Here is a 114,847-nt window from a genome sequence, read left to right on the forward strand (position 1 = left end):
CCTTCCGAGCGGTTTCCGCGGCCGTGGATCGTCACCACCTGGGTACCGGGCACGCCCGCCGACCACGCCCCTGCCACTGACGCCGTGGAGGCAGCCGACACCTTGGCCGCCTTCCTGACCGCTCTCCATCAACCTGCCCCGGACGGGGCGCCGATGGGCGGTGACCGTGGCGGGCCGCTGGGCGACCGCGCCGAACAGTTCGCCCAACAGCTCGCCTCGGCCACCGAACTGGGGCTGGTCCCCGACCCGGACGCTGTCCGCGCCGTCTGGGACGACGCCGCCGCCGCGCCCGAGTGGACGGGCCCGCCACTGTGGCTCCACGGCGACCTGCATCCGGCCAACCTCGTCACCACGGACGGCACCTTCTGCGGCGTGATCGACTTTGGCGACCTCTGCGCGGGCGATCCCGCCTGCGACCTCTCCGCCGCCTGGCTGCTGCTGCCGGACGGCGCCGCCGACCGCTTCCACGACGCCTGTCAGCCGACCCCGGACCGCGCGACCCTGCGCCGGGCTCGTGGCTGGGCGGTGATGCGCGCCCTCACCGGCATCCTCATCGGAGACGCCGGCATCCACGGACGCCCCGGAGGCAAGCCCACCTGGGGGCCGCCGGCACACACCGCGCTGAGCCGCCTCGTCGCAACGGCCCGCCGCTGATCAGCCGAAGCCGCGTACGGGCGCACTGCAGCTCAGCGACACGGAGCGTAATCATGCGTTCGCCCTGGCAGGCCCCACACGGCAGCGGCCGCGCGCGGCAGCGACGCAGCGCGCCCGCGCCGGGCTGTGGGGCTGTGTGAGTGGGTGTTCGAGGCGAGACTGGAAGGGATGTCCGCGCCGGATCGGGTCGAGGCCACTCCCTGATCGTCTACAGCGGCTGGAAGGAGATCGCCACGTCGGTCGCGCCGCGGCTCGACGAGCACCTGCTCTGACAGCCGGGATTGCCACCAGGCGTGATCGCCACCAGGCCGTGATTCACGCCGAGAGGAAGGGAAGATGACCGCCTCGTACGAAACCATCAGCACCAGGCTGGACGGCAACGTCCTGTCCGCCACCTTCAACGCCCCGCCGATCAACCTCATCGGCCCCGAGGTCGTACGCGATCTGGTCGGACTGATCGAGGAGCTTTCCCGACCGGGGACCGCGCGGGTGGTGGTGTTCGACAGCGCCGATCCCGACTTCTTCTTTCCGCACGTCGACCTGACCAAAGTGGCGGAATACACCGCTGAGGCCGCGAAAGCCGGAGGTCCGGGCGATGACTCCCTGGGGATGCTGTTCCGCAGGTTCAGCGAGATTCCGGCCGTCACCATCGCCAAGCTGCGCGGCCGCGCACGGGGGGCGGGCAGTGAGTTCCTCCTCGCCTGCGACATGCGCTTCGCCTCCCGGGAGAACGCTGTCCTGAGCCAGCCCGAGGTCGGCATCGGCACCCCGCCCGGCGCGGGAGCGATCCAGCACCTCACCCGCCTGCTGGGCCGAGGGCGCGCGCTCGAAGCCGTACTGACGTCGGCCGACTTCGACGCCGATCTCGCCGAACGCTACGGATGGATCAACCGCGCGGTGCCCGACGCCGAGCTGGACGCGTTCGTGGCCGGCATCGCCGCGCGTATCGGGGACTTCCCCCGCGATGCACTGATCGCGGCCAAAGCGTCCGTCAACGCCATCAGCCTGCCAACTCCGGCCGCCGTACGCGCGGATGCCGCTCTGTTCCAGCAACTCGTCCGGAGTGAGACAGCGCAGCAACGCACGGCAGAGCTCTTCGAGCGGGGCTTCCAGACCCGTGGCCGCACCGAACTCGACCTCGGTGACGCGCTGGGCGACTTGAAGGCCGTCGACTGACACGGATGACGAAACCCGTGCATCCGGCCGTGGCCGACACACGCCGTCCGCGCGATGCCGGTGCCGGTGCCGGTGCCGGTGCCAGTGCCAGTGCCAGTGCCAGTGCCAGTGCCGTCAGAGGATCAGTACGAGCGCGTAGGCCAGGAAGAACGCCGCGACCAGCAGGACAACCACGGAGATGGCCGCCAGCGGGCCTTTGGCCCAGCCTCGCGTAGGGGGCTGGTACGGGTCGGACCGGGAGGACGTGCTCGACTCGGCCGGCGGGGTCTCGCCGGGAGTCACCAACCCACCGCGGTCCACGCCCGGCGTCACTCGGGGGTCGGGGTCGGGATTGCTCTGGGGATGGTTCTCAGCCATACCGGACAAATGCCCGATTTGACCTGATCTAACGCTTGCACCCGGCGCCGATTCCGGAGGACTGCCCCCGCGCCTGCCCGCCAACCGCCACTCACGGAATGCGTCGCGTTGCGCACAGTCCGTACGGCCCAGCCCTTCCATCGGCGGGTTGCAGCGGACGAACTCCCTCACCAGAGGCACACAGAACTCCGGTCACGGAGGCGACCCACCCCACGCGTCGGGGCCGCCGCCCCGCCACTCGATCAGCGCCGGATCGTCGACTGCGGTATCGGCTTCCGGCAGGCCCGCGCGACGTATGAATTCCAGCACGTCGAACAGGTGATACGCGGTGCCGACCTCTTCACCGTGAATCGTCACCCGTCGGCCGCCGCTGGGCGCCAGGGGATGAACGATCACGGGCGGATTCTCTGCCACAACCTCAGCTTCCGTCCGGACGTGTCCCGATGCATCCGGACAGGCTCCACCCGAGGCACCGGGAACCAACCCGCCAGGCCGGCGACGCCGCTCAAGGAAGCGGCTTCGGTCCCGGCGGGCGGCTCCTCTCGCCTACATCACGAGGGAGCCGCCGGCCGGTCGACGCAGGGGCCTCTACTTCATCGGGTCCAGGCCCGGCCCCGTCCCGCCTGCCTTCTTGATCTGCTCTTCCATCCGGCGGGCCTTCTCCTGCAGCTTCTGGCGCTCCTGCGGGTCGGTGGCCCGCTCCGCCGCGTCCTTCAACTCCTGCGCCTTGGCACGCATCTGTCGCGCACGGTCGCCACCTTCACCTGCAACGCTCATGATCACTCCTCGGATCTGTTCGGAGAGCGGGCTTCATCAGCGAAGCAGCACGCCATCAGCCCGGCATCTCGAACGGTCACCCGGTGCTATTCCGGCAGATGGGCGCCTCACCCGTTCGGCCAGCAGAGTGTCAGTCGTCGGCGATCGGAGGCGCCAGGCTTGCGCCATGCAGGACGTGTTCCTGGCTTCGACTCATCCGTCGCCGACGACCTGGGCGCCCTGGGTCGCCGTCTGTCTGGCGGGGTCGATCACCGAACTCGCGAGGACGGTCGTCGACCACGGCTTCGGAACGATGAATCTTGAGCCGGTGGGGCTGAATGGGAGCTCAGGCGAGGAAGCCACTTGTCACCCACTCGCCTGCCGCAGATGGTTCATGGTCCGGCACTCTTCGAGGTGACGAGCCATTCCAGGTCGACCATCGGCCGGAATCGGTCACGGTGTGGGTCAACGGCAACTGCTTCCACCTCAGCGACGCGGAGGGGAACGCCATCGACTCGGCCGACTGGCATTGCCCTGCTCAGGGGCCCGCCTCCTGACTTGGTGGGTTCCGGAGTCGCGCCTGTCGCTGAGTTCTGCAACTACCAGCACGCGATCGGCCAACTTGCAGCGCCGCACGTCGAGATCGAGCATCTGCGGCGTGTCGTTAGACTCTCGCGGTGGACACCATGAAGTGCACGCAGTGCGGCACCACCGGTCTGGAACCAGGGTTCGTCGAAGACGCCGGCGAGCACTCCCGGGGCTATGCCCGATGGATCGCCGGACCCCTTGAGCGCGGCATACTCGGTGGCGCCAAACGGATGGGGCGGCCTCGCTGGCAGATCGACGCCTACCGCTGCCCGAAGTGCGGCCATTTGGAGCTTTTCGCCCGGCAGCCGGTCTGAGCACCCAGCCCGTACCCGCACCCGTACCCCTGAGCGGACCGGGGCGACGTCGCCCCGGCAACGGCCGGGGCGCGACTCAGCGTTCCAGGATCAGGGCCATGCCCTGGCCGACGCCGATGCAGAGTGCGGCCAGGCCCGTGCCCGAGCCCGCTTCTGCGAGTTGGTGGGCGACCGCTCCGGTGATGCGGGCACCGGAGGCGCCGAGGGGGTGGCCGAGGGCGACGGCGCCGCCCCTCGGGTTGAGGAGGCCGGGGTCGAGTTCGGGAAGGGCCGCGAGGCAGCCCAGCGCCTGGGCGGCGTAGGCCTCGTTGAGTTCGATGGTGTGCAGGTCGCCGAAGTCGCGCCCGGCCTTCGCGAGGGCCTTGCGGATGGCTTCCACCGGGCCGAGGCCGAAGTACTGCGGCTCGATGCCGGTGACGGCGTTGGCACGGATCCGGGCCAGCGGCTCACGGCCGATCTCGGCCAGCCCGGCCTCGTCGGCCAGCAGCAGTGCCGCCGCACCGTCGTTGAGGGGTGAGGCGTTGCCGGCCGTGACCGTACCGCCCGCGCGGAAGACGGGCTTGAGACGGGCCAGCGCCGCCAGGGAGGTGTCGTCCCGGATGCCCTCGTCCCGGGGAAGGTCCACACCCTCGACGGGAACCACCTCGGCGTCGTATGCACCGTTCTTCCAGGCCCGGGCCGCCTTCTCGTGACTGGCGAGCGCGAAGGCGTCCTGGGCCTCACGGGTGATGCCGTACTTGTCGGCGATCAGCTCGGCGGTCTCGCCGAGCGGGATGGTCCACTCCTCGGGCATGCGCGGGTTGACCATCCGCCAGCCGAGGGTGGTGGAGTACAGCTGCTGGTTGCCGACGGGGAAGGCACGCTCCGGTTTCGGCAGGACCCAGGGGGCGCGGCTCATGGACTCCACCCCGCCGGCCACGGCGATCGACGCGTCGCCGAGCGCCACGGCGCGGGCCGCCTGGACGACGGCCTCCAGCCCCGAGCCGCACAGCCGGTTGACCGCGGATCCGGGCACCGTGACGGGCAGTCCGGCCAGCAGGACGGCCATGCGGGCGACGTCGCGGTTCTCCTCCCCCGCTCCATTGGCGTTCCCGAACAGCACGTCGCCGATGAGGGCCGGGTCCAGGGCGGGGCTGCGGTCGAGCAGCTTGCGCAGAACGCCGGCGGCGAGATCGTCGGGGCGCACGGCGGACAGGGCACCGCCGTATCGGCCGATCGGGGTGCGGACGGCGTCGACGACGTAGACGTCCCGCAGGCGCTCGTTCATCGGGACTCCTTCTGGTGGCGAGGAACAGCTGGGCGAAGTGATCCCGCCGGCCCGGGGCTGTCCGGGACCCGGCCGGCGGGTACAAGGGGCCGACCCGAGGTCAGCCGACGGGGGCCGGAACGTGGACCGGCGCGGCGGTACGGGCGACGATCTCGTCCGTGGTCACGCCGGGAGCGGTCTCGACGAGGACGAGACCGTCCTCGGTGACGTCCAGGACGCCGAGGTCGGTGATGACACGGTCGACGCACGCCCGGCCGGTCAGTGGCAGGGTGCATTCGGCAACGAGCTTCGGGCTGCCGTCCTTGGCGCAGTGGTCCATGACGACGATCACCCGCCGGGCTCCGTGGATGAGGTCCATCGCACCGCCCATGCCCTTCACCATCTTGCCGGGGATCATCCAGTTGGCGAGATCCCCGGCGGCGGAGACCTGCATGGCCCCCAGAATCGCGGCGTCGATGTGACCGCCCCGGATCATCCCGAAGGACAGTGACGAATCGAAGAAGCTCGCGCCCGGCAGTACCGTGACCGTCTCCTTGCCCGCGTTGATCAGGTCGGGGTCGACGTCGTGCTCGTCGGGATACGGGCCGACGCCGAGGATGCCGTTCTCCGACTGGAGCACCACGTGGATGCCTTCGGCCATGTGCTGGGGCACCAGCGTCGGCAGGCCGATGCCGAGGTTGACGTAGTCGCCGTCCTGGATCTCGGCCGCCGCGCGGGCAGCCATCTCGTCCCTGGTCCACGGCATCAGTGCCGCACCGCCTCTCGTGCCGGAGGCGCGGAGACCGTGCGCCGTTCGATCTGCTTGTCCGCGGCCTGCTCCGGCGTCAGTTCCACCACACGCTGGACGAAGACGCCTGGGAGGTGGACCTCGTCCGGGTCCAGTTCGCCGGGCTCGACCAGCTGCTCCACTTCGGCGATCGTGACGCGGCCGGCCATCGCCGCGAGCGGGTTGAAGTTGCGGGCCGACCGGTGGAAGACGAGGTTGCCGTGGCGATCGCCCTTGGCGGCCCGGACGAGGGCGAAGTCGGTGGTGATGCCGTGTTCGAGCACGTAGTGCCGGCCGTCGAACTCGCGGACCTCCTTGGGCGGTGAGGCGACGGCCACGCTGTCTCCCCCGGGGGCGTAGCGCCAGGGCAGTCCGCCGTCGGCGACCTGGGTGCCGACGCCGGCGGGCGTGAAGAAGGCGGGGATGCCGCAGCCGCCGGCCCGCAGGCGTTCGGCGAGCGTGCCCTGAGGTGTCAGCTCGACCAGCAGTTCGCCGGAGAGGTACTGGCGGGCGAACTCCTTGTTGTCACCGACGTAGGAGCCGGTGACGCGGGCGATGCGCCCCGCGGCGAGGAGGATCCCGAGGCCGCCGCCGTCGACACCGCAGTTGTTGGACACCACGCTGAGCTCGCTCGCGCCGGTCGCGTACAGCGCCTGGATCAGCACATTGGGGACGCCGCTGAGGCCGAAGCCGCCCACGGCGAGCGACACTCCGTCCTCGACGCCCGCCAGCGCCGCCTCGGCGCCGGCCACCACCTTGTCCATGTGCACCGCACTCCGTTCGGTTCGGCAACGGCGCGAGTGGCGCCTGCCATTGTTCGAGTGGTCGATCGGTCGTGTGCGCGTCCTGCGCACTGCCGGCACTGCCCCGGTGCTGCCCCGGCACTGCCCCGGTACTGCTCGGCGCTCTCGGCGGGTGCCGACGCCGCCGGCGCTGTCAGCGGTCCAGTACGGCCTTCAGCGCGCCGAGCAGCTCTTCGTACGCGGAGGGTTCGGTCTCCGGCGCCGAGGCGGACCGCCAGGCGATGTGCCCGTCGGGCCGGACGAGCAGGCAACCGTCCTCGGCCAGTTCCGAGGTCCGGCGCCACTCGCCGTAGGCGTCGCGGCTGTTCCCGGCGCCGATGCGGACGGACTTCAGGGGAATGCCCAGAGCGTTTCCGCAGTCGGCCGCGGCGGCCTCCCACACCCCACCGGACAGCCCGGTCACGACCGTGAAGGTGCCCTTGCCGACGACGTCCAGCGTGGAGATCCGGTGGCCGCCGCCGTCGACGAGCCAGGCGTGCGGCAGTTTGGCGCCGGGGCGGGTCGTGGGCCGGTGGATGAGCTCCGGGTCCCCCGTCCACACCTCGGCCGGACCTGCGTCCTCGACGACCGCGGACGAGACATAGCGCTGGTTCATCTCGACACCGTGGGCGTTGAACTCGTAGTTCTTCAGCTGGATGGCCTCTTCCAGCGCCTGGCGCCGCTTGGCACCGTCGGCCGTCTCGCCCCGGCACGCGGCGAGACCCCGGACGATGTCGTCCTCCTCGCTGTACCCGTCCAGGCCGAGGGCCTGGAAGACCGGGCCGAACTGGTCGCGGCTCAGGTTGGCGCGATCGACGATCTGCTTGCCGACCGGTGCCCGCTCCGCGGTGTAGGTGTCGAGGAGCCCCGGCCCGGCCTCCCCGCGGATGACCATGGCGAGCTTCCAGGCCAGGTTGTACGAGTCCTGGATCGACGTGTTGGAGCCGAGACCGTTGGACGGCGGGTGCCGGTGCACCGCGTCCCCGGCGCAGAAGACCCGCCCGGCCGAGTACGTCGTGGCGTAGCTGTGGTTGACCGTCCACAGCGAACTCGACGTGATCTCGACGGGAATGTCCCGGTCGCCGATGAGGTCGTGCACGATGTCCCGGGCGGCCGCCTCGTCCATGTCCGGTGCGGGCTGGTCGATGTCGTATCCCCACACCAGCAGCCACTCGTTCCAGGGCCGGACCATACGCACCAGACCCATGCCGATGCCGCCCATGTGGGCACCGGGACGCATCACCCAGTACAGGACGCTCGGGCGGTGGGCCACGTACCGCGAGAGGTCGGCCTTGAAGGTGATGTTCATGCTGCCGGCCTTGCCGCTCTGCCCGGCGATCGGCAGCCCGATCTGCTCCGCGACCCTGCTGCGACCGCCGTCGGCACCGATCAGGTAGCGCGCCCGCACCGTGAACTCGTCGCCGCGCACCCGGTCCCGGAGGCGGGCGGTGACCCCGTCGGCGTCCTGTTCCAGGTCGAGGAACTCGGTGTCGAAGCGGATCTTGGCTCCCCGCGCGGCGGCGTTCTTCACCAGGATCGGTTCCAGATAGGTCTGCGGAAGGTCGATCATCTGGGCGGGGCTGGCGGTGCCGTACTCGGTCGCGGAGTGCGGGCCGGTGCCCCAGCTGCGGATCCTGCCGATCTCCTCGCCGGCCAGGGCGGTGCACAGCACGGTGTCGCCCATGAGCTCGGCGGGGCTGCCGGCCTCGGTGGCCTCGGCGTCCACACCGAGGTCGCGCAGCACCTCCATCGTCCGCTGGTTGGTGATGTGCGCACGGGGGGTGTTGGCCAGCCAGCCGTACTTGGTGACGAGCAGCGTGCGAACGCCGTACGAGGCCAGGAGGAGGGCCGCGGAGCCACCGGCGGGGCCGCTGCCGACCACGAGGACGTCGGTGTCGTAGGTCTGGTTCGATTCCATCGGACTGCTCCTGATCAGCGTGCCGGGCCGGTGGCGAGGCGGGCGATACGGAAGGTGAAGTGCAGGCTGCGCCACTCCCCGTCGACGACGCGGCCGTCCGGGGTCGGTCCGACGCGGCGTTCGAAGTCGGCGATCAGGCCCTCCTTGACACCGAAGACGGTGTCGGAGTCCATGTAGGGCCCGCCCTCGACGAACAACTGGGTGACCAGGCGCTGGTGGCCGGGTGCGGAGATCATGAAGTGCACGTGCGGGGCGCGGTAGGGATGGCGGCCGACGGCTCGCAGCATCTGTCCCACGGGGCCGTCGTCCGGGATCGGGTACTCGGCGGGCAGGATCGTCCAGAAGCGCAGTCTCCCCTCGTCGTCCGTGCGCAGGCGTCCCCGGAGCACCGGGCCCTCGAGCTCGGGCAGTTGGACGTCGTAGAACCCGTCCTCGTTGGCCTGCCAGACGTCCACGACGGCACCCGGCAGGGGCAGGCCGTCGGTGTCCGTGATGCGGATGTCGGCCCACAGCGGAGTGCCGGCCACGCCCTGCGAGAGGTCGCCGCCCTGGGGGGTCTCCGGCGGGCCGTCGGTGTAGAACGGCCCCAGGACCGCCGACGGGGTGGTCTGCGGGGTGCGCGAGTTGGTGAGCAGATCGACGACGCTGGAGACACCGAGTGTGTCGGACAGCAGCACGAACTCCTGGCGGGTGCTGGTGGAGAGCTGCCCGGTCCGGGTCAGGAAGTCGATCGCGTACTGCCACTCGGACTCGGTGACGTCGTTGCTCGTCACGAAGTGGTGCAGGTGCCGGACGAGGTCACCGAGCAGATGTCCCACCCGCGGATCGGGTGCGTCGGCGAAACTCGCCAGCACCTGCGCGGTCAGAAGCTCGACGTCCGAAGCGGGTCCCTGTGGGTCCGACGCCGCGCCCTGTACGTACGACGCGGACACCACCGCGCCCTGTGCGTCCGACGCCGGGGCCGGGGCCGGAGGAACCGTCGGGCGGCGGCCCTCCCAGGCGGCGTGCAGCAGGCCCTCGATGCCCTCCGGGGTCAGCTCCCGGGGGTTGGGGTACGGCGTGGCGGTGGCCAGTTGTGCGGCCCGAGGCAGGTCCCCTTCCGCCATGCCCAGTTCGCGCAGGGAGGTGGGGCCTCCCAGGGAGGCGATCAGGTCGTACATCCCGCTCGGGGCGTCCGCGACGCCGAGTGCGTCGGCGATGCGGTCCATGACGTCCTGAGCGGCAGGGGCGTTGTAGGCCATGGCGTGCGGCAGGATCACCGTGTGCGTCTGGGCGTGCGGCAGATCGAACGCGCCGCCCAGTGTGTGGCACAGCTTGTGGTGCAGCCCCATGCCGACGGCGGCGAGGCAAGTGCCGGACAGCCATGCGGCGTGCAGGAGGTCGGCGCGTGCCGCGGTGTCGGACGGGTCGGCGACGAGAACGGGCAGGGCGCGGGCGACCTTGCGGATCGCGTCGAGCGCCATGCCGTCGATCACCGGGTTCGCCTGCGGCGCGTACAGGGCCTCCACCGCGTGGGCCAGGGCGTTGACCGCGCTGGTGACGGACATGCCCACCGGCAGGTCCCGGGTGAACTCGACGTCGTAGACGACGGTTTCGGGCAGGATCTCCGGGGAGGACTGGGTGGTCTTGCGCCCGTCGCGGGTCTCGCCGAGTACCGGGGTGACCTCGGAGCCGGCGTACGTGGTCGGGAGGATCAGCTGTGGCAGACCGGTGCGGAGCGCCAGTGCCTTGGCCAGACCGGTGGTGGAGCCGCCGCCCACCGCCACGAGGCAGTCGGCGGAGTGCTCCCGGAGTACGCCGAGGGCGCGTTCGGTCACTTCCACCGGGGTGTGCATCGCCGCACCGTCGAACTCCGCGACGGTGACGTCCCCGAGGACGTCCCGTACCCGGGCGGCGGCCTTGGCCACCGGCGGACTGGACAGGAGGAGAACTCGGGAAGCGCCGAGCCGCTCGACTTCGTCGCGGACCTGGCCGACCGTTCCGGTGCCGAAGATGATCCGCGAGGGATGAGAGGTGTAGACGAAATTCCCCATCGAGTCCCGCCTTCGCTAGTGCCGTGTCCCTGGATGTCTGTCACCGAGTGTGGGGACCGCGGCGTTCCCGTTCCTGCACGTTCCGCGCGTCTTTCTGCAGGATCGGCGCGAGGGGCGCGAGAGGGGTCAGGCAGCGCGGCGCAGGTGGGGCGGCCCGGCAGGACACGACAGGGGTGGTCAGGCGGCGCGGCGGAAGGCGGCGGGGGTCGTGCCCAGCTTGGCGCGCATCACACGGGTCAGATGCTCCTGGTGGGAAAAGCCACAGCGAAGGGCCACCTCGGCGATGGGCTGCCGGGTGGTGCGGAGCAGCCTGCGTGCGTGGTCCAGCCGCAGTTGCAGCAGGAACTGGTGCGGAGATCTGCCGGTGCTGGTTCTGAACTGCCTGCTGAACTGGCTCGCGCTGAGGCCGGCGGCCGAGGCCAGCGCGGACACGGGCAGGGGCTCGGAGATCCGCTCCTCCATCAGCTCTCTCGCGGACATCAGCTGCTGGTCGGTGAGTCCCGACAGCGCACCGCCGCCGTGCTCGGCGTCCCAAGGGTCCGCCGTGCCGTCGGCCGTGTGGGCCCGGGCGAGCCGGGCGGCGAGCATGGTGACGAGGTGATCGGCGTAGGTGCGGGCGGACGGCTCCCAGCGCCGTACGACGCCGTCCAGCGCCAGGACGAGCTGCTCGACCAGCGGATCCGAGCTGCCAAGCTCCTCGGCGAGTTCGACCGTCCCGCCTGGGCCGTGCGCGTCCTGCAGCACCGTATCGCTCAGGTACAGGTGGACGGTGTTGAGCCGTTCCTGCAGTTCCACGTCCAGTGCGCGGCCCGCGGGGTGGAGGAAGATGCCCCCGGCCGGGATCTGCCGGGTCTTCGTCGACGGGCCGGACCGGCGCCTGACGGTCACCGGGCCATCCAGATGCAGGATCAGCAGGTGTGTGGTCGCCGCGTCGAATCTCGCGCGATACGGCTGCTCACTCTGCGTGGAGACATAGGCATGCTCCCAGCCCAGGCCGCTGCTGGTCCGGTCCGGGCTCACCCATGGCTGGCACAGGATGCCGCCGGTGTCGAGAAGCCCCAGCTCAGGCATCCCTGCCTCCGAGGTCGAAGTGACCGCGCAGCCATCTGCGCGGTCCACCGTCCGGTGCATTTTATTGAACGCTTAATCAATGCGGAATCCTCGCGCCGCACGGCCCTTAGAAGACCTGGAGAAAGCATCCGACCGCGACTGCACCGGCGGCCGCGATCGACGTCAACCGGACAAGGATCTTCCGAGATCTCACAGAGGCCTCCCTTGGGGAAGATTCACATCGTTCGACCGCCCGGTCACAGGCCACCCATGCGTATGAGCCACCAGTCCGGGTTGTACGCCCCGCTCACGGAGTCGTGCGGCGCGGCCTGATGCTCCTCCACGGTGTCCTCGAGGCGGATACGCTCCGGGAGCTTCGAGAACCGCAGACTGCGCGACGCTTGCGCCGGGTCGGTGTTCTTGCGTTCCTGCTCCATTCGACTCCTCCTCCATACGGCGTTCCCACCGCGCTTGACGGCAACGCCCGCCAATGCGACGGGGTCGGGGATATGAAGTTCACGCCCACTTCGCTGAGCCGTTCGCGCGGGAGCCCGGATCGAGGTGTGCGCTGATGGAACGCGCCAGGGTCCTCGTATTGTTCCAAGTGCCGCACGAGTGGTTCCCCGCACTGCGGGGCAGAGCCGCGGATCACCGGTTCAAGCGGTGATCCGATGATGACAGCCCGATTCATCACCCGTCAAGGCGGTGACGACCGTGAGGCGCGTCACCTACGCGGGGCGGCGGTCGGTCCGTCCGTCCGTGCACGGTGCGCCGGAGATCAGCGAGGACCGTTGGTGTTGAGGAACAGCACCGGACCCGGATCCAGACGCCGGTCGTCGGCCATCGCGAGCAGAGCCGCCAGCGCTTTGCCGGTGTACACCGGTTCGAGCTCCAGCGACGTCGTGGCCGCGGCGAGGGCCAGCGCCCGTGCAGCCTCCGGGGTGGCATGGCCGTAGCCGGGGCCCAGCCAGTCCCTGACGACCGTCACGTCCGCCGCGGTGAGGCCGGTCCGTGCGACGTCCCCGCCGCGCCTTCGGAGCAGGCGTTCCGTCCGGCCGGCCAGCGCGACGATGGCCGGTGCGTCGAGGCACAGCGTGTCGTTGACGACCACACCGACCACCCTGCTGCGCAGCCCCGCCAGCCGCAGGCCGAGCGCCAGCCCGGCCGCCGTGCCCCCGGAACCGACCGCCGTGACCACATGCGAGGGCTCGGGCAGCTCACCCGAGGCGACCTGGGCCGCCAGCTCGAAGGCCGCCTCGACATAGCCGAGGGTGCCGACAGGCGTGGAACCGCCCGCGGGCAGGAAGTAGGGGAGCCGGCCGCCCGAGGAGTGCCGCAGGAAGAGCCAGGGGGCGGCGGCGACGGTCCGCCGCTTGGTCCGGGTGAAGTGCAGCGTGGCACCGGAGCGGCGCAGCCGCGCCAACTGCGCCCGGACATGGCCGTCGACCGGCTGGTCGATCAGCGCGAGGGCGGTCGCCAGCCCCTGTTCCCGGGCGTAGAGGGCGGCGGCCAGGCCCCAGTTCGTTCCGATTCCGCCCACGGTGAGGAGGGTGTGCGCGCCGCGGCGGCGTGCGTCGGGCAGGATCCATTCCAGTTTCCGGATCTTGTTGCCGCCCCAGCCGCCCTCTCCGTATCCGCTCTCGTCCTTGCACCAGACCGGGAGCGTCGCGGTCAGCGCGGTCAGCCGGCGGACCGGTGTCGGTTCCCTGCCCAGCCGGAGGTGGGGCAGCGAATCGGCCAGCGGCGGGAAGTGCCTGTGCAGCAGCGGACGGCTCATTCGCGGGCTTGCCTTTCCACGAGGCGTTCTCGACCTTGTCGGGGCCTGTCCTCCCGCACGTCGCGGAGAGACCGGTCCATCGTGACCTCCTGCACACGCCGTCCCCGCTGATGCTGTCAGGTACACGCGCACCGAGAACGGCTTGTGCACCGGTTCGGTTCCGAGCCCGTGGCCGTCACTCAGGTCCGGCGCAGCGGCCGCTCACTCCGCCCTGGTCAGGGTGACCGCGCCTGTGACCGGCAGCGAGCCGTCGCTGAGCCGTGACCGGACCAGCAGGCGCAGGGGTTCCCGCGCGCCGGGCGGCAGATCGGCGGGAGCCGTCACCAGCCAGCGTGTCCGCAGCGTCCGTCCGCCTCTGACCGGGCTTGGGCGGACCGTTTCGCGGGGCGCGGTCCGCCAGCCGCGGGGCGCCAGGAGCTGCGGGTGGACCACCACGGTGCCGGCTGCCCTCACCGTGGTCGTGACCTCGACCGTCGTGCCCGGCCGGACCGTGATCAGCCCTTGCGGCCCTGTCTCGATCGCGACGTCGAGTCTCGGGTCCTCTGTGCGCCACGACTGCCAGGCGCTCACGCCGACACCTCCGCCCACGTCGCGCACGGCGGTGAGCCGCAGCCCGTCGGTCGTGAGGGTGCGGTCGAGGAGGATGCGGTTGAGGACACCGCGCTGCGGGGTGTCCGGGGCACGGCGCTGGCCGGGCACCGGACGCCAGTCCCCGTCCTGGGTGCGGTAGTCGAGTGCGTAGGAGTCGGGGGTTCGGACACCGCCGCCGTCGTCGTAGAAGGAGATCCGGATGTCCGACACGAGGGTCGGGACGCGCAGGTCGACGGCGAGGTGGTCGGTGCCGTTCGGGCTCTGGTAGTTCGTCCACCGTGACGACGGCGTGTCGATGTGCAGGTCCTGCCCGTCGATGGCCCTGGCGGGACTGTCCAGGGGGAAGGTGTACGAGGCGCTCGCGGCCGGATATCCGCTCCGGGCGACGTTCGCCAGGTCGTCGACGACGCGGGGTGGTGTCCGGCGGTGCACGACCCGGCCGGTGTCGAGCCGTACGGGATCGAGGTCGTTCTGGCGATGCACCCGCCTGCCGTCGAGCCATACGCTCAAGCCGTTTCCGCGGCCGTACGTCGTGCCGTCGCGGTCCCACAGGACGGTGAGGTTACGGCCCTGGTAGGCGAGGTTCTCCACCGCGAAGTGGTCCCACTCCTTCGGGGCGAGCGGTGCGATCTCGACACTGGCCCCGCGCTGGGGGCGGATCCCGAGCAGTCCGGACAGGACGAGGTCGTTGAAGGTGGAGTGGTTGTAGTCCTCGCTGTGTCCGCGGCCGTCGTAGATCCAGCGGTCCTCGTCGGGATGGTGTGCCTCGGCGACGTAGAGCCGCCCGTCCTTGCGGTGGGTCAGGGCGTAGGCGCGCAGCGCGGCGTAGTAGTCGGCCCGGCCGACGTAGGGCTGGTCGGGGTAGTCGATGAGGAGGTTCGCCAGCGCGGTGAGGGTGTGGCTGGTGGAGAACGGCCAGCTGGGACCGTTCCAGCGGCAACAGCCGTGGAGCGCCTCGTGCATGAACCAGGGGCTGCGTCGTTCCACCGTCGTCGGGCCGAAGGGTGCGGCGAAGCCCTGAGGGTCGGTCAGCTGAGCCCACGCGGCGGCGTTCTTCTCGGGCGCCATGTGGAAGTACCACGGGACGAAGCCGATCTGCTCCCGATCGGCGATCTTGTGGCGGTCGGGATTGCCGTCGCGCATGACGTGCTTGTAGAACTGGTCCTCCTCGTCCCACAGCCAGCGTTCCTGGTGCGCTTGCAGCGCCGCCGCGCGGTCGTCGTACCGCTGGGCCTTCGCACGGTCACCGGCCCTCCCCCGCAGTCGCAGGAGTGTGGCGATCGCTCTAGCATCGCCGTACTGGTACGCGTTGAGCGTGGGGCGGAAACCGTCTCCGCCGTGGTACGGGTCGTCGCTCTGGTAGGCGCTCGCCGTGTACTCCATCGCGTCCCACACCGGCGTCTGCCAGTACAGGCCGAGTTCCTCGTCGTACTGCGGGGCCCACTTCTCCCACTGCCGTTCCAGCTCGGGGATGCGGTCGAGAGCGAAGTCCCATCGGCCGTCCGCCGATGCCCTGGCCACGACGGCGTCGGCGATCCAGAAGGAGTACTGGTGGGCCCAGTCGGTCGTGTTCTTGTTGAGGAAGTCGGTGGCGGGCTTGGGTCCGGAGCCGCTGCCGCGCAGCCAGTAGTCGATGTAGTCGTCGAGGTAGCGGGGGTCGCGCAGCCAGCGGGCCTCGCGGATGTGGTGGGCCGCCGCGGCGACGATTCCGCCGTTCGGCGCGGAGTAGCCGACCGGGCCGAGGAACTCCGAGAGGATCCAGCCCTCTTCGGCTCCGGTGTACTTCAGCGCGTGCTTGATCACGCGCCACCGGTAGTAGTAGGTGTCCTTGATCGCCTGGTCGGGCACGTCGACGAAGGGGATGTTGGCTTCGTACCACTGGGCCTCCACGATGTCGCCGAGCAGCGCCCGGTGATCGAGGACCGTGGTGCCGGGGCCCACCTCGGGGTACATCGGGGGCACGGCCGGCCGGTTCCCGGAGGGGGCGAAGGAGTCGGGGAAGGCGCCGGCAGGTCCGGGGCGGCGGGCGTCGGCGCCGGGCACGGGAGGGCCGACAGGTGCGTCGGCGCCGGACGCGAGAGGGCTGGTCAGGGCGACGGCACCGAGGGCCAGTGCTCCGCTGTGCAGGAACTGTCGTCGGTCGAGGGACATGCGGGTCCTCCGTCTCTGCGTACCGGTGGGCGGGTCAGGATGGCGCGCAGCCGCCTCGGGTCGAGGCAGCTGCGCGCGAGCAGGTCCTGATGCGGGCGGCAGGGTGGGGCGTTGCAAGGGGGGTGCAGAGCGCCGGCGAGCGGGATGTGGGCCCGCTCGCCGGGGCTCCTGGTGACGGTCGGCGCTACGGCTTCTCCTGGGCGTGGAGAGCGCTGACCTCCTCGGCGGTGAGCGCCTTGTCGTAGGCGTGGACCTGGTCGATCGCGCCGTGCCAGAAGTCGACGTTGCCGCCGCTCCACCGGGCGCGGCCGACGGAGAGCGGTCCGGTGCTGACGTCGGCGGGGCCGGGGGTCGCCGTCGCGACGAGTTTGCCGTCGACGTACAGCTCGATCCTGTCGCTCGCGGTGTCGCGCACGCCGACGAGGTGGTACCAGCGGCCGAGTTCAGGCGTGGTCGCCAGGCGGGCGCGGTTGCCGCCGGGGGTGCTGAAGGCGAAGGCGCCCTGCCCGTACTGGAGGTAGAAGGGGTTCTCCTGGCGCCGGCCGTCCTGGCTGACGGCGGTCGCGTAGTTGCCGGGGAGGGAGTCGAGCGTGACCCAGGCGGAGATGGAGTAGCTCTTGGTGGTGTCGAGGACGGGGCCGTCGGTCTCGGCGAACCGGCCCTGGCCGTCGAACTTCAGCGCGCTGCCGCGGACGCCGGGGGTCCAGGTGGTGCCTTCGGTGAGCCGCAGGGGCCGGCCGTTGGGGCCGGCGTCGGCGGCCGTGGTGCCCTTGCCCTCGTCGAGGGTCCAGGAAGCGCCGCCCTTCAGCTCGTCCCGTTCACCGGCGGCGGCGCCCGCGGCGATGACCTTGCGGTTGATCTCGCGCACCCTGACCGGGTCGATCTTGATCTCCCGGCGGTCGTAGGTGTAGAGGCCGTTGAGCTCGTTCTCCAGGTCGGTGATCTGTGTGTACACCGAGCCGGAGAGCTCGGCTCCGGCTGCCTCGAGGTAGAACTTCTCGGTGTTCTCCACGTACTTGCGCGTCAGTGCCTCCTTGTCGGCGACGCCGCTGTAGATCACCGTGGGCGCGCCTGGCCACATGTGACCCGGGGTGCGCAGCGTGAACCCTCCGTGCTCGCCGTCCATCGCGGCCCGGTTCTCGTCGGGGAAGGCGGGGTCGGTGTTGTTGTAGTCGTGGTGGTCGATGATGTCGCCCTTGCCCGAGTCGCCCTTGGAGTTGCAGCAGTTGACCCCGCTGTGGGCGTTGACGATCCGGGAGGGGTCGGCGGCCCTGACGGACTCGGCGATGCGGCCGGTCTCCTCGCGGTTCCACTCGCCCCAGCCCTCGTTGAAGACGATCCAGCCGACGACCGAGGGCGCGTTGTGATGCTGGCGCATCATCTCCCGGCCCTGGTCGACGAACGCATTCTGGCCCGTCTCGTCGGTGATGTTGCCGGAGACGAAGTCCTGCCACACCAGCAGGCCGAGCCTGTCGGCGTGGTGGAACCAGCGGGCCGACTCCGTCTTGATGTGTTTGCGGACGGCGTTGAAGCCGAGCTTCTTGTGGGCTTCGAGGTCGAAGGCGAGTGCCTTGTCGCTGGGCGGGGTGTAGAGGCCGTCGGGCCAGAAGCCCTGGTCGAGCGTGGCGAGGGAGAAGACCGGCTTTCCGTTGAGCACCAGCTTCTTGAAGCCTCCGACCTTCTCGATGCCGATCTTCCGCATGCCGAAGTAGCTACCGATGGTGTCCGTCGACCGGCCGTCGGTCAGTTCGACGTCGAGGTCGTAGAGGTACGGGTCGTCGGGGCTCCAGAGGTGCTGCTCGGCCACGGGCAGGCGCAGCTTGCTGTTGACGGGCCCGCTGACCTTGCCGACGATCTTGCCGCGGTTGTCGCGGGCGACTGCTTCGACACGGGCGGCCGGGGAGGCGTCGTCGGACTCGACGGTCACGGCCAGGCTGCTGGTGTCGATGTCGGGCGTGGTGACGACGTTGTCGATCGAGGCGTCGGGTACGGGCTCCATCCAGACCGTCTGCCAGACGCCGGACGACTGGGTGTAGAAGATGCCGCCCGGGTTGGTGGACTGCTTGCCCATCGGCTGGTTGGCGCCGCCGGTGTCGGTGACCGCGACCACGACCTCCTGCGGTCCGGTGCCCTTGAGTGCCGCGGTGACGTCGGCGGTGAAGGCGTTGTAGCCGCCGGTGTGCTCGGCGACCTGTTTGCCGTTGACCCAGACGCGGGCCCGGTAGTCGACGGCGCCGAAGTTGAGCTTCAGCCGGTTGCCCTTGCCGGCCTTCCAGTCCTTGGGCACGTTCACGAGCTTGCGGTAGAACATGTGGTCCTCGTGCCGCTCGATCCCGGAGAGCTGTGACTCGACCGGGAACGGCACGATGATCTTCTCGTCGAGGTCTTTGCCGAAGACGGGCTGCTCGCCCGCGCGGGCACCGCTGAACTGCCAAGGACCGTTGAGGTTCTTCCACTTGCCGCGCACCTGTTGCGGGCGGGGGTACTCGGGCAGTGGGTTCTTCTCGTCGAGCGAATCGCCCCATGGGGTGAGGAGCCGGTGGGTGGAACGGTTCTGCGCGTAGCGGATGATCTCCGGCACGGTCTCGTCGCCGTTCTTGAGACCGCCTTCGCCGTCGTAGACGACCTTGACCTGCTGGCTCTTCTGGATCGGCTCGGCGAGGGTGACGATGAGGGACTTCGGGTCGCCCGGTGCGACCGCGACCGACCTGATCGGCATGGCCGTCGTGTCGGCCTCGATCTTCAGGTGGTCCTTGACCGCCCGGATGTCACCGACCCTGTTCTCGAAGGTCGCCCTCAGCCTCCGGCCGTCCTCGGGGACGGACAGCTCCACCGGATAGACCTCGAAGTCGGCCGGCGGGGTGAACGCCGAGTCCGGCACGAGCTGCTTGGGCAGCGTCGGAGTCGACCAGCGCAGGAACATGTTCGCCCCGCCGACGTCCTGGAACATCTCAAGACGGAAGTCGTACTTCTGACCGGCGGTCAGCTCGACCGGTGCGCTGGTCTGTTCCTTGTCCCAGTCGCCCACCCAGTGGTCGATGACCGGCTCGCCGTCGATGAAGAGCCGGAAGCCGTTGTCGCCGATGCCGTGGAAGGTGTACGCGCCGGTGGCCGGCGGCTCGATCGCACCCGTCCAGCGAGCGGTTGTGTGCTCGGCCCTTCCGGTCAGCGCCTCGAAGGTGGCCGCCAGACCGGGGAAGTTGATCTGCGGATCGAGGGAGGTGCCGCCGAGTTCCGCGAAGTCCCGGGCGCCCGGCGCCGACATGCTGAAGTACTCGCCCTTCAGGCCGTGTACGTCGATGGCGGCGTTCTCGGCGGGGCGGTTCACGATGGAGCGGTTCTCGGCAGAGGCCTGCTCTGCGGGGAGGGTGACCGCGCCGGTCGGCTCCGCGGCCGATGCGGAGGGGGCCAGGCTGCTCGCCGGCAGCACCAGAGCGGCAGCGATCAGCAGCGCCCGCGCTATGGCTCGTGGGCGGGTGTGTTGTCTCGTCATCGAATCTTTCCTCGTACAGAGGGGATCAGGAACGGACCTGGAAGCGGCGGAACGACTGAAAGGCTCCTGCGAGGTGCCGTGCTCGGCTCGGGGCCATGGCACATGGCGGGTCGCCGCACAGTCTCGTGAACGTGCTCCGACCGGCGGCGGACCGGATCGGCGCCAGCACGGCACCGCACCGCACCGCACGGCATCGGCGCAGGAGCGGCCGACCGAGACGGCCGCCGGGCATTTCAACGTTGGAAATCTGTGTCGCAGCGGAATGACAGCACGCCCTCCAGCGGCTGTCCAGACCCCTCGCACACACTCGCCTGATGTGTCGTCATCCTCGCTGCGGCAGCGGGAAGTTCAGGGATCGGAGCCGTCCCGGAAACGTTGCGCCACACTCTTGCCGGGCTTGCTCCCCCAGCGTTATAACGTTGTAAAGCCGGAGCCGCCGACCGCACCACGGAGGCTTCCAGGCCCACGTCTTCCCAGGTCAGGACTGTACTGACCATGTCTGCCGGACGCCCGCCCCCGGCAGCCGGCTCTGCCTGTCCACCCCGCCCGACCGCACGCCACTCGGCGGTGCTGTCCCCGCCAAGGAGTGTCTTCCCATGACCCTTCCGCAGCGATCCCGCACGCTCGCTGTCGCCTCTCTGGTCGTCGCCACCGCCACGCTGGCCCTCTCCGGATGTGCCAAGTCGGAGGACACGAACGACGCCGGCGGCGACAACGGCCAGGCCGCCCAGGCGGTCCAGACACCGGCGGCGTCATCCGGTCCCGGCTGCAAGCTGGAGACCTACGGCGCTCCGAAGCTCGACCTCAAGGACGCGATCGTCGGCTTCTCCCAGTCGGAGAAGGAGGCCAACCCGTTCCGGATCGCCGAGACGCAGTCCATCAAGGACGAAGCCGCCAAGGTCGGCGTGAAGAAGCTTCTGACCACCAACGCCCAATCCCAGCTGCCCAAGCAGATCAGCGACATCCAGGACATGCTCGCGCAGGGCGCCCAGTTCCTCATCGTCGCACCCCTCAACTCCGACGGTCTGGAGCCGGCCTTCCAGGCAGCCGCGGCGAAGAAGGTTCCCGTCCTCACGATCGACCGCAAGGTCAACGCCACGGCCTGCAAGGACTATCTCGCCTTCCTCGGCTCCGACTTCGTCGAGCAGGGCAAGCGGTCGGCCGATGCGACGATCAAGGCGACCGGCGGCAAGGGCAAGGTCGCGATCCTCCTCGGCGCATCCGGCAACAACGTCACCACCGACCGCACCAAGGGCTTCGTCGACCAGATCAAGGCCAAGGCGCCGGGCCTGGAGATCGTCGCCCAGCAGACCGGTGAGTTCGCCCGCGACAAGGGCCAGCAGGTCATGGAGCAGCTGATCCAGTCCAAGCCCGACATCAGCGCCGTCTACGCGGAGAACGACGAGATGGCGCTCGGCGCCGTCACCGCCCTGAAGGCCGCCGGGAAGAGCCCGGGCAAGGATGTCAAGATCGTCTCCATCGACGGCACCCGCAATGCCGTCCAGGCCCTGGCCAACGGTGAACTCAACGCCGTCATCGAGTCCAACCCCCGCTTCGGCCCGCTCGCCTTCGCCACCGTGCAGAAGTTCTACGCCGGTGAGGAGATCCCGGAGAACGTGATCATCGCCGATCGCGCGTACGACGACTCCAACGCCAAGGCCTCCGTCGGCGGAGCGTACTGACCGGCCCGCTCTTCAGGCTCCTGCCCCTGATCGGGCCCTGTCCGCACGCAACGCCACGGCCCCGCCCCGGGCCGTCACGGTACTCGCTGCCCGTGGCGGCCCGGGATCCCACCATCGATCTCCGGAAGGCCACGTCTCATGGCACCCCCCGAAGGCGCAGCGTCCGCGGCGGCCGGCCCACAGCCGGCAGCCGCGCCGACGGTGCTCGAGGCTCGCGGCGTCGGCAAACGCTTCCCCGGCGTCGTCGCCCTCGACGACGTCTCGTTCAGCTTGCGCGCGGGTGAGACCCACGCGCTCGTCGGCGAGAACGGCGCGGGCAAGTCGACCCTGGTCAAGGTGCTCACCGGTGTCCATCGCCCGGACGGCGGCGAGTTGCTGCTGTCGGGCCGGCCGGTGGACTTCGCCCGCCCCTTCGAGGCTCAGCAGGCCGGCATCTCCACGATCTACCAGGAGGTGAACCTGGTGCCGCTGATGAGCGTGGCACGCAACATCTTCCTCGGCCGCGAGCCCCGCACCAGGCTCGGGCTGATCGACTTCGCGCGCATCCACAGCGAGGCGGCCACCCTCCTCGGAGGGTTCGGCGTCACCGTCGATCCCCGCCGGCCCCTGCACACCCTGGGCATCGGCACCCAGCAGATGGTCGCCCTCGCCCGTGCGGTGTCCGTCAAGGCGCAGGTCGTCGTCATGGACGAACCCACCTCGTCCCTCGAACCGCGTGAGGTCGAGACCCTGTTCCGGGTCATCGGCGATCTGCGGCGTCAGAACATCGCCGTCGTCTATGTCAGCCACCGCATGGACGAGCTGTACCGCATCTGCGACCGGGTCACCGTGCTCCGCGACGGCAAGCACATCCACACCGGCGACCTGGCCGGTCTGGACCGCATGCGGCTGGTCTCCATGATGCTCGGCCGCACGATCTCCGAGGTCCGCCGGCACGGTGTGACGAGCTTCGGCGAGGACGGGCACGACATCGCGCGCAAGCCCGTACTGACCGCCACCGGACTGACCCGCAAGCACCAGCTGGACAAGGTGTCGCTGGAACTCCACCCCGGCGAAGTGCTCGGCCTCGCTGGCCTTCTGGGATCCGGCCGCAGCGAGACCGCCAAGGCCCTCGCCGGTGCTCTGCCGCTCGACGCCGGGGAGATCGGCGTCAACGGCACCTCCCTCGGCCGGCTCTCCTCCGCGAACGCCATCCGGGCCGGCATCAGCCTGCTCCCCGAGGACCGCAAGGCCGAGGGCATCGTGCCCGGCCTCTCGGTCCGCGAGAACATCGTGCTGGCCGCGCTGCCCCGGCTCTCGCGCGCCGGCATCGTCTCGCGCGGACAACAGGACCGGGTCGTCGACATCTTCATGAAGCGCCTGCGCATCAAGGCGTCGAGCCCCGAGCAGAAGGTCGGCGAACTCTCCGGCGGCAACCAGCAGAAGGTCCTGCTCGCCCGTTGGCTGTGTCTCGAGCCCAAGGTGCTGCTGCTCGACGAGCCCACCCGCGGCATCGACGTCGGCGCCAAGGCCGAGGTGCAGGCGCTCATCGACGAGCTCGCCCAGGAAGGGCTCGCCGTGCTGCTGATCTCGTCCGACATCGAGGAACTCGTCGAAGGGTCCGACCGGATCGTGGTGCTGCGCGGCGGAGCCACGGCAGGCGAACTGACCGGCGACCAGGTCACGGAGGACGCCCTGCTCGCCGTGCTCGCCGACCACTCCCCCGCCGTCGAACCTCCCGGGGCGGACACCGAAACCACCGGCGCCGCGGGAGGGGCCGCCGCGACGGCAGGCACCGCCACTGCAACAGGCACCAGCGCCGGCGACACGGAGAGCCCGGGCACCGACACCGACACCGACACCGACACCGGAACCGGTGCGCACGTCCCGGCGCAGGCCACGGCCGGCAAGGAGGACCCCCGATGACCACGCGCGCCCGACCGATCCCCGCAGAAAGGACCGTGAAGCAGTGACCACCCAGGCGACCCAGGCGACTGAAGCGCCGACCCGTAGCCCGTCACGGCCGAGCGGTCCCGCATGGTTCCAGGAGTACGGCGTCTACGCCGCGGTGGCCGCGCTCCTGGTCTTCAACGCGCTCTTCACCGAACACTTCCTCACCGTCGACAACCTCCGCACCCAGCTCATCCAGGTGGCCCCCGTCGTCATCGTGGCGCTCGGCATGGCGCTGGTGATCGGCACCGAAGGCGTGGACCTCTCGGTGGGTTCCGCCATGGCGCTGGCGGCGGCGCTGCTGCCGCTGTACCTCGGCTACGGGCTCGTGCCCGCCCTGCTCATCGCGCTGCTCGCCGGAGCTGTGGTCGGCGCCGTCAACGGCACACTGGTGTCCGTGGTGGGGCTCCAGCCCATCGTCGCCACCCTCGCCCTGTTCGTCGGTGGCCGCGGCATCGCCCTCGTCATGGCGGACGGCCGGCTGAAGCAGATCGCCAATCCCGATCTGCTGTCCCTCGGCACCGGCAGCTTCCTCGGCATCCCGCTGGTCGTCCTCATCGCCGCCGTGCTGGCGCTCGCCGTGGCCTTCCTCGTCCACCGGACGACCTTCGGCCGGCAGATCGTCGCGATCGGCGGCAACCGCTCCGCCGCGACGCTTGCCGGGCTGCCCGTCAAACGCGTCCTGACCGGTGTCTACGTCCTGTGTGGCGTGCTCGCCGCGCTGGCGGGCATCCTCGCCACCGCCCGGCTCACCGCCAGCGACCCGTCCTCGCTGGGCAACCTGATGGAGCTGTCCGCGATCACCGCCGTCGTCGTCGGCGGGACCCCGCTGACCGGCGGCTCCATCCGTGTGCTGGGCACCGTCGCCGGTGCGCTGCTCATGCAGTTGCTGCGCGCCACCCTCGTCAAGCACGACCTGCCCGACTCCACCGCCCAGATCGCCCAGGCGGCCATCATCATCGTCGCCGTCTACGTCGCACGGGAGCGCCGATCCCGATGAAACTCACCTCACCACCCGCCGCCTCCCGGAGCGGAACCCGTGCGCCCGCGCCCCTCGGCCGGGGAGCCGGTACGGAACCGTCGGGGACCGGGCTCTCCAGACTCTCGGGGCTGACCGGGCTCTCCGGGCTCTCCGGGCTCTCCGGGCTCTCCGGCAAGGAACGTCTCGCCTCGCTCGTCCAGCGTCAGGGTGTCCTCGCGGTCCTGCTGCTCGTGGTCCTGATCGCCTCCTTCGTCTACCCCACGTTCGCCACCCTCGACAACGCCCGCGGCGTGACCGTACAGGCGTCCTTCCTCGCCGTCGTGGCGCTGGGCATGACGCTGGTGATCATCACCGGCGGCATCGACCTGTCCGTCGGCTCGGTCTTCGCCCTCGGCGGCGTGCTCGCCGCGTGGGCGTCGCAGGGGGGTGTTGTGCCGGCCCTGCTGGTACCGCTCGCCGTGTGCGGGGCGATCGGCGCGCTGAACGGTGTGCTCATCGCCCGGGCGGGCATGGCGCCCTTCATCGTCACGCTCGCCTCCCTGCTGGGCGCCCGCGGGCTGCTTCTGGCCATCACCGACGAAGGCGCCACGACCTATCTCGTGCCCAAGGGCTCGGCGTTCGCCGAACTCGGCCAGGGCACCGTCTGGGGATTCGGCTATCCGATCCTGATCGCCCTCGCGCTCTTCGGCGCCGGGGGCTTGGTGCTGCAGCGCACCTCGTTCGGCCAGACCCTGTTCGCCGTGGGCGGCAGCAGCGACGCCGCGACCCTCATGGGGCTGCCCGTCGCCCGCACCAGGTTCATCGTCTATCTGCTCAGCGGGCTCCTGGCCGGCTTGGCCGGGGCCATCAACGCGGCGCGGCTGTCCTCCGGTGTGACGATCGTCGGCACCGGGATGGAGCTCGACGCCATCGCGGCCGTGGTCATCGGCGGAACGCTCCTCGTCGGCGGCGCCGGATCCGTCAGCGGCACCCTGTGGGGGGTGCTCCTGCTCGCCGTGATCCAGAACCTCATCAACCAGATCGGTTCGCTCAACTCCTCGTACCAGTCCGTGGTCAGCGGCGGGTTCCTTATCCTCGTCGTGGTCGCGCAGCGTTATCTGGCACGTAACCGAAGAACAGTCTGAAACCGGCCGGGATCCCGCGGACGCGAGACCGCCGGGTCCCGGCACCGGCCCGGGGGCCCGGAGCCCGGAAGCACCGGAAGCACCGGAAGCACCGGAAGCACCGGAGCCAGGAAAGCGCCGGACACCCGTCCCGTTCCCAGCCGAACAAAGCCGAGTAAGACGAGTAAGAGGAGTGCCGTGGGCGTCAGCCTCAAGGACGTCGCGCAGCGGGCAGGCGTGTCGATCAAGACCGTGTCGAACGTGGTCAACAACTACCCCCACGTCACACCCCAGATGCGGGCCAGGGTGCAGCAGGCCATCGACGAGCTCGGCTACCGGCCCAACCTCACGGCGCGTCATCTGCGGAAGGGACGCACGGGCATCATCGCCTTCGCCGTCCCCGAACTCGGCAACCCCTACTTCGCGGAGCTGGCCGGAGCCGTCATCGATGCCGCGGCCGTGCACGACTACACCGTCCTCGTCGACCACACCGCCGGCCTGCGCGAGCGGGAGGTGCTGGTCAGCCAGGAGTTCCGGGCACACGTCATCGACGGACTCATCCTCAGCCCCATCCATCTGGAGAACGAGGATCTGCTCGCCCGGCAGGAGTCGTCCCCGCTGGTGCTGCTCGGTGAGCGCGAGTACGAGGCCCCGTACGACCAGATCGCCATCGACAACGTGGCGGCGGCGCGCACGGCCGTACGCCACCTTCTCGACCTCGGCCGGCGCAGGATCGCCTTCCTCGGCTCGCGTACGAGCCGGGAGCGCCGACCCGCCCATCTGCGCCTGCGCGGCTGGCGGGAGGAGCACGCCGCGGCCGGTCTGCGGCCGGACGAGAACCTGGTCGTCGCCACGGAAGGCTACGGCCGTGCCGACGGCGCCGCGGCCATGGCCGAGCTGCTGGAGCGCGGCGAACGTCCCGACGCCGTGTTCGCGTACAACGACCTGATCGCCCTGGGGGCCATGCGGACCCTCACCGAGCGTGGCCTCGAGGTCCCCGCCGACGTCGCCGTGGTCGGCTTCGACGACATCGAAGAGAGCCGCTACGGCGCCGTCACCCTCACGACCGTCTCGCCCGACAAGCCGGCCATCGCCCGCCTGGCCGTCGACCGGCTCGTGGAACGACTCGCCGGGGGAACCTTGTCGGAGCCGCAGCGCATCAGGCCCGGATACCGCCTCATCGTCAGGGAGTCGACCCGCACCCGCCGTACCGGCGCCTAGCGGGGCCTGGACGGACCGGCCACGACGGGTCGGCCGGTCCCCCGCCAGCCGCCGACGTTCCCCTGTGAAAGCCCGCTCGCCAAGAGGACTGATCATGCGCCGACCCACCGTGCACCACACACCGTTCGGCACCGCCCCGAGTGGCCAGGACGTCGGCCTGTGGCGATTGGAATCCCGTTCCGGCGTCCACGCCGAGATCCTCACCTACGGCGGCATCCTGCACACCCTCGGCGTACCCGACACCGCGGGTGACACCGCCTCCGTGGTCCTGTCGCTGGCCTCCGTCGACCAGTACGCCGGGAAGAACCCCTACTTCGGCGCCCTCATCGGCCGGTACGCCAACCGCATCGCCCACGGCCGCTTCACCCTCGACGGAACCACGTACCAGGTCCCCGTGAACGACCGTCGCCACGCGCTGCACGGCGGACCCGAAGGCTTCGACACGAAGGTGTGGGACGCCACTGCGCTGACGGGGGGCGACTGCGCGGCGGTACGGCTGACACTGCGCAGCCCGGACGGCGACATGGGGTTCCCCGGCGCGCTCGACACGACCGTCACGTACGCGCTCGACGCGTCGGGCACGCTGTCGGTCGAGTACACGACGGTGACGGACCGGCCCACCGTGGTCAACACCACGAACCACGCCTACTTCAACCTCGCCGGCGGTGGCGACATCCTCGGCCACACCCTCCAGGTCGACGCCGCTGCCTATCTGCCCGTCGGCATGGACGGCATTCCCGACGGCCCGATCGCCGATGTGTCCGGCACCGCCTTCGACCTGGCCTCCCCGCAGCTCATCGGGGACCGGCTCCTGGCGGCCGACGACCAGGTCCGGCAGGCCGAGGGCTACGACCACTGCTGGGTGCTGACCGCGCGGGACGACGGCGAACTGCGGCGCGCCGCCCGGCTGGTCGCGCCGGCCGCGAAGCGGGTCATGGAGGTGTGGACGACGGAACCCGGTGTGCAGGTCTACACCGCCAACCAGCTCGACGGCACGCTGACGGACGGCGCCGGCCGCTCGCACGGCCGCCACAGCGCGGTGTGCCTGGAGACTCAACACTTCCCCGACGCGCCCAACCGCCCCGACTTTCCGAGCACGGTGCTGCGCCCGGGGACGATCGGCTACAGCCGCACCGAGTTCCGCTTCCCCCACCTTGCTTACGCCGCAGATCCCGTCGGCCTCGGTCACGGCTCGTGCTGACGACGCAGGTTCCCCGGGCCGGGCAGGCCGTCCACGGCGTTCATGACGAGTGGTCGGCCGCCGATCGCGTGGCTTGCCCGCTACGAACGTTGGCCCGTTGGCATCGCCGGACAACCCCTAGGGTGGGACGGTGACTTCTCTGCCGGAAGACCGGCCGCCGGTGCTCAGCGAAGACGACCGCGACACGGCCGTGCAGCGCGTGCAGGAGGCGTACGCCGAAGGGCACATCTCGCACGAGGAGATGGACGAACGCCTCCACCAGGTGCTCACCGCCAGGACGCACAGCGAGCTTGTGCCGGTTCTGGCCTCGCTCCCGGAGGGGAAAGCGGGCACCACGTCCACGATTGCCGCCGCCGGCGGACGGATCAAGCGGCGCGGCGCATGGCGGGTGCCTCGGATCCTCAAGGTTGCGTCCGCGTTCGGAAGGGTGCACCTGGACCTGTCCCGGGCGGTCATCGAGCACCCGGTCGTCGACATCGAGTTGCAACTCGGCACCGGCAGAGCCAAGATCACGGTGCCCCGCGACGCGATCGTCGACCTCGACGATCTGCACACCGGGTGGAAGGACACCCGCTACAAGCCCTCGCTGCCGGCCCTCCCCGGCGGGCCGAGGATCCGGATCTCCGGGACCATGGGGTTCGGACGGTTGAAGATCCGCCACGCACGGCGTTGAGACCCACCCGACGGACGCGCTCCTCCGTGTTCCGATACCGTCGAGCCCCAGGGCCCGTCAGTGGTGGTGGCCGGGCCGGCCGAGGGTCTCCACGGGGGTCGCGCCGGGGCGGGTCCACTGCGGTACGGGGCGGCTGGTCGGGCCCCAGGTGGCGTTCCCGTCCGCGTCCGAGCGCCAGGACCAGCACGGGACGCGGCCTTCGGGCCGGCCCTCGGGGTTGTCCTCCCACGCCTCGCCGCGGCCGTAGGGCGTCATGTCGAGCAGGCCGAGGGACGCGTTGACCCGCTCGTTGCCACGGCCCGTCGTGGAGTAGGTGAGGAACACGCGGTCGGCGTCGCGCAGGAAGCAGGTGAGGTAACCCATGGCACCGCCGACCGGCGCCTCCACGTCGCGCACCGAGTACCAGGGCTGGGTGTAGCCCATGAACTCGACGTACGAGGCCACCTCGTCCCACCGGCCCGTGGTGAGAATGGCGAAGGAGACGTCGCGGGCGTTGAGGTAGACCGCGTCCTTCAGGTGCCAGGCCGTGGTGGTGCAGCCCTCGCACTGGCCCTGGTGCGGCGCACCGTCGTACCACATGTGCTGGTAGACCAGGAGCTCGTCGCGGCCGTGGAACAGGTCCAGGAACGGGACCGGACCGTCCGCTCCGACGACCTCGGTCTTCCCGTCGAGCTCCACCATCGGCAGCCGGCGGCGGGCCGCGGCGATGGCGTCGCCCTCGCGGGTATGGGCCTTCTCGCGCACCAGCAGCTCGTCACGGGCGGTCTGCCAGGTGGCCAGGTCGACCACGGCTGGGCGGCCGGGCAGCGCGCCGGTCGGGTCGTCCGGGGTGGTCGTCATGGTGTCCTCCGTGGTGTCGTCTCGTGCCGGGCAGCTACGTATTACGTGTGAGGTACTACGACTGAGGTGCTACGACGGTCACCAGATCAGACTCGCGACCCGGCCGGAACTCATCGCGGTAGGGGGCGCCACGGCCGGGCATGCAGGGACCACGTCAGGGCGACAAGGTCGCAGACGCGCTCTCAGGCCTCACCTGGCGGATGTAGCGGCCACCAAGGGCTGCCGACCACGGATCACGGGTCCACGTCACGGGTCACGGGCCAGGAGGCCACAGCGGCCCTCGGCGAGGCAGGCTGTATTCATGCAGTCGCTCCTGCGCCCACATCCTCGACCAGGAGTGGACGGTCACAGCCGGGTCCTGCTCACACTCGCGCAGTGTGTGCCCTTCGCGATCGCGCTCGCCGTGCTGATCATCGAACTCACCCCCGCCCACTTCATCTACACAGGCCCCCTCCTCACCGCGACCCCGGCGCTGGCCGCGGTGACGATGGGTCCCAAGGGCACCACCGCGGCAGTGGCTCTCGCGTTGGCGATCAGCGTGACCACCGCCACCTACAACCAGGCGTGGGGCACGCTGCAGGTCTATTCCAACTTTCTGGCCCTCACCCTCGTCTCCGTGGCCGGTTTCATCACGAGCAGCGCCATGCGCAGGCAGAGCCAGAGCGAGCTCGACCAGGTGCGCCGGATCGCCGTGGCCGCGCAGGAGGTCATCCTGCGGCCCGTCCCCCCGCGCATGGGCCCGGCGCAGGCCGCGAGCCTGTGCCTCGCGGCCGGGACCGGGGCACAGGTCGGCGGCGATCTGTACGAGGCCGTGAAGACTCCGTACGGCGTCCGGATGATCGTGGGCGACGTCCGCGGCAAGGGGCTGAACGCCATCCGCGCGGTCGCCGTGGCGCTGGGCGCCTTCCGGGATGCCGCGCACTACGAGGACGAGCTGGTGACTGTCATGGACCACTGCGCGGCCGCGCTGCGACGGGAGGCCGCCAATCCAGGTGCCTACGACGAGGAAGCCCTGACGGAGGGATTCACCACCGCGCTGATCGCCCAGGTGCCCGACGAACACGTCGTGCACCTGATCAACCGTGGCCATCCGCCCCCGCTGCTGCTGCACCAGGGCAGGGTTCAGGCCCTCATGCCCGCCGTCCCCATGCCGCCCCTCGGCCTGGAAGACCTCGTCACCGGCCCTCCCCAGAAGCCGGAGAGCCATCCGTTCCTGCCGGGCGACCGTCTGCTGCTGTACACCGACGGTGTGATCGAAGCCCGCGACCGGAACAACGACTTCTTCCTCCTGCCCGAGGCCATGCAGGCAATGCGCGCCGACACCACCCCGCAGGAGTTCCTCGACGAGCTGCACCAGCTACTGCTCCGCCACACCGGCGGCCACCTGGCGGACGATGTCGCCATGATCGTCGTCGACCGGCTCGACGATGGAGCGGCCACGCAGGTCAGCGCGCCTGGCCGCCACCTGATGTGACAGCCATGTCCTGACGGCGCATGTTCCGACCACGCATGCCCCTGACCGCGCATGACCTGACCGCGCATGCCCTGACCGCGCATGACCTGACCGCGGCACCCGGCGGCGGAGACTTCCTGGACCGCCAGCCCGAGGACGCCCGCGTGCGCGACGCCGCGACCGGCGTCCTGGACATCCCGCTCGCGGTTCCACGCAGCGCCCCCGGCTCCGCGACGGGAGGGACAGCTGACCTGCGGGGCGGATCACGCCAGCCCGAAGCATCCCAAAACTCTTGGAAGACGCAGATCAGGCGTTGCTACCCCTCATCCACCCACATTCTGACTTGCATATCTAAATCCAGACGCTAACCTGGAGGCCATGGGCGGCGCAGGACCTGCAAGCCGCCCGGCCGACACCGGACCGCGGGACGCCATTCCGGCCGCGCCGGACGGTGCGGCAGGGGCCGTCGAGCCCATCACAGCCGGACACACACCCGCTTCTGCCGGCCCCGACCAGCCAACCCACCTATCGAGCACCCGCCTGAGACAAGGCACGCCCGTCGGAGAGGAATCACATGCTCGTCACACGATCACCCGCCCTGAGCACAGGCGCCGATCACCGCCTTGGCCACGCATTCGCCCGCTCACCGATCAACCACGGCGCGGCCAAGGCCTGCGCCGCCACCGGCGACCCGGCCGAGGTGAGAGACATGCGCTCGGCGAAACACTCGAGGTAAGGGTTCAACTCCAGTTCCGGCAGAGCCTTGTCGGTCACACCGGTCACACCGGTCAGCTCGGCGTCTCGCGCGCCGAGGTTCGCGGACCGAGGTTTCCGGAGCCGAGGAGCATCACCTGCACGGCCTGCCGCAGCCGACGAGTCGTACGAGCTGCTGGAATTGCAGGAGTTGCTGGACCGCGTCCGCGTCGGCAACGACGCCGGATCGCCTCCTCAGGCCGGCCGATCACCGCGTGTTCGCCGCCGTCGGTCCGCACTGTTGCCCAGTCCCGCTCGAATCGTCGAGCAGTTCCAGCACATCGATATGAACACTCACGGGCGCGGTACACCGGCCGCGGCCGCCCCCATGGACCGCTGAAACCGGCCCCGTCGAAACCCACGCACCACACCACCCTTTCAACGAACTCGAACATTCCCCATTCCCAAGGAGATTCACCATGTCCGAGATGCTTCCGCCGCACTCCCGAAGGGCATTCCTTTCCACCTCGGCCGCCGCGACGGCCGCGGCGGTCGCGGGATCCGCCAGCCTGTTCCCCGCCCGGCCGGCCGCAGCGGCCGAAAGGGGAGCCGGCAGCGGCCCGGCAGCGGGCGGGAGCATCCGTCCCTTCCGTGTCCATTTCCCGGAAAGGGATCTCGTCGATCTCCGTCGGCGCATCGTGTCCACCCGTTGGCCCGAGCACGAGACCGTCGTGGACCACTCGCAGGGCGTGCCGCTCACGACGACCCAGGAACTCGCGCGCTACTGGGCGTCGGAGTACGACTGGCGCAAGGTCGAGGCGAAGCTGAACGCCTTGCCGAACTTCATCACCGAGATAGACGGGCTGGACATCCACTTCATCCACGTCCGCTCCAAGCACAAGAACGCGATGCCGCTCATCGTGACCCACGGATGGCCGGGCTCGGTCATCGAGCAGCTGAAGATCATCGAACCGCTCACGAATCCCACGGCATACGGGGCGAAGGCATCGGACGCCTTCCACGTGGTGATCCCGTCTCTGCCCGGCTACGGGTTCTCGGGCAAGCCGACCACGTCCGGCTGGGGCCCCGACCGGATCGCGCGCGCCTGGACGGAGCTGATGCAGCGCCTTGGATACACGAAGTACGTGGCGCAGGGCGGCGACTGGGGTGCGCTCATCGTGGATCTCATGGCTGTGCAGAAGCCTTCGGGACTGCTCGGCATCCACACCAACCTGCCCGGCGTGGTGCCGCCGGAGATCGCCAAGGCTCTCGCAACCGGCAGCCCGGTGCCCCCCGGGCTCTCGGGCGACGAGAAGCAGGCGTACGAGCAGTTGCAATTCACCTACAAGCACCTCGCCTACGCCCGCATCATGGGTTCCCGCCCGCAGACGCTGACCGGACTGACGGATTCGCCCGTCGGACTCGCGACCTTCATGCTCGACCACGACGGGCGCAGTCTGGAACTGATATCCCGGGTGTTCGCCGGACACCAGGAAGGCCTGACGCGGGACGACATCCTGGACAACATCACGCTGTACTGGCTGACGAACACGGCGGTTTCCTCCGCTCGTCTCTACTGGGAGAACAAGTACTCCCTCGTCCCCAACGGCGTTTCCATCCCGGTTGCCGTGAGCGCCTTCCCCGACGAGAACTTCCAAGCCCCGAAGAGCTGGGCACAGAAGGCCTATCCCCAGCTGATCCATTTCAACAGGCTCCCCAAGGGCGGGCACTTCGCGGCCTGGGAGCAGCCGCGCCTGTTCACGGATGAGCTTCGCGCGGGATTCCGGTCCCTTCGCTAGACACCCGTGCGGGCGAGGGCAGGCACCTGCCCTCGCCCGCCCCTCCCCGTCTCGCTTCCTCTCCCTCCCTCTCCGTCCCTCCCTCCCTCTCCCCCGGCGGAGCGATCACCGCTCCCGACACGAAAGGCCTCATCATGTTCGGCAAACTCGGCGCACCCGAGATCCTGCTCATCCTCGTCGTCGTGATCCTCCTCTTCGGTGCCAAGCGCCTGCCCGACATGGCGCGCTCGCTCGGCCAGTCCATGCGCATCCTCAAGACCGAGACCAAGGCCATGCGCACCCGCGAGGACGAAACCACCGCCGCGGGCCCGCCCCCCGCACTTGCCGACTCCGCAAGCCGGATCGAGTCCCAGCGCCCCCTCGCTGCCGCACCCGGGCAGCAGGAGGACACCGCTGCGGCGGGGGCCCGTACCCAGGAAGCCGTCGGTACGCACTGACGCCGGACTGTGCCGGCGAGAGAGAAACGGAGGACTGCTCGTGCTCGCAGCCACCCTTCAGGCCCCTGAGGGGCACATGCCCCTGATGGGCCACCTTCGCGAGCTGCGGATGCGCCTGGTGAAGGCGATCGCCGCAGTCATGGTGACGACCGTTGTCGCGGGGCTGTTCTACAAGCAACTGACCGACTTCGTCATCGCGCCACTGCCGGGCTGTACCCCGGGGGAAGGGAGCGGCACGACGCCCGCCGGGCGATGCGGCGTCATCGCCACCAACGGTCTCCTCTCGCCCGTCACCCTCGCCTTGAAGGTGTCGTTGACCGCGGGCCTCATCGGCGCGAGTCCCGTCTGGCTCTACCAGCTGTGGAGGTTTCTCGCCCCAGGACTGCACCGCGGCGAGAGGAAGTACACCCTCGCCTTCCTCGCCACGGGCATCCCGCTGTTCCTGATCGGGGCGGCGTTCGCCTATGCCGTCCTGCCCACGACTGCACGGGTGTTGATCTCCTTCACCCCTGACCAGGCCACCAACATCCTGCCCGTCGACGACTTTCTCGACCTTGCCACCCGTATGGTCGTGGTCTTCGGGCTGTCCTTCGAGCTCCCTCTGCTCCTCATCATGCTCAACGTGGCAGGCGTCCTCAGCGCCGCCCGTATGGCGGGCTGGTGGCGGCACATGCTCATCGGCATCGCGGTCTTCGCCGCCATCGCCACGCCCAGCAGTGATCCGCTGAGCATGCTCGCGCTCGCCGGCCCCATCACCGCGCTCTATCTGGCCGCCTGCGCCGTCTCCTGGCTCAACGACCGCCGCCGCGGCCGCACACGCGCGGCACGTCTCAGCCCCGACGAGCCCTCACCGCTTCCCACTTCCGACGCGTCGCGCCCCGGTCGCTGAGTCGGCGTCCCTCGTGTTCCGCACTGCACTTCACCTCACTGCGCCTCCCCGCCCCGCCCCCCAAAGGAGGGCACACATGTTCTTCGACATAGGCCCGCTCGAAATGGTCACCATCTTCGTGATCGCGATCGTCGTCCTCGGGCCGGAGAAACTCCCCAAGGCGATCTCCGAGATCTCCGCCTTCACACGCAAGGTCCGTTCCTTCTCGGACAGCGCTCAAGCCGACATCCGCAAAGAACTCGGCCCAGAACTCGCCGACCTCCAACAGCGCTCTCTCCAACTCCGCGACCTTCACCCGCAAGCACTGGCGCAACAAGCACTCACGGGCGCCGAGGACGAGACGAGGCCGCATGCAACGACCGCCACGAAGAGTGTCCCGGTTCCGCCGCCTGCCTGATCACGCGTCAGCTCCGCAGCGAGGACCGGACGGTGATGCCGTGTCCTCCGTGACGGGCCGGGCTGTACGTACCAAAGCCTGCGCGTGCTGGAGCCGGCGCGCAGCAACCGGCCGGGATCGGGGCACGGACGTGGATGTGGACGTGGTGCGGCTGATCGGGATGAGCCCATAGCCCGCACCGAACCACCACCGGCACCTGCCTCAAAGGGGGTCGATGGGGTGGAACACCAGGACGAGACACCGTGGCAGAGCCTCGTCGCCCGCCTGGCGGAGGTGGTGCTGGAGGTGAGGGCCTGGGCCGCTCGCGCGGCGGGTTCACCAGCAAGCTCCGCCCTCGCCATCTGGCTCCGAACGTGCCTACGCGACCCAGCAGTAGACGCCCTGCCTCTGGCGACGGGCGCTGCTGACGAGAGCGGCCAGGTCACTCACGATCGCGTCGGCGATCTCTGTGTCGATGTTCTCGCCCTCCTCCGCCAGGAGCTGAACCCACGAGGCAGCCAGGTCACGCAACCTGGGGCGCTCAGCGTCTGCGAGTGCAGTGGACAGGCCAGGCGAGATCGCGAAGACGGCACATCCGCCGTTGTCCTCGCCAGCGACGATACGTGGCTCGCCCGCTTCGACGAGTTCCTCGAAGCTGCCGCCGACAAGAAGGCATTCCCACTCGACCACCGCCTCCTCAGGATCGAAGTTGCCGAAGGAGAGCGACTCGCATGCCCGCCCTGGTCCGGTCGCGAGGGTCAGAGCCGCTGACGTGTCGTCCGGCGCCATGAAGAACTTCACGATGATGCTCACCCGGGCATCATCCCTGACCGCCTACACCCATGATCGGCCGGACAAGTCCTAGCAGCGCCGGTTCCATGACTTAGCCTGACTGCCCCTGTGACGGAAAGGCATGACGGTGTCGCCGGACGGTGTGCAGTGGCTTGCGGAGTCCTACCCTCAAGGATTCTCGGTCGTCTTTGTCCGCGATCTGCAGTCGGCAGAGCTGCTCGCCCGCCTGGGTTGTGAAGCGGCCGGATCGCCGATGACGCGCGAGGATGCCGAGGAGCATGAGCTGGATGACGAGGCAGGCGAGGTCCTGCGCGCAGGAGAGTGCGATGGGTGGGCGTTTGCGATCCAGAGCTGGGCTGCGCATGTGCTCGGTGAGGGTGTGATCGGCTCGGTCTCGGCCGGCACCGAGATGGTGGCCTTGGTCAGCACGGCCACCATCCCGTGGTTCTCCTATGCCGCGAATGGTGAGGAAGTCTGTTCGTTCGACCCCGGCATGCCGTGGATCCGACATGGCTCCGACCCGGACCGCCTGCTGTCCGCGATGCGATCGGCCGGGCTGATCTCGGACGATGGCTCAGCGGGAACCGCTTGTGGCGTGACAGGCATGCTGGTGCTGGCTGAACAGGAGTTTCAGGTGGGGCTTTCGCGGGAGGTCGATGACAAGCCCCTCCTCGTCGGCGTCGTCCCGTAAGTCAGCCGCGGTGACCGCGGACGGTGACCCCGGGTGCTTGCGACGGAACGGCCGCACTCGTGCTGAACCCCGCGCTCTCGATCTCGGCGCATGTCACTCCGCCCCCGGGGTGCCCCCACAGCCAGGGCGTCGCCCACTTGCACACCTAGGGGGCCCGCTTGAAGCGATGGGATTGTCGAAGTTCGGCCCCGTGGCGGGCACAGCGACGACGGGCACGCCGTGGTCGTCGCGCGGTAGTGCACCGGCCCGGCGTCACGCAGAGGCGTGGAGAAGGCGGGCGCAACGACAGCATGGAGGGTGCCGGGGCGGGCGGGGTGTCCAGCAAACAGCGGGAGCAGCCGGCGAAGCTCTTTCGGCATGAAAGCACGGGACGGCCGATTCGGCTGGGCTCAGGCCGCGGTTAGGCCCCGGCAGCCGTGTCAGGTCCTGACAGCGGTCTCAGGCCTCAGGTCCTGGCAGCCGTGTCCGACCTGTCCATGACGACATCGGTGCCGGGCACTTCCTGACCGTCTTCGTCGACGAACCCGACGTGGACAGGCTGACCGGTGGATCGCACCCGACGTACCGCAGAGGGGCCCGAGGGGCGCGGGCGGTGATGGTCGCCCCACTGCTGGAGCGCGGCCAGCACCACCCACAGCTCACGCCCCGCTGGTGTCAGGTGGTAGCTCTGTCGCGGCCTGCTGCCCGGCTCCTGATAGGTCTTCGTACTCAGTACGCCGGTCTCGACAAGCAGCTTGAGCCTGGCGCTGAGCAAGTTCGACGCGATGCCCAGGGACGACTGGATGTCGGCGAACTTGTGCCTGCCGGCGAAGACCTCGCGGAGTACCAGAAGGGACCAGCGCTCGCCGAGAATCTGCAGGCTGCGCTCGATGGAGCAGGCCGGCTCGTCGTTCGTGGGGCCTGACCACTGCCGTCCGGTTGGCACTGTCCACCTCCTACGTGGTGCCGGTCCCGCGTTCGCCCGGCTGTCGCATGGTGCAGCAGTGAGTCTACACCCTGGGTTTCCTCTTGCAATTCAGGCCGCGAACCAGACCACCACACAACCCTGAGTGGCGATATGTCACTCGTTGCTACCCGATATCCACCCGCACCCTGACTTGCGTTTCTAAATCCAGACGTTAATGTGGAAGCCATAGGCAGCGCCGTCACAGCCGGACACCCCCAGCTTCGGCCGGCCACGTCGGCCAACCGACAACCGCCTACCACCAACCACCGAGCGACCCGCCTGGACATGGCGGGCCGCCTGCAAAGAAGGAAGAAGGCACGATGGAGATCAAAGGTTCAGTTGCCCTGGTCACGGGCGCCAATCGCGGCATCGGCCACGCATTCGCCCGCTCACTGATCGACCACGGCGCGGCCAAGGTCTACGCCGCCACCCGCGACCCGGCCAACGTGACGGATCCCGACCTGGTCCCGCTGCGTCTCGACGTCACCGACCCGGAGAGCGTCGCCGCGGCCGCCGCCGTCGCCGACGACGTCTCCATCGTGATCAACAACGCCGGGATCGGCGGCGCGGGCACCAAGCTCCTGGAAGGCTCGTTCGACGGTGCGCGCCAGGCCATGGAGGTCAACTACTTCGGCACCTGGGCCGTCTCACGGGCCTTCGCCCCGGCCCTTGCCCGCAACGGCGGTGGAGCACTGGTCAACATGCTCTCGCTGGCCTCCTGGGCCAGCCAGGCGCAGTTCGCCGGCTACGCGGCCTCCAAGGCCGCGCAGTGGTCACTGACGGACGCGCTGCGACGGGCCCTGTACACACAGGGAACCCTCGTCGTCGGGGTACACGTCGGCTTCGTGGAGACGGATCTCAGCGCCTGGACCGACGCGCCGAAGGTCAGCCCCGCCACCGTCGCCGAGCTGACCATGCAAGCCCTGGCCGGCGACCGGTTCGAAGTCCTCGTCGACGAGGAGACCCGGCGCGTCAAGGCCGCACTGTCACAGCCGGTGAGCGCGCCACCCGTCGCCTGACGCCCCGCCCCGTCGAAAGCCGACCGGAGGAGCCCACTTCCTGCTGTCGGCGATGACACAGCGAGCCCTACGCAGCGAGCCCTCACGACCGGACTGTGTGCCGCCCCACCGGTTCGGCCTCCCGGGTCGGCCCCGGGGACGGCAGCACCACGACGGCCGGTCAACGGCACTCACGCGCACGGCCCACTTCCCCAGCGCATCTCATCCCCGCACGGCACAGAGGCTCACCCCCGCAGGACACAGAGAGGACGATCCATGGGCAGTTCCGCACCAATGGCCATCGCCGCCGCCCAGACCGCCTTCCAGAGCTTCGGCACGGCGATCGCCCTGCTGGATGCGCGGGGAACGGTGGTCGGATGGACGCAGGCCGCCCAGCAGCTCGTCGGCCACGCGGCCGCGGACGTGGTGGGCCGTTCCGGTACCGCCTTGCTGGCGGGCAGCGACGACCGGGCAAAGGCGTCGGCGCTCGCCGGGTCGGACAGTGCCCCGTCCCGCTGGACCGGCCTGACAGGGGTCCGCCACCGCGACGGTCGCAGGATCGACGTACGCCTGTGCGTGCAGCCGCTGACCGGCCAGGACAGTCGGGCGCAGTGGCTCGTGGCGGCCACCGACAAGGAGACGCCCCCGTCATGGGTCGCGGACGGATCGGGCATGGAGTCACTGACGGGCGCACTGCATCTTCCGAGCCGGCTGCCGGTCGGTGTGGTGATACGCGACACCGAGCTGCGTTGCACCTGGGTCAACGACACCCAGGGCCTCAAGGACGGCATCCCTCTGCAGCGGCGCCTGGGGCGCACGTTGACGCAGGCGGCGCCCGGCGAGGACGCCGAATCGATCGAGTCGGTGATGCGCCAGGTGCTGGAGAGCGGCATGCCGGCGATCAACAGGGAATACCGTGCCTTCCTGCCGATGCATGCGCACCGTGAGCCCGCGCTGGCGGCCTCCGTCTTCCGCATCGACGACGGTGAGGGTCATGCGCTCGGCGTGTGTGCCGTGAGCGTGGATGTCAGCGACAGCCGGCGGGCGCGGGAGCGGCTGGCGATCCTCGGCGAGGCCGGGAAGCGGATCGGCACCACCCTGGACGCCATGCAGACCGGTCAGGAACTGGCCGACCTCACCGTGCCTCTCCTCGCCGACTACGCCACCGTCGACCTCGCCGAGTCCGTCCTGCTCGGTGAGGAGCCCCAGGCACGGACGGACCCTGAGGGCGGACGCATCCCGGCCTTCCGGCGCGCGGGCCTCGCCTCGGTCAACGAGGGAGCCCCGGAGTCCCTGTGCGCGCGGGGAGAGCCGGTCCTGGTCCCGCCGGCATCGCCCTTCACCAGCGTCCTGCTCTCCGGACAGTCCCACTTCGAGCCCGTGCTGGACACCTCCCCCGGGACATGGCTGGACCATCACGACGCGGTGCGGGCGGCGATCCACGATCACACGATGCACTCCTTGATGATCGTTCCGATCCATGCGCGGGGCGCCGTGCTGGGCGTGGCCGTGTTCGTGCGGACCGCGGATCGTGTGCCGTTCGAGGAGGACGATCTGCTGCTGGCCGAGGAACTGGTCAGCTGGGCCGCGCTGTCCCTGGACAACGCCCGCCAGTACGCGCGCGAACGCTCCGCGGCCCTGGCCCTGCAACGCCATCTGCTCCCCCACCACGTGACCGGCGGGACAGCGGCCGACGTCGCCTGGCGCTACCTGCCCGCCGACAGCCACCACGGTGTCGGCGGCGACTGGTTCGACGTGATTCCCCTCTCCGGCGCACGCGTCGCCCTCGTCGTCGGCGACGTGGTCGGCCACGGCATCAACGCCGCCGCCACCATGGGCCAACTCCGCACCGCCGTACGCACCCTGGCCGCTATGGACATGCCGCCCGACGAGCTGCTCGCCCGCCTCGACGAGCAAGCCCTCCGCCTCGCCGAGGCCGACACCGACCCCCACGCCCCGGACACCGCGACCATGGCCGCCACCTGCTTGTACGCCGTGTACGACCCCGTCACCCGACAGTGCACCATCGCCCGGGCCGGCCACCCGCCGCCCGCAATCATCGACCCGCACGGTCATGTCACGTTCCCCGACCTGCCCACCGGAGCCCCACTGGGCGTGGGCCTCGTCCCCTTCGAGTCCGTCACCCTGGAACTGCCCGAGCACAGCGTCCTCGCCCTCTACACCGACGGCCTCGTCGAGGCCCGCGGACAGGACGTCGACACCGGCATGGACCGCCTTGCCACCACCCTGGCCAAGCCCGACCAGCCGTTGGAGAGCCTCTGTTCATCCGCCGTCGACACGCTGTCGAGCGAGGCACCCCGCGACGACGTCACCCTGCTCCTCGCCCGCACCCACGCACTCGGCCCCGAGCAGACCGCCTCCTGGCAACTCCCTGCCGATCCGGCGCTCGTCAGCCAAGCCCGGGCCCTGACCACCCGCCAACTGCGCCGATGGGGGCTGGACCACCTGGCCGACTCCACCGAACTCATCATCAGTGAACTGGTCACCAACGCCATCACCCACAGCAGCGGCACGATCGGCCTGCGCATCATCCGCCACGAGGCACTGACCTGCGAGGTCACGGACACCAGCAACAGCCACCCCCGTCTGCGCCACCCCCACACCACCGACGAGAACGGCCGCGGCCTCCTCCTCGTCTCCCAACTGACCCGCAGATGGGGAACCCGCCACACACCGGACGGCAAACTCGTCTGGGCCGAACAGCACCTCACACCCAAGCCCTGAACACCTGCCCACGACCACGACACCCACGTCGGTCGCCGGGGCCTGTCCGCGATCGACCGGCCCGGGACCGCGCAACCAGCGATCGGCGACCAGCGACGTGGGGCAGGTCACCGAAGGTTGACTTGCAAATCGAAACTCAGGATCTAGCATGGACGGCATGACTGAGACTGCAGCACCTTTGCGCATCATCGAGGAGTCACCCGCGTACTGGCGGGTCCTGTTCGACAACCCACCCCTCAACGTCGTCGACCACACCGTGTTCGAGGGCCTGCAGGACCTGCTCGCGCGGATGGACACCAGTCCGGAACTCCGCGTCGTCGTATTCGAAAGCGCCGACGCCGACTTCTATCTCGCCCACTTCGACATGACCGGCAAGTCGGCCCACATCGCCGGTACCGCCGGCCGTTCCGGCCTGTCCGTCCCCACGGACACCTTCGTCCGCCTCTCGACGTCCCCCGTGGTGAGCATCGCGAAGATCCGCGGCCGCGTCCGCGGCGTGGGCAGCGAGTTCGTCCTCGCCTGCGACATGCGCTTCGCCTCCCGCGAGAACGCCGTCCTCGGCCAGCCCGAAGTGGGGGCAGGGGTCATCCCCGGCGGCGGTGGCACGGAGCGCCTTCCGCTGCTGACCGGACGAGGACGCGCGCTGGAGATCATCCTCGGCGCCGACGACTTCGACGGCGACACCGCAGAACGCTACGGCTACGTCAACCGGTCCCTGCCGGACAGCGAGCTGGACGGCTTCGTCGACACCCTCGCGCGGCGCATCGCCTCGTTCGACCGACGCCCGATCGAGACGGCGAAGAACCTCGTCAACCGGGTCTCCCTGCCGTCCGTGGACAGTCTCCTCGACGGCCGCAACGCCTTCGGGGCCGCCCTTGCCTGGCCGGAAACCCAACAGCGGGTCGCAGCCCTGTTCAAGCGCGGGATGCAGCAGGAAGGGGACCTGGAGAACCGACTCGGCGCACACCTCGCCGATCTGCTCGACGACTGAGCGGCCCTGCTCGACGACTGAGCGGCCCTGGTCGAAGACGTTGGACGTGCCGGTGGAGGCGGGGCGGGCCGCCCTGCAACTGTCCTCGACGAACGACCAGTTCGGTCCAAGGCATGCACGGTGGCCCGTCCCCGCGAGCCGCGACCTCGCGCTCAGCCGGCAGGGGCGCCGAACCACGTGGGCAGCCGGCCGAGCAGGTCCTGCTGGTCCTCGCCGACCCATGCCACATGGCCGTCCGGGCGCAGCAGCACCGCGGGCACGTCCAGTTCCTCGCTGACGTCGACGACGTGGTCGACCCGGTCCGACCAGCCCTCGACCGAGAGCCGGCCGGTCTGGTCGAGCAGCAGTCCGCGGCCGCCGTGCGTCAACTCGTAGAGGCGACCCCGCTTCAGCCCCACGTCCCGCATCCGCCGGCCGAGCAGATCATGTCCTTCGCCGAAGTCGTAGCGGACTCCGATCGCGGTGATCTTCTCGACCAGGTACCGGTTCACGTCCTCGAAGTCCATCAGCTCCGACAGCAGCCCACGCACCGCCCGGGGGCCCGGCTCGGTGGACATCAGCTCCATCTGCGCGCGGGTGTTGGTCAGCACGTCCGCCGCCACCGGGTGCCGTTCGGTGTGGTAGCTGTCCAGCAGTCCCTCCGGCGCCCGGCCGCCGACCTCGGCGGCAAGTTTCCAGCCGAGGTTGAACGCGTCCTGGATGCCGAGGTTGAGGCCCTGCCCGCCGACCGGTGGGTGGATGTGCGCCGCGTCGCCGGCCAGCAGCACCCGGCCGACCCGGTAGCGCTCGGCCAGCCGGGTCGCGTCGCCGAAGCGGGACAGCCAGCGCGGTGAGTGCACGCCGAAGTCGGTACCGGCGAACGCCCGGAGCTGCTGCCTGAGCTCATCGAGAGTCGGCGGGACCGCGCGGTCCTCGGCCACTCCCCTGGCGGGCACGACGACGCGGTACCGCCCGTCGCCGAGCGGCCCCACGCCGAACCGCAAGTGGGTCTTGCGGACCTCGGCCACGACGGTGGCCACCGTCTCCTGCGGCGCGGCCACCTCCATCTCGCCCAGCAGCGTCTCGACGCGGGTGGGCTCGCCGGGGAAGCCGACGCCGAGCAGTTTGCGCACCGTGCTGCGGCCGCCGTCACATCCGACGAGGTAGCGCGAGCGCACCAGCGTGCCGTCGGCGAGTTCGACGGTGACCCCGGCGTCGTCCTGGCTCAGCCCGACCAGTTCGCCGCCGCGCCGGATCTCGGCGCCGAGCTCGGTGGCACGCTCGGCGAGCAGACGGTCGATGAGGGGCTGCGGGATGCCGAGAACATACCCGTGCGCGGTGTCCAGTCGCTCGGGTGACGGCTTGCCGATCCCGGCGAAGAAGCCACCCGCCGGGTGCTTCGTGCCGAGCGCGAGGAACCGTTCCAGCAGACCGCGCTGGTCCATCACCTCGATGCTGCGCACGTGCAGGCCGAGCGCGCGGACGTACGGGGTCGGCTCCGTGTCCTTCTCCAGCACGAGCACGTGGACGCCGTGCAGCCGCAACTCGGCGGCCAGCATCAAGCCGGTCGGTCCGCCGCCGGCAACGATCACGTCGATCATGAAAACCCCCGTTTCGGCAAAGGTGCATTCAGCCAGCTGCTCCCGCGCGACCCGTGCGCCACCAGAAGCGCACGTACGTCGCGAATCTCTGATTTCGGCAGGTTCTGGCTTCGGTCGGAGATTCTGCATCACGACCCGGGCCTTGCCGCAAGGCCCCCGCTGCGCTATACCTTGAGAGTGGCAAGGAGTGGGTGACCTCCTTGCCTTTGTCTTTTGTGCGTCTGTCTTTTGTGCGTCCGCTTCTGTGCGACGACTGCGGATGGACAGGTCCTCCGTGAGCGGCGAACCGTACGAGCACATCGAGGGCCTGCCGCGGCGGTTACGGACGCGGCAGGCCCTCGATGTCGTGCGTGCACGTCACCTGCGCACGTCGTCTCCGCCCTCGTCGATCGCGCGGATGACCACGGGGTAGTCGGGAACACCCTCGGGCTGGGGGCACTGCACGATGCGCGCCGCGATCTCCGTGACCCGTTCGAGGCTCTCGCAGTCCAGCACCCAGTATCCGCACAGGAGTTCCTTCGTCTCGCCGTACGGACCGTCCGAGATCACCGGCCGGCCGTCCTCGCCCGCGCTCACGAACCGGGTCTGCGCGGGCTCGACCAGGCCTTGCCCGTCCACGAGTTCCCCTGACTCGGCAAGGTCGTTGTTGACGGCCTCCATGAAGGAGAACATGGCCTGCACGTCCTTCTCGCTCCATGCGGGGCTGTGCTCGGAGCCCTTGCCGCGCATGGCCTCGTAGTCGGCCTGGCTCGCCTGGACCATCACCAGATACTTCATCGTTTCGCTCCCTCGGTGCGGGGCCGCCCCATGCGGGCAACTCTCACAGGGGACGTCGGAGCGGATGACGGTTTCTCGACACGGCACGGAAGATTCCTTTTCTTCGCCCGGTGCGCACCGCTCTGCCGGCGCGTTGCCGTCAGGCGTCCTCAGCCCGCGCGCCGCTGTACCTCGGGGTTGGCGCAGTGGACCAACGGCTCGCCGCGCAGATAGCGGCCGACGTCGGCGGCGACGATCCGCGCGGCCTTGTGCGCCACCTCCTGACTGCCGCCCGCGATGTGCGGGGTGAGGACGACACCGGGGGCCGTCAGCAGCCTGGATGTGGCGGGCAGCGGCTCTTCGGGGAAGACATCGAAGCCGGCGCCCGACAACTGCCCGGAGTCCAGGGCGTCGCAGACCGCGTCGTAGTCGAGGAGCGCGCCGCGGGCGCAGTTGACCAGGACCGAGCCGCGGGGCATCGTGGCGAGCTGCCGGCGTCCGATCATGCCCGTGGTCTCCTCGGTGACCCGGGCGTGCAGGGAGACGATGCGGGAGCGGGTGAGCAGTTCGTCGAGGGAGACCTGTTCGGCGAGGCCGGCCAGCGCCTCGGGGCGGACGTAGGGGTCGTGGACGAGGACGTGGGCGCCCATCGCGACCAGGATCCCGGCGACCCGGCTGCCGATGGCGCCGAAGCCGATCAGTCCGACGGTGGCGCCGTCGATCTCGATGCCGCAGTTGTCGTAGTCGTAGTAGTCACCGCGCCAGACGCCCCGGCGCAGGTCGGTGTGGGTGTCTCCGACACCGCGGGCGGCGGCGAGCAGCAGGGTGAGCGTGTGTTCCGCGGTGGCGGTGGCGTTGCGTCCGGGGGCGTAGCAGACCGCGACGCCGTGCCGGGTGGCGGCTTCGACGTTGGCGTTGACCGGGCCGCCGCGGCTGGTGCAGAAGAGCTTCAGATCGGGGCAGTGGTCGAGGATCCGCTCGGTGAGCGGGCCGTGTTCGGTGACGCAGATCTCGGCTCCCCGGAGCGCCTCGATCATCTCGTCCTCACTGCCGGAGGCCTCGATGACCTCGGCGACCGGCCCGAGCGGGGTGTGCGGCCAGTCGAACCGGATCTCTCGTACGTCCAGCGGGGTGTCCCCGGCCGCCGTTCGCACGGCCCGGGTGAACAGGTCCGGGCGGATGAAGTGGTTGCCGGCGACGAGGACGGTGGTGCTCATGAAGGGCAGCTCCTGAGGGGCGGGGACGGATGCCGGGCGGGTGCTGGGCAGGTGTGGAGCGGGTGCGGTCAGTGGAGGGCGGTTGTCAGGGCCGAGGTCGGGGCGTTGAAGCTGAGCAGCGCGGTCTGCCCGTTCTCGAGACGGATCTCGGTGCGTGCACCGTTGTCCAGCCGAGGGAAGACGCGGCGGTAGTCGGCGAGCGGGATGCCCACCAGATGACACAGCAGGACCCGGACGAGAGTGGAGTGTGCGACGAGCAGGATCCGGCCGCGCGGCTGTGCGCGGGCGAGATCGGCGAGGCAGTCGGCGGCGCGCTCGGCGGCGTGGCGCGGATGTTCGCCGTCGGGCAGATGGTGCTCGACCGGGTCGGCGAGGAAGGCGGCCAGTTGCTCCGGGAAGCGCCGGTGCATCTCGTCCCTGGTCAGGCCCTCGCCCTGGCCGAAGTCGAGTTCGTAGAGGCGCTCGTCGACGCCCGCGGTGAGACCGCAGGCCGCGGCGGCGGGGGCGGCGGTGAGCCGGGCACGGGAGAGCGGTGAGCTCCAGATGCCGGTCAGCGCGGCGGTGGCGGCCCAGCCGGCGAGGGCGGCGGCCTGCTCACGGCCGAGGTCGGTCAGCGGCACGTCGGTGCGGCCGGCGTAGCGGTTCTCCGCGTGCCAGACGGTTTCGCCGTGGCGTACAAGGATGAAGTCGGTCACGGTGCTGCCCTCCTGCGGGCGTGGTCGGCCACGGTCCGGTCGAGCCAGCCACGGCGGGTGAGTTCGTCGATGAAGCGGAGATGGGCCGGGAGGTGGCGCGCGGTGCGGGCCGGCCTCGGGTTGATCTCCCGGGCGGTACGGACCATGGCGGCGGCCGCCTCCTGCAGACCGGCGCCGGAGGAGGTGGCGGCGAGGACGGCCATGCCGACGGCTCCCTCGGCATGCTGCGGGAGCCGTACGGGGCGGCCGAGGACATCGGCGCGCAGCTGGCACCAGTACGCGTTGCGGGCGCCGCCGCCGGTGAGGGTGAGCGGCCCGTCGACGGGTGCGCCGAGGTGGTCGAGGTAGTCGAAGCAGAGCCGTTCCAGGCAGGCGACGCCGAGGAGAACGGCATGGAACTCGGCGGCCCGGGTGGGGGCGTGGCCGAGGAGGAAGGGTTCGGCTCCGGGGGCGCGGAAGGGAAAGCGTTCGCCGCCGCCGGCGACGAGCGGATAGGCGACCGCATCCGGGTCCAGGGCGGCGGCCTGTGCGGTGAGCGCGTCCAGGTCCGCGCCGGGGAAGCGCTGGGAGAGGACGCCCGCGCCGCTGCTGGAGGCGCCGCCCGGCAGCCAGGTCCCGCCGGGTCCGCGGTGGCAGTAGACGACGCCCGCCGGGTCGCGGACCAGGTGCGGGCTGCTGCCCTTGAGGACGAGGGTGGTGCCGAGCACCGAGTTCCAGGCGCCTGGTGCGAGCGCTCCCGCGCCGATCTGAGCGGCGCAGCCGTCGGTCATCCCCGCGACGATGGTGGTCCCTTCGGGGATGCCGGTGGCGTCGGCGGCCGCGGCGCAGACGGCGCCCAGCGGACTGCCGGGGCGCACGACGTCGGGCAGGAGGCCCTCGGGGACGCCGAGTTCTTCCATCACCTGGTGCGGCCAGCGCTCCTCGACGAGGTGGTAGCCGGTCTTGAGGGCGTGGCTGGCATCGCTCGCGAGCTGCCTGCCGGCCAACCGCCAGGTGATCAGGTCGACCTGGTGCAGGAGCCGGGAGCCGGTGCGGAGCGCGGGGTCGCCCTCCAGGAGCGAGACGAGCTTGGGCAGCGCCCATGACGGCTGCATGGTGCGGTAGCCCAGCTCCCGCCAGACCTTCTCCCCGGCGGCGTTGACCGCGGCGGCCTGTGCGGCGGCGCGCCCGTCGTCGTACATCAGGCCGGGGGTGCGCGGGGTACCCCGGTCGTCGGCGAGCAGGATCGTGCCGGAGGTGCCGTCGATCGCCAGGCCGCGGACGCATCGCGCGTCGATGCCGTCGAGGGCCTCCCGGCAGGCGGCGGTCAGCGCGCGCCACCACTGCTCGGGATCCTGCTCGTGGCGGTTGCCGTCGCGCCGGCCGGCCAGTGGACGGGCGGCGGTGGCCAGGACCTGCCCCGTGCCGTCGACGGCGACACAGCGCGCGCTCTGGGTGCCGAGGTCGAGCCCGAGCCAGATGCCGTCGAGGGCGGCGGCGGCGTCCGAGCGGCGCGGGTCAGACACGGGGTTCTCCATGGGTGGTGGCGGCCTGTTCGGTGGCTTCGGTCGGCCGTCCGCGAGCTTCGGCGGGGCGGTCGGCGCTCCCCTGCCAGACGGCGCCGCCGCGCCAGCCCGCCTCACGGGCGAGCGCCCGCCGGCCGAGGAAGTCCTCGTACTGCGCGGCGTAGAACTCCGCCCGCTCCGGTTCCGGCTCCCAACCGCGCTGCATCCGGACGTACTTGGCGGCGGCGCTGTGCATGCTGGTCTCGGCGCCGGTGCGGACCAGGCCGGTGAGGAAAGCCCCCTTGGCGCCGAGTTCGGTGTCACCTGAGCGGGCGGTGGGCACCCCGGTGGCGTCGGCGATCAGGGCGCACCAGGCGTCGCTGTTGGCGCCGCCGCCGCACAGGCGCAGCTCGCTGACGTCCGTGCGGGCGGCGGCCAGCGAGTCCCGCAGGACCAGCGAGAGCCCGTCGAAGACGGCGCGCGCCAGGTCGGCGGGCGTGTGCTCCAGGGACAGCCCCCAGAAGGAGCCTCGGGCGCCGGGATCGAGGAAGGGGGCGCGCTCGCCGGCCGGGGAGAGGTACGGCAGGAACATCAGCCCGTGGGCGCCGGGCTCCGACTCGAAGGCCAGCTGCGCCAGCTCCGGCGGTCCGGGCAGATGCAGCAGGCGGGCCGCCCAGCCGAGCACCTCGGCGCCGTTGAGCGTGGGGAAGGCCCGCAGCACCCTTTCACGGCCGCGGTAGGCGATGTGGATGCCGGACGGCTCGCCGCTGGTGTCGATCCCGGTGCGGACGATCTCGGTGCACAGCGTGGTGCCCAGGATGCTGCACGCCTGGCCGGGGTCGACGACGCCGACGCCTCGGGCGGTGGCGGCGATGTCGTACGGGGACATCACCACCGGCAGGCCCGCCGGGAGGCCCAGCTCACCCGCGGCCCCGGTGGTGATCTCGGCGATCCGCTGCGACTCCCCCAGGACGGTGGGCAGCAGGCGTTCGTAGGCGCCGAGGCCGAACAGCTCGATGATGCCGGGGTCGTAGTCGCCGGTGGCGTGGTCGAGGAACGGGGCGGAGGCGTCGGACTCGTCGCTCGCCCGGACGCCGGTGAGGCGCAGGAAGAGCCAGCCGGCGGCGGTCAGCGAGGTGGCGGAGCGGGCCAGCCGGTCCGGGTCGTGAGCGGCGAGCCAGCTGAAGATGGCGTTGGGCATCCCGGCGCAGGTCAGCGAGCCGTTGCGGCGGAAGGCCGCCTCCAGGACACCGTCGCGCTGCCAGTCGGTGATCAGGTCCCCGGCGCGGCCGTCGGACCACAGGATGGCGGGCCCGGTGGGGCGGCCGTGGTCGTCGACGAGCCAGGCGCCGTCGCCCTGTGCGGTGAAGGACACCAGCCATACCGGATCGGTCAGTCCGTCGAGGACCGTACGGACGGTGTGGACGACGGCGTTCCAGACGGCGTCCATGTCCTGTTCCGCCCAGCCTGGGTGGGGACGCAGGACCTCGGTGTCCCGGCGGGCGACGGCGATCTCGGTGCCGCGGTCGTCGAAGACGACGGACTTGATCACCGTGGTGCCGACGTCGATGGTCAGTACGGACATCAGTGCGGTCCTCTCACGCCGGCCGGGCCGGTGGTGGGCGCGGTGCCGTCCGGGGCGTCGCCGTGCCGGGCGCCGGCGCCGTCGGCTTCCGCCGTACCGGGCGCGGCCGGCAGCTTCAGGAAGTGGGCGAGCAGACAACTCAGCACATACATCCCCGCGAAGATCCAGACCACGCCTTCGACGCCGAGCGGTCCGACGAAGACGGCGACGACGGCGGGGCCGACGAACGTACTGGCGCCCGCGCCCAGGTTGAGAGCGGCCAAGGCCTGGCCCTGGTGCTTCGGCTCCAGGGTGGGCACCAGCGCCGAAAGCGGTACATAACCTGCCAGCGTAGCGCCGTAGAACGCGGCGACCAGGAGGGCGAGCGGGAAGTTCGCGCCCACCGCGTCCGGGACGTAGAAGAGCAGCAGTGTGCTGAGCGCGCAGCCGGCGCCGCCGAACCAAGCGATGGTGCGGCGCCAGCCGAATCGGTCGCCGACCACGCCGAACAGCAGGTTGGCGAAGACGTTGGTCGCGAACATCGCGCTGAGCAGGTGCAGCCACTGGGTCAGGCTGAAGCCGACCGTTCTGGTGAAGTGGATCGGCAGGATGACGAAGAAGCCGAACTGCGAGGCCGTGTTGATCACCCGTACGACCGAGCCGACCCCGACCCGGGGGTTGCGCCACAGGATCGTGATGCTGCCGAGCAGGGTGGCCACCGGCCCCTCCCTCTCGCCGTGGGCGCGCCGTACCCCCCGGTCGTCACCGACCAGCAGCAGGGCGATCAGCCCGCCCGCGGCCACGAGCACCAGTGCGGCCCACAGGGTGGCGTAGGCGCCGATGTGCGGGATGAGCCCGCCGGCGACCAGCGAGCCGAGCGTGGGCAGACCACCGGTGAAGGCGAACCAGAACCAGCCCATGGCCGTACCGAGCCGGGCGCGGGGTGCCACGCCGGCGATCCAGACGAGGAACCCGTAGGCGAACAGCGGATAGCCCAGGCCGCGCAGCCCGTACGCGAGCATCATCAGCGGATAGCTGGTCAGCGGGATGGCGGCGGTGAGGAAGAGCAGTTGGACGCGCTCGCCCCGCTGACCGACTTCGATCTGCTGATCGTCGACGACGGACTGGCGGCGGAGCAGGTACGGGTCGTACGAGCGGGCGGCACCGAGGTGATGGTGGTGCCGGGGCAGAACCGGCGGCCTGATTCGGCGAGTTGATACGTGCGGGACGTCCGCCGCGTGCTCCGTCTTCGGCGATGAGCTGTTCGCACCAGCGGTCATCGACTCGCGGATGTCCGTCGGGCGCAGCCATTCGGCCATCTCTCGTCAATGCGGCCGGAGCAGGGTCTGGAGGGCGTCGACGGCTGATGCCAGTATCCATGGGCCCGCTTCAGACCGATGGAGTCGGCGAGGGTTTGGATCCTGTTCCCGTTCCCACCCCAACCGGAGGGTCAACGTGCGCACTGTCATACCCGGGAGAGGCAGGCGTTCCTACGCCGTTGTCGCCGCCGCTGCCGCCCTGCTCGTCGGCACGGTACAGATCGACGCGCCGCAGGCGACGGCCGCGGCAGCCGGGGGCACCGACAAGGTTCTGGTCATCGGGCTCGACGGCACCAACCTCGACCGGGTGAAGGCGGCCGACGCGCCCAACCTCAAGCGGCTGATGGCCGAGGGCATGACCGCCGAGAGCACGCTCTACTCCCGGCCGATGGCCGACACCTCGTCGGGCCCGGGCTGGTCGACGATCGCCACGGGAGTCTGGCCCGACAAGCACGGCGTGAAGAACAACTCCTTCTCCGGGAAGCAGTTCGGTACGTACCCGGACTTCCTCACCCGGATGGAGAACGCGAACCCCTCCCTGAACACCTACGCGGCAGCCGACTGGGAGCCCATCACCTCCACCGACCAGAACGGTCCGATCTTCGGGTCCGCCGTCGACAAGCGGCTGAGCCTCAAGGGCGACGCCAACGGCTACGGAGTCGAGGACCCGAAGATCGCCACGGCGGCAGCGAACGAGCTGAGGAACGGCAACCCGGACGCCAGTTACGTCTACTTCGGCGAGATCGACATCGCCGGGCACAACCACGGTGCCGCCAGCCAGCAGTATCTCGCCACCATCAAGCGCGTCGACGCGCTCGTCGGGCAGGTGCTGACCGCGGTCACCTCGCGAGCCACCTACGCGCAGGAGAACTGGAAGATCCTCGTCACCACCGACCACGGCCACACCGACGCGGGCGGTCATGGCGGCTCCTCGATCAAGGAGCGCGGCACCTTCGTCATCGCCAAGGGCCCGGGCATTGCGGCCGGTTCCGTCCGCCACGACGTGCGTCTCGTCGACGTCGCCGCGACCGCTCTGAAGCATGTCGGGGTCGCCACCGGCGGCATCGACGGCTCCCCGCTCGACTCGCCGGACAACGACGCGTTCGACGGGCTGCGCTCGTCGTTGCAGACCCGGGTGGACGAGAGCGGCATCCCGTCGTCCGTCAGGGGCTTCACGCACACACCGCCGAGCGGCTGGTCGGTCGACAACTCCAGGATGGGCACCGGCGGCGTCACGGAGTGGCGCGGCTGGGCGTTCGCCACCGACGAGTTCTGGTCCCCGTCGCAGCGCGACCAGTGGCGTGAGCTGAACGTCCGCAACCGTGATGTGTTCGCCGTCGCGGACTCCGACGAATGGTCCGACAAGACCTTCACGGGCAGCTACGACTCGACGCTCGTCACGCCGACATGGCCGGTCACCGGTGGGACTTCGCGATCGCTGCGGTTCCAGACCCACTACCACCACGAGTCGGGCCAGACCGCGCAGGTCCTCGTGTCGTACAACGGCGGGACCCCCGCCGTCGTGAAGAGCTTCACCGCCGACACGGTCGCCCAGTGGCAGAACATCACGCTGCAGGTACCCGCGGGCGCGACCGATGTCCAGGTGAGCTTCCGCTATGCCGGCAACAACAACTGGTACTGGACCCTCGACAACGTCTGGCTCGCCTGACGCCACCCGCAGGCCGTGCAGGCCGTACTCGTCCGGTCACGGCACGAGGATGCCGCCCGGCACGCCACGCGTACCGCCCGTCGGTCCGGCAAGCCCGGACCGACGGGCGGCACCGACTCCCGGGTTCGGCTACTGGCCGACCCTTCCGTCGACGCACTCGCGCAACAGGTCGGCGTGCCCGCAGTGACGGGCGTACTCCTCGATCCTGTGCACCATCAGCTCCCGGACGGCGATCCCTTCCTTCCCCACCCGCTCGCCCAGATCCGCATACGCGGCCAACGCGGCGTCCGTCGCGGCCTGTTCACGCTCCAGAGCGGCGTACGCGGCGTCGACCTCGGCCTGGTCGGCGACGGCTCCGTCGAAGTCGGCGTCACGCTTTCCGTACAGCTTGGGCAGCGGATCATCGTCACTGATCCAGTTGCGCCAGTCCCGTTCCACCTCGACGAGGTGCCGAAGGAGCCCGAGCAGGGACATGGTCGACGGCGGAACCGACCGGCGGGCCAGTTGCTCCGCGTCCAGGCCCTCGCACTTCATCCGCAGAGTGATGCGGTAGTTCGTCAGGAAGTCCTGCAGCGTCGCAAGCTCACCGTCCGGACTGGCTCCCTCGTTGTTACGAGGGTCCTTGTCCGGGTCGGTCCACATGTCGGGGTAGACGGTCGCCTGGGTCCAGCGCGCGGGTTGGTCACTCATGCGCGCCATGGTCGACCGCGAGGGCCGAGTCCGCCAATGATTTTCGGTCGGCGCTCGGCGCGACACCGCTTGCTAGGCGAAGCCACCGTTGCTCATCAGCAGCTGGCCGTTGATCCACCCGCCCTGTGGTGAGCAGAGGAAGTCCACGAGGTGCGCGGTGTCCTGCGGGGTGCCGACGCGGTTGAGCGGCGTCATGCTGCGTGCGTGTTCGCGCACGTCGTCGGTCATCCATCCGGTGTCCACCGGACCCGGGTTGATGACGTTGGCGGTGATGCCCAGATGAGCGAGTTCGTGCGCCGCGGCCAGGGTGATGCGGTCCAGAGCGCCCTTGCTCGCGCCGTAGGGGAGATTGCCGACGGTGTGGTCACTGGTGAGGCTGATGATCCGGCCGCTGCCCGGCGCGGCCGCGAATCGCCGGGCGTACTCGCGGATCAGCAGCCAGGTGGCGCGGGCGTTGACCGCGAAGTGCAGGTCAAAGCTTTCGACAGTCGTGTCGAGCAGGCCGGAGTCGACCGATTCGCAGTGGCACATCACGAGGGCGGTGACGCTGCCCAGACCGCGTTCGACCTCGTCGAAGATGCGGGCCGGAGTGTCCGGGTCGGCAAGGTCCGCCTCGACGGCCGTGGTGGCGGCACCGTGCTCGGCGAGGGCATCCGTCACCGACTCGGTTGCGCCGGGCTCACCGCCCCAGGCCATGCGCTCGTCGTAGGGACTCCAGTAGGTGAAGGCGATGTCCCAGCCCGACGCCGCGAGCCGGCGGGCGATGCCCGCGCCGATACCGACGGTGCGCCCGACTCCGGTGACCAGAGCGAGCGGGCGGGCGGAGGGAGGCGGCTGACCGTGATCGGACTGTCCTTGGCCGACGTTGTTCGTCACGGTACGAGATCGTCCGCGATCGGGCCGTGCGTCGGCAACCACTTTCCGTGCTGCCGGGTCACCTCTGTCGAGATCACCCAGAACGACACCATGACGTCGCCCGCGCGCGGCACCGCTCCGATCACCGGATAGCCTCTGCGTCCATGACAACTGAACCGGTACAGCCGCCTGTTCGCGTGGCCTGCGACTGCGGCAGCACCGACGTACGGACGGTGGAGGCGGCGCGCACCCACAAGGGCGCCATGCGCAAGGAGTTGTACAGCCGGCTGGCCAAGGGTCCGGAGAAGAGCGGCGACGGGTGTCTGCACTTCGTCGAGGGCGTGGTCATCAGCCTGGCGGCCAGCGGTGGCCTCGCGTATATGGGAGTGGACCAGGACAAACCTCTCTACGTCCTCGGTGGCGTGGTTCTCGCGGCGCTGATCCTCGCGGGAACGCTCTTCGTCGTCCGCGACGACAGCCGCGAGAAGGCCGCCGAACAGGCCGGCGAAGCGCGCGCCGACCAACTGTGGCGACCGGCCCACTACTGCGCCGCGTGCGAGTCGGTGTTCTGCCCCGGCGGCCGGCCCTGGGCGGGACGACTGACGCCGGAACAGTTCAAGAAGCTGGTGTGGACCCGGGCCGGCTACGGCGATCAACTCGCCCCGGGCGACAAGGCAAAGGACGCGGTACTGCCCGACCGGTTCGTCCCCGAGCCGTAGGACCTGCCCGGCGGACCGAGTGCCTGCGGACCGTGCGACTGCGGACCGTATGACTGCGGGCGGGCCGGCTGCCGGATCCCCGGTCGGCCGGGCGCGCGGGCAGGTCAGTCGGCGCGGGGCGGCAGACGTGTCAGGGCCGTGTCCACCAGAGCGCGGGCGTAGTCGGCGTCGAGCAGGCCGGGACGGAAGGGAATGCGGTACATCATCGGCGCCACCACGTGGTCGATGACCACATCGACGGCAGGCACCGGCTCGTCACGTTCACCGGCGCGGGTGAGCATGACCTCGACCTGCTCGAAGGGGTAGGCGGAGCACTGGCCGGCGTTACCGCCGTCCGGGTCGCCGGCGAGTGCGTCGCGGATGTAGGCGCGGCCGGCCGTCGAGGACATCTCCTCGAGGAACTGCACGGCCCAGGCCTCCAGATCGGCACGCAGATCACCCAGATCGGCCGGGGTCGTCTCCGGACGGAGCCGCTCCACCGCGACATCGGAGAGGAGTTCCTGCATGTCGCCCCACCGGCGACAGATCGTGGAGGGAGTGACCCCGGCCCGCTTGGCGACGAGCGGAACCGTCAGCGCGGCACGGCCGACCTCGGTCTCCAGGTCGCGTACGGCCTGGTGGACCGACTGCTGGACGCGGGCCGGCCGAGGAACGACTCGTTCCCGAACGCCCCTCTCCCCCCACTGCAGCCCTCAATCCCAGAAAGGGATCCCATGACGACGCGGAAGCCCGGACACTCCCCCGCACACCCCCTCACCCCTGGCTCCGTCCCCGCGGCGCGGACCGAGACCCCCGCCTGGACCGTGGGCGACATCGTCGTTCGCCGCATCGACGAGGTGGAACTGCCGCCGCAGACCGGCCCCTGGCTCCTGCCGGGGGCAACGCCCGACGTCGTCGCCGACTCCCCTTGGCTGCAGCCCGACTTCGCCGGTGCCGAACGGGTCCTGCGTCTGACGAGCCACACCTTCGCACTGGAGGCGGGCGGACTGCGGATCCTCGTCGACACGGGCATCGGCAACGGCAAGGACCGCGCCAATCCCGCCTGGAACCAGCTCCGCACCGACTACCTGGAACGCCTGGAGCGGGCCGGCTTCTCCCCCGAGACGATCGAGCTGGTCATCCTCACCCACCTGCACACCGACCACGTCGGCTGGAACACCCGCTCCCACGAGGGCACATGGGTCCCCACGTTCCCCAACGCCCGCTACATCACGAGCCGCGCCGAATGGGACCACTGGTCCTCGGTGGACATGGAGGAGGCGCGCGAGCAGATGTTCCGCGACTCCATCCACCCCGTCGACGACCACGGCTTGCTCGACCTCGTCGACGTTCCCGCCGACGGTCTGGACATCGCTCCGGGCATCACCCTGATCCCCACGCCCGGTCACACCCCCGGCCAGGTCGCCGTCCGGCTCAGCAGCCGGGACAGTACGGCCCTGATCACCGGCGACTGCATTCACCACCCCGTCCAGCTCGCCGAACCCGACATCCACAGCCACGTCGACATCGACCCCGCGCAGGCCGAGGCGACCCGTCGCGACCTCCTCGCCGCCCTCGCCGACACGGACACCCTGCTGCTCGGCAGCCACTTCCCCCCGCCCACGGCGGGCCTCGTCCGCAGCCACCGCACCACCTACCGCCTCCAGCCCGTCCCCGCCCGCGTCGCATAGCCGCCGCTCGAACTGGCCCCGAACGGTCCTGGAACCGCCGAGTCCGCTACGAGCCCGCTTCGCCGGATTCCGGGCGGGCGCCGTGGAGTACGAGATCGGCCGTCTTCTCCAGGAAGTCGTCACCGAGCGGGCGGCCGAGCATGAGCCGCCGGAAGTACAGCGGGCCGGCGAGCGCTTCCAGGAGGAAGTCCGGATCGGCGTCGGCCGGCAGGTCGCCTCGCTCCACGGCGCGGACGAAGATCGTACGGGAGAGACGGAAGCGCTCCGGCCAGATCCTGTCGAGCACCTCGCGGACGTCGTTCTTCTCGGAGGTACGCGGTCCGACCTCCTGGACGAGCGCGGTGATCCACGGTGTGTACAACACCTCGCGGATCTCCCCGAGGTACAGCAGGAGGTCCTCGCGGAGGTCGCCGGTGTCCGGCGGCGGTGCGCTCTCGCTCTGCCGCTCGATGAACGCCGTGGCCACCAGGCCGGCCTTGTCGCCCCATCGCCGGTAGATCGTCGTCTTGTTCACGCCCGCGCGCTCGGCCACCGAGTCGATCCTCAGCGCCGCATAGCCGACGTCGCCCAGTTCGGCGATGGTCGCGTCGATGACGGCCTGGCCCACACGGGCCGTTCGGCCGCCGGGCCGGGCTGTCGCAGTATCGGCGTGCAGATGCCTGACCTGCCGTTTCCCGGGATTCGTCGTCACTCTCCGACCATACGCGACGGAATCGCTTGATGCGACACATTGGTGCGTTTACTGAAACCGGGGAGCGTAGCGCCGGAGCCGGCGGGCCACCCGGACATGACGAGGGTCCCGCTCGGGGAGAGCGGGACCCGGTGTCACCTCACCAGTTGCCGTAGTCGCCATAGTCACCGTGATCGTCGTGATCACCGTGATCGCCGTGGCCACCGCGGTCGTGGCCGAAGTGCGCAAAGTCGCCGTAATGGGCGCTGCTCCGCGCTCCGTTGTACTGACTGGAGTATCCGGCGTCGACGCCATGCGCATCAGCCGCGGCGGCCGTGCCGGCGCCGATACCGGCGAACGCGAGGACGAGCGCGGCGAACAGTGCGGCAGCCAGTGCCCCCGGCCTGGACACGATTCCGCTCATGATTCTTCCCTTCCAGGGATCAGCGGGCGTTGCCGGCCCGGGAGTCCCGGACCCGGCGCGCGTCCGACCCTCCGGATCGGCGCATCGCCGCCGCGCTGGCCCTGGGAGCCAGCGCGGTCCAGGTGGGCACCGCCCTGCTGCGCTGCCCCGAAGCCGGCACCAGCCCGGAGTGGCGAGCCTCGCTGAACGGCCTGGCGCCCGACGCCACGACGACGACCCGCGCCTACACCGGTCGTCTGGCCAGAGCCGCGCCCACCGCCTACCTCAAGGCATGGAGCGAGCCCGGCGCGCCGGCTCCCGCACCGTTCCCGGACCAGCTGCGGCTCGTCAACCAGTGGCGGCGGGGCGACACGAGCGGCATGGCCCCTGCCAGTCACGGGGTCGGGCAGAGCGCCGCCCTGGCCACCGACAAGCCTGCCGGCCAGGTGGTCACCGAGATATGGCGGGAGGCCCGCTAGCTGCTCGCCTGACCATGGCCGGCCGCCAGGGGATGCGGCGGCTCCCGTACACCCGACTCCCGTCAGTGCTGGGCCTTCCAGCTCCCACCTCAACGCACCGCTACGTTGCACTAAAGCCGCGCGCTCTCATCCGACGGCCGGGCCCGTGACGTATGTTCCGTCCTTGTCGTACGGCCAGGCGTTGGACAGGCAGCCGTTCAGCCCCTTGATCTGCTGCATCATCACCGGCGCGAGCCGCCCCGGGCCGGAACAGCCCAGGTGCGTACGGATACCGATCTCGTGCCCGATCTCATGGTTGATGATCAGGTGTCGGTACTCTGCCGGCGTCCCGTCGAACTTCGGCGAGCCCAGCATCCAGCGGCGCAGATTCACCACGACGCCTTCCAGGGTCTCGCAGTTCAGCTCACCGCCGGTGTCGAGGCCCTGGGCCCCGCAGAGCCGGTCGGCGGTGGCAGGGGTGGCGATCTTGATGACGAAGTCGGCGTCGGTGGACACCAGCTGGAAGGAACCGCGGCCGTGCGCGGCCCAGCTGCGCTTGTGGGCGAGGATCGCCTGGATCTCCGCGGCCGCTTCTTCGGCGGACATGCCGATGCTGTCCTCGACCTGCACGCGGTAACGGCGCAGCGGTCCCGAACCGACCGCATCGCCGGAGGCCCGCGCCGTGGCGAAGGTGCCTGAACCGGAGGCCGGGACCTCGGGCGGTTTCGTCGGCTCGGCCGACGCCGATACCGACGGACGTCTCGGGGCGGGGCTCGGCCGACCGGTGGTGGGCGCGGCCGCCTTCGGGGTCGCCGGCGGCTGGACGATGTCGGTTGCGGACGCGGGCTCCGCGCCGCCGTCGCAGCGCGCAAGAGCGGCACCGCCGAGAAACGACGCCGTGAGCAACGCGCCGAATGCCGTCCTGGTGAGCATGGTGCGGCGCCGGGCCCGGCGGCGATTCCTTCCACGCCCTTCAGGGGTGGAGGCACGCCTACTCACAGCAGGCTCTCCCGTCGTCCACCGGAGCCGGCGAAGTGCGGGAGACCCGTGAGGCACGCTCCTCCGGCGGGGCACCTCTTCCGCCTGCGCTGGCTTCGGTGCCGCGTGCGGGGCTGTTGCGAGAGCGGGATCGGGTCGGGGAAGGCATTGCGTCGTGCGCGGTCATGGTCGCCGATGCTGCGTCCCCGATGTGATCGCATCTGGCCCGGACGATAACGAAACGGTAACTCGGCCCGGCGGTGGTCCGATGTCGACGAGCAAACGCACCAGATGGCTGCGTCAGACGAGGAAGGCGCGCCACGCCACACATCAGCGGGAAGACCGCCTGGTTCGACATGGCCCTGCCCAACCGACGCCCCTGCACGAGGCCACACCCACGCCCGGTTAAAGCTGAACATTCGCTAGGGTGCTCGTACGGGTGTGCTCGTACTTCAGGGAAGCTCCGGATGGGGCTGCTCGGTGTGGTCGGTCACGGCAGGATCTCGACGTACCCGTCGGTTCCGTGCACACGGATCCGCTGCCCGTCCCGGATCAGCCGCGTGGCCTGCTCCACGCCCACGACGGCCGGCAGGCCGTACTCCCGGGCGATCACTGCCCCATGGGTCATCAAACCGCCCACCTCCGTCACCAGCCCCGCGATTCCGACGAACAGCGGCGACCAACTGGGGTCCGTGAAGGGCGTGACCAGGATGTCGCCCGCTTCGAGATCGGCATCCGCCATGTCAAGGATGACGCGGGCTCTTCCCTCGACGGTCCCCGCGGACACCGGTAGCCCGGTCAGGGCGCCGGCCGGCACGTCGTCGCGCCGGTACGTCCCGGTGACGGCCTCGCCGTCCGAGGTGAGCACCCGGGGCGGTGTGAGCGCGTGGTACGACCGGAACGCGTCCTTGCGCTGCTGGATGAGCTGGTGATCCACCTGGTGGGAGCGCACGACGTCGTGGAGTTCCTGGAACGTGAGGTAGAAGATGTCCTCCTTCTCAGGAAGCACGTCGGCCTGCACGAGGCGCTCGGCCTCCTTCAACAGGGCCTGCTTGTAGACGAAGTAGCGGCTGACGATGCCGTACTTCGGGTACTCGCGGTACCCGATGAAGGTTCTGACCCGGTCGATCATCCGCTTGGCCTCGTCGGCCTTCCGGTCCCCGTCCGGCAGGGCCCGCAGGCGTGACAGCACGTCCTGTTCCTTCTTCTGTGCCTTCTGCCGCCCTTGCTCGAAGCGCCGCTCGGCGGCGCCCGGCTCGAAGTTCCTGACGTTGTCGAGGATCACGGGCACGAGCGTGGTGGGGCGCTCGCGCCAACGCGGCCTCGTGATGTCGATCTCGCCGACGCAGCGCATGCCGTACCGGTCGAGGTAGGTTTCGATGGCCTCGCGTGCTTCGGTCCCGCCCGCGAGCTTCGCCAGCTCGTCCAGGAAGTCGTCGTCCTCGACGCCCCGCAGGAACGCGACCAACTCCGAGTGCGGGCGGATCACGTCCGCGACGTCGAGCAGCGCCAGTCCCATCTCCGACGTGACGTTGTCGGGGGCGGACAGCGTCAGCGTGTCAGCCGCGTTCTTCTCGCCCAGCCACTCCTGCAGCTTGTCGTTGAGCCACCACGTGGCCTCCATCCCCGCCATGATCGCCTGATGGCTCAGCGGATCACTGAGGACCCGCTTGTGCTCCTCGAACGCCTCCAGCAGGAAGTCGAACAGCGCCGGTCCGGTCTTCGTCCGGATGTCGCGCTCGAGGGCGGCGACGGACACCTGGCTGCGCTCGATCAGCTCGGTGACGATGGCCGGATCGGTCTCGATGGGGGCGGGCGCACCGCCGGCCGGCGGCCCGCCCGGACCCGCGTCCGGGAGCGACGGGACGAAATCGTCGCGGTCGAGGACGGTCTCCAGAGCGTCCCTGATCAGCGGATCGCCCTTGCCCAGGGCGTCCAGGAGGCCGGCGCGGCTCGCGGGCGAGGCCAGGCGCCTGGTGACGTCGACGAACAGCCGTCCGCCGGCCTCGTGCATCGGCACCATGGCGGTCAGCTGCCACATGGAGAACCCGAGGGGCTTCATGGGGTCGGTCATCATCTGCCCATGGCCGACGGAGACGTAGACGTGATTCTCCTGGTCGCCGGACTCGGGGACGGGGAACAGTGTCGTGATCGGCCGGCTCTGCACGATCTGGAAGTCGTCATCGGCCAGGCACCATTCGATGTCCTGCGGGCGGCCGAAGTGTGCTTCGATCCGTCGCCCGAGCTGCACGAGCCGCACGACCTGCTCATCCGTCAGCGCGGGCTGCTCCTGCCGCTGCGAGTCGATCGCGACTTCCTGCGTGCCACCGGCCGGCAGGGCGTGAACGGCACGCTGTTTGGCGGAGATCGTCCTGGCGACGACTTCGCCGTGTCGCACCGCGAAGACGTCGGGGTTCACCAGTCCGGATACGAGGGCCTCACCGAGGCCGAAGCCGGCGTCCACGGTGGCGACCTTCCGGTTGCCCGTGACGGGGTCGGCCGTGAACATGATGCCGGCCGCATGGGGGAAGACCATCTGCTGCACGACCACGGCCATGTGGACCGTACGGTGGTCGATGCCGTTCCGCCGGCGGTAGATCACGGCCCGCTCGGTGAAGAGCGAGGCCCAGCACTGGCTGATGTGCTGGAGGATCGCCGCCGGCCCCACGACGTTCAGGTACGTGTCCTGCTGGCCGGCGAAGGAGGCCGTCGGCAGGTCCTCGGCCGTCGCGCTGGACCGGACGGCGTAGGCGGCTTGCTCGCCGAGCCGGGCGAGCGCGCGGGTGATCGCCGCCGCGAGGTCGTCCGGCATGGCGATCCCTTCGATGGTCCGGCGAATCTGCGCGCTGAGCGTGCGGATCGCCTCCCGGTCGTCCGGGTTCACGCGCGACAACTGATCGAGCAGACCGCCGATGGACGGCGCTTCCTCCATGACCCGCCGGAAGGCGTCCGTCGTCACACAGAAGCCACCCGGCACGCGGATGCCGTCGATCCGCGACAGGCCGCCCAGTTGCGCGCCCTTGCCGCCGACGAGCGCGACCTGCGTCCCGTCGACCTCTTGAAGATCCACCACGTACTGCTCAGTCACTGCGATACCTCCGAGGCAGCCGCGCTCCGTTGCACTGCGGTGGCCGATCGACTCGCCGGCCCTTCCGACTCTGCCGAACTTCTTGTCGAGCACGTCCTCGTCCCCGCTCATCCCTGGTTGCTTTCCCTCTGCCGGTCCCACCACTGGTTCGACGTCACCGCGTCCCCCGTACCCAGACCACAACACACGCACGTCGGTGTCCTCGTTTCCGCAGGTTGTCGGCACCGACCGACGATTCTGCGCCGTGACCCGGGTCTTGCGGCAAGCCCCCCAACGCGCTATAAATTGAGAGTGGCGAGGAGAGAGTTCTCCTCGCCTTTGCCGTTCAGGTGGACGTCCCATCGGTTTACGGATGCAGCCGCGGAATCAGAGAACGCCTGCGACTCGCGGCTCCCCGCACCATGGTCAAGCCGGCGAGGAGTCGTCCTCTTCAGGCGTCGGTGTCGCGCCCTGGTCGTCGCGGAGCGGTCGGGATCGACGTACCTTGAGCTTCTCCAACCTCGCGTGCCAACCGGGCAGTGGCCGACAAGCATGTGAAGCCTCTGGTAGATGGGTTTCGACCAAGAGAACCGTCTCCACCGGAGACTTCGCATGCTTGTCTACCTGTCCGCGTCGACGTGTCCGGCTCTGCCCTGCGCTTCCTCGCCGCCCGCCTGAGGGAACACGGCCGCGCTCTCGGAACCCGATGGCGACGCTGAACGCAGGCCGACATGCCCTGCTCACCCTCGCCCACCTGCGCAACGGCCAGCCCTACGCCCAGTTCCAACTGCTGCCGGGGGCACCACGGTTACGCTCGCCGCACCTCCCCAGGGCACCACAAGCTACTGGATGCTCCAGCGGTGTGGATGCTCGGGCTCGCTGGGACAAGCGAATACGTTGAGCTCACCCCAGCGGCCCACAGTGACCTCGGTGGGAGTGGCGCAACGGTGAGTGGGCTGGTTCCGGTCCTCCAGCGGTTTCCAGCTGCCGCTGCCGCCGTCCCATTCCGAGCTGTCGATGGTCAGCAGCAGGCGCATCGGTGTCGTGCATGTCGGACAATCCATGGGATAGGGGTCGGTCGCATGCCAGGAGGCGAAGCCGCCCACGCGCCAGCCAGGCGGGATGGACAGGTCGTACTGGTAGCCGAGCGGCTCTGGCGTGCTCTCGTCCGGCGTCTGCTCGGCTTCCTCTTCAAGGGCTTCCTCCCAGGCGTCGATCCGGACGCACAGTTCCTCGGGCAGAAGGCCGGCAAACGGGTAGGTGGCCACCCTCTCCGGGTGCAGTACACAGGGCTCGGGCACGAAGCCATCGGACCCGACGACCAGCGGCTGCGGCGGCGCGGTCAGCACCTCGCCGACCTCCCACGACCGCCGCCAGCGCAGATGCAGCTCCAGGTCATACCGGCCCGGGCCGTGCGCGTTGAAGGGGCACCAGAACACTTGAAGCAGATCGCTGACGCCCGGCCCCGCCGGCAAGTCGGGCACATCCCGCCTGTACAACTGCGCGAGGCCGATCATCGGCAGCGGGTCAGTCTCGGATGTCCCGGGGATCCGGTGCTCCCGGTGCAGCTCGCCCAAGAGCTTCCGTTCCTCATCCGTCGGGCCGGGAGCCCGCTCGCGAGCCCATGCGGAAGCCAGAACCTGCCGGTAGCGACGGATGTCAGCCGGGCGACGACCACGCCCACGGCTGTGTGCCTCGCCGCACACCGGCCACGGCTCGTCCGCTGGCCACAGCATGGGACCGCCCACTGAGCTGGCCGAAAGGTCTGGTCTGCCCGGCCGCGGATGGAGCCGAGTTGTCGTCCCCCGAAAGGCGGCCAGTTCCGGGAAGAGCGCCTCGATATCGAGAGGGCGCGCGGGCGTGGTCCTCGTCATCGACCCGACCTTAAACGCCTCACAGCCCCCTTCATCGAGCCAGTCCGCTGGATCGGGGACATCGGTCCGTGGCCCGGTGCGTTTGGCTGATGGACGGGCCGACGACCACTACGAACAGCTCCAGAGTGTCCGCGCGAGCTGGCCCCAGGAGGTTGTGGAGAGCTCTCCCGGCGCACACAAGTGGCGGCGCTGAACTGCTGTCAGTCGACGCCAGCAGATGAGCGCGCAGGCCAGGGTAAGGAAGGCTTCGTGGACGTCGTCGCTGATCTCCCAACGGATCCGCAGGCGGCGGAACCAGTTCAGGTGAGCGAACGTGCGCTCCACGACCCAGCGTTGGGTGCCGAGTCCGGATCCGTGCTCGGTGCTGCGGGCGTTCACCGGCTTCACGCCGAGTGCACGGACGAGACGGCGGTACAGCGGCAGCTGTTGCCAGGACATCCCGGTATGCAGCACGAACAGGATCCCCTGAAACACCAGTCGGTCCCGATGCCGCTTCCGCCCCGGATGGCGATTCCGGCGCTCCACCTTCGGCAGCAACGGCTCGACCGTACCCATAGCCATCATCGACATTCCATGGCTTCGGCCGAGCCACCCCACACCCCGGAGCTTCAGTTCCGGGCTGATCCACCACCTCAAAGATCATTCTGTGAGGGGTTCTTACTGACGCCGCTCGCCGAGGACACAGAACTCGTTGCCTTCGGGGTCTGCCAAGACAACCCACGGTTGCTCGCCCTGGCCGATGTCGACACGCTGTGCGCCATGGGCCACAAGACGAGCGACCTCGGCGTCCTGATCATCAGGCCTGAAGTCGAGGTGCAGTCGGCTCTTCGCCGTCTTCTTCTCATGGACCCGAACGAAGTCCAACCCCGGCATGCGATCCGGCGACGGGCGGATCTCGAACTCGTCGTCAGAGGAGTGGACCACCACCCAGCCCAGAGCCTCGGCCCACCACTGGCCCAACGTCACCGGATCCATCGAGTGAACGATTACCTGTTCCCATTCCAAGGTCATCTGCCGAGGTTAGACCTGCGCTTCGCGCCTCGGCAAGGCGGAACTCATGAGGCTCCGGGCGTGATTCGGAGAGCCGATGACGTGGGCTGGAACGCCCGCCCCCACATCACCACGGCCTGGTGGGGGACGGTCAGCGACCGGCCTCAATCCGTCCTGCAGCCGATACCGACGCAGACGCCTCCGTCACCACCGCTGCCACCGTCTCCGCCGGCGCCGCTGTCGGTCGTGTCTCCACCGTTGCCACCGGCGCCGCCGTTCGCGCTGCCCCGGCAGATCCCGGCGCAGATGCCGCCCTTGCCGCCGTCCGTGCCGTCACGGCCCGGCCCGCCGGTCGTGCCGTTGCCGCCGTTGGCACTGCCGTTGCACAGGCCGGCGCAAATGCCCCCACTGGTACCGCCGTTGGTGCCGTCGCTACCGTTGGCGCTCCCGTTGCAGTTCCCCGCGCATATCCGGTCGCCGACGCGCAGGCTTCCGTCGTCGACGGTGACCCGGCCCGGTTGCGCCTCGTCGTCGTCTTCGGCCGGCAGATTCGGGGCCATCGACACCGACGCGGTGGGGTGCGAGGTGGGCGCCGCCATCGCCGCGGGTGCCAGCACGGCGCCGCCGATCACAGCAGCCGAGGCGATGATGCCGATTCTGCGTGTCCAAGAGTTCCCAGGCATTCGATTCTCTCTTTCTACGCGGTGAAGGGGTCCGGTCCGAACACCGCGGACCAGGCGTCGTCATTCAGGAACTGCCGCTTCCAGGTGTCGACCTCGGCCTCGGGAACGTGGTACTTCTCCGCGACCTCGGCACGCGTCGTTTCTCCCGACAGCACGGCGAGCACGATCCACGCCTTGTCCGTCTCCGACAGTGCGTCCTTCGGCTTGTCCGGCAGGTCATCGATACGGAAACAACCGGACGTACCGGTACGGCCGGGCTGACCGGGCTCGCCGGGCTCACCCGGTTGGCCGGGGCCGCCGCCGCGGCCTCCCTCACCGCCTTCACCGCCCCTGCCGCCTTCTCCGCCACTGCCGCACTTCGCAAGACGATCGAGCAGGTCGTCGGGGCCGGCCGAGAGGCTCATGCCTGCCGCGGCGCCCTGGGGGGTCTGCGCGGCGCATGCCGTGCCGGTGGCAAGGGCCACCGAGGCCACCGCCAGGACGAGCGAACGCTGCCACCAACTACTGGACATCAGGATTCTCCACTTTCATCACATGAGGTCAGGGGTCTGTACCGGGGGGGTCCGGGGGTGGAGGCCGTGAGGGCCTCCACCCCCGGCCGTCGGCGTCCGACGGTCAGAAGATGCCGAAACCTCCGGCACCACCCGTGCCACCGGCGCCACCGGGGCCGAAGAAGCTGAAGCCTCCGGCACCGCCTCCGCCACCGGGGCCTCCGTCGCCGAACACGCTGTTCCCGCCGCCGCCACCGGAGCCGCCGCCACCGCCCTCGCCGGTGACACTGCTGCCACCGCCGCCACCGGAGCCACCACCGCCGGCATTGCCGGTGACACTGCTGCCACCGCTGCCGCCACCGCCGCCGTCGCCACCGTCACCCGTGACACTGGTGCCGCCGCCTCCGCCCCCACCACCGCCACCGCCGGGCCCGGTGACGCTGCTGCCTCCCCGGCCCCCGGTGCCACCGTCGCCACCGTCACCGGTGACGCTGCCACCGCCGGAGCCACCGGCACCGCCGGAACCACCAGGGCCGGTGAGACTGCCGCCGCCCGCACCACCTGCGCCGCCGGCGCCGCCGTCGGCGACAAGACCCACGACGGGGGTACTGGGAACCGCGGCGGACGCGGGAAGGGCGACGCCACCGGAGAGCACCGCCGCCGAAGCGGCGATCACCACGAGACGAAAGCGCCGCCGCCTCGGACGGAGCTCGTTGTGAGAATGAATGATGCGAGTCATGGACTTTCCCTTCGACATGCAGAGACGCTGCTGAGGCCCCCGGAATCCCGGGGCGAGAAGACGGACTCGTTTCGGGGAATCCGTCTCGATGCGCCGCCCCGTCGCCATCACGCGAGGCCCGCAGCACCAGTACGCCCCCGTTCCCGCAGCGCCGTCACGTACCGGAAAGGCGGGACTTGACAGCAGTGGACACACGCTCTAAAAGGCGTGCAGAAGCCAGGCTGAGCCGGCTCACGTGCGAAGGCGTTGCACCTCGCTGCCCGGGGACTACTGCCCGCGGTCGAACAGCATCTTGATCACCGGTCGCGCCGCCGCCTCGGGGTCGTCACCGACGTCCGGCGGCAGGGCTCCGGCCAGCCACAGCGTGGCGAAGCCGTGCACGATCGACCAGGCGGCCACGGGCGCGTACGAAGACTCGCCGCGCTGCGCCGACAGGCGGCCGAGCCCGCCCTCCAGGGCCTCACGGACCCGGTCGCGCGAGGCAACAACGTCGGGCGCGTCGGCGTGGTAGAGGCTCGGCTGGAACATCACCTCGAAGTGGGCCCGGTGCCGCACGGCGAAGTCCACGTAGGCCACGCCCACGTCCAGCAGTTCGTCCCCGGCATCCTGGAGGGCCTCGGCCAGGAGCTCGAAGCCCTCGCATGCCACGGCGGTGAGCAGTCCGGCCTTGTCGCCGAAGTGGTGCTGCGGTGCGGCGTGGGAGACGCCCGTGCGGCGAGCCAGCTCCCGCAGACTCATCGCACCCGGGCCGTTCTCGGCGATCGCCTCGACCGCCGCGTCCACGAACGCCTTGCGCAGGTCGCCGTGGTGGTAGGGCTGACGCCTCATCACCGACCCCCCGTCCCGCCTTCGCCGAGTCACCGCACCTCACATATCTTTCCATTGTAAAGCCGTGTGCCGGGACACTCCTGACGGCACACACGAGCGCGCCCGCGGCCGCCATTGCGACCGCGGGCGCGCCTGCGGTGAACCGGGTTCCGCTCTCCGTGACTCCGCGTGGCCGAGGACCGTCCGGCCGCGGGGACCGGTCAACAGGCGCGGGCCGGCCTCGGGCCCGCGACGGTGATCCAGCGCAGAACGGTCGCGACCGTCCTGTCGTCCAGCGCGCACAGGATGTTGATGGCGTCCAGATCACCGGGCCGCGGGGCGACGCCCGTCGTGGTCAGGGCCGAGTGCAGGTCCAGACGGCGCCTGTCGTGCGCCGCGAGCGGAATGGGCAGCCGCTCCTCCTGCTCAGGCGGCAGGAGATCGTCCTCGTCGCGCATCGCGGAGTACAGCCCGTCGGAGTCACGCGCGCCGGGGAACCGATACGGGTCGATCCCCGCGTCCGACAGCACCGACGACAGCGAAAGAAGGGGCTCAGCAGTCATGGAAGCCTCCAGGGTTGCGTCACTGACACCACTGAGGGCGCATCGTGAGCCGGGGCGGTTCCGCTGCGTCCGGTACGTCACTCGTTCGTCCCCAAAACCACGTCATCACACCGGCCCCGGCCGACGAGGGCCGCCCTCCGCGGAAGAAGCCCGCTTCACTGCCATGCGGCACCGGTTGACCTGCTACGCGGCACCCGTGAACGTGGGTGCCGGCTCCGCGGGCGCGTCGTCGGACCTGGGCGGGGAGATCTTCATCATGTAGTCCGACCAGATCCTGGCCGGGAAGACACTTCCGCGCAGGGTGTCCTTCCCGCCCGTGCCCGCCATGGGGAGCAGGGGCTTGCCGGGCTGGGAGCGGAACATCGTCACGGCGGTGGACAGGTTGTCGGTGTAACCGGCGAACCAGGCGGCGCGCTGGGTGTCGTTACGGCCGGTGGAGGCTCCGGAGAAGGGACCGAGGGTCGCCATCGCCGATGCCGCCTCGGTGCCGAGGGCCGCGTCCCGGAGGACCGAGGTGATGCCGACGGCCACTTCCGGGTCCATGACGCGCCGCGCCGGCGGAGCTCCGAGGCCGGGGACGGGTTCGTCGCCGTGGAGCACCTTGGTGACGGAGTACGGCTCGTGCCGCGTGCCCTCGCTCGCGAACGTCGCGTACGAGCCGGCCAGCCGGATCGCGCTCGGTGAGGAGGTGCCCAGGGGGAACTCCTTGGTGCGGGGCGCCATGCTGCTCCTGAGCATTCCGGCTCCCACGGCCATGTCCTCCACGCGCGCCAGACCCGTGGCCGAACCGAGCCGCAGGAAGGTCGTGTTGGCGGAGGCGGCCGTCGCCTCCCGCAGGGTCGGGAAACGGCCGGCGCCGGCCGGCGGGAAGAAGAACGTGCCGTCGGCCCGCACCGGCGGCAGGTCCGCGGTCAGCCTTCCCTTCTCGTCGAAGCGGCTCTCGGTGGAGACGCGTTGTACGGAGCCGTCCTCGGCCACGGCACCGTGCTGCAGCGCGGCGGCGAGGACGAAGGGCTTGAAGACCGAACCCGCGGGAACGCCCGATGTGTCGGCGTTGTTGGTGAAGTACGTGGTCGCGTCGGGGCCGCCGTAGACGGCGACGATGGCGCCGTCGTCCGGTCGTACGGACGCGGCGCCGACCTGGACGTACCGATCGGCCTCCCTGGTCTTGGGCTTGATGTCACGGCTGAGGACGCCCTGGACGGAGCGTTCGAGCTGCTGCACCGCGGCCTTGTCGAAGGTGGTGTGGATCTGGTAACCGCCCCGGTCGAGGTCGGCATCGGTGAGCTTCGTCTGCTTCTTGACGTAGCGCTTGGCGATGTCGACGAGATATCCGGTCTGGCCGCTCAGATTGGTGGACTTGGACTGCTGACGGGGCGCCGGGAACGTCGTGTACCGCGCGCGTTCCTGCGGGCTCATCAGGCCCAGGTCGACCTGGCGGTCCAGGATCCAGGACCAGCGTTCGACCGCGCGGCGGCGGTTGTTCTCGCCGACCGCGGGGTCGTAGTCGTTGCCGCCCTTCAACAGGGCGGCGAGGAAGGCGCTCTGACTGGGATTCAGCTTGTCCACGCCGACGCCGTAGTAGGCGTTGGCGGCGGCCTGGATGCCGTACGCGCCGCGCCCGAACCAACTGGTGTTGAGGTAGCCCTGGAGGATGTCGTCCTTGGACTTTCGGTTGTCGATCTTCAGGGCGATGCAGAACTCCTGTACCTTGCGCGACATCGTCTGGTCCTGCGACAGATAGGTGTTCTTCACGTACTGCTGGGTGATGGTGGACCCGCCCTGGGTCTCCTGGCCGCGGGCCATGTTGGCGACGGCGCGGGCGAGTCCGGAGAAGGAGACTCCGGAGTCGGAGTAGAAGGTGGCGTTCTCCGCCGCGATGGCGGCGTTGCGGACGGAGACGGGGATCTTCGCCAGCGGCACGTTCTGCCGGTTCACGGCACCCACGCTCACCATCTGGCTGCCGTCGGCCCAGTAGTAGACATTGGCTTCCTGGCGCGCCGCGGCGTTCTCGCTGGGAACGTCGACGTAGGCGTAGACGGCGGCGAAGAGCGCCACAAGCCCGCACACGATCGCCGTGAAGGTGCCGAGGAGCAGTTTCCACGAGGGGAGCCAGCGGCGGACCCCCTCTCTGCCCTGCCGCGGGTAGTCGACCAGGCGTCGGCGCTTCGTGCCTCGCCCGCGGCGTGAGCGGGGCGGTGTGGTGTCTTCGCTCATGTACGGCTGCTCCTCGGTCGGGCCCCGCGCGCGCACCAGCGGCGGCGCGCGCGGATCTCACCCGGCAATACGGTGAGTGCCGCGACCGCGTTGCCTGCCCTCGCTGTGAAGGACAGCACGGTGCCGTGGGGGAACCGGGCGGCCCGTTTCACCCTCGCCCGGTTACCCACGGGTCAGGTCGTGTCAGATCGCGTCGGGTCAGGTCGGGCCGGTGAGCGGCGGTGGGGCCTCGGGTTCCCGGCGTACGACGGAGCCCTGCGCAGCAGGCGTACGCTGGTCGGAACGTCGTTAATCCACTGCGAGTGAGCGACGGAGGCGGCGCATGACCGACCCACGCGGCTTCCTCAGGATCCCCCGGCGGTCCGTGCCGCCGCGCCCCGTCGAGGCACGGCTCGACGACTGGCGCGAGGTCTACGCGGGGCAGGCGCTGCTGCCGCTCGTGTCCGAGCAGGCGATGCGCTGCATGGACTGCGGCGTGCCCTTCTGCCACAGCGGTTGCCCGCTGGGCAATCTCATCCCGGAGTGGAACGCGTACGCGTCGAGGGGCGACTGGCAGGCCGCGGCCGAGCGGCTGCACGCGACGAACAACTTCCCCGAGTTCACCGGGCGGCTGTGTCCTGCGCCGTGCGAGGACGCCTGTGTGCTGGCGATCAACGCCGATCCCGTGACGATCAAGAACGTCGAGCAGACCATCGCCGATGAGGCCTGGGAGCGCGGGTACACACCGCCGCAGCCGCCGCAGCGGCTGAGCGGCAAGACCGTCGCCGTCATCGGTTCGGGACCCGCCGGGCTGGCCGCGGCGCAGCAGCTCACGCGGATCGGTCACACCGTGGTCGTCTACGAGCGCGCGGACCGGATAGGAGGCCTGCTGCGGTACGGCATTCCCGAGTTCAAGATGGAGAAGTGCCATCTGAACCGTCGTATCGAGCAGATGCGGGAAGAGGGCACCAAGTTCCGCACGGGTGTCGACGTCGGCACCGATGTCGACGCCGCCGAGCTGCGCAGGCGTCATGACGCGGTGATCGTCGCGGTGGGTGCGACGGAGCGCCGCGAACTGCCCGTAGCGGGTCGCGAGCTGCAGGGCGTCCACCAGGCGATGGACTATCTGACCCTCGCCAACCGGGTCCAGGAGGGCGACTACGGCTCGCCACCGGTCACCGCCGAGGGCAAGCACGCCGTGATCATCGGCGGTGGGGACACCGCTTCGGACTGTCTGGGTACCGTGCTGCGGCAGGGCGCGGTGTCGGCGGTGCAGCTGGACATCAATCCGGAGCCGGGTGAGGCGCGGCCCGACGGCCAGCCCTGGCCCGTGACGCATCCCAAGGTCTACCGGATCTCCCACGCGCATGAGGAGGCCCGGGGCCGTGAGGGGACGGATCCCCGGCTGTTCTCGTCCGCCACCCTTCACTTCGAAGGGGACGCGGCGGGTCATGTGTGCGCGCTGTGCCTGACGGAGGTGGAGCCCGCGGCGAGAAGTCCGCTGCCGGACACCGAGCAGGTACTGCCCGCGGAGCTGGTCCTGATCGCCCTCGGTTTCTCCGGGCCCGAGCGGGGTTCCGGGCTGATGCGGCAGCTCGGGCTCGGGCTGGACGACCGGGGGAACTTCGCCCGGGACACCGGCTTCGCGGCCACACCGGCCGTACCGGTCGCCGGGCGGGCGGCGCTGGACGGCCTGGAGGGGCAGGCGGCGCGCCGGGCCCGTACGGACGGCGTGTTCATCGCGGGTGACGCGGGGCGCGGCCAGTCCTTGGTGGTGTGGGCCATCGCGGAGGGGCGGGCCGCGGCGGCGGCAACGGACCGCTATCTGACCGGTTCGACCGTCCTGCCGTTTCCGATCGTCTCCACCGACCGGCCCATGGTGGCGTGACCCGGCGCGGCACAGGAGTGCCTGCCGGCAGTCGGGCGTCGGTCCGCGGCCGGCAGGCGTGCGCGGGTCCCGCGGCAGGCAGCCGTACGAGGGCCCCGCGGCCGGGAGTCGTGCGAGGGTCCGGTCAGCAGTCGATGTCCTTGCCGATGTACAGCTCGGCGAAGGCGACCGCCGCGGCCGGCGATTCGAAGATCCGCCGCAGCCGTGCGGTCGCGGCGCCCGCGCGGAACGGGTCGCCCGACGAGGCGCCGTGCAGCACGTCCGAGAGCCACTGCGAGAACTCCTGGTACTGCCATACGCGCCGCAGGCTCGACGCCGAGTACTCGCTCAGTCCTCCGGTGTCGTCCGTAGTGCAGTAGGCGACGAGCGCGTCGCCGAGCAGCAGGGCGTCGTACAGGGCGAGGTTCATGCCCTTCGCGGCGATCGGCGCGGCGAGATGGGCCGCGTCGCCGGCGAGATATAGCCGGCCGTACACCATCGGTTCCACCACGTAGTTGTGCATGTCCAGCACCCGCTTCTCGATCAGCCGGCCCTCGGTGAGCGGCGGGGCCCCGTCCGCCGACAGCCGGTGGCGCAGCTCCGACCACACGCGTTCGTGCGGCCAGTCCTCCGGGTCGTCGCCGGGCGGGCATTCGAGGTAGTAGCGGGTCACCTGGGGGCTTCGTGCCATGTGGGCGGCGAAGCCGCGCGGATGGACGCCGAAGACGACGCAGTCGCTGGACGGAGGTGCTTCGGCGAGGAGGGCCAGCCAGCCGACGCCGTAGTCGTGCCGGGCGACGGTGGAGTGCTCGGACGGCATGTAGGTGCGTGTCACTCCGCGTGCGCCGTCGCAGCCGGCGATGACGTCGCAGTCGAGGTGTTGCCGCTCGCCCGTCTCCGGGTCGGTGTACGACACCGAGGGCCGGTCGGTGTCGATGTCGTGCAGCTCGACGTTCCGTACGCCGAAACGGATGTCGCCGCCCGCGTAGTCCGCGTACGCCCGCACCAGGTCGGTCACCAACAGGGGCTGTGGGTAGACGAAGTGATGCCGCCCCGACAGTTCGCCATAGGGGAACCGGTGTCGCCCACCGGAGAAGCGGAACTCGAACTCGCCGTGTGCCTGGGCGTGTTCGAGGAGGCGGTCGGCCAGTCCGCGCCGCTCCAGTGCGCGGACCGCCCATTCCTCGATGAAGCCGGCGCGGGGCCGCTGTTCGATGAAGGCGCGGGTCTCGGTTTCCAGGACCACGCAGTCGACGGAGGCGGTGCGCAGGATGTTGGCGACGGTGAGTCCGGCGGGTCCTGCGCCCACGATGACGACGCGGGTACGCCGTGACGAGGCCGAGGCGGACGAGGACGCCGTGGAGGGTGGGGAGGCGGGAGTCACCCCGTCATTATGACGGTGATCAGTCAAGAATCACGGCCGGCTCCGACGGCGCGCCAGCCGGTCCGACGCCCGAAAAACGGAATCCGCGTCAAGGCGCCCTTTGAGAAGTCATAAGCCTGGCTTATGAGGTCATAGACGGGGACCTGGTGTTTGAGCAGGCATTCCTCCTGCGAGGATGGCGGTCGAGACCGCCGTTGTCGCTCGAAGGGAATCACTCATGCCCCGCCCCCTGCGGGTAGCTGTCGTCGGAGCCGGACCCGCCGGGATCTACGCCGCCGACGCGCTGCTGAAGTCCGAGGCCGCCGCCGACCCCGGCGTGTCCATCGACCTCTTCGAGCGGCTGCCCGCCCCGTTCGGGCTGATCCGGTACGGCGTCGCCCCCGACCACCCGCGGATCAAGGGCATCATCACCGCCCTCCACCAGGTGCTCGACAAGCCGCAGATACGGTTGTTCGGAAACGTCGACTACCCGAACGACATCGGCCTGGACGATCTTCACGAGTTCTACGACGCGGTGATCTTCTCCACGGGCGCGAACGCCGACCGTGCGCTCGACATACCCGGCATCGACCTCGACGGCTCGTACGGCGCGGCCGACTTCGTGTCCTGGTACGACGGCCACCCGGACGTGCCCCGCACCTGGCCGCTGGAGGCCGAGAAGGTCGCCGTGCTCGGCGTCGGCAATGTCGCGCTCGACGTGGCGCGCATCCTCGCCAAGACGGCCGACGAGCTGCTGCCGACCGAGATCCCGCCGAACGTCCACGCCGGGCTCGCCGCCAACAAGGCGCTCGAGGTCCACGTCTTCGGGCGGCGCGGGCCGGCGCAGGCCAAGTTCAGCCCCATGGAGCTGCGCGAGCTCGACCACTCCCCCAGCATCGAGGTCATCGTCAACCCCGAGGACATCGACTACGACGACGGCTCCATCGCCACGCGCCGCGCCAACAAGCAGGCGGACATGGTCGCGAAGACGCTGGAGAACTGGGCGATCCGCGACACCGGCGACCGGCCGCACAAGCTGTTCCTGCACTTCTTCGAGTCCCCCACCGAAGTCGTCGGCGAGGACGGCAGGGTGACGGGTCTGCGCACCGAACGGACCGCGCTCGACGGCACCGGCAACGTCGACGGCACCGGCGAGTTCCGCACCTGGGACGTGCAGGCGGTCTACCGGGCGGTCGGCTATCTCTCCGAGGAACTCCCCAAGCTGCCCTTCGACCTCGACACCGGCACGGTGCCCCACGAGGCCGGACGCGTCATGGAGAGCGGCGAACACCTGCAGTCGACGTACGTCACCGGCTGGATCAAGCGCGGCCCCGTCGGCCTCATCGGCCACACCAAGGGCGACGCCAACGAGACGGTCGCGAGCCTGCTGGACGACCACGGCAGCGGCCGTCTGCACACACCGTCCGCGCCCGACCCCGAGGCGGTCGTGGCGTTCCTCGACCGCACGAACGTCCGTTACACGACGTGGCAGGGCTGGTACCGGCTGGACGAGGCGGAGCGCGCGCTCGGGGCGGCCGAGGACCGCGAGCGGGTGAAGATCGTCGACCGCGAGGGAATGCTGCGGGCGAGCGGGGCGTGACGCTCGGCGCCACCTGGCACGCCCCGGCGGCACCGGCCGCCGTACGTCCTGACGTGGCCCCTGCATCCCGACCTGTACGTCCTGCTAGCTGTACGTCCTGATCCTGACCTGTGCGTCCTGACGCCGCCGCCCGGCTGCGGCGTCAGGACGGCCCGCGGTCAGCCGGCCCGCCGCTCCCGCCGGAAGTGCATGACGGGGCACCCGTCGGCCGGACACGCCCCCGCCCCGGCGCCGTCCGCGCAGTCGGTCGCGGCGAACACCGCCCGTACCTCCTTGCCGCGCTCGGACACGCGGCCCACCTGCAGTGCGCCGCCCGCCTCGCGGGCGAGGGTGTCGACGATCATCAGGCCCCGCCCGCGGTCCTGTCCGGGATCGGCGGTGAGCACCGGCTCCGGCAGGAAGGGGTGCTCGTCGTGCACGGTCAGTGTCAGTGCCGTCCGGGTCCTGGTGAGCTTCACCGTCGTTCTGTCGGAATGCGGGACGGCGTGCCGCACCGTGTTGCCGACCAGCTCGGAGATCACCAGTGAGGCGGTGTACAGCCCGTCCTCGCACAGCCCCCACTCCCGCAGGACCCGCGCGGCTCTCCGGCGTGCGGCGGGGACCTCGGCGGGCGTCGCGGGCACGGTGAAGGCATGGACGGACACGGCCGGGCCCGGCCCGTGACGGGAGGCCGGGACCCGGTGGGTTCCGGCGCCGCACGGCGTTCCGGGCGGGTTCGAAGCGATCGTTCGCATGGCGATTCCCAGTGGTCCGCCGGATGGGGATACCGGCATCTGATCAAGCGCACCCTGGATGGCGAGCCCGGTGACCAGCGAGGGCGCCACGCTGCGCCGGCCGCTGTCGATGTGTGGTTCCGCCGGACAGCGGGCGCACCTGCCCCGACCAACTGTTCGGCTTGGCCGAGCTTCAGCAGGAACTACCCGCGACGCAAGGGGCGTATCCGGACACATATGAACCTTTGACATGACCGTTGTGATCGCCGGGCCGGCTCCGGGCGCCCTCGGAGTGCGCCGGCCGGGCCGTCCGTCCGCCTGCCTGCCTGCCATGTGCCTCGTCCTGACCGGCTTACGGGGCGGTCGGCGGCCGCGGGGCATCGCGCGTCGCCTCAATGGCGGAGCCTTCCGGTCCCGCCTGCCAGGAAGGGATGCGGAGTGTCGCAGACCTACGAGATCTTCGATCACTCGGTGCACCTGGTGGCGGACCTCTCGGGCATCTTCATCTTCGCCGTGACCGGCGCGCTGGTGGCCGTCCGTATGCGGTTCGACGTCTTCGGCATCATGGCGCTCGCCGAGATCACCGCGCTGGGCGGCGGGGTGTTCCGCGATCTGGTCATCGGCGACGTTCCGCCGGCGGCCTTCAGGGACATGGGCTATTTCCTCACCCCGATCATCGCCGGCGGCCTCGTCTTCTTCCTGCATCCGGCGATCAACCGCATCGGCGGAGCGGTCCAGGTGGTCGACGCGGCGGGGCTCGGACTGTTCAGTGTGTCGGGCACGGTGAAGGCAGCGGTGTGGGGCATCGAGCCGTTCCACGCCGCCGCCATCGGGGTCGCGACCGCGGTGGGCGGCGGAGTGCTCAGGGACCTGCTCGCCATGGAGATCCCGTCGCTGCTGCGCCGCGACCGTGAGATGTACGCGCTGCCGTCGGTGCTGGGGGCGGGCACGGTCGCCGTACTGCTCCAGTTCGGTCTGCTGGGCCCGATCAGCAGTGGCGCCGCCATGCTCGCCACCTTCGTCCTGCGACTGCTGGCGCTGCGCTACGGCTGGCGTGGCCCCCTCGCCTGGAAGAGCGAGCAGCTCCCCGCGCCCGGTGGGAAGGAGCCCGGTCAGGGTCGGGGGGCCGGTCGGGGGCAGCCGGTCTCCTGAGGCCGGCTGCCAGGGCGAGCAGGACGGCGCTGAGCAGGACCAGCCCTCCCAGGGTCAGGAAACCGACCTCGAGCGCGGCGACGAACGCGCTGTCGGCGGCCGCACGGACCCGGTCGTGCGAGGTGCCGGGCAGCCGGGCCAGCAGTTCCTCCCGTTGCTCCTCGCGCGAGAGGACGTTGTCGAGCGCGCGCTGTTCACGCGGGCTGAACACATCGCCGTCCCCACCGGTGGACGCCAGCAGTTCGTTACGCTCCCGCCACTCCGCCGTGGTGAACAGCGCGTTCATCAGCGCCAGCCCCAGCGTCGCGCCGATCTGCCGGCTCTGCACCGACAGGCTCGCCGCGACTCCTCGCGCGGAGGCGGGTACGGCCGCCATGATCATCGCGGTGGCGGACGGGTAGACCAGCGGCGGGGCGAGGCCGAAGACCAGCAGGGCGGGAACGAGCAGGGTGCTGTGGCGGTTCGCCACGCCGTACGTGAGCCACAGCACGCAGCAACCCAGCAGCACCAGGCCCGTGACGATGAGCAACCTGCCGTACCCGAGGTCGGTCAGCCGTCCGACGAACGGCGAGAGGACGACGGTCCCGAAGCTGCCGGCCATGAGGAGCAGTCCGGTACGCAGCGCTCCCAGGTCGAGCACGTGCTGCAGATAGAGCGTCACATGGACACCGACGGCGAGCGAGGCGCACTGGACGAGGGCCAGAGCGACCATGGGCACGGAGATCGTGGCGCGGCGCAGCGGCCGCAGGTCCAGCAGCGGGTCGGCGACGCGCAGTTCCACCGCGACGAAGAGGCCCAGCAGGACGACGCCCGTGACAAGCGGCAGCAGGGTGCCGAGCGCGGCGAAGCCCCAGTCGGAGGACCGCTCGCAGGCGAAGACGACGAGGGTCAGCCCGGAGGCCATCAGGACGGCGCCCGTCACGTCCATCGACGCCCCGGTCCGCCCCCGGGTCTCGACGAGATGCCGGCGGGCCAGGACGACGACCAGCAGGCTGAGCGGGACACAGACGGCGAAGGCCCACCGCCAGCTCCCGAACTCCACCAGCAGCGCGATCCCCAGCGGCACGGCCACGCCGAAGAAGCTGGTGAACGCCGTCTGGACGCCGATGGCCCAGCCGTGCCGTTCCTCGGGCAGCGCGGCGGTCAGGTTGGCCAGCGCGAGCGGTACGGCCAGGGCGATGCCGAGGCCCTGCACACCGCGCGCCGCCACCAGGAAGATGCCGTCGGTGGCGATGGCGCACAGGCCGGAGCCGAGCGCGAAGCAGACCATGCCCAGCAGGAACACGCGGCGCCGTCCGACCACATCGCCGAGCCGGCCGCTGATCACGGCCACGGCGCAGAGCGGGAGCAGGGCGGCGACGATCACCCAGTGAAGGGTGGAGCTGTCGATGCCGAGGTCCTTCTGGATCTGGGGCAGCGCGACGATGACGGCGGTCAGGCTGGAGAACAGCAGGACGCTGGCGGTGATCGTGGCGATCATGACCGCACGCTGCGGTGGCGACAGTTCCCTCAGGGCGCCCATGTCGGACAACTGTCCCGCGAGCCGTGACGGACGGCATCCGGTCACGGACCACCCGGGTGCGGGTACGTCAGGGCGGCGGCTCGTGTCTGTACGGGCGGTCCGCGTGCGTACCAGCGGCCCGCGTGCGTACGGGCCGGAACGCTCCCCGTCACGGAGCGGCGGTGGTCACCGAGTCTTCGTACGGGCCGTGCTGTGGTGCAGCCAGACGTAGTCGACCGGCTGGGCGGCGTTCCAGGCGGTGGCGAGATCGGGGTCGACGGGCAGGAACGCGGCTCGCCGGTAGCACCGCAGGGCCGGCTCGTTGTGCGGGTGCACCCGCATGAAGACGTCCTCGTAACCGGCGTCCGTGGCGAGCGCGGTCAGCCGGCAGACCAGTTCCTGGCCGATTCCCTGGGCTCGGGCGGCGGGCGAGACGATGATCCGGGCGAGTTCGGCCTCGTCCTCCTCGTCGTCGAACCACAACTCCCCGTAGGCGAGGAGTTCCTCACCGCGCAGGAGCATATGGGCCCGCACGTCGTCGCCCGCCTGCCATTCGGCGATCGCCCGCGGCGGCAGGGGGAAGTCGTGGCGTCCGCACCACATGGCGACCTCGCCGGACGTGGCCGGCCAGCCGGCGACCGTGGCCGCGTGCGTCACGTCGAAGGGCAGCAGTTCGATTCTCGCCATGGGTGGCCACTGTAGGGGTGCTCGGTGTGGCGGGTGCGACCGCCCTGCGCCCCTCGTCCTCCCCGGGTGGAATACCGGAGGAAAGCAGGCAGGATGAACGGAACTGGACGGAAGGTGCCGGGTGAGCCGTGGATCTGGAGAGCGTCGCGGACGAGTTGTACGGGCTGCCGCCGGAGGACTTCACCGACGCCCGCCGTCGGCACGCGGCGGCCGCCCGCGCGTCGGGCGACCGTGGCCTGGCGACCAGGATCTCGTCGCTGCGGCGCCCGACGCTGTCCGCCTGGGCCTGCAACCTCCTCGTGCGGGCCGACCCGGACCAGGCGGCCGGGCTGCTCCGCCTCGGTGAGGGACTGCGGCAGGCGCACCAGGAGCTGGACCGGGACCAGATGCGGGAGCTCGGCAGCCGGCGCAATCGCCTCGTCGGTGCGCTGTCCCGGCAGGTGCGGGACCTGGCCGCCGAGGCAGGGCATCCGGTCAGCGAGTCGGTGCTGCGCGAGGTCGAGGTCACGTTGCAGGCGGTGCTGGCCGACCCGGACGCCGCGGCGGACTGGGCCACGGGGCAGCTGGCGAGGCCCCTCAGCCCGCCCGTCGGGTTCACCGAATCCGCCCTTGCCGCCGCGGCGCGCCGGCCGGCTCCGGCCGCTCCCGCCACGGCTCCGGAGGCTCCGGCCGCCCGCGGGGACGGACGGAAGGCGCAGGCGAAGAAACTCGCCCGGGCACGCCAGGACGCGGAGACGGCCGAGCAGCGGGCCCGCGAGCGGGAGGAGGCGCTCCGTGAGGCCGAGTCCGAGCACGAGCGGGCCGAGGCACTGCTGGAGCAGGCGGAGCAACGGGCGGCCACTCTCGCCGAGGACGTCAGGACGGCCGAGAACCGTCTGCGCGCCGCCCGAAGGGAGCTGGACGAGGCGCGGGCCGAGGAGGGCACCACGCGCACCGCTCGTGACGGCGCGCGCAAGCGCGTGTCCGAGACCCGCCGTGCGGCCGGACAGGCACGCCGGGACGCCCAGAGCGCGGGCGACCGGGTCGAGGCTCTGGAGGCGGAGGGCGGATAGCCGTACGGGCCGGCCGCCGCAACGCGCACAAGGCGCACGCCCGCAAGCCACACGCCACAAGCCACAAGCCGCACGAGCATCCACGACCAGCCAGAAGCAGCCAGGAGCTGCCGCCGTCACCGCTCCTGGAGCGGCTCACCACCCATCAGGTCGTTGAGAGGACCCCCGGTCAGCGTGGCCCGCTGGTCCGTCACGAACGGCAGCCGCGCCACCGTCGCGGGGTCGATGAGCCCCGCCTGGGCGAGCACCGAGGCCTGGTCCCAGTAGATGTGCTCGCCGGAGATGAGCGGGCCCTCGAACGAGACGACGGCGAGGACCATGACGGTGATGGGCCGGCCGGTCGGGGCGACCGAGGGAAGGATCCAGGGCACCGGGACGTCGTGCGTGAACGAGACGAGCATCTCGTCGACGATGCGATCGCGGCCCGTGGTGCGGGTCAGCGGCGCGATGGTGAAGTCCTCCGCGTTGTGCCCCACGAACCAGCGGCGGTAGAAGTCGCGCACGGCGTCCCGGCCGCGGGCGCCCATCGCGGTGGGCACATGCAGCACCACGGGGTCGTCCGTCATCGTGGCCATCGTCGCGTCGACGTCCCGCGTGGCGAACTCGCTGGTGGTGTGGAGGTCCCAGACACGCTCCAGCTCGGCCGGGGCGACGGGACCGGCGACGAGACCGGCGACGGGATCGGGGACGGGGGTCATCATGGCGCCTCCTCGGGTTTCCATCCCCATGAGGTGATCATTCCTGGGGAGAGCGCGGCGCAGTCGGGCGAGTCCAGGTAACGCTTCGCCTCGTCGATGACGTGGTCGTCGACGAGTCCGGTGCCCACGAGCGCGTCCCGGGCCCGGTCCCATGTCCCGCCCCAGAAGCGGCTGATGGGGCTGCCGGGCATCAGCGGCGGCACATGGACCTCGGCGGCCACGGACCTGAGCCCGGCCGCGTGCAGGAGCTGCGGGTAGCGCGTCACCCAGGTGATGTCGGTGCCGATGGTGTCCCGCAGTCCCTGCCACATCGCCCGCATGGTCCGTGAGTACGGGTCGTTGGGCGGCGCCGCCCCGGCGCTCACGTCGATCGCGTCACTGAGGACGAGAACCCCTCCGGGCGCGACGAGACCGGCCAGCCTGGTGATCGCCTCCTGCCGGGAGGGCAGGTGCATCAGCACGAACCGTGCGTGGACCAGCTGGAACATGCCCGGGTCGAAGGACGGGTCGGTGATGTCCGCTTCGAGGGCGGTGAGTCCCGGGGTGGGGTGGGCGGTGAGGAAGCGTACGTCGCGGTCGACGGCGAGCACGGCCGCGACGCCGGCCCTGCGCAGGAGGCCGCGGGCCACGGTGCCGGTGCCGGCGCCCACGTCCAGGCAGTGCCAGTGCGGGCCGGCGCCCAGTTTCAGCAGGCGGGTGAGGGTCGTGTCGTCGTAGGTGAGCGCGCCGAGGTCGATGCGGTCGTCCTCGCCTGCCTGTTCCGGCCGGAAGACGGCCTCGCCGTAGCGGCCGTCGTCCCGGCGGTCACCGCCGTCCTGCGGGGTCGTCACGGGCCGATCCTCCACGGCGGACCGTCCACCCGGCCGAGGCGCGCCGCGCACACGTCCAACCGGCCCAGCGCCTCACATGCGTTCGGCAGGAGGTCGCTTCGCCGCGGGTGGTGCCGGCACAGGTCGTACCGCCCGCTGTCGCGGTGCTCACCGGCGGCCGCGCGCAACCGCCGTATCCCGGTGACCAGTTCCTCGCGGCCGAGCCGTTCGGCATCTTGATCGACGGCCATGACGGCACGTTGGGCACCGGGAGGGCCATGGAACCACTCTCGGCCCTCTGCGGGGCGGGGACGGCATCGGTCGGCCATGTCCACGATCCTTCGGGACGCGACCGGCCAGGTGGCCTACGATCATGAGTGGCGGTGCCATCCACCGTCCCCTGCGCCCATGGAGGTCACCATGTCCAGGACTGCCGGCAGCCATCGCACCCACCCGATCCGCATCCTTGCGACGGCCTGCGCGGCAGCGACCGTACTGTCGCTCGCCGTCGGCTGCTCGTCCAAGGAGGAGGGGAGCGGTGAGGCCGCGGGCGGGGTGCCGGTGGTCGAGAAGGGAAAGCTCACCACCTGTACGCACCTGCCGTATCCGCCGTTCCAGTTCGAGCAGGGCGGGAAGGTCGTCGGCTTCGACGTGGCACTCGTCGATCTCGTGGCGAAGAACCTGAAGGTCGAGCAGAAGATCGTCGACACTCCCTTCGAGAACTTCAAGACGGGGGCCTTCCTGAACTCCGGTCAGTGCGATCTGGCCGCCGCCGGTATGACGATCACCGACGAGCGCAAGAAGAACGTGGACTTCTCCGTCCCGTACTTCGACGCCACGCAGGCGTTGCTCGCCACCAAGAAGAGCGGCGTGACCTCGCTGGCCGAGGTCAAGGCCAAGGGGGCGAAGCTGGGCGCGCAGGCGGAGACCACCGGTGAGAGCTACGCGAAGTCGCAGGGCTTCGACCCGGTGTCGTTCGAGAGCTCGGACGCGGTGCTGAACGGGCTGCGCACGGGACAGGTCGACGCCGTCGTGATCGACTACCCCGTGGTCCAGGGCTGGCTCAAGGACAAGGCCAACGCCGACGCCTTCGCTCTCGGGCAGAACATCGAGACCGGTGAGCAGTACGGCTTCTCGGTGAAGAAGGGCAACGACAAGCTGCGGGCCGCCATCGACAAGGCGATCACGGACGCCAAGGCCGACGGCACGTACAAGAAGCTGTACGAGCAGTGGATCGGGCCGCTGCCCGAGGGCCGGTCGTGACCTCTCGGCTGACCAGGCGGCAGCGCCGCCGCGTGTCGCAGGGGATCCAGTACGCGGTCTTCGTGGCGGCCGTGGTCCTGATCGCCGTACTGGCCGACTGGGACCGGCTGCAGAACCAGTTCGCGCAGAAGGATCTCGCGAGCCAGCTGTTCCCGGACATCATCACGATCGCGCTGCGCAACACGGTGGTGTACACCCTGTCGGGCTTCGCGTTCGGCCTGGTGCTGGGGATGATCGTGGCGCTGATGCGGCTGTCGTCGGTGGCTCCGTACCGCTGGGTCGCGAGCGTCTACATCGAGCTGTTCCGTGGCCTGCCGGCTCTGCTGATCTTCATCTTCGTGGGGGTGGCGATCCCGCTGGCGTTCCCGGGGGCCGAGATCCCCGGCGGGGTGTACGGGAAGGTCGCCCTCGGTCTCGGTCTGGTCGCCGCCGCGTACATGGCGGAGACGATCAGGGCCGGGATCCAGGCCGTACCCAAGGGCCAGATGGAGGCGGCGCGCTCACTGGGGTTCTCGCACGCCCGCGCGATGGTGTCGGTGATCATCCCGCAGGCGTTCCGCATCGTGATCCCGCCGCTGACGAACGAGCTGGTGCTGCTGTTCAAGGACTCGTCGCTGGTGCTGTTCCTCGGCGTCACGCTGGACGAGCGGGAACTGACCAAGTTCGGGCGGGATCTGGCCAGTCAGACCGCGAACTCCACGCCGATCCTCGTCGCCGGGCTGTGCTACCTGCTGGTGACGATTCCGCTGAGTTTCGTCGTACGCCGGCTGGAAGCACGGACCGAGAAGGCCAGGTGAGGACGGGATGACGCAGAACGAGATCGAGATCCGCTCGCTGCACAAGTCGTTCGGTGACAACGAGGTGCTGCGCGGCATCGATCTGGACGTCGCCCACGGCGAGGTGGTGTGCGTCATCGGGCCGTCCGGCTCGGGCAAGTCGACGCTGCTGCGGTGTGTGAACCTGCTGGAGGAGCCCAGCGCGGGCAAGGTCTTCGTGGGCGGTACGGAGGTCACCGACCTCGATGTCGACATCGACGCGGTACGGCGCCGGATCGGCATGGTCTTCCAGCAGTTCAACCTGTTCCCGCACGTGACCGTGACGGAGAACCTCACCCTGCCGCAGCGGCGCGTACTGAAACGCGACAAGGCCCGGGCGGCGGCGGTGGCGCGGGAGAACCTGGAGCGGGTGGGTCTCGCCGACAAGGCCGGGGCGTATCCGGCGCAGTTGTCCGGCGGTCAGCAGCAGCGGGTCGCGATCGCTCGGGCGCTGGCCATGGACCCGGAGGTGATGCTCTTCGACGAGCCGACGTCGGCGCTCGACCCGGAGCTGGTCGGTGAGGTGCTGGCCGTCATGCGCGTACTGGCCGCCGAGGGCATGACGATGATGGTCGTCACGCACGAGATGAGTTTCGCCCGGGAGGTCGCCGACCGGGTGGTGTTCATGGACGGCGGGGTCATCGTCGAACAGGGCCCGGCCGAGCAGGTGGTGGGCTCACCCCGACACGAGCGGACCAGGAACTTCCTGAACCGGATCCTGGATCCGGCGGCAGCGGCGGAGCCGGGCGCGGGTCCGCAGGACGCCGGTCCCGGCCCCGGTACCGGTCCGGGTCCGGGGGACGCGGAGGACGTGCGCAAAGAGGGATGACCGCTGGTGGCTGTCGTGCGCGGGCGGTCAGGCCGGGGGGAAGGGATTCCGGTGAAGACGATGAATACGCCGAGTACGCCGAATTCGGCGATTCCATGGCAACCATATGGTTATCGGGAGTGTCTCCCCTGGTGACATCACTGTCCCCGTCATCAGGAGAAATGGGGGACGCCACATGTACCACCGTCCACGCCTCGCGGCTGTCGCCGCCGGCATTCTGCTCTTCACCGCGGCAGGGGCCACGGTCCCCGCTTCCGCGGCCCCGCACCGGTCCACGGCCGGGCACCTCGCACCGGCCACCGCTCTGGTCACCGACGCCCGCTGGGGCGGTCATGGGTCCTTCGACCGGATCGTCATCGACGTCCGCGGCACACTGCCGCCGGTCACGGTGCGGCCCGTGAAGGTCCTGCGCTACGACGGCACGGGGCACAAGGTCCCGCTCGCCGGGAAGTACTTCCTGGAGATCAAGCTCTCCCCCGCCGCCGCGCACAACGACGCGGGCAGGTCCGTCTACCGGGGACCACGGCTGATCAAGATCTATCTGCCGACGCTCAAGGGTCTTGCACAGACGGGCGACTTCGAAGGCGTGGTCACCTTCGGGGCGGCCTTCGACACCAAGCCGGTGTACAAGACCGCGAAGCTGCACGCGCCCGAACGCTTCGTGATCGACGTCCGTCGTACGCCCGCGGGCGGGTGACGGCGGGACGGCGGCGGCGGAGGCGGAGGCGGGGCGGAGAGGCCGGGGAGGCGGAGGGGCGAAGACGCCGGCCTCAGCCGCTCGTTGAGCGGCTGAGGCCGGATGCGTCAGCGGGCGGAGACCGTCACCTCGCGAACACCTCGTCGAGCCGGCCGCGCCAGGCCTGCTCGGTCCTCTCGGCGTCGGCACCCGGGGCGAAGTCGTGGACGCTGACGCCGACGGGGGCCCCGAAGTGGTTACGGCCGAAGAGGCGGTACATCGCGTCGTCCGTGCGCAACCCGATGAAGTACTGGTTGCGGTAGTCGACGACCGCGTCGACGGGTCCGGTACCCGGCAGGTCGACCCGCACCGTCGTGCCCTCCACGGCCTCGTCGGACAGGCCCAGTCCACGGCTCGCGGTCTCCAGCGCATCGGGGGCCGTGGAGGCCGCGGGCGCGTCCAGGGTGGCGAACACGGCGGGACGGCCGGTGAAGTGCGTGAGGTACTGGCGCAGGGTGTGCAGGTAGAAGTCGGTGTGCTTGTTCGCGCCGTCGTACTGGTTCTCCCAGTCGTCGACGAGGATGCCGCTGTGGACGTAGCGGACCCGGCAGCCGCCGCCCTCACGGGGCTCGATGACATGGTCGAGCTGGTTGAAGGTCTGCTCGGCGATGCCCTCCACGTCCTCCGAACGCGCGGTCAGGCGGTGCGGCGGGTCCCAGGCGGTGACGGTGCCGCCGTAGGGCGCCTCCCCGCCCTCCTTCGGCTCGTACTCCATCGGCCAGAGCCAGCCGCCCGTGCCCGAGGTGATGGCGGCCCACACCTGCTCGGGGCTCGCGTCGACGTCGAACTCGCGGACGATCTCGAATTCCCTGGATTCCTTGGACATGGTGACTCCTCGGGCCTGCTCGTCAGGCCTGCTCGGGCGCGCCGATGGAGGGCGCGGGTGCTTCCGGCGTTTCTGATGGTTCGGGGTCGGGCTTGACCGTGGGGTGGAGCGCCACGACGATCCGGTGGTCGCGGCCGCCTTCCGCGTGCTCGTCGTGGTACTTGGCGATGAGCGCGCTGACGCCGCGCGTCAGCTCCTCCACGAAAGCGGCCCGGTCGGCGGCGGAGGCGAACCGCACCTCGCCGTCGAGGGCGTAGGTGGCCAGGCGCTTGCGGGCCCTGGCTGCACCGGTGATCAGCGTGCCCACATCGCGCACCAGCCGCGCGGCGACCGCGAGCAGCCAGCGCGCGGAGAGCTGGTCGCGGAAGCGGCCCGGGTCGGGCTGCACCGCGGCGAGCGCGAGCGGGGAGATCACGTACGACGCGGCGGTGGCCCGCATGAGCCGCTCGGTGACATTGCCCTTGCGGCGCTCACCGGCCAGCTCCACCAGGCCGTGCCGCTCCAGGGCCTTCAGGTGGTAGTTCACCTTCTGCCGGGGGAGCCCGACGCGGCCGGCGAGCATGGTCGCCGAGGCGGGGCCCGCGGCCAGCTCGGCGAGCAGCCTGGCCCGCATCGGGTCCAGCGACACGGCTGCCGCGGAAGGGTCCTCGATCACGGTGACGTCCAACATGGGTGCCACCCTCCCACCGAAAACTTTTCTTGTCCAGACACAATCACTTGTCGGCGAGTCGGGCTCCGTTCGGGCAGCGGGCGCCGTTCGGGCGGCAGTGGTGGGCGGATCGGGCGGCGTCGTACCGCGCCGCGGCCGCGAAGTGACCTGTGACCTGGGCAAACAGATGCGATGAAACGGGCACGAACGGGCACAGCGAAAGCTGCGAAGAGCCTGGCACGACGCGGATGGTGCTTGTACAAACGACGCATGGGCCCGAACGGGCGCAGTACCCGCAAGCGCGAGTGAGCGGCTGGCAACGAGGAAGTGTGCCGTGGACACCGAGGAGCGCCGCCGAGGCATTCTCGAGGCGGCCCGCAAGGACGGGGCCGTCGAGGTCAATGGTCTGGCCGGCCGGTTCCGGGTCGCCAAGGAGACCATCCGGAGGGATCTGCACGCCCTGGAGGAGCACGGGCTGGTCCGGCGTACGCACGGTGGCGCGTATCCGGTGGAGAGCGCCGGGTTCGAGACCACGCTGGCGTTCCGCACCACGCGGAACGTGCCGCAGAAGGCCCGTGTCGCGGCGGCCTCGGCCGAACTGCTGGGGGACGCGGAGACGGTCTTCGTCGACGAGGGCTTCACCCCACAGCTGATCGCCGAGGCTCTGCCGCGCGACCGGCCGCTGACGGTGGTGACCGCGTCACTGGCGGTGGCCTCGGCGCTGGCCGGCGCCGCCCAGACCTCGGTGCTGCTGCTCGGCGGCCGGGTGCGTGGCGGCACGATGGCGACGGTCGATCACTGGGCCACACGGATGCTCGCCGGCTTCGTCATCGACCTGGCCTTCGTCGGGGCCAACGGCATCTCACGGGAGTACGGGCTGACGACTCCCGATCCGGCCGTCGGCGAGGTGAAGGCGCAGGCGATGCGCAGTGCCCGCCGGCGCGTCTTCGCGGGGATCCACACCAAGTTCGGTGCGGTCAGCTTCTGCCGGTTCGCCGACGTGGGCGACTTCGAGGCGATCGTCACCGACACCGGGCTGCCCTCGGCCGAGGCGCAGCGCTACTCGCTCCTCGGTCCGCAGGTCATCCGCGTCTGACCCGCCAACTCCCGCCCGTTCCTGCCTGTTCCTACCCCTTCCCACCCGTTCCTGCCCTTCCTGCCCGCTCGCAGCACACCACCCGCCGGACGAGCCGCCCCTGGGCATCTCCGGCATGCCCGAAACAAGGAGAGAATCATGACTCTGAGGCAGCGACCCTCGCGCATACCCGTCCGGCTGGGGGCCCTCGCGGCCGTCGCGGCGCTCCTCGCGGGATGCGCGGGCGCCGGCGGCGGAACGTCCGGCGACGGTGAGGCCCTCAACGTCCTGATGGTGAACAACCCGCAGATGGTGCAGTTGCAGAAACTGACCGCGGATCACTTCACCAGGAGCACCGGCATCGAGGTCCACTTCACGGTGCTGCCGGAGAACGAGGTCCGCGACAAGATCAGCCAGGACTTCTCCAACCAGGCGGGCCAGTACGACATCGCCACCATCAGCAACTACGAGGTGCCGTTCTACGCGAAGAACGGCTGGCTGCACCCGCTGGATCCGTACGTCGCCAAGGACAAGGCCTTCGACCAGGACGACATCCTGGAGCCGCTCTCCGAGTCGCTGACGGCCGCGGACGGCAAGCTCTACGCCGAGCCGTTCTACGGCGAGTCGTCGTTCCTCATGTACCGCAAGGACGTCTTCGCGGCCAAGGGTCTGACGATGCCGCCGAAGCCGACCTGGCAGCAGGTCGCCGACCTCGCGGCGAAGGCCGACGGGGCCGAGAAGGGCATGAAGGGCATCTGTCTGCGCGGGCTGCCCGGCTGGGGCGAGGTGATGGCGCCGCTGACGACGGTCGTCAACACCATGGGCGGCACCTGGTTCACCAAGGACTGGAAGGCGCAGCTCACCTCTCCCGAGTTCACCAGGGCCACCGAGTTCTACGTCCGGCTCGTGCGCGAGCACGGCGAGGCGGGCGCGGCGCAGTCCGGGTACGCCGAGTGCCTCAACAACATGACGCAGGGCAAGTCGGCGATGTGGTACGACGCCACGGCCGGCGCCGGGTCGCTGGAGGCCGCGAACTCCCCCGTCAAGGGCAGGATCGGGTACGTACCGGCGCCCGTGGACCGGACCGAGAGCTCCGGCTGGCTCTACACCTGGGCCTTCGGCATGCAGAAGGCCTCCAAGAAGGCCGACAACGCCTGGAAGTTCATCTCCTGGGCGTCCGGCAAGGAGTACGAGAAGCTGGTCGGGAAGCAGGTCGGATGGTCCGACGTGCCGGCCGGGAAGCGGAGTTCGACGTACGCCGATCCGGAGTACCGCAAGGCCGCCGCCGCTTTCGCCGACGTCACCAAGCAGGCCATCGACGCCGCCGACCCCGTGAACCCCGGGGTGCAGCCGCGCCCGGCCGCGGGCATCCAGTTCGTCGGCATCCCCGAGTTCACCGACCTCGGAACGAAGGTGTCCCAGGAGATCAGCGCCGCGATCGCGGGCCGCAAGTCGGTGCCCGAGGCGCTGGCCGCCTCGCAGAAGCTGGCCGAGAAGGTCGCCGAGGAGTACCGGTGAGCACGTCGGTCGGGACGGCCCCGAAGGTGTCGTCCGCACGCGCGGCGGCCCCCGTACGTCCGCGGGGCGGCCTGCGGGCCTGGGCCACCCGCGCCCCGCTGCTGCCCGCCCTGGTCTTCCTCGTCGCCGTCACCCAGTTGCCGTTCGTGGCGACGCTGGTGATCTCGCTCTTCGACTGGAACTCGTACGATCCCGATGCCCGCCGGTTCACCGGACTGTCGAACTACGCGACCGTGGTCACCGACCCCGCGCTCCAGGAGTCCGTGCTGACGACGGTGCTCCTCACCGCCTCCGTCGTGATCGTGAGCGTGGTCCTCGGGCTCGGCCTGGCGCTGCTGCTTGACCGGGCCTTCTTCGGCCGCGGCTTCGTCCGCACGCTGCTGATCACCCCGTTCCTGCTCGTGCCGGTCTCCGCGGCACTGCTGTGGAAGCACGTGCTGTACAACCCGGAGTACGGGTTGCTCAACGGCGCCTGGGCATGGGTCGCGGGGCTTTTCGGGGACACGGATCCGGCGCAGCCGGACTGGATCTCCGGCATGCCGCTCGTCGCGGTCGAGGCGGCACTGGTGTGGCAGTGGACACCGTTCATGATGCTCATCCTGCTCGCCGGGCTGCAGAGCCGGCCCGGCGAGATGGTCGAGGCCGCCCGGCTGGACGGTGCGAACAGCCTGCAGATCTTCCGCTATCTGACGCTGCCTCATCTGCGCCGGTATCTGGAACTCGGCGTACTGCTCGGCTCGATCTACATCGTGCAGCACTTCGACGCGGTGTTCACGATCACCTCCGGGGGCCTCGGCACGGCCAACCTCCCGTACACGATCTACCAGACCTTCTACAAAGCTCATGAGTACGGGCTCGCGTCCGCGGCGGGCGTGGTCGTCGTGATCGGCACGATGGTGCTCGCGACGTTCGCGCTGCGCGTGGTCTCGTCCCTCTTCCGTGAGGAGGCGAACCGAGCATGACGAACACCACGGTCACCGCCAGGGCCACCGACGGGATCGCGCGGCGCGCGCGGCGGCGGTCCACGGCGCTGGGGCTGCTCGCCTGGGTGGTGGGGCTCGGCTTCTGTCTGCCGGCCGGCTGGATGCTCCTCACGTCCTTCCACTCGGAACAGGACGCGGCGGCCAACCCGCCCGCGCTCGGCGCCGCGCTGACCCTCGACGGCTACCGGTCGTTCTTCGAACGCGGCGGCGACGGCCCCTGGCCGCCGCTCATCAACTCGGCGACGGCGGCGGTGCTCTCCACCGTGCTGGTGCTCCTGCTGGCCCTGCCCGCGGCGTACGCGCTGTCGATCCGGCCGGTGCGCAAGTGGACGGACGTGATGTTCTTCTTCCTGTCCACGAAGATGCTGCCGGTCGTCGCCGGACTGCTGCCCGTCTATCTGTTCGCCAGGAACACGGGGCTGCTGGACAACATCTGGCTGCTGGTCCTGCTCTACACCTCGATGAACCTGCCGATCGCCGTCTGGATGATGCAGTCGTTCCTGGCCGACGTGCCGGTGTCGATCATCGAGGCCGCGCGGGTCGACGGGGCACGGCTGCCGACGGTGCTGGGCCGGGTGGTGGCGCCGATCGCCGGTCCCGGTATCGCGGCGACCGCCCTGATCTGCTTCATCTTCAGCTGGAACGAGCTGCTCTTCGCGGGCGTGCTCACCGGGGTCGTGGCGCAGACCGCTCCCGTCTTCCTCACCGGATTCGTCACCAGCGAGGGCTTGTTCCTGGCCCAGCTGTGCGCCGCGTCCGTCGTGGTGTCCCTGCCGGTGCTGGCCGCCGGTTACGCCGCCCAGGACAAGCTCGTCCAGGGCCTTTCCCTTGGAGCCGTCAAATGAGGGCCGCGATCGTCGAAGCCCCCGGCAAGGTGTCCGTCACCACCGTTCCCGACCCGGCCCCGGGCCCCCGAGACGTCGTGGTGGAGGTCGCGTCGTGCGGGCTGTGCGGCACCGATCTGCACATCCTGCAGGGCGAGTTCGCGCCGACGCTGCCGATCGTGCCCGGCCATGAGTTCGCCGGCACGGTCGTGGCTGCCGGGGCGGACGTCACCGAACTCACGGTGGGCGACCGGGTCGCGGTCGACCCGTCCCTGCCCTGCCACGAGTGCCGCTACTGCCGGGCCGGACGCGGCAACCTCTGCGACCGCTGGCGAGCGATCGGCGTCACGGACCCGGGCGGCGCGGCCGAGTTCGCCGTGGCACCGGTGGCGAACTGCGTACGGCTGCCGGAGCACATCGACGTCCGGGACGCGGCGCTGATCGAGCCGCTCTCGTGCGCCGTACGCGGATACGACGTCCTCAGCGGCACGCTCGGCGCACAGGTGCTGATCTACGGCTCAGGGACGATGGGGCTGATGATGCTGGAACTCGCCAAGCGCACCGGCGCCGCGGGGGTCGACGTCCTGGACATCAATGCGGAGCGGCTCGCCACCGCGAAGCAGCTGGGCTGCTCCGAGGCGGCTGCCTCGGCGCGGGAGCTGGCGCGTGCGGATGAGGGCTGGGACGTGGTGATCGACGCGACCGGGAACGCCGGGGCGATCCAGGACGGGCTCGGCCGGGTCGCCAAGGGCGGCACGTTCCTCCAGTTCGGCGTGAGCGACTACGCGACGACGGCGGTGATCGAGCCGTACCGCATCTACAACCAGGAGATCACCATCACGGGTTCGATGGCGGTGCTGCACAGCTATGAACGGGCGGCGGCGCTGTTCGCGACCGGTGTGCTCGACCCGTCGATCTTCATCAGCGACCGGCTGCCGCTGGAGCGGTATCCGCAGGCGATCGACCGGTTCCGCGCCGGACAGGGCCGCAAGATCGTGGTGGAGCCGTGAGCGACGGTGCCGGATCGGTCCTCGTGCTGGGTGAGGCGCTCATCGACCTCGTGCCGGACGACCGTCTGCCGGCGTTGCGGCACGCCCAGCCCGGCGGTGCGCCGGCGAACGTCGCCGTGGGGCTGGCGCGGCTCGGCACGCCCGCGGTGTTCGCGGGCGGCGTCGGCGGCGACACGTTCGGCCGGACCGTGGAGGACTGGATGCGGTCGGCGGGCGTCGACACCGGGCTGTGCGCCCGCTCGCCGCTGCCGACCGCGCTGGCGGTGGCCGATCCCGGCCCCGACGGCACGGGCTACCACTTCCATCTGCGGGACACGGCCACGTTCCGGCTGCCGGAGGTGACGGCGGAGCTGGTGTCCGGCTTCGGCGCCGTCTACGCGGGCGGGCTGGCCGCCGTCGTCGAGCCTGCGGCCGGTGCGGTCGCGGCGGCGGCCCGCGAGGCGGCAGGTCACGGGCTGCTGGTGGTCGACCCCAATGTGCGCGAGGCCACGGACGGCGGCGGCGCGTCGCTGAGGGAACTGTGCGCCCTCGCCCACGTCGTGAAGGCGAGCGACGAGGACCTGGCGCGCCTCTGGCCGGGCGCGGACCCGTCCGCGTCGGCCGGCAGGCTGGCGGCGCAGGGGCGGCTGGTCGTCATGACCCGCGGGGCGCTCGGCAGTACGGCGTTCCTTCCGTCCGCCGCCCAGGTGTCCGTACCGGCCGTGCCGGTCGAGGTGGTCAACACCATCGGCGCCGGGGACGCGTTCATGGCGGCGGTGCTGGCCTGGCTCGGCGCCGCCGGGCTGCTGCGCCGCGGGGGTCCGGCCGGGCTCGGGCCCGACCGGGCCGGGGCGATGCTCTCGTACGCCGCCGGCGTGGCCGCGGCGGTGTGCGGACAGAGCGGCGGGTGCGTGCCCCCGTACACGCACCCGCCGCTCGGCCCGCCCGCCTCGCCGCCCAAGGAGCCCTCCCCGGGCGGTGAGGCGGAGGTACGGTCGGGAGGAGTCTCCGGTCGCGGATGGGCATGACCAGTACCAGGGAGTACTCGTCAGCTCAGTGAAGCCGTGCATGGTGCGTCCCCCGTCGCCCTGCCGTCGTGCCATGCGGTCTTGGTACGCCTGACGGTCACTCCTGGCAGAGTGGTCGTACGCGTGTCGCGTACGCGAAGACGCCGCCGGGCTGCCCGGCGGTTCACGGCTCGGGGAGGCATCGGGATGACCGCAGAAGCCGCAGTGCCCGGACGGGACACGGTCGTAGCCGGCCCGCGCCGGCTGCCGGGGCTCGGGAATCTGCCCGCGTTCGCCCGTGACCCGCTCGGCTTCTTCGTGCGGCTGCGCGGCTGCGGGGATGTCGTGGAGTGGCGCCTCGGGCCGCAGCGGGCCCTGTTCATCTCGCGTCCCGAGCACATCGGCGAACTCCTCACGGGCATCGAGACGGTGTTCCGCCACCCGGAACTCGGCTGGGCGTTCAAGCTGGTCCTCGGGGACGGGGTGGTGACGTCGGAAGGGCCGGCCTGGCGGCGCAAGCGGGCGCTCGTACAGCCCGCGGTGCGGCCCCGGCAGGTGCGGTCGTACGCCCGGACGATGGTGGAGTGCGCCGCCGAACTCGCGCACGCCTGGCAGCCGGGGCAGAGCATCGACGTGCGGCGGGAGATGCTGGCGCTCACCCAGCGGATCGCCGTACGCACGCTCTTCGGCAGCGACACGGCCGGCCGGGAGGACGTGATCGGGTCGGCCATGGACGTGGCGCAGCGGGCGATCGGCGACGAGTTCAGGGGGCTCACGCTGTTTCTGCCGCCCTGGGTGCCGACGCCGGGACGACGCAGGCTGCGCAGGGCCGTGGCGGTGATCGACGCCGAGGTGGGGCGGGTGACCGGGGAGCGGCGGCGCGATGGCGAGGACAGGGACGACCTGCTGAGCAGGCTGCTGGCGGCCCGCGACGAGGAGGGCGGGCCCCTGTCGGACAAGGAGGTGCGCGACGAGGCGGTGACGCTCTACATCGGCGGCCACGAGACCACCGGGACGACGCTCACCTGGGCCTGGTACCTGCTGTCCCGGAACCCGGTGGCCCGTGCGCGGCTCGCCGAGGAACTGAAGCAGGTTCTCGCGGGCCGTACGCCCGACTTCGACGATCTGCGTCAACTTCCGTACACCGAGCAGGTGGTGAAGGAGACCCTGCGGCTGTTCCCTCCGGTGTGGCTGATGACGGGCATAGCGAAGGAGGGTTCGGAACTGGGCGGGCTGCCGGTTCCGGAAGGGACGGTCGTGTGGTCCAGCCAGTGGAGCGCGCACCGGGATCCGCGCTGGTTCCCCGACCCGGAGGCGTTCCGGCCCGAACGGTGGGACGCGGACGCCGTGCCCGGGATACCGGATCACGCCTGGTTCCCGTTCGGCGGGGGCGCCCGGGCCTGTCTGGGGGCACGGTTCGCGATGGTGGAGGCGGTGCTGGTGCTGGCGACGCTGGCGCAGCGTTTCCATGTCGACGCCGGGCCGGGCGAGGTGGCGCCGAGGACGGGCCTGACGCTGCAGCCGGACTCCGCGGTACGCGCGGTGCTCCGCCCCGTGGAAGGGTGACGAACCCCCGCCGGGCCAACGGCATATGCCGGATGCACCACCGTATCGAGTGTTGCCAAATCCCTTACGTGCCATCGCTCCCTGTGCAACAGTCGTAACCGGTCCATTCCTTGAGACCTGGACATGCCGCGCCTGCATCGGAGTACGACATGCCGTCCCATCTGTTCGCGGACCGCCCCGCCCCGCAGCCGCCGGGGCGCGGCTCGGTGGACGAGTTGATCTCGCAGACCCGCCGCCTGCGCGGGGACGTGGACGCGGTCCGGCGTGACGCGGTGATGGACGAGGACGACCCGCAGGGACGCTGGCAGCGGGCACTGTGCGATCTGGCCGTGCATCAGCTCGATGATCTCGGCACGCACTTGGGCCAGCTCAAGGAGGGCATCCCGGCGTCGGCGGACCTGATCGACGGGCCGGGACCGGAAGAGTTCGGCACCGGCACGGAAGCCTTCGGCACGGAGGAGCCCGGACCGTACGAGCACGTGGCCGAGCACACCGGTTCGCTGCTCAGCCGGGTCGGCAGCGCGGAGTGGAATCTACTGACGGACGAGGTCGTCTGGTCGGAGGAGCTGTACCAGATCTTCGGCCGGTCGGCGGAGAACGGTCCGATGTCGCTGGACGAGCTGCCGTCCATGGTGTTCGCCGAGGACCAGGGGCTGCTCACCGCGATGGTGACGGACTGCCTCATCGACGGAAGGCCGATCGACGGGGAGTTCCGGATCGTCTGTAGCGACGGCCGGGTCCGCACGCTCCACATGATGGGCGAGCCGGTCCTCGACGCCGACGGCTGCACCGCGTCGATGTGGGCCGTCTTACGAGACGTCAGCGAGCTGCGCCGCACACAGCGCGCCGTACGCGAATCGCGCGACACGCTCGCCCGTCGACAGCATCTCGACCTGACCGAGCGCCGTATCGCGATGGAGATGCAGGAAGCGGTGCTGCCGCCGTGGCGCGGTCCGCTCGCACTCCCCGAGGACGGCCCCACGGCGCTGGATCTGGCGGGCCAGTACCTGCCGTCCGCGAGCAGTGCGCTGATCGGCGGCGACTGGTTCGACGCGCTGGAACTCCCGGGCGACCGGATGCTGTTGAGCGTCGGCGACCTGACCGGCCACGGCGTGACCGCGACGTCCACGATGGCCATGCTGCTCGGCGCCCTGCGCGGGATGGCCGTGGCCGGCATCCGGCCCGGCGCCCTGATGGGCCATCTCAACCAGCTGCTGGACTCGTCGGCGCAGCCGGCCCTCGGCAGCGCGGTGTGCTGCCACTACGATCCGGACAGCCGGATGCTGTCCTGGGCGCAGGCGGGACACCCCGCCCCGCTGCTGTTCCGCGGCGGGACGGGGCAGATGCTGACACAGCCGGACGGGGTGCTCCTCGGGGCGACCACCGGAGCCGAGTACGAGCAGGCGGAGGTCGGGCTGCTGCCCGGGGATCTGCTGGTGTTGCACACGGACGGTCTGACCAGGAGCGCGGGCGCCTACGACGGGTCCGGAGCGGACCGACTCCTCGCTCTCGCCCCCCGCTTCGACGCCTCCCGGAGCGCACAGGAGTGCGTGCGGTTGATCGTCGAAGAGTTCGGTGGGAACGAGCGTCAGGACGACGCCTGCGTGATGGTCGCCAGGATCAGCGGCTAGGGGGACACCCCCTAGACCGGACAGACCCGTGGTTCCCGGGCAGGCGGCGCTTCCGGGCTCCTGCTCAGCTCTCCGTGTCGATTACGTGCGTGAAGGCGTGCATACCCTGGGTTCCGGCGTGTTGGGTGCCTTCAGATCTCCCTGTTCCGCGAGCGCTTGGTCGGGCTGTTGGGCAGGGCGATCTGGATCTCCTCGCGGAGGTCCTCGATCTTCGCGTAGCCGGAGTACTGTCCGGTGAGCCGGTACATCTCACGCAGCCGGTCCCAGGTGCGGTGCGACGAGGTCTCCCCCATCGACACCAGCGCCAGCCGGGCGTACCGGTCGGCCTGCTCCGGGTCGTCGGCGATGAAGCAGGCCGACGCCATGGAGATGTAGTCGAAGATCTTCGACCGCTGGCGGCCGCCCTCCCGCAGTTGCAGCGCCTGCCTGGCGTGGCGCTGTGCGGTGTTCGCGGCGGCGGGCTCGTGCTCGGCGAGGGTGCGGTAGGCGAGGGCCTGCATACCGTGCAGGTCCGCCTCGTCGAACATCTGCATCCAGCTGGGCGGTGGCACATCGCCCTTGTCGGAGACGAAGAGCTCCTCGGCCTCGCCGAGGGTGCGGCGCATGGCCTGGCCGCGGCCCATGGCGGCCTGTGCCCAGGCCTCGATGGTGCGCAGCATCGCGTAGGTACGCGGCAGGATCTCCTCGCCCGAGCCGGTCTTGGCGAGCTTCATCAGGTCGAGGGCGTCGTCCGGGCGGCCGAGATGCACCATCTGGCGGGCGGCCCGGGAGAGTGCTTCGCCGGCGCGAGGACGGTCGCCGCCCTCACGGGCCGCGTGGGCGGCGATGACGAAGTACTTCTGTGCGGTGGGTTCGAGGCCGACGTCGTGGGACATCCAGCCGGCGAGGACGGCGAGGTTGGCGGCGACGCCCCACAGGCGCCGCTGGAGGTGATCGGGGTGATGGAAGGCGAGCATGCCGCCCACTTCGTTGAGCTGGCCCACGACCGCCTTGCGCTGGAGCCCGCCACCGCGGGCCGCGTCCCAGGCCCGGAACACTTCGACGGAGCGTTCCAGTGCCTCGATCTCCTGCGACCCGATGGGGGCGGCCTCATAGCGGTCGAACCCAGCGGGGTCGGCGTGCAGGGGGTCGTGGAGGCGAGGGGCGTCGGAGGCGAGTGCGGGGTCGGATTGCAGCCAGTCGTGCATGGCGCTGCTGAGTGCGGAGCCTGCGGCGAGCGCGGCGCCCGCGCCCACCAAGCCGCGTCGGTTGAGCATGAGGTCCATTCCCGTGAATTCGGTGAGGACCGCCGCCGTACGTTCGGGCGCCCAGGGCAGGCCGTCGGGGTTCTTGGTACCGCCGACGTCCCGCCTTTTTCCCGTGCGTCCGTGCCGTACGAACCCGAGGTCCTCGATGGTCACGACACGGCCGAGTCGCTCGGTGAACAAAGCTGCCAGCACTCTGGGCACGGGATCGCGCGGGGTCTCCCCCATGTCGATCCAGCGCCGGACCCGCGAGGTGTCGGTCGCCAGCTGCGGATGGCCCATGGCCGCCGCCTGCCGGTTCACGAGCCGCGCGAGTTCGCCCTTGGACCAGCCGGCGAGGCCGAACAGATCTGCCAGGCGGGTGTTGGGTTCTCCGGTCACGTCAAGCCCCCAGGTTCTCGGCTGAGTTGACAGTAACCCCCTGTCAGATGCGTTGCGACTATTCGCCAGGGTTCGCCAGGGTCCGCCAGATGGTGTGCCACCCGCGATCCGGTGTCAGGTAGGAACGCGCCACCCCGCCCCGGGACCCGAGAGCATTCCCCAGGGTGCCGAAGGCTTCCGGGGCAGGGCCGCGCACATGACTTGCCGGCACACGAAGGGATCTGTATCTCCCATGTACACAGCATCGTCCTCCGTGTCCGCCCCGCCCCGCCCGCAGCGTTCCCTGCAGGCCGGCGGCGGGCCGTTTCTCGATCCCTCCCCCACCGGCCGGGCCCGGCGGTGGCCGGGGGCGGTCGGTCAACCGCTCAGCGGGCGAATCGACTTGTCAGGCCCTCAGGGCGCGCAGCTGCGGATGGCGATCGCGTCCGTGCACCGCATCTGTCCGGAGTTCAATCCGGTCCAGGTGCTGCGCAGGAGCGGCCGCTCGGTGCTCCTGGTCGGTACGACGGGACGCACCACGGCCGTGGCCAAGTGCTTACTGGATCAGTCGCCGGTGTGGACCGAGCGGTTCAGGCACGAAATAGCTGCATATCGTGCGTTCGTCCGGCACCGCCCGCCGGTGCGTGTGCCTCGGCTCATCGCCGCGGACCCGGACAACTGCACGCTCGTCGTCGAGCGGATGCCGGGCCGTCCGGCGGCCCTCGCCCGGCACCCTTCCGAGGCTCCGCCGCGTGCGGACGTCCGGGCGGCGCTGGGAGCGATCGTCCGGCTCAACTCGTGGCGACCGCCGGCCGGAATGTTCGACGCACCGCTGGACTACGCGTCGCGGATCGCCCGTTACCACGAGCTGGGGCTGTTCACGGACCGTGATCTCGGCGATCTGCAGAAGCTGCTGCACGGACTGGCGCATACGGGCGGCCGGCAGGGCGTGGGCCAGTTCTGTCACGGTGACGCGCTGCTGTCGAACATCCTGCTGGCGCCGACGGGTCCGGTGCTGGTCGACTGGGAGCACGCGGGCTGGTATCTGCCGGGCTACGACCTCGCGACGCTCTGGGCCGTCCTGGGCGACGCCCCGGTGACGCGGCGCCAGATCAGCCAGCTGGCACAGCAGTCGGGTCCCGCGACGCGGGACGCGTTCCTGGTGAACCTGATGCTGGTGCTCACCCGGGAGATCCGGACGTACGAGACCGCGGTGCAGCGGACCATGCGGGACGCGGCTCCGGCCGGGACCGTACAGCCCCAGCACGGAGCGATCTCGTCCGGGGAGGAGCAGCGGCTGCTGTTGCGGCGGCTGCACGATGACTGCGCGCTGGCACGGCGGGCCGTGCGCGCTGCGGTCGGCACTCGCTGACCGTCAACGGCGGCCGGTGGTCCGAAGGGGGCTGGTGCGCCCGGGGGCCGAGCGAGCCGTGAAGGGGGAAGAGCGCTGCGCGCCCAGTGCCGACACACTGGACGCGCAGCGCTCTGTTGGTGCCGGCGTGGCTGGTCCGCCGGTGCTTCCGTGACTGGTCCGCCCGGCGGTCGACGAGCCTCGCTCGGGCGGTTGCCCGGCCTGGGGCCAGGTGTGGGGAGAGCGCGAACGGGGAACCCGAATCCGGTCGCATTCGGCCGCAGGTCGTGGCCGTGCCTCTCGACCGGACGGAGACTCACCCCCCATGGCCCGACCCATCACCGTAGGAGTGGACGGATCACCGGAGAGCCTGGCCGCGACGGGCTGGGCGGCTCGTGAAGCCACGCTCCGCGGGCTCCCCCTCCGTATCGTGCACGCCTGGCTGTGGCAGCCGTTGGACGTGCCGATCGTCCAGGACAGGGAGACGCAGGCACAGTCGGCCGACGGTGTGGTGCGCCAGGCCCAGGAGTATGTGGCCGAGCGGTACCCGGACCTGCCGGTCGGCGTCGAGGTGGTACCGGACACGGCGGTCTCCGCGCTGCTGAGCGAGGGCGAGCGCGCCGAGATGCTGGCCCTCGGATCCCGTGGCCACGGCGCGATCGTCGGCTTCCTCCTCGGCTCCTACGGTCAGCAGGTGATCGCCTCGGCCACGTGCCCCGTCGTCGCCGTCCGTGCCCAGGACGGGGAGGCACAGGATCAGAAGGAGGCGCGGCCGCAGGACGGCGGTGAGATCGTCGTGGGCCAGCACGGCTCGCCCGAGGACAGCGCGTCGGCTCTGGGCTTCGCCTTCGAGACCGCGGCCGCGCACGGCGCCACCGTGCGAGCGGTGCGGGCGTGGAGCCTGCCCTCCCTCTACGCCTACAGCCCGGGGTCGATGCACCTGGCCGACGAGGCGGGCGGGCTGGAACCGTACGAGAAGCAGGCGCTGGAGCAGGCGCTCGCGCCCTGGCGGGAGCGCTTCCGCCAGGTGCCGGTGAGGGAACACGTCGAGATCGGCAGCGCGGGGCAGGTGCTGCTGTCGGCGTCCGCCCGTGCGCGGCTGCTCGTGGTCGGCCGCCGGGCTCACCGCTCCCCCGTCGGTGCGCGGATCGGGTCCGTCGCCCATGCGGGGCTGCACCACGCACCCTGCCCCGTGGCGGTCGTACCGCCGGCCTGATCGCGGCCCGTGCAGCCGCCGCGGGGCGGGCGCGTCGGGCGCGGTGTCTGCGGAGCGATGTCGCGACGGCCCTTTGCGCCATCAAGGGTCCAAGCGGCGTTGCCGCCGGTCGAGTTGGCTGGGACTTGTGTCGATGGCCGAACAAGCGCTGTCTTGTGAGCGGCGGAAGTCCTCCCTATGGTTTCCGGCATGTCTTCGCCGACGGATCCCAGCTCCTCCGCCGTCCCGTACTCGCCCGGTGAGGTGCTCGCGCTGATCAGTTCCGGGGCCGCCGCGACCCGCGCCGACATCGCACGGATCACCGGGCTGGCCCGGTCCACGGTGTCCCAGCGGGTGGACGCGCTGATCGCCCACGGCTTCGTCGACGAGGACAACGCCGACGGCGGGTCGACGGGCGGAAGGCCCCCGCGCAGGCTCCAGTTGCGCACCGAGGAGCACGCGGTGGCGGGCGTGGACCTCGGAGCCTCGCACTGCCGGGTGGCGCTGATGGACGTCGGCGGCGCGATGCTGGCCACGCGGGAGGATCCGCTGTCGATCGCGGACGGGCCCGACGTGGTGCTGCGTCATGTGGAGCGCACCATGCACACGCTGCTCGGGGAGGCGGGCCGCGAGGCGGGGACGTTGCGGTCGATCGGCGTGGGGGTGCCGGGTCCTGTCGAGTTCTCGACGGGCCGCCCGGTGGACCCGCCGATCATGCCGGGCTGGCACCAGTACCCGATCCCGGAGTTCTTCGCGGCGGGCTTCGGTGTCCGCGCGCTGGTCGACAACGACGTCAACGTGATGGCGCTGGGCGAGCAGCGCCGTGCCTTCCCCGACACCCGTTTCCTGCTGTATCTGAAGGTGGGGACGGGCATCGGCTGCGGAATCATCGCGGACGGACGACTGCACCGTGGTGCGCGGGGCTGCGCCGGCGACATCGGGCACATCCGGGTCGGCGACCAGGAGGAGGAGTGCCGCTGCGGCAACTCCGGTTGTCTGGAGGCCGTCGCGGGCGGGGCCGCGCTGGCGGGGAGGCTGGCCGGACTCGGGCTGGAGGCGGCGTCGGGCAGCGATGTCGTCCGGCTGGTGAAGTCGGGCAACCGGGAAGCGGTCCGGATGGTGCGCGAGGCGGGGCGGGCGGTCGGCGAGGTGCTGGCGGGGCTGGTCAACTTCTTCAATCCGGACACGGTGGTGGTGGGCGGCGCCCTGGCCGCCGTACACGATCAGTTGCTGGCCGGCGTACGGGAGGCGGTGTACCGGCGGTCGCATCCCCTGGCGACGCATGTGCTGCGGATCGAGCCGAGCCGTACGGGTGAGAACGCGGCGGCGGTGGGTGCGGGGATCCTGGCGATCGAGCACGCCCTGTCGCCCGCTCAGGTGGACGGGCAACTGGCGAGGGCGATGGCCTGACGGGACGTCACCACGGCCTGCCGCACGGCTCCTCACCGGCGCGGCCGACCGGGCCGCGTCACGGTCATTGGTCCACGCCACTGACGCACCGCAGGCCGTCGGCCCCTCGTGCCTGGCGGTGAATTCCGCACCGTTGAGCCTCATTGACGGATCGTCCGGGAGCCGCTACCCCTGTACGGGTCCCTCGCGCACCACCCGTCACTGGAGGCTGCATTGCAGGCATCCGCCCTCGTACGACCGAGAAGCGCTCGTAGCCGGGGGGCGGTGGTCGCGGCGCTGCTGCTGACCCTGGTCTCGGCCGCTCCGTCCGCCACCGCGGAGCAGCCCGCGCCGTCCGGGGAACTGCAGCGCGCCTTCGCGGAGGCCGCGGCCGAGTACCGGGTGCCGCAGAGCGTGCTGCTCGGTGTCTCCTACCTGCAGTCCCGCTGGGACGGGCACGGCGGCGCCCCGAGTGTCACCGGTGGCTACGGCCCGATGCATCTGACGGACGCCAGGACGGCGCTGGCCGGAGCACCGCACCATTCGCACGGCTCGGAGGACGCCCGCGGGGACGCCGCGCGGGCACCGCGGACGAGCGACGCGACGGCGGTCGAGGACGGTGGGACGCTGCCCGCGCGGCTGCGGACGCTGGAGCGCGCCGCGCAGCTCACGGGTATCTCCCCCGAGCGGCTGCGCACGAGCCCCGCCGCGAACGTCCGTGGCGGGGCAGCCCTGCTCGCGGCCGCGCAGAAGCGTCTCGGCGGGCAGCCGAGCGATGACCCTGCGGACTGGTACGGGGCGGTGGCGCGGTTCTCCGGCGCCGACGACTCGGCGACCGCGAAGACGTACGCCGACGATGTGTACGACGTCATCCGCTCGGGCCAGAGCCGGACCACCGACAGCGGCCAGCGGGTGGCACTGCCGGCTGACGCCGGGCTGCGGCCGGACACGGCGACGGCCGACGGCCTCGGCCTGCGGACCGTCGACCAGGGGCTGACGGAGTGTCCGCGGTCCGTGGCGTGCGAGTGGATCCCGGCTCCGTACAAGGAGTTCGGCGCGGGCGACTACGGCAACCACGACAAGGGGAACCGTCCCGCGTCGCAGGCGGTCGAGTACATCGTCATCCATGACACCGAGGCGACCTGGGACACCACGCTCCAGCTGGTCCAGAACCCGGAGTACGTCTCGTGGCAGTACTCGCTGCGCTCCTCCGACGGGCATGTGGCGCAGCATCTGCGGCTGAAGGACGTCGGCTGGCACGCGGGCAACTGGTACGTCAACGCCAAGTCGGTCGGCCTGGAGCACGAGGGGTTCCTCGTCAGTCCCGACGCCTGGTACACGGAGGCGATGTACCGCAGCTCCGCCCGGCTGGTGCGCTATCTCGCCAAGCGCTACGACATCCCGCTGGACCGGCAGCACATCATCGGCCACGACAACGTGCCGGGCACGCTGCCCTCGACCATTGCCGGGATGCACACCGACCCGGGTCCGTACTGGGACTGGGCGCACTACTTCAACCTGCTGGGGCGGCCGCTCGTCCCGACCGCGGGCCCTGGCGCGTCCGTGGTGACGATCCGCCCGGACTACGACGACCACCGGCCGGTGTACACGAGCTGCGAGAAGCCCGGGGACACCTGCCCGGCGCACGGTTCGGGGGCGGTGCGGCTGCACACCGCGCCGAACGAGACGGCTCCGCTGGTCAGGGACGCCGGGCTGCGGCCGGGTGGCGAGGACTCCACGAACGGGGTCAACGACACGGGGGCACGGGCCTCGACGGGCCAGCAGTACGCGGTGGCGGAGCGGCGCGGTGACTGGACGGCCATCTGGTACCTGGGCCAGAAGGCGTGGTTCCACAATCCGCGCAAGGAGCCGACCGCGGTGGGCGCACGGGCATCGGTCGTCGCCCCGCGCGAGGGCCTGACGGAGGTGCCGGTGTACGGGCGGGCCTATCCGGAGGCCTCGGCGTACCCGGCGGGCGTGCCGGTGCAGGCGGTGACACCGCTGCCGTACAAGCTGTCGGCGGGGCAGGAGTACGTGACCGGGGGGCGGACTCCGGGCGAGTACTACTGGGCGACGACGTTCGACTCCTCCCACCACACGGTCGTTCGTGGCAAGGAGATGTACTACGAGATCCAGTTCGGGCACCGGGTCGCCTTCGTGAAGGCTGCGGACGTGCGCGTGCAGAGGCGGTAGACGGACGCGTGCAGAGGCGGTAGACGGGCGCCGGCCGGAGGTGGGCGCGGTGCTCGCGCGCGGCGGGTTCATCCGGACGGGTGATCACCGTGGTCGCGTGGTCCGGATGGGCGACGGGTAGGGCTGGCCCGTACGCCGACCGGTCCGCGCGGCTCGCGCGCGGACGCTCACCGAAAGGCCGGGCACGCATGGCACAGCCCTTCCACCTGCCGGATTTCTATGTTCCGTATCCGGCACGGCTCAATCCGCATGTCGATGTGGCACGGCAGCACACCCGGGAGTGGGCGCACCGCATGGGCATGCTGGAGGGGTCGGGGATCTGGGAGCTGGAGGATCTCGACGCGCACGACTACGCCCTGTTGTGCGCGTACACCCACCCGGACTGTTCGGCGGAGGCGCTGTCGCTGGTCACGGACTGGTACGTGTGGGTGTTCTTCTTCGACGACCACTTCCTGGAGGTTTTCAAACGCAGCGGCGACACGGCGGGCGGCAAGGCGTATCTGGACCGGCTCCCGGCGTTCATGCCGAGGGATCCGGCACAGGGCACCCCGGAGCCGGAGAACCAGGTGGAGGCGGGTCTCGCCGATCTGTGGGCCCGGACGGTGCCGAGCATGTCGGCGGCGTGGCGGGCCCGGTTCTCCGAGGCGACGGAGCATCTGCTGAACGAGTCGCTGTGGGAGCTCCACAACATCAACGAGGGGCGGATCGCCAACCCCGTCGAGTACATCGAGATGCGCCGCAAGGTGGGCGGCGCGCCGTGGTCGGCGGGGCTCGTGGAGTACGCGGCGGGGGCGGAGGTCCCGGCGGCGGTGGCCGGCTCGCGGCCGATGCGGGTGCTGCGGGACGCGTTCTCCGATGCCGTGCATCTGCGCAACGACCTGTTCTCGTACGAGCGTGAGGTCACCGACGAGGGCGAGAACAGCAACGGCGTGCTGGTGCTGGAGAAGTTCCTCGGCTGTACGACACAGGAGGCGGCCGAGGCGGTCAACGACCTGCTGACGTCCCGGCTGCAGCAGTTCGAGAACACCGCGCTGACCGAGGTGCCGGCGCTCTGTGTGGAGAACGGACTGGATCCGGCGGAGTGCGCGGCGATCGCCGCGTACACGAAGGGACTCCAGGACTGGCAGTCCGGCGGCCATGAGTGGCATCTGCGCTCCAGCCGCTATATGAACGAGGGTGCGGTGAGCGGGCCTTCGCTGTTCGGCGGAGTGCTCGGCACGTCGGCCCTGGACGTCAGGACGCTGTTCGGCCGCCCCGCCGCGGCACGGCTGCACGGCCTCACCCACGTCCCCCACCGGCCGACCGGCCCGTCGCTGCTGCCCGAGTTCGACTGCCCCTTCCCACTGACGGTCAGTCCGCATCACGAGGACGCCAGGAGGAAGTCGATCGCGTGGGCCGAGCGGATGGGGCTGCTCGGGGACATCTGGGACGAGCCCATGCTCGCCGGTTTCGACTTCGCGCTCTGCTCGGCGGGCCTCGATCCGGACGCGACGCCCGAGGAGCTGGAGCTGAGCGCGGAGTGGCTGACCTGGGGGACGTACGGGGACGACTACTACCCGCTCGTGTTCGGCCGCCCACGCAACCTCCTCGGTGCGAAGGCGTGCACCGACCGGCTCATGGCGTGTCTGCCGCTGGAGGACCCGGCGGCCGGCGCGGCGGCCGCGGTCAGCCCCATGGAGCGGGCTCTCGCCGATCTGTGGGCACGGACTGCCGGGCCGATGGGCCCCGAGTCACGGGCGGAGCTGCGGCGCGCCCTCGACGTGATGCTCGAGAGCTGGCTGTGGGAACTGCACAACCAGGCGCAGCACCGGGTGCCCGATCCCGTCGACTACATGGAGATGCGGCGTCTGACCTTCGGCTCGGACCTCACGATGATGCTGTGCCGACTGCGCCGCGAGGGGGAACTGCCTCCGGAGATCTACCGGACCGGGACGGTGCGGAGCCTGGAGGGCTCCGCGTCGGACTACGCCGTGCTGATCAACGATCTCTTCTCCTACCAGAAGGAGATCGAGGTCGAGGGGGAGGTGCACAACGCCGTCCTGGTGGTGCAGAACTTCTTCGGCTGCGACTACGCGGCGGCGGTCGCGATCGTCGACGACCTGATGCGCTCACGCCTGCGCCAGTTCCAGCACCTCAAGGAGCGTGAACTGCCGCTGCTGTACGAGCAGTTCGGCCTGGATGCGCGTGGCAGGGCGGCTCTCGACGCGTATGTGCGCGAGCTGGAGGACTGGATCGCGGGCATCCTGAACTGGCACCGGAGCATCCGCCGGTACGGACCGGACGACGTGCACGCGGGCGCGGGCTCGCCCCTGCGGCTCGCCGGACCGACCGCGCTCGGGATGTCCGCGGCGAGGATCGTGGACCGGTTCCGCACCGACGCGGGTGCGGGTTCGGGCGCCTGTGCGGGTGCGAGTGCGGGCGCCGTACGGCTCTAGGCTAGGACGGGCCCCGGTCCGGCCGGACGACACCTCGGTCGTCGATGACGTACCGCTGTCCGGCGCGCACCTTGAAGGGCGGGCCGTGGATCTCGATCGTGTCGTGCCGGCTCTACAGGAGTGGACCGGGAGTGCGGTGGTGGGTGGGACGGGCCGGTCAGCCTTGCTGGAAGAGTTCCGCGGGCAGCGGCTTCAGCAGTGCGTACAGGTCGTCGGTGATCGGCCGGTCCCAGCTGGCGATGGTGACGAGGACGTTGTCGCTGCGGTCGAACTGCACGCAGGAGATCCGGCCTTCGGAGAGCTTGATCCTGCGCACGATCAGCAGGTTGTCGCCCTGCATCACGGGGACGTCCTCGGTGCCGACGACCGTGACCTCCTCGTCGTTGTCCAGCGCCGCGAGCAGCTGGGCGACCTCGAAGGGGGCCTGGCCCTCGCCGAGCTCCCGGGCCGGCGAACCCTCCGGCAGATTGCCGATGATCATCGCGGGGCCGCGTCCGCCGAACAGGTCGTAGCGCAGGAACACGCCCTGGCAGCTCCCGTCGGGTGCGGGCAGCAGCCCGGCGCCCAGATTGCCCGGCCAGTCCCCCGGGTCCATGGCCAGGACGTCGAAGTCCGGGCCCGCGGGAGTGGCGGCGCTGCGGCGGCGGAGGAAGGACATGCCGCCATGGTACGTGGCCGGGTCCCCCTGACGCCGACCGGGCGCCCCCTGCGCGCGGCAGGTCGGAGGCGTCGCGGGCGGCCCGCGTGTCGCCCCTGTGCGGGGCCCTCGCGGCCGGGCGCGTCAGCGCGGGTGGGCGGCCAGGTCGTGTCTGACAAATAGCGCCGTCCGCCCGCAGGGCGGGGCGTGCGGCGTCCGGTGCGTGCAATCGCAAGGCGGTGGGGGTGCCCCCGCCGAAGGCTGGGGGAGATCATCCTCGTACTGGACGTACTTGGATGACTCCGACAACGCAGCGTGGGGGCACCTCCCGTGCCCGAAGGGCTACGGGGGAGTGCGTGCCGGGCGTCGCGCGCCAGGCGGGATTTGTCAGACACGGCCTAGTTCCCTCAGCAGGGTGACGGCCTCCTCGGCACGCTCGTACGGCACGAACAGGTGATCGTGGTGGAGGCCCGCGACGACGTTGCAGCTCAGGCCCGCGTCGGCGAGCGCGGTGGCGACGGCGGCGGTCAGTCCGACGGCGTCCAGCGCGGAGTGCACGCGCAGGGTGATCCAGCCCGCGACATAGTCGTACGACAGCCCGGCGGCGTCGGCCAGCTCCTGGCGTACGACGAGGGTCAGGCCCTCGGCCTCGGCCACGGTGACGACGGGCGCGAGACCGGGTGGCGGTGTGGGGCCGGGGACGGTGGTGAAGACATGGCGGCCGGGGTTGAGTTCGGGCCGCATGGTGGTCAGGAGGCGGTGGAGATCGCGCTCTGCACTCATGATCCGCAGCCTAGATCACCGGCCGGGGCCCGATGTGGGCCATGAATGAAGGCGGCACGCGCGTGTCGCCCTTCGATTCGCCGGGTGCATCGGCGTGGCGGCCCGCCCGTCGGAGGGCCGCCCTCAGGGCCACCGTCTCAGGTGAGGTCGAACTCCCCCTCCCGGGCGTTGACTACGAAGGCACGCCATTCGGCCGGGGTGAAGATCAGTGACGGGCTCTCGGGACGGCCGCCGTTCCTCATCGCGATGAAGCCCTCGACGAAGGCGATCTGAACGTCGCCCGCTCCTTGGCTGCCCGACCGCCACTCCGCCTGGCTGAGGTCGAGGTCCGGCTTGTCCCAGCCCGTAAGCGGCTGGCCCGTGGTGATGGTCTCGGCCACGTCCGTACTCCTCCCGGTTCGTCGTCCGGGGCTCAGACTAGCGATCGGCCCCCGTCGCGGACAGGCCGCGACGGGAGAGGACCCGCCGCTCAGTTCGACGGCGGCTCCGCGCCGACCAGCCACATGGAGAAGAACTGCGAGCCGCCCCCATAGGCGTGGCCGAGGGCCTTGCGCGCGCCGTCCACCTGGTGCTCGCCCGCCTGCCCGCGCACCTGGAGCGCCGCCTCGGCGAAGCGGATCATCCCCGAGGCCCCGATGGGGTTGGTGGACAGCACGCCGCCCGACGGATTGACGGGCAGATCCCCGTCCAGTTCCGTGGCGCCGGACTCGGTCAGCTTCCAGCCCTCGCCCTCCGCCGCGAAGCCCAGGTTCTCCAGCCACATCGGCTCGTACCAGGAGAACGGCACGTACATCTCGACGGCGTCGATCTCACGGCGCGGATCGGCGATGCCGGCCTGCCGGTAGACGTCGGCCGCGCAGTCCTTGCCGGCCTGCGGCGACACGAAGTCCTTCCCGGCGAAGAGCGTGGGCTCGCTCCGCATCGCGCCGCCGTGCACCCAGGCCGGCGGTCGCGGTGAACGGGCCGCACCGGCCCGGTCGGTGAGGATCATCGCGCAGGCACCGTCGGAGGACGGGCAGGTCTCGGAGTAGCGGATCGGGTCCCACAGCATCGGCGAGGACTGCACCTTCTCCAGGGTGATGCCGTGCTCGTGCAGATGGGCGTAGGGGTTCTTCAGCGCGTTGCGCCGGTCCTTGTAGGCGACGAGGGAACCGACGGTGTCGGGTGCGCCGCTGCGGCGCATGTAGGCGCGCACGTGCGGGGCGAAGAAGCCGCCCGCGCCCGCCAGGAGCGGCTGCTGGAACGGAATGGGCAGCGACAGGCCCCACATCGCGTTCGATTCGGACTGCTTCTCGAAGGCGAGGGTCAGCACGGTCCGGTGGACGCGGGCCGCGACGAGGTTGGAGGCGACGAGCGCGGTCGAACCGCCGACCGAGCCCGCCGTGTGGACCCGGAGCATCGGCTTGCCGACGGCGCCGAGCGCGTCGGCGAGGTACAGCTCCGGCATCATCAGACCCTCGAAGAAGTCCGGGGCCTTGCCGATGACGACGGCGTCGATGTCCGCCCAGGTGAGCTGGGCGTCGTCGAGGGCGCGCCGCGCGGCTTCGCGGACCAGTCCCGCGATGGACACGTCATGGCGGGCCGCGACGTGCTCGGTCTGGCCGACGCCGACGACGGCCACGGGTTCCTTAACCGACATGCGGCTCTCCTTCGAGGACGGCGACCAGGTTCTGCTGCAGGCAGGGGCCGGACGTGGCGTGGGCGAGGGCCCGCTCGGACTCACCGCGGTGGACGGCGGCGGCGGCCTCGCCGAGGCGGATGAGGCCGGCGGCCATGACGGGGTTGGCGGCGAGGGCTCCGCCGGACGGATTGACCCTCACCCTCTCGTCGAGGTCGAGGGCCTTGCGGAGCACGACCTCCTGGGACGTGAAGGGGGCGTGCAGCTCGGCGGTGTCCACCGGCCGCTCGAAGGCCCCGGCCCGTTCGGCCGCGAGCCGGGTCGAGGGCGAGTCGGTGAGATCGCGCACGCCGAGGCTGTGGGCCTCGATGCGGTGGTCCATGCCGCGGATCCAGGCGGGTCGTTCGCACAGCTCGCGGGCCTTGTCCCCGGCGGCGAGGACGACGCCGGCCGCGCCGTCACCGATGGGCGGGCAGTCGCCGGTGCGCAGCGGCCGTACGAGGTACTCGCCCTGGTCGCGGGGCCCGCGCAGCTGGGCGTGCGGATTGCCGGCCGCGTCGCTACGGCTGCGGGCGGCGATCGCGGCCAGGGCCGGCTCGTCGGCCTCCCCGGCGTCGATCAGCGCCTGGGCCTGGAGGGCGGCGAGTGCGACGGAGTCGGGCCACAGCGGGGCGAGGTAGTACGGGTCCAGCTGGCGGGTCAGCACATCGCGGACCGGACCGGGCGAGGACTTGCCGTAGGAGTAGACGAGCGCGGTGTCCGCCTCGCCGGTGAGGAGCTTCACCCACGCCTCGTAGAGCGCCCAGGCACCGTCCATCTCGACATGCGACTCGGAGATGGGCGGCCAGGCGCCGACTCCGTCGAGCGCCATGGTGAAGGAGAAGGCACGGCCGGCGAGATAGTCGGAGGAACCGGAGCAGGTGAATCCGATGTCCCCGGTCCGCAGCCCGGTCTGTTCGAGGACCTCGTGCAGCACCGGCATCAGCATCTCGACCTCCGAGAGCTCCTCGGTGCTGCGCCGGTGGTCGGTCTGGGAGAAGGCGACGATCGCGACGTCTCGCATGGCTACAGCAGCTCCTTGTAGGTGTCGTAGTCCGCGTCGGGTTCGCCGGTGGGCCGGTAGTGGTCCGGGTGCCGGCCTCCCTCGGACCACACCGGTTCCACGCGCAGGCCCATGCGCACCTGGTCGTAGGGGATTCCGCCGATGCGGGCGTGGAGGGCGAGGTCGGCGCCGTCGAGGGCGATGTGCGCGTAGACGTACGGCACCTCGATGTCGAGGTTCTTCGCCTTGATGTTGACGATGCAGTACGTGGTGACCGTGCCGCGCGGACCGACCTCGACCTGCTCGGAGGTGGCGACGCCGCAGGTGGGGCAGGCGCCACGGGGCGGGACGTACACCTTGCGGCAGGACGGGCAGCGCTCCCCGGTGATCCGCTGCCCGGCGAGGGCGTTGATGAAGCGGGCCTGGGCACGGCCGGGCGTGTAGGTGTAGTCGAGGCGGGCCGGGGCGACGACGCGGGTGACGGGGTCGGCGAACTCCCCGCTGTGATGGGGGGCGCCGTCGTGGTCGGGACCGGCGGCGCCGTCGTGCGGTTCGAAGCACGCGATGTCGGTGATCGCTCCGGTGCGCTCGGCGGCCCAGCGGACCCGGACGCGCATTCCGGTGCGTACGGCGTCGGGTCCCGGCGCGTCGAGGGCGTGGAGGAGGGCGGTGTCGGCGCCGTCGAGCCTCACCATCACCCAGGCGAAGGGGGTGGTGAGGGGCTGGGCGGGACGCGGCTCGGGGTTCCAGGCCCAGGTGGTGACGGTGCCGGTAGCCTCGACCTCGACGAGGTCGCGTATCTCCTCCGCGGTCTCGGGGTCGTACTCGACGGGCGGGACGAGGACCCGGCCACCGGAGGTCTTCACACCGAGGACGGTGCGCTCACGCAGTCCGGTGAGGAAGGCGGACTGGACGGGGCCGAGGGAGCGGGTGAAGGGGAACTCGACGACGAGGGGTGCGCGGAGCACCTCCGGTGCGGGTGTGGACGGCATGCTGGGGCTCCTTGGTCTGGGGACGGGTGAGGTGCGTGGGCCGCCGCGCAGGGCGTTCTCCCCTCCGCGCCGCCTGCGCCCTGCGACGCGGGGACCCCCACTTCCCGCCGGGAGCCCGCCACCGGACCCCGGCACGCTCTGAGGGAGGCGGGGAGGGGCAGTTCACGCCCGCCGGTACACGGGATCGCGTTTCTCCGCGAACGCGCGGGCACCCTCCTTCGCGTCGGACGTGTCGAAGATCGGCCAGCCGCGTTTCAGCTCGGCCGCGAGGCCCTCCGTCTCCGTCATCTCAGCGGTCTCGTACACGGACGCCTTCACCGCTTCCACCGCGAGCGGACCGCACGCGTTGATCTGCTCGGCGATGGCGAGGGCCTTCTCCAGCGCGGTGCCGTCGGGGACGACATGGCCGACGAGCCCGATGCGTTCGGCTTCGGCGGCCGTGTAGGGGCGGCCGGTGAGGAGCATCTCGAGGGCGTGGGTGCGGGGGATCTGACGCTGGAGCCGTACGGTCGAGCCGCCGATCGGGAAGAGGCCGCGCTTGACCTCGAACAGTCCGAACGTGGCGCTCTCGCCCGCGACCCGGATGTCCGTACCCTGGAGGATCTCGGTGCCTCCTGCGACGCAGTACCCCTCGACCGCGGCGATGACGGGTTTGCGCGGGCGGTGGTGCCGCAGCATCGCCTTCCAGTGCAGATCGGGGTCGGCCTTCAGCCGGTCCCGGTACTGCTCGCCCTCCATTCCCCTTCCCGCCAGGGCCTTGAGGTCCATGCCCGCACAGAACGCGCCGCCGGCTCCGGTGAGGACGACGGAGCGGATGCCGTCGTCCTCGTCGGCCTGCACCCACCCGTCGTGCAGCCCGACCAGCATCGGCAGCGACAGCGCGTTCTTCGCCTCGGGCCTGTTCAAGGTGAGCACCAGCGTGGCGCCCTCGCGCTGCACGGTGAGGTGTTCCGTACCCGCCATGACCGTCCTCCCGTCTCAAGACCTAGAACAGGTTGCAGGAGCCCGGGGTCCAGTTCAATAGTTTTCTGACAGTCAGTCAGATTTCTTCTGCGGGACCCCTTCCCAGTTGCGAGCGGCGGCGCTCTAATGACCGCTCCGAGGCAGTTGCGCCGTACGGGCCGGGGTCAGGAGGAACGGTGGAGTACAACCTTGCCGACCTGTTCGAGTCGGTCGTCGACGTGGTCCCGGACCGCGAGGCGCTCGTGTACGTCGACCATCCCGGTACGGGCGCGGAGCGCCGGCTGACGTACGCGGAGCTGGACGCCGCCGCGAACCGGATCGCCCACCATCTGATCGACGCCGGGCTGCGGCCGGGCGAGCACCTCGGGCTGCACCTCTACAACGGCGTCGAGTACCTGCAGACGGTCCTCGGCTGTCTCAAGGCGCGCGTCGTCCCGGTCAATGTGAACTACCGCTATGTGGAGGAGGAGCTGGTCTACCTCTACCGCGACGCGGATCTCGCCGCTCTCGTCTTCGACGCCGAGTTCACGGAGCGGGTCGCGGCAGCGCTGCCGCAGACGGAGAAGCTCCGGCACCTCGTGCGGGTGGGAACGCCGGAGGAGGGCACGGCGGCCCTCGACTGCACGGAGTTCAGCGATGCCGAGGCGGCGGCTTCGCCGGAGCGCGGCTTCGTGCCCCGCTCGGCGGACGACCAGTTCATCATCTACACGGGCGGCACCACCGGGATGCCCAAGGGCGTGATGTGGCGCCAGGAGGACCTCTTCTTCGCCGGGCTCGGCGGTGGCGCGCCGACCGGTGAGCCGGTGAAGCGGCCGGAGGAGATCGCCGAGCGGGTCGCGGCCGGCGGCGACGGCATCACCTTCTTCCCCACTCCCCCGCTGATGCACGGGACGTCGACGCTCACCTCGTTCATCGGCTTCAACTTCGGCCAGCGGGTGGTGCTGCACCGCAAGTACGTGCCCGAGGAGGTGCTGCGGACGATCGAGCGGGAGCGGGTGACGTCGGTGTCGCTGGTGGGCGACGCGATGCTGCGGCCGCTGATCGACGCGCTCAACGGGCCGCTGAAGGGCGCGGACCTGTCCTCGATGTTCAGTGTGTCGTCGTCCGGCGCGATCATGTCCGAGACGGTGCGCGACCAGTTCAGGGCGCTGGCGCCGAACGTGATGCTGCTGGACAACTTCGGCTCGTCGGAGTCCGGCTTCAACGGTACGGCGACGGACGACTCGGGGCAGGACAACGGGTTCCGGGTGCGCGTCAACGGCCGTACGCAGGTGGTCGATCCGGCCACGTTCGAGCCGGTCGCCGTCGGGGAGCCGGGCCGTATCGCCCAGCGTGGCCATGTGCCGCTCGGCTACTACAACGACCCGGTGAAGACCGCCGAGACGTTCTTCCGCAAGGGTGACGAGCGGTGGGTGCTGCTCGGCGACATGGCGACGGTCGACGAGGAGGGTGTCGTCACCGTCCTCGGCCGTGGCTCGCAGTGCATCAACACCGGCGGCGAGAAGGTCTATCCGGAGGAGGTCGAGCAGGCGCTCAAGGCCCATCCCGACGTGTACGACGCGCTGGTCGCGGGGGTCCCCGACGAGAAGTGGGGCAACCACGTGGCGGCCGTGGTACAGCTGCGGCAGGGCGCGGCGGCCCTCGATCTGGAGTCCGTGCAGGAGCACTGCCGGGCCCGGCTTGCCGGGTACAAGATCCCCCGGCAGCTGGTCATCGCACCGGCGATCCAGCGCTCGCCCAGCGGCAAGGCGGACTACCGGTGGGCGCGGTCGGTGGCGGCGGCGGACGACGGGGGTCAGGTCAGTACAGCCAGGACCTGACGGGCCCCGGTTCCGCGGAATGCGCCGGTCGCCAACTGTTGAGCACGATCGTGCGGATGTACGTATTCCCCGGCAGGCAGCAGCCAGCCACCTCCGGAGGAACCTCATGGCCGAAGCCGGCAGCAACGTCACCGCGCTGTTCCGTGCGTCGACGGCGCACAGCCCCTCGTACGCGGCGCTGAGCCGGGCGGGCGGGGACGCACAGGCGATCACCGACTTCTGCATCCCCTGCAACCCGTACTTCCCGACGCCCGAGATGTTCGAAGAGCTGGGCGGCCGGCTGCGGGACATCCTCACGTACTACCCGAGCAGCGCGGACACCATCACCACCGAGCTGTGTTCCGTCCTCGGGCTCAATCCGCAGACGGTCGCCATGGGGAACGGGTCCACCGAGCTGATCACCTGGATCGATCATCTGCTG

General features: G+C 70.5%; 100 protein-coding genes and 4 pseudogenes (2 of these 104 running past the window's edge). 47 read left to right on the forward strand and 57 right to left on the reverse strand.

From position 1 onward, the window contains the following. A protein-coding gene (locus OG766_RS00890) for an aminoglycoside phosphotransferase family protein (RefSeq protein ID WP_328724277.1) crosses the window boundary here: on the forward strand, nt 1-654 show its 3' portion. It extends 264 nt beyond the left edge of the window; only the last 654 of its 918 coding nucleotides appear in the window; the start codon falls outside the window, past its left edge; the stop codon is at nt 652-654. Between the two features lie 336 nt (nt 655-990). Beyond that, complete coding sequence (locus tag OG766_RS00895; RefSeq protein WP_328724278.1) at nt 991-1,830, forward strand: enoyl-CoA hydratase/isomerase family protein; 840 nt, start codon at nt 991-993, stop codon at nt 1,828-1,830. A 114-nt stretch (nt 1,831-1,944) separates the two neighbouring features. Here the strand turns inward: OG766_RS00895 and OG766_RS00900 are convergent, their stop codons facing one another. The 3 genes from OG766_RS00900 to OG766_RS00910 form a co-directional block, all read right to left on the reverse strand. Further along, a complete protein-coding gene (locus tag OG766_RS00900) occupies nt 1,945-2,187 on the reverse strand; it encodes a DUF6480 family protein (RefSeq protein WP_266377777.1) in 243 nt (80 codons plus the stop codon). A 192-nt stretch (nt 2,188-2,379) separates the two neighbouring features. Continuing rightward, nucleotides 2,380-2,601: a hypothetical protein gene (locus OG766_RS00905; protein WP_266377774.1), complete on the reverse strand. Its 222-nt coding sequence runs from the start codon at nt 2,599-2,601 to the stop codon at nt 2,380-2,382. A 174-nt stretch (nt 2,602-2,775) separates the two neighbouring features. Further along, on the reverse strand, nt 2,776-2,964 hold the full coding sequence (locus OG766_RS00910; protein ID WP_266377771.1) for a DUF6381 family protein: 189 nt from the start codon (nt 2,962-2,964) through the stop codon (nt 2,776-2,778). Nucleotides 2,965-3,629: 665 nt separating this feature from the next. On the opposite strand from OG766_RS00910, the gene OG766_RS00915 reads away from it, so the two are divergent. Continuing rightward, nucleotides 3,630-3,845 carry a hypothetical protein gene (locus OG766_RS00915; protein WP_385480918.1) on the forward strand — a complete coding sequence of 72 codons (216 nt, stop codon included), beginning with the start codon at nt 3,630-3,632 and terminating at the stop codon, nt 3,843-3,845. A 76-nt stretch (nt 3,846-3,921) separates the two neighbouring features. Here OG766_RS00915 and OG766_RS00920 read toward each other — a convergent pair whose 3' ends face one another. The 10 genes from OG766_RS00920 to OG766_RS00965 all read right to left on the reverse strand — a co-directional run bounded on the left by OG766_RS00920 (nt 3,922) and on the right by OG766_RS00965 (nt 19,673). Further along, nucleotides 3,922-5,112: a thiolase family protein gene (locus tag OG766_RS00920; protein ID WP_328724279.1), complete on the reverse strand. Its 1,191-nt coding sequence runs from the start codon at nt 5,110-5,112 to the stop codon at nt 3,922-3,924. Nucleotides 5,113-5,212: 100 nt separating this feature from the next. Then, the gene (locus OG766_RS00925; protein ID WP_266377761.1) at nt 5,213-5,857 is read right to left on the reverse strand and encodes a CoA transferase subunit B; all 645 of its coding nucleotides are present in this window, start codon (nt 5,855-5,857) and stop codon (nt 5,213-5,215) included. After that, nucleotides 5,857-6,642 carry a CoA transferase subunit A gene (locus OG766_RS00930; protein ID WP_266377758.1) on the reverse strand — a complete coding sequence of 262 codons (786 nt, stop codon included), beginning with the start codon at nt 6,640-6,642 and terminating at the stop codon, nt 5,857-5,859. The genes OG766_RS00925 and OG766_RS00930 overlap by 1 nt, the downstream gene beginning before the upstream one ends. A 172-nt stretch (nt 6,643-6,814) precedes the next feature. Beyond that, nucleotides 6,815-8,578 (reverse strand): FAD-dependent oxidoreductase, encoded by a 1,764-nt coding sequence (locus tag OG766_RS00935; RefSeq protein ID WP_266377755.1) that lies wholly within the window; start codon nt 8,576-8,578, stop codon nt 6,815-6,817. 14 nt (nt 8,579-8,592) lie between these two features. Further along, entirely contained in the window at nt 8,593-10,611 is a 2,019-nt protein-coding gene (locus OG766_RS00940) for a maleylacetate reductase and hydroxyquinol 1,2-dioxygenase domain-containing protein (RefSeq protein ID WP_328724280.1), read from the reverse strand. Nucleotides 10,612-10,788: 177 nt separating this feature from the next. Next, entirely contained in the window at nt 10,789-11,682 is an 894-nt protein-coding gene (locus OG766_RS00945) for an AraC family transcriptional regulator (RefSeq protein ID WP_266377749.1), read from the reverse strand. Nucleotides 11,683-11,918: 236 nt separating this feature from the next. Beyond that, complete coding sequence (locus tag OG766_RS00950; protein ID WP_266377746.1) at nt 11,919-12,098, reverse strand: hypothetical protein; 180 nt, start codon at nt 12,096-12,098, stop codon at nt 11,919-11,921. A 341-nt stretch (nt 12,099-12,439) separates the two neighbouring features. Beyond that, nucleotides 12,440-13,438: a 1-aminocyclopropane-1-carboxylate deaminase/D-cysteine desulfhydrase gene (locus OG766_RS00955; RefSeq protein WP_266377743.1), complete on the reverse strand. Its 999-nt coding sequence runs from the start codon at nt 13,436-13,438 to the stop codon at nt 12,440-12,442. 201 nt (nt 13,439-13,639) lie between these two features. Next, complete coding sequence (locus OG766_RS00960) at nt 13,640-16,180, reverse strand: MGH1-like glycoside hydrolase domain-containing protein (RefSeq protein ID WP_328724281.1); 2,541 nt, start codon at nt 16,178-16,180, stop codon at nt 13,640-13,642. Nucleotides 16,181-16,364: 184 nt separating this feature from the next. Next, nucleotides 16,365-19,673 (reverse strand): LamG-like jellyroll fold domain-containing protein, encoded by a 3,309-nt coding sequence (locus tag OG766_RS00965; protein ID WP_266377736.1) that lies wholly within the window; start codon nt 19,671-19,673, stop codon nt 16,365-16,367. Between the two features lie 596 nt (nt 19,674-20,269). Here OG766_RS00965 and OG766_RS00970 point away from each other — a divergent pair. From OG766_RS00970 to OG766_RS01000, 7 genes are all read left to right on the forward strand, one after another. After that, complete coding sequence (locus OG766_RS00970) at nt 20,270-21,355, forward strand: ABC transporter substrate-binding protein (RefSeq protein WP_266377733.1); 1,086 nt, start codon at nt 20,270-20,272, stop codon at nt 21,353-21,355. A gap of 138 nt (nt 21,356-21,493) precedes the next feature. Further along, on the forward strand, nt 21,494-23,260 hold the full coding sequence (locus OG766_RS00975; RefSeq protein ID WP_328724282.1) for a sugar ABC transporter ATP-binding protein: 1,767 nt from the start codon (nt 21,494-21,496) through the stop codon (nt 23,258-23,260). 43 nt (nt 23,261-23,303) lie between these two features. Continuing rightward, a complete protein-coding gene (locus OG766_RS00980; RefSeq protein ID WP_328724283.1) occupies nt 23,304-24,284 on the forward strand; it encodes an ABC transporter permease in 981 nt (326 codons plus the stop codon). Beyond that, nucleotides 24,281-25,390, forward strand: a complete 1,110-nt coding sequence (locus OG766_RS00985) for an ABC transporter permease (RefSeq protein ID WP_266377724.1) — start codon at nt 24,281-24,283, stop codon at nt 25,388-25,390. Before OG766_RS00980 ends, OG766_RS00985 begins: the two co-directional genes overlap by 4 nt. Before the next feature lie 177 nt (nt 25,391-25,567). Beyond that, nucleotides 25,568-26,590: a LacI family DNA-binding transcriptional regulator gene (locus OG766_RS00990; protein WP_266377721.1), complete on the forward strand. Its 1,023-nt coding sequence runs from the start codon at nt 25,568-25,570 to the stop codon at nt 26,588-26,590. 94 nt (nt 26,591-26,684) lie between these two features. Continuing rightward, nucleotides 26,685-27,791 (forward strand): aldose epimerase family protein, encoded by a 1,107-nt coding sequence (locus tag OG766_RS00995; RefSeq protein ID WP_328724284.1) that lies wholly within the window; start codon nt 26,685-26,687, stop codon nt 27,789-27,791. 130 nt (nt 27,792-27,921) lie between these two features. Beyond that, complete coding sequence (locus OG766_RS01000; protein WP_266377716.1) at nt 27,922-28,464, forward strand: DUF1707 SHOCT-like domain-containing protein; 543 nt, start codon at nt 27,922-27,924, stop codon at nt 28,462-28,464. Between the two features lie 57 nt (nt 28,465-28,521). Here OG766_RS01000 and OG766_RS01005 read toward each other — a convergent pair whose 3' ends face one another. Further along, a complete protein-coding gene (locus OG766_RS01005; protein WP_328724285.1) occupies nt 28,522-29,304 on the reverse strand; it encodes a DUF899 family protein in 783 nt (260 codons plus the stop codon). Nucleotides 29,305-29,641: 337 nt separating this feature from the next. On the opposite strand from OG766_RS01005, the gene OG766_RS01010 reads away from it, so the two are divergent. The 5 genes from OG766_RS01010 to tatB all read left to right on the forward strand — a co-directional run bounded on the left by OG766_RS01010 (nt 29,642) and on the right by tatB (nt 34,972). Further along, nucleotides 29,642-30,778, forward strand: a complete 1,137-nt coding sequence (locus tag OG766_RS01010) for a PP2C family protein-serine/threonine phosphatase (RefSeq protein ID WP_328724286.1) — start codon at nt 29,642-29,644, stop codon at nt 30,776-30,778. Between the two features lie 1,151 nt (nt 30,779-31,929). After that, the gene (locus tag OG766_RS01015) at nt 31,930-33,249 is read left to right on the forward strand and encodes an epoxide hydrolase family protein (RefSeq protein WP_266377704.1); all 1,320 of its coding nucleotides are present in this window, start codon (nt 31,930-31,932) and stop codon (nt 33,247-33,249) included. 134 nt (nt 33,250-33,383) lie between these two features. Beyond that, the gene (gene tatA, locus OG766_RS01020) at nt 33,384-33,686 is read left to right on the forward strand and encodes a Sec-independent protein translocase subunit TatA (protein ID WP_266377701.1); all 303 of its coding nucleotides are present in this window, start codon (nt 33,384-33,386) and stop codon (nt 33,684-33,686) included. A 76-nt stretch (nt 33,687-33,762) separates the two neighbouring features. Continuing rightward, nucleotides 33,763-34,575 carry a twin-arginine translocase subunit TatC gene (gene tatC, locus OG766_RS01025; RefSeq protein ID WP_266378389.1) on the forward strand — a complete coding sequence of 271 codons (813 nt, stop codon included), beginning with the start codon at nt 33,763-33,765 and terminating at the stop codon, nt 34,573-34,575. Nucleotides 34,576-34,651: 76 nt separating this feature from the next. Then, nucleotides 34,652-34,972 carry a Sec-independent protein translocase protein TatB gene (tatB, locus tag OG766_RS01030; RefSeq protein WP_266377698.1) on the forward strand — a complete coding sequence of 107 codons (321 nt, stop codon included), beginning with the start codon at nt 34,652-34,654 and terminating at the stop codon, nt 34,970-34,972. Nucleotides 34,973-35,329: 357 nt separating this feature from the next. Here tatB and OG766_RS01035 read toward each other — a convergent pair whose 3' ends face one another. Next, nucleotides 35,330-35,764, reverse strand: a complete 435-nt coding sequence (locus OG766_RS01035; protein WP_266377695.1) for a hypothetical protein — start codon at nt 35,762-35,764, stop codon at nt 35,330-35,332. A gap of 100 nt (nt 35,765-35,864) precedes the next feature. Here OG766_RS01035 and OG766_RS01040 point away from each other — a divergent pair, with 100 nt between their 5' ends. Further along, nucleotides 35,865-36,434: a DUF6461 domain-containing protein gene (locus tag OG766_RS01040; RefSeq protein WP_328724287.1), complete on the forward strand. Its 570-nt coding sequence runs from the start codon at nt 35,865-35,867 to the stop codon at nt 36,432-36,434. A gap of 445 nt (nt 36,435-36,879) precedes the next feature. Here OG766_RS01040 and OG766_RS01045 read toward each other — a convergent pair whose 3' ends face one another. Continuing rightward, the gene (locus OG766_RS01045; protein ID WP_266377689.1) at nt 36,880-37,359 is read right to left on the reverse strand and encodes a winged helix-turn-helix transcriptional regulator; all 480 of its coding nucleotides are present in this window, start codon (nt 37,357-37,359) and stop codon (nt 36,880-36,882) included. 341 nt (nt 37,360-37,700) lie between these two features. On the opposite strand from OG766_RS01045, the gene OG766_RS01050 reads away from it, so the two are divergent. From OG766_RS01050 to OG766_RS01060, 3 genes are all read left to right on the forward strand, one after another. Continuing rightward, entirely contained in the window at nt 37,701-38,399 is a 699-nt protein-coding gene (locus OG766_RS01050) for an SDR family oxidoreductase (protein ID WP_328724288.1), read from the forward strand. A 255-nt stretch (nt 38,400-38,654) separates the two neighbouring features. Then, the gene (locus tag OG766_RS01055) at nt 38,655-41,123 is read left to right on the forward strand and encodes a SpoIIE family protein phosphatase (protein ID WP_328724289.1); all 2,469 of its coding nucleotides are present in this window, start codon (nt 38,655-38,657) and stop codon (nt 41,121-41,123) included. A 157-nt stretch (nt 41,124-41,280) separates the two neighbouring features. Continuing rightward, nucleotides 41,281-42,114, forward strand: coding sequence for an enoyl-CoA hydratase/isomerase family protein (locus tag OG766_RS01060; RefSeq protein WP_328724290.1), 834 nt, complete (start codon nt 41,281-41,283; stop codon nt 42,112-42,114). A gap of 152 nt (nt 42,115-42,266) precedes the next feature. Here the strand turns inward: OG766_RS01060 and rox are convergent, their stop codons facing one another. The 7 genes from rox to OG766_RS01095 all read right to left on the reverse strand — a co-directional run bounded on the left by rox (nt 42,267) and on the right by OG766_RS01095 (nt 50,729). Then, nucleotides 42,267-43,694, reverse strand: a complete 1,428-nt coding sequence (gene rox, locus OG766_RS01065) for a rifampin monooxygenase (RefSeq protein ID WP_328724291.1) — start codon at nt 43,692-43,694, stop codon at nt 42,267-42,269. 357 nt (nt 43,695-44,051) lie between these two features. Next, a complete protein-coding gene (locus OG766_RS01070) occupies nt 44,052-44,471 on the reverse strand; it encodes a YciI family protein (protein ID WP_266377674.1) in 420 nt (139 codons plus the stop codon). A 149-nt stretch (nt 44,472-44,620) separates the two neighbouring features. Continuing rightward, nucleotides 44,621-45,667, reverse strand: coding sequence for a 2-hydroxyacid dehydrogenase (locus OG766_RS01075; RefSeq protein ID WP_266377671.1), 1,047 nt, complete (start codon nt 45,665-45,667; stop codon nt 44,621-44,623). Between the two features lie 68 nt (nt 45,668-45,735). Beyond that, entirely contained in the window at nt 45,736-46,362 is a 627-nt protein-coding gene (locus OG766_RS01080) for a histidine phosphatase family protein (protein ID WP_266377669.1), read from the reverse strand. Further along, nucleotides 46,359-47,879: an FGGY-family carbohydrate kinase gene (locus tag OG766_RS01085; RefSeq protein WP_328724292.1), complete on the reverse strand. Its 1,521-nt coding sequence runs from the start codon at nt 47,877-47,879 to the stop codon at nt 46,359-46,361. Before OG766_RS01085 ends, OG766_RS01080 begins: the two co-directional genes overlap by 4 nt. Further along, the gene (locus tag OG766_RS01090) at nt 47,860-49,431 is read right to left on the reverse strand and encodes an FGGY-family carbohydrate kinase (protein ID WP_328724293.1); all 1,572 of its coding nucleotides are present in this window, start codon (nt 49,429-49,431) and stop codon (nt 47,860-47,862) included. Before OG766_RS01090 ends, OG766_RS01085 begins: the two co-directional genes overlap by 20 nt. After that, nucleotides 49,431-50,729 (reverse strand): MFS transporter, encoded by a 1,299-nt coding sequence (locus OG766_RS01095; RefSeq protein WP_328724294.1) that lies wholly within the window; start codon nt 50,727-50,729, stop codon nt 49,431-49,433. Before OG766_RS01095 ends, OG766_RS01090 begins: the two co-directional genes overlap by 1 nt. A gap of 136 nt (nt 50,730-50,865) precedes the next feature. Here OG766_RS01095 and OG766_RS01100 point away from each other — a divergent pair, with 136 nt between their 5' ends. Next, a complete protein-coding gene (locus tag OG766_RS01100; protein ID WP_328724295.1) occupies nt 50,866-52,398 on the forward strand; it encodes an alkaline phosphatase family protein in 1,533 nt (510 codons plus the stop codon). 129 nt (nt 52,399-52,527) lie between these two features. Here the strand turns inward: OG766_RS01100 and OG766_RS01105 are convergent, their stop codons facing one another. Then, nucleotides 52,528-53,097, reverse strand: coding sequence for a mycothiol transferase (locus OG766_RS01105; protein ID WP_266377654.1), 570 nt, complete (start codon nt 53,095-53,097; stop codon nt 52,528-52,530). A gap of 63 nt (nt 53,098-53,160) precedes the next feature. After that, entirely contained in the window at nt 53,161-53,964 is an 804-nt protein-coding gene (locus tag OG766_RS01110) for an SDR family oxidoreductase (protein ID WP_328724296.1), read from the reverse strand. Between the two features lie 143 nt (nt 53,965-54,107). On the opposite strand from OG766_RS01110, the gene OG766_RS01115 reads away from it, so the two are divergent. Then, nucleotides 54,108-54,662, forward strand: coding sequence for a hypothetical protein (locus OG766_RS01115; RefSeq protein ID WP_328724297.1), 555 nt, complete (start codon nt 54,108-54,110; stop codon nt 54,660-54,662). 104 nt (nt 54,663-54,766) lie between these two features. Here the strand turns inward: OG766_RS01115 and OG766_RS01120 are convergent, their stop codons facing one another. Further along, nucleotides 54,767-55,351, reverse strand: coding sequence for a TetR/AcrR family transcriptional regulator (locus OG766_RS01120; RefSeq protein WP_328727410.1), 585 nt, complete (start codon nt 55,349-55,351; stop codon nt 54,767-54,769). Between the two features lie 24 nt (nt 55,352-55,375). Between OG766_RS01120 and OG766_RS01125 the strand changes: the two genes are divergently transcribed. Continuing rightward, nucleotides 55,376-56,332, forward strand: a complete 957-nt coding sequence (locus tag OG766_RS01125; protein WP_328724298.1) for an MBL fold metallo-hydrolase — start codon at nt 55,376-55,378, stop codon at nt 56,330-56,332. A gap of 46 nt (nt 56,333-56,378) precedes the next feature. Here OG766_RS01125 and OG766_RS01130 read toward each other — a convergent pair whose 3' ends face one another. Together OG766_RS01130 and OG766_RS01135 are read right to left on the reverse strand one after the other, a co-directional pair. Then, nucleotides 56,379-57,023, reverse strand: coding sequence for a TetR/AcrR family transcriptional regulator (locus OG766_RS01130; protein WP_328724299.1), 645 nt, complete (start codon nt 57,021-57,023; stop codon nt 56,379-56,381). 139 nt (nt 57,024-57,162) lie between these two features. Next, nucleotides 57,163-57,426 (reverse strand): hypothetical protein, encoded by a 264-nt coding sequence (locus OG766_RS01135; RefSeq protein ID WP_328724300.1) that lies wholly within the window; start codon nt 57,424-57,426, stop codon nt 57,163-57,165. Between the two features lie 29 nt (nt 57,427-57,455). Between OG766_RS01135 and OG766_RS01140 the strand changes: the two genes are divergently transcribed. Then, entirely contained in the window at nt 57,456-57,884 is a 429-nt protein-coding gene (locus OG766_RS01140) for a nitronate monooxygenase (RefSeq protein WP_328724301.1), read from the forward strand. Nucleotides 57,885-58,010: 126 nt separating this feature from the next. On the opposite strand, the gene OG766_RS01145 is transcribed toward OG766_RS01140, so the two are convergent. Next, a complete protein-coding gene (locus tag OG766_RS01145; protein WP_328724302.1) occupies nt 58,011-58,796 on the reverse strand; it encodes a DUF3152 domain-containing protein in 786 nt (261 codons plus the stop codon). Between the two features lie 535 nt (nt 58,797-59,331). Continuing rightward, nucleotides 59,332-61,929, reverse strand: a complete 2,598-nt coding sequence (gene rph / locus OG766_RS01150; RefSeq protein ID WP_328727411.1) for a rifamycin-inactivating phosphotransferase — start codon at nt 61,927-61,929, stop codon at nt 59,332-59,334. Between the two features lie 542 nt (nt 61,930-62,471). Here rph and OG766_RS01155 point away from each other — a divergent pair. Next, nucleotides 62,472-62,689, forward strand: a pseudogene (locus OG766_RS01155) (hypothetical protein); the annotation flags it as partial. Nucleotides 62,690-62,750: 61 nt separating this feature from the next. Here OG766_RS01155 and OG766_RS01160 read toward each other — a convergent pair. The 10 genes and pseudogenes from OG766_RS01160 to OG766_RS01205 form a co-directional block, all read right to left on the reverse strand. Beyond that, nucleotides 62,751-63,782 (reverse strand): hypothetical protein, encoded by a 1,032-nt coding sequence (locus OG766_RS01160; RefSeq protein ID WP_328724303.1) that lies wholly within the window; start codon nt 63,780-63,782, stop codon nt 62,751-62,753. Nucleotides 63,783-63,992: 210 nt separating this feature from the next. Beyond that, nucleotides 63,993-64,196 (reverse strand): annotated as a pseudogene (locus OG766_RS01165) (transposase); the annotation flags it as partial. A 15-nt stretch (nt 64,197-64,211) separates the two neighbouring features. Next, nucleotides 64,212-64,352 (reverse strand): annotated as a pseudogene (locus OG766_RS01170) (transposase); the annotation flags it as partial. A gap of 87 nt (nt 64,353-64,439) precedes the next feature. Further along, nucleotides 64,440-64,793 (reverse strand): VOC family protein, encoded by a 354-nt coding sequence (locus OG766_RS01175; RefSeq protein ID WP_328724304.1) that lies wholly within the window; start codon nt 64,791-64,793, stop codon nt 64,440-64,442. A gap of 143 nt (nt 64,794-64,936) precedes the next feature. Further along, entirely contained in the window at nt 64,937-65,455 is a 519-nt protein-coding gene (locus OG766_RS01180; protein ID WP_328724305.1) for a hypothetical protein, read from the reverse strand. Between the two features lie 14 nt (nt 65,456-65,469). Continuing rightward, nucleotides 65,470-65,967 (reverse strand): hypothetical protein, encoded by a 498-nt coding sequence (locus OG766_RS01185; RefSeq protein ID WP_266377620.1) that lies wholly within the window; start codon nt 65,965-65,967, stop codon nt 65,470-65,472. Nucleotides 65,968-66,070: 103 nt separating this feature from the next. Further along, nucleotides 66,071-66,685 (reverse strand): hypothetical protein, encoded by a 615-nt coding sequence (locus OG766_RS01190; RefSeq protein ID WP_266377618.1) that lies wholly within the window; start codon nt 66,683-66,685, stop codon nt 66,071-66,073. 267 nt (nt 66,686-66,952) lie between these two features. Beyond that, nucleotides 66,953-67,513, reverse strand: a complete 561-nt coding sequence (locus OG766_RS01195) for a TetR/AcrR family transcriptional regulator (RefSeq protein ID WP_328724306.1) — start codon at nt 67,511-67,513, stop codon at nt 66,953-66,955. Between the two features lie 200 nt (nt 67,514-67,713). Continuing rightward, nucleotides 67,714-68,055 carry a hypothetical protein gene (locus OG766_RS01200; RefSeq protein WP_266377614.1) on the reverse strand — a complete coding sequence of 114 codons (342 nt, stop codon included), beginning with the start codon at nt 68,053-68,055 and terminating at the stop codon, nt 67,714-67,716. 183 nt (nt 68,056-68,238) lie between these two features. Beyond that, nucleotides 68,239-70,272 carry a transglycosylase domain-containing protein gene (locus tag OG766_RS01205; protein ID WP_328724307.1) on the reverse strand — a complete coding sequence of 678 codons (2,034 nt, stop codon included), beginning with the start codon at nt 70,270-70,272 and terminating at the stop codon, nt 68,239-68,241. A gap of 322 nt (nt 70,273-70,594) precedes the next feature. Here OG766_RS01205 and OG766_RS01210 point away from each other — a divergent pair, with 322 nt between their 5' ends. Further along, nucleotides 70,595-72,139: a glutamate synthase subunit beta gene (locus OG766_RS01210; RefSeq protein WP_328724308.1), complete on the forward strand. Its 1,545-nt coding sequence runs from the start codon at nt 70,595-70,597 to the stop codon at nt 72,137-72,139. A 124-nt stretch (nt 72,140-72,263) separates the two neighbouring features. Here the strand turns inward: OG766_RS01210 and OG766_RS01215 are convergent, their stop codons facing one another. Further along, nucleotides 72,264-73,502 (reverse strand): 4-hydroxybenzoate 3-monooxygenase, encoded by a 1,239-nt coding sequence (locus tag OG766_RS01215; protein ID WP_328724309.1) that lies wholly within the window; start codon nt 73,500-73,502, stop codon nt 72,264-72,266. A gap of 217 nt (nt 73,503-73,719) precedes the next feature. Here OG766_RS01215 and OG766_RS01220 point away from each other — a divergent pair, with 217 nt between their 5' ends. Continuing rightward, nucleotides 73,720-75,081 (forward strand): FAD-dependent oxidoreductase, encoded by a 1,362-nt coding sequence (locus tag OG766_RS01220; protein ID WP_328724310.1) that lies wholly within the window; start codon nt 73,720-73,722, stop codon nt 75,079-75,081. Nucleotides 75,082-75,239: 158 nt separating this feature from the next. Here OG766_RS01220 and OG766_RS01225 read toward each other — a convergent pair whose 3' ends face one another. Beyond that, entirely contained in the window at nt 75,240-75,815 is a 576-nt protein-coding gene (locus OG766_RS01225; RefSeq protein ID WP_328724311.1) for an ATP-binding protein, read from the reverse strand. Nucleotides 75,816-76,232: 417 nt separating this feature from the next. Between OG766_RS01225 and OG766_RS01230 the strand changes: the two genes are divergently transcribed. Beyond that, nucleotides 76,233-76,946, forward strand: a complete 714-nt coding sequence (locus OG766_RS01230; RefSeq protein WP_328724312.1) for a trimeric intracellular cation channel family protein — start codon at nt 76,233-76,235, stop codon at nt 76,944-76,946. Nucleotides 76,947-77,253: 307 nt separating this feature from the next. Here OG766_RS01230 and OG766_RS01235 read toward each other — a convergent pair. Both OG766_RS01235 and OG766_RS01240 read right to left on the reverse strand, forming a co-directional pair. Continuing rightward, a pseudogene (locus OG766_RS01235) lies at nt 77,254-78,468 on the reverse strand (MFS transporter); the annotation flags it as partial. A 165-nt stretch (nt 78,469-78,633) separates the two neighbouring features. Continuing rightward, nucleotides 78,634-79,134 carry a GNAT family N-acetyltransferase gene (locus tag OG766_RS01240; RefSeq protein WP_328724313.1) on the reverse strand — a complete coding sequence of 167 codons (501 nt, stop codon included), beginning with the start codon at nt 79,132-79,134 and terminating at the stop codon, nt 78,634-78,636. Nucleotides 79,135-79,262: 128 nt separating this feature from the next. Between OG766_RS01240 and OG766_RS01245 the strand changes: the two genes are divergently transcribed. Further along, on the forward strand, nt 79,263-80,186 hold the full coding sequence (locus OG766_RS01245) for a hypothetical protein (protein WP_328724314.1): 924 nt from the start codon (nt 79,263-79,265) through the stop codon (nt 80,184-80,186). A gap of 116 nt (nt 80,187-80,302) precedes the next feature. Here the strand turns inward: OG766_RS01245 and OG766_RS01250 are convergent, their stop codons facing one another. Genes OG766_RS01250 through OG766_RS01260 form a run of 3 tightly spaced genes read right to left on the reverse strand, consistent with a single transcriptional unit; the run spans nt 80,303 to nt 81,944 of the window. After that, entirely contained in the window at nt 80,303-80,887 is a 585-nt protein-coding gene (locus OG766_RS01250; RefSeq protein WP_328724315.1) for a nuclear transport factor 2 family protein, read from the reverse strand. Next, nucleotides 80,884-81,714, reverse strand: coding sequence for a class I SAM-dependent methyltransferase (locus OG766_RS01255; protein WP_328724316.1), 831 nt, complete (start codon nt 81,712-81,714; stop codon nt 80,884-80,886). Before OG766_RS01255 ends, OG766_RS01250 begins: the two co-directional genes overlap by 4 nt. Further along, nucleotides 81,711-81,944 (reverse strand): hypothetical protein, encoded by a 234-nt coding sequence (locus OG766_RS01260; RefSeq protein ID WP_266377589.1) that lies wholly within the window; start codon nt 81,942-81,944, stop codon nt 81,711-81,713. Before OG766_RS01260 ends, OG766_RS01255 begins: the two co-directional genes overlap by 4 nt. A gap of 169 nt (nt 81,945-82,113) precedes the next feature. Between OG766_RS01260 and OG766_RS01265 the strand changes: the two genes are divergently transcribed. The 4 genes from OG766_RS01265 to OG766_RS01280 all read left to right on the forward strand — a co-directional run bounded on the left by OG766_RS01265 (nt 82,114) and on the right by OG766_RS01280 (nt 85,297). Next, nucleotides 82,114-82,956, forward strand: coding sequence for an ABC transporter substrate-binding protein (locus OG766_RS01265; RefSeq protein ID WP_266377585.1), 843 nt, complete (start codon nt 82,114-82,116; stop codon nt 82,954-82,956). After that, the gene (locus tag OG766_RS01270) at nt 82,953-83,753 is read left to right on the forward strand and encodes an amino acid ABC transporter permease (RefSeq protein WP_266377583.1); all 801 of its coding nucleotides are present in this window, start codon (nt 82,953-82,955) and stop codon (nt 83,751-83,753) included. The genes OG766_RS01265 and OG766_RS01270 overlap by 4 nt, the downstream gene beginning before the upstream one ends. Nucleotides 83,754-83,760: 7 nt before the next feature. After that, the gene (locus tag OG766_RS01275) at nt 83,761-84,600 is read left to right on the forward strand and encodes an amino acid ABC transporter ATP-binding protein (protein ID WP_328724317.1); all 840 of its coding nucleotides are present in this window, start codon (nt 83,761-83,763) and stop codon (nt 84,598-84,600) included. Between the two features lie 175 nt (nt 84,601-84,775). Beyond that, nucleotides 84,776-85,297: an AMIN-like domain-containing (lipo)protein gene (locus tag OG766_RS01280; protein ID WP_328724318.1), complete on the forward strand. Its 522-nt coding sequence runs from the start codon at nt 84,776-84,778 to the stop codon at nt 85,295-85,297. A gap of 124 nt (nt 85,298-85,421) precedes the next feature. On the opposite strand, the gene OG766_RS01285 is transcribed toward OG766_RS01280, so the two are convergent. Together OG766_RS01285 and OG766_RS01290 are read right to left on the reverse strand one after the other, a co-directional pair. Next, a complete protein-coding gene (locus OG766_RS01285) occupies nt 85,422-86,162 on the reverse strand; it encodes an SRPBCC family protein (RefSeq protein WP_266377577.1) in 741 nt (246 codons plus the stop codon). A gap of 22 nt (nt 86,163-86,184) precedes the next feature. After that, the gene (locus tag OG766_RS01290; RefSeq protein WP_266377574.1) at nt 86,185-86,832 is read right to left on the reverse strand and encodes an ArsR/SmtB family transcription factor; all 648 of its coding nucleotides are present in this window, start codon (nt 86,830-86,832) and stop codon (nt 86,185-86,187) included. Between the two features lie 313 nt (nt 86,833-87,145). Between OG766_RS01290 and OG766_RS01295 the strand changes: the two genes are divergently transcribed. From OG766_RS01295 to OG766_RS01330, 8 genes are all read left to right on the forward strand, one after another. Beyond that, nucleotides 87,146-87,907 (forward strand): DeoR/GlpR family DNA-binding transcription regulator, encoded by a 762-nt coding sequence (locus OG766_RS01295; RefSeq protein ID WP_266377570.1) that lies wholly within the window; start codon nt 87,146-87,148, stop codon nt 87,905-87,907. A 138-nt stretch (nt 87,908-88,045) separates the two neighbouring features. Further along, nucleotides 88,046-89,404: an ABC transporter substrate-binding protein gene (locus tag OG766_RS01300; RefSeq protein ID WP_328724319.1), complete on the forward strand. Its 1,359-nt coding sequence runs from the start codon at nt 88,046-88,048 to the stop codon at nt 89,402-89,404. Beyond that, on the forward strand, nt 89,401-90,366 hold the full coding sequence (locus tag OG766_RS01305) for a carbohydrate ABC transporter permease (protein WP_266377563.1): 966 nt from the start codon (nt 89,401-89,403) through the stop codon (nt 90,364-90,366). The genes OG766_RS01300 and OG766_RS01305 overlap by 4 nt, the downstream gene beginning before the upstream one ends. After that, nucleotides 90,363-91,232 carry a carbohydrate ABC transporter permease gene (locus tag OG766_RS01310; protein ID WP_328724320.1) on the forward strand — a complete coding sequence of 290 codons (870 nt, stop codon included), beginning with the start codon at nt 90,363-90,365 and terminating at the stop codon, nt 91,230-91,232. The genes OG766_RS01305 and OG766_RS01310 overlap by 4 nt, the downstream gene beginning before the upstream one ends. Beyond that, nucleotides 91,229-92,221, forward strand: coding sequence for a zinc-dependent alcohol dehydrogenase family protein (locus tag OG766_RS01315; protein ID WP_328724321.1), 993 nt, complete (start codon nt 91,229-91,231; stop codon nt 92,219-92,221). Before OG766_RS01310 ends, OG766_RS01315 begins: the two co-directional genes overlap by 4 nt. After that, nucleotides 92,218-93,228, forward strand: coding sequence for a PfkB family carbohydrate kinase (locus OG766_RS01320; RefSeq protein WP_328724322.1), 1,011 nt, complete (start codon nt 92,218-92,220; stop codon nt 93,226-93,228). Before OG766_RS01315 ends, OG766_RS01320 begins: the two co-directional genes overlap by 4 nt. A 186-nt stretch (nt 93,229-93,414) precedes the next feature. Then, entirely contained in the window at nt 93,415-94,773 is a 1,359-nt protein-coding gene (locus tag OG766_RS01325; protein ID WP_328724323.1) for a cytochrome P450, read from the forward strand. Nucleotides 94,774-94,922: 149 nt separating this feature from the next. After that, nucleotides 94,923-96,404, forward strand: a complete 1,482-nt coding sequence (locus OG766_RS01330; protein WP_328724324.1) for a PP2C family protein-serine/threonine phosphatase — start codon at nt 94,923-94,925, stop codon at nt 96,402-96,404. Between the two features lie 131 nt (nt 96,405-96,535). Here the strand turns inward: OG766_RS01330 and OG766_RS01335 are convergent, their stop codons facing one another. After that, complete coding sequence (locus tag OG766_RS01335) at nt 96,536-98,029, reverse strand: DNA-binding protein NsdB (RefSeq protein WP_266377521.1); 1,494 nt, start codon at nt 98,027-98,029, stop codon at nt 96,536-96,538. 232 nt (nt 98,030-98,261) lie between these two features. Here OG766_RS01335 and OG766_RS01340 point away from each other — a divergent pair, with 232 nt between their 5' ends. From OG766_RS01340 to OG766_RS01360, 5 genes are all read left to right on the forward strand, one after another. After that, entirely contained in the window at nt 98,262-99,380 is a 1,119-nt protein-coding gene (locus OG766_RS01340; protein ID WP_266377518.1) for an aminoglycoside phosphotransferase family protein, read from the forward strand. 304 nt (nt 99,381-99,684) lie between these two features. Next, complete coding sequence (locus OG766_RS01345; RefSeq protein ID WP_328724325.1) at nt 99,685-100,575, forward strand: universal stress protein; 891 nt, start codon at nt 99,685-99,687, stop codon at nt 100,573-100,575. Between the two features lie 189 nt (nt 100,576-100,764). Continuing rightward, nucleotides 100,765-101,964: an ROK family transcriptional regulator gene (locus OG766_RS01350; RefSeq protein WP_328724326.1), complete on the forward strand. Its 1,200-nt coding sequence runs from the start codon at nt 100,765-100,767 to the stop codon at nt 101,962-101,964. Between the two features lie 264 nt (nt 101,965-102,228). Then, complete coding sequence (locus OG766_RS01355) at nt 102,229-104,136, forward strand: N-acetylmuramoyl-L-alanine amidase (RefSeq protein WP_328724327.1); 1,908 nt, start codon at nt 102,229-102,231, stop codon at nt 104,134-104,136. A gap of 188 nt (nt 104,137-104,324) precedes the next feature. Beyond that, entirely contained in the window at nt 104,325-106,571 is a 2,247-nt protein-coding gene (locus OG766_RS01360; RefSeq protein WP_328724328.1) for a terpene synthase family protein, read from the forward strand. 157 nt (nt 106,572-106,728) lie between these two features. Here the strand turns inward: OG766_RS01360 and OG766_RS01365 are convergent, their stop codons facing one another. The 7 genes from OG766_RS01365 to OG766_RS01395 all read right to left on the reverse strand — a co-directional run bounded on the left by OG766_RS01365 (nt 106,729) and on the right by OG766_RS01395 (nt 112,606). Continuing rightward, nucleotides 106,729-107,229: a hypothetical protein gene (locus OG766_RS01365; protein WP_266377501.1), complete on the reverse strand. Its 501-nt coding sequence runs from the start codon at nt 107,227-107,229 to the stop codon at nt 106,729-106,731. 366 nt (nt 107,230-107,595) lie between these two features. Further along, entirely contained in the window at nt 107,596-107,991 is a 396-nt protein-coding gene (locus OG766_RS01370) for an ACT domain-containing protein (protein WP_266377497.1), read from the reverse strand. Between the two features lie 137 nt (nt 107,992-108,128). After that, nucleotides 108,129-108,371: a DUF397 domain-containing protein gene (locus OG766_RS01375; RefSeq protein ID WP_266377494.1), complete on the reverse strand. Its 243-nt coding sequence runs from the start codon at nt 108,369-108,371 to the stop codon at nt 108,129-108,131. An 89-nt stretch (nt 108,372-108,460) separates the two neighbouring features. After that, nucleotides 108,461-109,630: a thiolase domain-containing protein gene (locus tag OG766_RS01380; protein ID WP_266377492.1), complete on the reverse strand. Its 1,170-nt coding sequence runs from the start codon at nt 109,628-109,630 to the stop codon at nt 108,461-108,463. Beyond that, a complete protein-coding gene (locus OG766_RS01385) occupies nt 109,620-110,672 on the reverse strand; it encodes a thiolase domain-containing protein (RefSeq protein ID WP_328724329.1) in 1,053 nt (350 codons plus the stop codon). Before OG766_RS01385 ends, OG766_RS01380 begins: the two co-directional genes overlap by 11 nt. Before the next feature lie 2 nt (nt 110,673-110,674). Then, nucleotides 110,675-111,643, reverse strand: a complete 969-nt coding sequence (locus OG766_RS01390; RefSeq protein WP_328724330.1) for a Zn-ribbon domain-containing OB-fold protein — start codon at nt 111,641-111,643, stop codon at nt 110,675-110,677. 162 nt (nt 111,644-111,805) lie between these two features. Next, nucleotides 111,806-112,606 carry a crotonase/enoyl-CoA hydratase family protein gene (locus OG766_RS01395; RefSeq protein ID WP_266377485.1) on the reverse strand — a complete coding sequence of 267 codons (801 nt, stop codon included), beginning with the start codon at nt 112,604-112,606 and terminating at the stop codon, nt 111,806-111,808. 176 nt (nt 112,607-112,782) lie between these two features. Here OG766_RS01395 and OG766_RS01400 point away from each other — a divergent pair, with 176 nt between their 5' ends. After that, on the forward strand, nt 112,783-114,426 hold the full coding sequence (locus tag OG766_RS01400) for an acyl-CoA synthetase (RefSeq protein ID WP_328724331.1): 1,644 nt from the start codon (nt 112,783-112,785) through the stop codon (nt 114,424-114,426). Nucleotides 114,427-114,532: 106 nt separating this feature from the next. Next, nucleotides 114,533-114,847 carry the 5' end (the start) of a pyridoxal phosphate-dependent aminotransferase gene (locus OG766_RS01405; RefSeq protein ID WP_443045437.1) on the forward strand. The gene runs 996 nt beyond the window's last position, so 315 of the gene's 1,311 nt are visible here — the first part of the coding sequence; the start codon lies at nt 114,533-114,535; its stop codon lies off the right edge, out of view.

This window comes from Streptomyces sp. NBC_00259 (assembly GCF_036181745.1).
Classification (GTDB): Bacteria; Actinomycetota; Actinomycetes; order Streptomycetales; family Streptomycetaceae; genus Streptomyces; species Streptomyces pratisoli.

Excerpts from the sequence above, each read along its gene's own strand:
- OG766_RS00895 (WP_328724278.1), top strand. The coding sequence starts at position 991 with ATGACCGCCTCGTACGAAACCATCAGCACCAGGCTGGACGGCAACGTC.
- OG766_RS00900 (WP_266377777.1), bottom strand. The coding sequence starts at position 2,187 with ATGGCTGAGAACCATCCCCAGAGCAATCCCGACCCCGACCCCCGAGTG.
- OG766_RS00910 (WP_266377771.1), bottom strand. The coding sequence starts at position 2,964 with ATGAGCGTTGCAGGTGAAGGTGGCGACCGTGCGCGACAGATGCGTGCC.
- OG766_RS00915 (WP_385480918.1), top strand. The coding sequence starts at position 3,630 with ATGAAGTGCACGCAGTGCGGCACCACCGGTCTGGAACCAGGGTTCGTC.
- OG766_RS00920 (WP_328724279.1), bottom strand. The coding sequence starts at position 5,112 with ATGAACGAGCGCCTGCGGGACGTCTACGTCGTCGACGCCGTCCGCACC.
- OG766_RS00925 (WP_266377761.1), bottom strand. The coding sequence starts at position 5,857 with ATGCCGTGGACCAGGGACGAGATGGCTGCCCGCGCGGCGGCCGAGATC.
- OG766_RS00930 (WP_266377758.1), bottom strand. The coding sequence starts at position 6,642 with ATGGACAAGGTGGTGGCCGGCGCCGAGGCGGCGCTGGCGGGCGTCGAG.
- OG766_RS00935 (WP_266377755.1), bottom strand. The coding sequence starts at position 8,578 with ATGGAATCGAACCAGACCTACGACACCGACGTCCTCGTGGTCGGCAGC.
- OG766_RS00940 (WP_328724280.1), bottom strand. The coding sequence starts at position 10,611 with ATGGGGAATTTCGTCTACACCTCTCATCCCTCGCGGATCATCTTCGGC.
- OG766_RS00945 (WP_266377749.1), bottom strand. The coding sequence starts at position 11,682 with ATGCCTGAGCTGGGGCTTCTCGACACCGGCGGCATCCTGTGCCAGCCA.
- OG766_RS00950 (WP_266377746.1), bottom strand. The coding sequence starts at position 12,098 with ATGGAGCAGGAACGCAAGAACACCGACCCGGCGCAAGCGTCGCGCAGT.
- OG766_RS00955 (WP_266377743.1), bottom strand. The coding sequence starts at position 13,438 with ATGAGCCGTCCGCTGCTGCACAGGCACTTCCCGCCGCTGGCCGATTCG.
- OG766_RS00960 (WP_328724281.1), bottom strand. The coding sequence starts at position 16,180 with ATGTCCCTCGACCGACGACAGTTCCTGCACAGCGGAGCACTGGCCCTC.
- OG766_RS00965 (WP_266377736.1), bottom strand. The coding sequence starts at position 19,673 with ATGACGAGACAACACACCCGCCCACGAGCCATAGCGCGGGCGCTGCTG.
- OG766_RS00970 (WP_266377733.1), top strand. The coding sequence starts at position 20,270 with ATGACCCTTCCGCAGCGATCCCGCACGCTCGCTGTCGCCTCTCTGGTC.
- OG766_RS00975 (WP_328724282.1), top strand. The coding sequence starts at position 21,494 with ATGGCACCCCCCGAAGGCGCAGCGTCCGCGGCGGCCGGCCCACAGCCG.
- OG766_RS00985 (WP_266377724.1), top strand. The coding sequence starts at position 24,281 with ATGAAACTCACCTCACCACCCGCCGCCTCCCGGAGCGGAACCCGTGCG.
- OG766_RS00995 (WP_328724284.1), top strand. The coding sequence starts at position 26,685 with ATGCGCCGACCCACCGTGCACCACACACCGTTCGGCACCGCCCCGAGT.
- OG766_RS01005 (WP_328724285.1), bottom strand. The coding sequence starts at position 29,304 with ATGACGACCACCCCGGACGACCCGACCGGCGCGCTGCCCGGCCGCCCA.
- OG766_RS01015 (WP_266377704.1), top strand. The coding sequence starts at position 31,930 with ATGTCCGAGATGCTTCCGCCGCACTCCCGAAGGGCATTCCTTTCCACC.
- tatA (WP_266377701.1), top strand. The coding sequence starts at position 33,384 with ATGTTCGGCAAACTCGGCGCACCCGAGATCCTGCTCATCCTCGTCGTC.
- tatC (WP_266378389.1), top strand. The coding sequence starts at position 33,763 with ATGCCCCTGATGGGCCACCTTCGCGAGCTGCGGATGCGCCTGGTGAAG.
- tatB (WP_266377698.1), top strand. The coding sequence starts at position 34,652 with ATGTTCTTCGACATAGGCCCGCTCGAAATGGTCACCATCTTCGTGATC.
- OG766_RS01040 (WP_328724287.1), top strand. The coding sequence starts at position 35,865 with ATGACGGTGTCGCCGGACGGTGTGCAGTGGCTTGCGGAGTCCTACCCT.
- OG766_RS01050 (WP_328724288.1), top strand. The coding sequence starts at position 37,701 with ATGGAGATCAAAGGTTCAGTTGCCCTGGTCACGGGCGCCAATCGCGGC.
- OG766_RS01055 (WP_328724289.1), top strand. The coding sequence starts at position 38,655 with ATGGGCAGTTCCGCACCAATGGCCATCGCCGCCGCCCAGACCGCCTTC.
- OG766_RS01060 (WP_328724290.1), top strand. The coding sequence starts at position 41,281 with ATGACTGAGACTGCAGCACCTTTGCGCATCATCGAGGAGTCACCCGCG.
- rox (WP_328724291.1), bottom strand. The coding sequence starts at position 43,694 with ATGATCGACGTGATCGTTGCCGGCGGCGGACCGACCGGCTTGATGCTG.
- OG766_RS01070 (WP_266377674.1), bottom strand. The coding sequence starts at position 44,471 with ATGAAGTATCTGGTGATGGTCCAGGCGAGCCAGGCCGACTACGAGGCC.
- OG766_RS01075 (WP_266377671.1), bottom strand. The coding sequence starts at position 45,667 with ATGAGCACCACCGTCCTCGTCGCCGGCAACCACTTCATCCGCCCGGAC.
- OG766_RS01085 (WP_328724292.1), bottom strand. The coding sequence starts at position 47,879 with ATGGAGAACCCCGTGTCTGACCCGCGCCGCTCGGACGCCGCCGCCGCC.
- OG766_RS01090 (WP_328724293.1), bottom strand. The coding sequence starts at position 49,431 with ATGTCCGTACTGACCATCGACGTCGGCACCACGGTGATCAAGTCCGTC.
- OG766_RS01095 (WP_328724294.1), bottom strand. The coding sequence starts at position 50,729 with ATGGCCGAATGGCTGCGCCCGACGGACATCCGCGAGTCGATGACCGCT.
- OG766_RS01105 (WP_266377654.1), bottom strand. The coding sequence starts at position 53,097 with ATGGCGCGCATGAGTGACCAACCCGCGCGCTGGACCCAGGCGACCGTC.
- OG766_RS01115 (WP_328724297.1), top strand. The coding sequence starts at position 54,108 with ATGACAACTGAACCGGTACAGCCGCCTGTTCGCGTGGCCTGCGACTGC.
- OG766_RS01125 (WP_328724298.1), top strand. The coding sequence starts at position 55,376 with ATGACGACGCGGAAGCCCGGACACTCCCCCGCACACCCCCTCACCCCT.
- OG766_RS01135 (WP_328724300.1), bottom strand. The coding sequence starts at position 57,426 with ATGAGCGGAATCGTGTCCAGGCCGGGGGCACTGGCTGCCGCACTGTTC.
- OG766_RS01145 (WP_328724302.1), bottom strand. The coding sequence starts at position 58,796 with ATGCTCACCAGGACGGCATTCGGCGCGTTGCTCACGGCGTCGTTTCTC.
- OG766_RS01160 (WP_328724303.1), bottom strand. The coding sequence starts at position 63,782 with ATGACGAGGACCACGCCCGCGCGCCCTCTCGATATCGAGGCGCTCTTC.
- OG766_RS01175 (WP_328724304.1), bottom strand. The coding sequence starts at position 64,793 with ATGACCTTGGAATGGGAACAGGTAATCGTTCACTCGATGGATCCGGTG.
- OG766_RS01180 (WP_328724305.1), bottom strand. The coding sequence starts at position 65,455 with ATGCCTGGGAACTCTTGGACACGCAGAATCGGCATCATCGCCTCGGCT.
- OG766_RS01185 (WP_266377620.1), bottom strand. The coding sequence starts at position 65,967 with ATGTCCAGTAGTTGGTGGCAGCGTTCGCTCGTCCTGGCGGTGGCCTCG.
- OG766_RS01190 (WP_266377618.1), bottom strand. The coding sequence starts at position 66,685 with ATGACTCGCATCATTCATTCTCACAACGAGCTCCGTCCGAGGCGGCGG.
- OG766_RS01195 (WP_328724306.1), bottom strand. The coding sequence starts at position 67,513 with ATGAGGCGTCAGCCCTACCACCACGGCGACCTGCGCAAGGCGTTCGTG.
- OG766_RS01200 (WP_266377614.1), bottom strand. The coding sequence starts at position 68,055 with ATGACTGCTGAGCCCCTTCTTTCGCTGTCGTCGGTGCTGTCGGACGCG.
- OG766_RS01205 (WP_328724307.1), bottom strand. The coding sequence starts at position 70,272 with ATGAGCGAAGACACCACACCGCCCCGCTCACGCCGCGGGCGAGGCACG.
- OG766_RS01210 (WP_328724308.1), top strand. The coding sequence starts at position 70,595 with ATGACCGACCCACGCGGCTTCCTCAGGATCCCCCGGCGGTCCGTGCCG.
- OG766_RS01220 (WP_328724310.1), top strand. The coding sequence starts at position 73,720 with ATGCCCCGCCCCCTGCGGGTAGCTGTCGTCGGAGCCGGACCCGCCGGG.
- OG766_RS01225 (WP_328724311.1), bottom strand. The coding sequence starts at position 75,815 with ATGCGAACGATCGCTTCGAACCCGCCCGGAACGCCGTGCGGCGCCGGA.
- OG766_RS01240 (WP_328724313.1), bottom strand. The coding sequence starts at position 79,134 with ATGGCGAGAATCGAACTGCTGCCCTTCGACGTGACGCACGCGGCCACG.
- OG766_RS01250 (WP_328724315.1), bottom strand. The coding sequence starts at position 80,887 with ATGATGACCCCCGTCCCCGATCCCGTCGCCGGTCTCGTCGCCGGTCCC.
- OG766_RS01260 (WP_266377589.1), bottom strand. The coding sequence starts at position 81,944 with ATGGCCGTCGATCAAGATGCCGAACGGCTCGGCCGCGAGGAACTGGTC.
- OG766_RS01265 (WP_266377585.1), top strand. The coding sequence starts at position 82,114 with ATGTCCAGGACTGCCGGCAGCCATCGCACCCACCCGATCCGCATCCTT.
- OG766_RS01275 (WP_328724317.1), top strand. The coding sequence starts at position 83,761 with ATGACGCAGAACGAGATCGAGATCCGCTCGCTGCACAAGTCGTTCGGT.
- OG766_RS01280 (WP_328724318.1), top strand. The coding sequence starts at position 84,776 with ATGTACCACCGTCCACGCCTCGCGGCTGTCGCCGCCGGCATTCTGCTC.
- OG766_RS01285 (WP_266377577.1), bottom strand. The coding sequence starts at position 86,162 with ATGTCCAAGGAATCCAGGGAATTCGAGATCGTCCGCGAGTTCGACGTC.
- OG766_RS01290 (WP_266377574.1), bottom strand. The coding sequence starts at position 86,832 with ATGTTGGACGTCACCGTGATCGAGGACCCTTCCGCGGCAGCCGTGTCG.
- OG766_RS01300 (WP_328724319.1), top strand. The coding sequence starts at position 88,046 with ATGACTCTGAGGCAGCGACCCTCGCGCATACCCGTCCGGCTGGGGGCC.
- OG766_RS01310 (WP_328724320.1), top strand. The coding sequence starts at position 90,363 with ATGACGAACACCACGGTCACCGCCAGGGCCACCGACGGGATCGCGCGG.
- OG766_RS01315 (WP_328724321.1), top strand. The coding sequence starts at position 91,229 with ATGAGGGCCGCGATCGTCGAAGCCCCCGGCAAGGTGTCCGTCACCACC.
- OG766_RS01325 (WP_328724323.1), top strand. The coding sequence starts at position 93,415 with ATGACCGCAGAAGCCGCAGTGCCCGGACGGGACACGGTCGTAGCCGGC.
- OG766_RS01330 (WP_328724324.1), top strand. The coding sequence starts at position 94,923 with ATGCCGTCCCATCTGTTCGCGGACCGCCCCGCCCCGCAGCCGCCGGGG.
- OG766_RS01340 (WP_266377518.1), top strand. The coding sequence starts at position 98,262 with ATGTACACAGCATCGTCCTCCGTGTCCGCCCCGCCCCGCCCGCAGCGT.
- OG766_RS01345 (WP_328724325.1), top strand. The coding sequence starts at position 99,685 with ATGGCCCGACCCATCACCGTAGGAGTGGACGGATCACCGGAGAGCCTG.
- OG766_RS01350 (WP_328724326.1), top strand. The coding sequence starts at position 100,765 with ATGTCTTCGCCGACGGATCCCAGCTCCTCCGCCGTCCCGTACTCGCCC.
- OG766_RS01360 (WP_328724328.1), top strand. The coding sequence starts at position 104,325 with ATGGCACAGCCCTTCCACCTGCCGGATTTCTATGTTCCGTATCCGGCA.
- OG766_RS01365 (WP_266377501.1), bottom strand. The coding sequence starts at position 107,229 with ATGTCCTTCCTCCGCCGCCGCAGCGCCGCCACTCCCGCGGGCCCGGAC.
- OG766_RS01370 (WP_266377497.1), bottom strand. The coding sequence starts at position 107,991 with ATGAGTGCAGAGCGCGATCTCCACCGCCTCCTGACCACCATGCGGCCC.
- OG766_RS01380 (WP_266377492.1), bottom strand. The coding sequence starts at position 109,630 with ATGTCGGTTAAGGAACCCGTGGCCGTCGTCGGCGTCGGCCAGACCGAG.
- OG766_RS01385 (WP_328724329.1), bottom strand. The coding sequence starts at position 110,672 with ATGCGAGACGTCGCGATCGTCGCCTTCTCCCAGACCGACCACCGGCGC.
- OG766_RS01390 (WP_328724330.1), bottom strand. The coding sequence starts at position 111,643 with ATGCCGTCCACACCCGCACCGGAGGTGCTCCGCGCACCCCTCGTCGTC.
- OG766_RS01395 (WP_266377485.1), bottom strand. The coding sequence starts at position 112,606 with ATGGCGGGTACGGAACACCTCACCGTGCAGCGCGAGGGCGCCACGCTG.